We start from the raw sequence: 89,826 nt of genomic DNA on the forward strand, positions 1-89,826 counted from the left end.
AACTAATAATAGCGCGTCGGGTCTGACCTTTTTGCCTGAGTCGGGAGGCTGGCTCAGGCAAGATTTTCGTGTGGTGATTTGTTGAACGCAGCAACAGCCATAACTACAAGAAGGAAGCATTATGTTTAAGTCTTTTTTCCCAAAGCCGGGGCCATTTTTCCTGTCGGCATTTATTTGGGCACTGATCGCGGTCATTTTCTGGCAGGCCGGTGGTGGCGCGTGGCTGACGCGTATCATGGGCGCGACGGGCGAGGTGCCCATTAGCGCGACCCGTTTCTGGTCGCTGAGCTACCTGCTGTTTTACGCCTACTACATGGTGTGCGTGGGGCTGTTTGCGTTGTTCTGGTTTAAGTTTTCGCCGCACCGTTGGCAATACTGGTCTATTTTGGGGTCTGCACTGATCATTTTTGTCACCTGGTTCATGGTGGAAGTGAGTGTTGCGATTAACGCCTGGTATGCCCCCTTTTATGACCTTATCCAAAAAGCGCTGAGTGCGCCGAATAAGGTTCCAATTGGTGAACTCTACGCGGGTCTCTTAAGCTTTACGGGCATTGCAATGATCGCTGTTACGGTGGCTGTGCTGAATAACTTCTTTGTTAGCCATTATGTTTTCCGTTGGCGTACCGCGATGAACGAATACTATATGGCTAACTGGCAGCGGTTACGGCATATCGAAGGTGCTGCACAGCGTGTTCAGGAAGACACCATGCGTTTTGCATCAACGCTGGAGGACATGGGGGTCAGTTTGCTGAATGCCATAATGAAGCTAATCGCATTCTTACCGATCCTGATAGCCTTATCACCTCATGTGCCTGAACTGCCGATTGTTGGTCACTTACCCTATGGTCTGGTCATTGCGGCGCTGGTCTGGTCACTGATGGGCACCGGGCTTCTTGCGGTGGTGGGGATCAAGTTGCCAGGTCTGCAATTTAAAAATCAACGCGTTGAAGCGGCTTATCGTAAAGAGCTTGTTTATGGTGAGGATGATCCCGCGCGGGCAGTGCCGCCAACGGTCAAAGAACTGTTTAAAAACGTACGTATTAACTATTTCAGACTCTACTTCCACTACATGTATTTCAACATCGCCCGAATTTTATACCTTCAGGCCGATACCGTTTTTGGAATAGTCCTGTTGTTCCCGTCAATTGTTGCAGGAACAATTACCCTGGGTTTAATGACTCAAATCACCAATGTTTTCGATCAGGTGAGAAGCTCGTTCCAGTATCTCATCAACTCCTGGACGACGCTGGTGGAGCTGATGTCTATCTATAAACGTTTACGCAGTTTTGAGCGTGAACTGGACGATCGGGACCTTCAGGAAGTAACCAATACATTTAGCTAATACAGGGAGTTGCTATGTCATTTGCCGTACCGCGCGCGTTACCGCTGTCTTTACTGGCCGCCTTCATACTGGTGGGGTGTGCTGAAAAAGGAGCCGCCCCGCTCAAGAAAGGCGAGAAACCTGTCGATGTGGCAAGCGTCGTGCGGCAAAAAATGCCCTCTACCGTGAAGGATCGCAATGCATGGGCTGAGGCATTAGCAAAAACCTTTGAAAGCCAGAAAATAGCCCCCACCGAGGAGAATATTTGCTCGGTGCTGGCGGTGGCACAGCAGGAGTCGATGTACCAGTCAGACCCGGCGGTACCGGGTCTGAACAACATTGCCTGGAAAGAGATCGACCGCCGTGCGGAATCGATGCATATCCCGGTTTTTCTGGTGCATACCGCGCTTAAAATCAGCTCACCCAATGGCAAAACTTACAGCGAACGGCTGGATACGGTGAAAACCGAGAAACAGCTGAGCGCCATTTTTGATGATTTCATCAACATGGTTCCGATGGGACAGAAACTGTTTGGTTCGCTTAACCCGGTGCATACCGGCGGGCCGATGCAGGTCAGTATTGCGTTTGCGGAAAAGCATACCGATGGCTACCCGTGGAAAATCGACGGTACCGTTCGTCAGGAGGTCTTCTCCCTGCGCGGCGGGCTCTGGTTTGGCACATATCATCTTCTTAACTACCCGGTAAGCTACAGTGAACCGCTGTATCGCTTTGCAGACTTTAATGCGGGCTGGTATGCCAGCCGTAACGCGGCGTTCCAGAGTGCGCTGAGTCGTGCAAGCGGTGTAAAACTGGCACTGGACGGCGATCTTATTGTCTACGGTAGCAGCGAGGCGGGCACCACTGAACTGGCGGTGCGGAAATTATCGGCAAAGCTCGGTATGAACAATAGTGACATCCGCCGTCAGCTGGAGAAGGGCGACAGCCTGGCGTTTGAGAAAACGGACTTGTATCAGAAGGTGTTTACGCTTGCGGAGCAGAAGAGCGGGAAAGCGTTACCGCGGGCAATACTGCCGGGCATTCAGCTGGAAAGCCCGAAGATCACGCGTAACCTGACGACTGCATGGTTTGCAAAACGCGTGGATGAACGTCGGGCTCGCTGTATGGCACTTTAATGACGACGCCAGCGCAGAATTAACGCGACAACGCCCAGGATCATACATCCCGTAAGGAAGGGAACCAGGCCAAACAGGGTGCTGACGCCAAAGCCGAACTCAACCCGCGGCCGTCCGGTATCCTGAACCTGCATCAGGTGTTCATAAACGCCTGGTGCATGAACCAGTATGTTGAGAAGCTGCGAGCCTGCCCAGAAGCAGAACAGTACAAACAGGGCATAGGCGATATTGCCTGCCGTGGAGGTTTTTGGTTGTTTTCCGCCAAAAATCGGTTTCGACAAGGTAAAATCAGCCATAAAGACCTCCCAATATTACTCAGTTCAGAAATTCGCCGTAGAGTGAGTTTGACAGGTCATTGGTTTTGTCAATATCAGAATCGTGGTAATTTGCGCTAAGGAATTTTCCTGGATTGTCGATTTCTGCAGCACATCACAATTTTATGACTTAAGTGAAACTGCGTCGCGTTTCAGAATTTCCGCATCCGCCACAGACCTGGCCGTCAAACTGTGAGAGGATGTCTTTTTCTCTGCCGGAGTCGTCATGAAGCTCACTTCCAAACTACGCCGTGACTGGCATTACTACGCCTTTGCTATTGGGCTGATTTTTATTCTTAACGGTATCGTGGGGCTGTTGGGGTTTGAAGCAAAAGGCTGGCAAACGTATGCCGTTGGGCTGGTGACCTGGGTTATTAGCTTCTGGCTGGCGGGGTTGATTATCCGCCGTCGTCCTGAAGAGACGACAGCGGATGAGACGGAAATCGCAAAGAAAACCGATTAACCGTTTACGGAGCTTTTAAGAGCGCTGTCGGCGGCATGACGCTCCTGCGCCAGTTCGATCAGGCGGGTGATCAGTGCCGGATAGCTCAGCCCGCTGGCCTGCCACAGTTTCGGGTACATGCTGATGTTGGTAAAGCCAGGCAACGTGTTGATTTCGTTGATCACCACTTCGTTTTCTGGCGTCAGGAATACATCGACACGCGCCATGCCGCTGCAGCCGAGCGCCTGATAAGCATTAATGGCGATCGCCCGGATCTTATCGTTAATGGCCGGATCAATATCCGCAGGCACTACAACCTGCGCGCCTTTATCATCAATGTACTTGGTGTCGTAAGAGTAGAAATCGCTGTTTAATACCACTTCACCACAGGTGCTCGCCTGTGGGAAATCGTTGCCCAGTACGGCGCACTCAATTTCACGGCCTTTGATACCCTGTTCAACCACCACTTTATGGTCAAATTCAAACGCCAGACGGACGGCATCCGTGAACTGTGCTTCGCTTGTGACTTTGCTGACGCCTACGGAAGAGCCCTGGTTTGCAGGTTTCACAAACAATGGCAACCCTAACTGGCTGGCAATCGTCCCGAAGCTATGGTTGTTGCGGTTAGCGCGGGTGAGCGTGACGAACGGGGCAATATTCAGCCCGGCATCGCGCAGCAGACGTTTGGTGACGTCTTTATCCATGCAGGCGGCGGAGCCCAGTACATCAGAGCCAACAAACGGCAGGTTGGCCATACGTAACATCCCCTGCAAAGAGCCGTCTTCACCCAGCGTGCCGTGTACGATTGGGAAGACGACGTCGATTTGTGCCAGGGTCTGCGCATTGCCGGCGTTGATAAGCTGCCCCTGAACTACGCCAGGTACGGTGGCGACGCTGATTTCAGAGGGATTAAGCGCGATATGTGCCGGATCGTCAGCATGTAACAGATACTGGCTGGCATCGTTAACATGCCACTGCCCCTGTTTATCAATGCCCAGCAGTACAACCTCGAAGCGGCTTTTATCAATGGCATCGACAATATTTTTAGCCGATTGCAATGAAACCTCGTGCTCCGCTGATTTTCCCCCAAAGACAATACCTACGCGCTGCTTTGCCATCTCACTCTCTTCCAGTATGACGAAAAGCCTATAACATACCACGATGGCCTGCGGGTTTCGCGGCCTTCTGCCATAATGTTTTTGCGCGGTTTTTAAAGCATAAATCACCGACTCTCAGAGGATATTTTGTGACATGTTTCACAAATATGATGACTGGGAAGATAAAACACCAAAGTCTTCCCTGTCGCATCTCTGGTGCTACGTGAATGCACGTAACTTGCTAATCTGTAGGCGAATTCGCCTAAAAATGAAGATTGCGTCGTTTATGGAATCCTGGAAAGTTAACCTTATATCGGTCTGGTTTGGCTGCTTTTTTACCGGACTCGCCATCAGCCAGATTTTACCCTTCCTGCCGTTGTACGTTGCGCAGCTGGGCGTTTCGTCGCATGAAGCACTCTCCATGTGGTCAGGGCTGACGTTCAGCGTCACGTTCCTGGTCTCCGCCATTGTATCGCCGATGTGGGGCAGCCTGGCGGATCGTAAAGGACGTAAGCTGATGCTGTTGCGTGCGTCGCTGGGGATGGCGATTGCTATTCTGCTGCAGGCCTATGCCTCCAACGTCTGGCAGCTCTTTTTCCTGCGGGCGATAATGGGGCTGACCTCCGGGTATATTCCCAATGCAATGGCGCTGGTCGCTTCTCAGGTTCCGCGTGAACGCAGTGGCTGGGCATTGAGCACGCTGTCCACGGCGCAGATAAGCGGGGTTATTGGCGGCCCGTTAATGGGAGGCTTTCTGGCTGACCATGTGGGCTTGCGTGCGGTGTTTTTCATTACCGCCATACTGCTCGTGGTCAGTTTTCTGGTCACGCTCTTTCTGATTAAAGAGGGGGGACGTCCTGTTGTCAGCAAATCTGAACGCCTGAGCGGCAAAGAGGTTTTCGCCTCGCTGCCTTATCCCGGCCTGATGATCAGCCTCTTTGTCACCACGATGGTGATCCAGCTCTGTAACGGCTCAGTTGGCCCGATCCTGGCGCTGTTTATTAAGTCGATGGAGCCTGAAAGCCATAATATTGCCTTTCTCAGTGGGATGATTGCAGCCATACCTGGCGTATCGGCACTCATCTCTGCACCACGTCTGGGAAAACTGGGTGACAGGATTGGCACGGCGCGCATCCTGATGGCCACGCTGATTTTTGCAGTGGTGCTCTTTTTCGCGATGTCGTTTGTTACCTCTCCGCTTCAGCTTGGCGTGCTACGTTTCCTGCTCGGCTTTGCCGATGGCGCAATGTTGCCAGCGGTGCAAACCTTACTGGTGAAATATTCCCGTGACCAGGTGACCGGACGTATTTTTGGTTATAACCAGTCATTTATGTATTTGGGCAATGTTGCGGGCCCGCTTATTGGTGCTTCTGTTTCAGCAATGGCAGGTTTCCGCTGGGTATTTGCTGCCACGGCGGTTGTGGTCTTGCTTAATATTATTCAACTGGCTATTGCCTTGCGTCGTCGCAGACAAGCAGAAGAGGCAAAACGGAGCGCTAACGTGCCGGGTGATGAGGTTATATAATAGAAAAACGTTTCGCTGATAAATGAAAAGATATATTTACGCGGTAAAGCGATTTTTTCATAAGATAATACTTTTCACCTCTTTGCATTATTGATTTGGAGTGCTAAGTTCAGAAAAAATTGCATAAGGAAATAGCACGGTGAAAAATCTCACGGCTATGTTGCTGGTCAGGCTTGCACAAAAGGAAGAAGAGGCAAAAGAACTGGCCGCCCAGGTCGACGCGCTGGAAATTGTCGTCACTGCATTGTTACGGCAAATGGCTAAAAACGACCAACAGGCGTTGATTGATAGCATCGAAGGCGCACTGATACCCGATTCGCAGGTGCCGCTTGAGGGGGCGCAAATGCGCCATCAGTACGTGAAAAAGCTATTAAAGTACCCTCGTCGCTAAACCGTCACAGAACATGACGACGTGTCATAGAATTGTCATGCAGGATGCCTATAGTCGCTCTGTTTTTATTTTTATGTATTTGTACATGGAGAAAATAAATTGAAACAGAGCGCACTTTTCATCGCATTACTTCCCCTGTTAATTACCCCTGCTATTCATGCGGACACGACGAAAAACCACGTGCTGGATAATCGTGCGGCAAAAGGTGATATCACCCAACCTGGCGGCGCACGTCGACTGTCAGAAGATCAGACCGCAGCTATTCGCGCTTCGCTGAATGACAAACCGGCGAAAAACATCATTCTGCTGATTGGCGATGGTATGGGTGATTCCGAAATTACCGCAGCGCGAAATTATGCCGAAGGTGCCGGTGGCTTTTTTAAAGGCATTGATGCATTACCCCTTACCGGACAATATACCCATTACTCGCTGGATAAAAAAAACGGCAAACCGGATTACGTAACGGATTCCGCTGCATCTGCAACGGCCTGGTCCACCGGCGTGAAAACCTATAACGGCGCGCTGGGTGTGGACATCCACGAAAAAGATCATCAAACCCTCCTTGAGATAGCAAAGGCGGCGGGGCTGGCAACCGGCAACGTCTCTACCGCTGAAATTCAGGATGCTACCCCGGCGGCCCAGGTGTCACATGTGACATCGCGTAAGTGCTATGGCCCGTCGGTCACCAGCGAAAAATGCCCAACGAATGCGCTGGAAAAGGGCGGTAAAGGTTCTATTGCCGAGCAACTGCTGAATGCGCGTGCTGACGTGACGCTGGGCGGTGGGGCGAAAACCTTTGCAGAAACCGCCACTGCGGGTGAATGGCAGGGCAAAACGCTGCGTGAGCAGGCTCAGGTGCGGGGTTATCAGATGGTGAGCGATGCCGCGTCTCTGGCCGCAGTTACCGAAGCTAACCAGAACAAACCTCTGCTGGGGCTTTTCTCTGACGGCAATATGCCCGTGCGTTGGGAAGGGCCAAAAGCTTCTTACCACGGCAACATTGATAAACCTGCAGTGACCTGTACACCAAACCAGAAACGCGATGCTAGCGTACCGACGCTGGCCGCGATGACGGATAAAGCCATCTCTCTGCTGAGCAAGAACGAAAAAGGCTTCTTCCTGCAGGTAGAAGGCGCGTCAATTGATAAACAAGACCATGCGGCTAATCCATGTGGTCAGATTGGCGAAACGGTAGACCTGGACGAAGCGGTGCAGAAGGCGCTGGAATTCGCGAAGAAAGACGGTAACACCCTGGTGGTGGTCACCGCTGACCATGCGCACGCCAGTCAGATCATTCCGTCAGATACCAAAGCACCAGGCCTGACTCAGGCGCTGAACACCAAAGATGGTGCGGTAATGGTGTTGAGCTATGGCAACTCTGAGGAAGAGTCTATGGAACATACCGGCACGCAGCTGCGTATTGCGGCGTACGGCCCGCATGCGGCCAACGTGGTAGGGCTGACCGATCAGACCGATCTGTTCTACACCATGAAATCCGCTCTTGGGCTGAAATAAGAGAGACACCCGGTAGAAATTATGGCTGCCGGGTGGTTTTTTTCCTGTCACAGAGCCAGACTTAGCGTGTATGTTCACAAAAGGATGGTGTAATGAAAGCAACAATACTGGTTACCTTGCTCTCAGGTATGTTCCTGATGGCTTCGGCGAACGCGGAAGAAAAAACATTAACCCCTCAACAACAGCGCATGACTACCTGTAACCAACAGGCAACAGCGAAGACTCTGAAAGGCGATGCCCGCAAGACCTATATGAGCGATTGTCTCAAAAATGGTGCATCCAAACCGGATGAGAAAAGCCTGACGCCACAGCAACAAAAAATGCGGGAATGTAACGCTCAGGCCACTGAACAATCACTGAAAGGTGACGATCGTAAGAAGTTTATGAGCGGTTGCCTGAAGAAAAAATCATAGTTCTAACGGGTGAGTCGTTGTCCTGGCTCACCCAAAATTTCATACTTTCCCCGAAAACCCCCTCTCTATAATTTGGGAAATATTTCAGAATATTCCCAAAAAATGATGAATGATGAAAATTTTTACAATAAAGAGAGTATTCGGGAAGAGTGGCATCAAAACCTTTCTCAGGATGACTCGCATCGTACGGGCATTCGCTTTGCCCGGCGGGTTCGGCTGGCACGAATGGTCGGGCTGGCAGCGATGTTCTTCCCCATTGCCGGAGTACTGGTAACCCAGTTTCTGGCTGGCGGCTGGTGGTTGTTGCTGGTTGGCTGGGCGTTTGTCTGGCCTCATCTTGCCTGGCAGATTACCTGTCGTGCTCCCGATCCTTTTCGCCGCGAAATCGTAAACCTGAAGGTCGATGCCGTCATCGCCGGGGTATGGATTGGCCTGATGGGAGGAAATGCCCTGCCCACGACCGCACTGGTCATGATGATAGGTATGAATATGATGGGATCGGGTGGCTGTCGCTTATTCCTTGCTGGCGTGACCATGACCCTGCTGTCGGCCGTGGTGACGTTATCATTGACCGGCAGAATCGTGACGTTCTCTCCCGAGCCGCTGGAGTGGTGGCTGACTCTGCCCGTTTTTATGCTGTATCCCATGCTCTTTGCCTGGGTGAGCCACCAGACCGCGGTCCGGCTGGCAGAAAATAGACACCGACTGGAACTGATGAGCACCCACGATGGCATGACAGGTGTCTTCAACCGCCGCCACTGGGAGACGCTCCTGCGTAACGAATATGAACAGTGCCGTCACAACCACCGGCAGACGACAATTTTGCTCATCGATATCGATCACTTTAAGGGGATTAACGACACCTGGGGGCACGATGTGGGTGACGAAGCGATTATCGCCATCACTCGCCAGCTACAGATGACGCTACGTTCAGGGGATTTTATTGGCCGTTTCGGTGGGGATGAGTTCGCGATAATTATGTCCGGAACGCCTGCCGAAAATGCGATCGCCGCAATGTCACGTGTTCACGAGCGGCTGAAAAAACTGTCGTTACCCGGCGCACCCTCAGAGCGGCTGCGCATTAGCGTAGGTGTGGCTCCCTGGAGTACACAGTTTGGTCACTACCGCGAGTGGTTAAAAGCGGCAGACATTGCGCTGTATAAAGCCAAAAATGCCGGACGGGGTCGTACCGAGGTGGCCGCCTGACGCCCGGCAGGGGGATCAGGATTTACTCAGCTTTTCTGATTTTTCCATGCATTTGACCATTGCCTCAATGACGGCCGCGCGGAACCCGCGTTCTTCCAGCACACGCACTGCTTCAATGGTGGTTCCCCCCGGGGAGCAGACCATATCTTTCAGTTCACCCGGGTGTTTGCCGGTTTCCAGTACCATTTTTGCCGAGCCCATGACGGCCTGCGCGGCAAATTTATAAGCCTGCGCGCGCGGCATACCGCCCAGCACAGCCGCGTCAGCCATGGCTTCAATAAACATAAAGACATACGCGGGAGCCGAGCCGCTTACGCCCACAACCGGGTGGATCATTGACTCGGCAATCACTTCCGCTTCACCGAAGCAGCGGAAAATGTTCAGGACATCTGCCACATCTTCCGTGGTGACCAGCGCGTTCGGCGTGATGGACGTCATACCGGCGTTGACCAGTGATGGGGTATTGGGCATCGCACGGACGATTTTACGGTCATGGCCCAGCGCACGCGCCAGTTGATCGAGGGTAACGCCCGCCGCAATTGAAACGACCAGCGTCTCTTTGTTCAGGCTGGAGGTGATTTCGCTCAGCACTTTGATCATGATGTTGGGTTTAACGGCTCCAAAGACGATATCCGCCACCTGAGCCACTTCCTGCGCGCTTTCGGCAGCGTTAATTCCGTATTCATCGTGCAGTGCGGCGACTTTATCCGGTGATGGGGTATAGACCCAAATCTGCCCCGGCAGCACCTGGCCGCTGGCAATCAGGCCACCCAGGATGGCTTTACCCATATTACCGCAGCCGATAAACCCGATTTTTTTCTCCATCATGTCTCTCCGTTATTATGCGTTGTTGTCTCTGATTGATAGCTTTATAGCTTAACAATGAAAAGCAGGCGACAATAGCCATCATTGTGATACCGGGGAGACAACATGGCGATTTGGGTTGATGCGGACGCCTGTCCGAATGTGATTAAAGAGATTTTGTTCCGCGCTGCCGAGCGCGTGCAGATGCCGCTTACGCTGGTGGCGAACCAGAATATCCGCGTGCCGCCGTCGAAATTTATTCGCTCGCTGCGGGTGCCCGCCGGGTTTGATGTGGCAGATAATGAAATTGTGCGTCTGTGCAGCGCTGAAGATCTGGTGATCACCGCGGATATCCCGCTGGCTGCGGAAGTGCTGGAGAAAGGCGCGGCGGCGCTAAACCCTCGTGGTGAGCGTTATTCACCCGCGACCATCCGGGAAAAACTCACTATGCGAGATTTTATGGATACGCTGCGTGCCAGCGGCGTGCAGACCGGTGGACCGGACAGCTTATCCCAGCGTGACCGTCAGCAGTTTGCCGCTGAGCTGGATAAATGGCTACTGGAAGTGAAGCGCCGCACCGCGTAATGATAACCATTGTCAAATTGTGGTACAGTGTGGCCTCCACAGGGTTGTCATCCCGTACCGCTTTGCAGTAAAGTTAACGCAACATCTTCTGCAATCATTTCTTTACAGTCTTCAGCCTTCCGGCATCAAGGGGAACACCTGGTTATGAACCAACCCATCTTTTTAGTTGGCCCCCGCGGCTGTGGGAAAACCACCGTTGGTCTTGCACTGGCACGCGCGTGTCAAAGCCAGTTTATTGATACCGACCACTGGCTGCAGGAGCATGCTGGTCAAACCATCGCAGAGATTGTCGAAAAAGAGGGCTGGGAAAGCTTTCGCGCACGTGAAACCGCTGCGCTGGAAGCAGTAACGGCACCGGCAACCGTGATTGCAACGGGGGGCGGTATTATTCTGGCGGAGTACAATCGCCAGTTTCTGCGCGAAAAAGGGATTGTGATTTACCTCTGTGCGCCGGTGTCTACCCTGGTGGGAAGGCTGGAAGCGTTTCCGGAAGAGGGGCAGCGCCCGACGTTGACCGGAAAACCGATAAGCGAAGAGGTCAGCGACGTGTTGGCTGAACGCGATGCGTTATACCGTGAGGCAGCACATCATGTTGTGGATGCCTCTGTCTCCCCGGAGCAGGTTGTTGATTCTGTTGTCACCGCGCTACGTTTAGCCCGGGCCAGTTAACGGGCATCTATACTTATAGTTCACCCCCCGACTCGCTGGATGAACTATGCCAAACAGACCTCCTTACCCTCGCAGTGCACGCGTTGTTACCGTCGAAAAAGGCCATCCCGGGCATACTTTGACCTGGTATCAGCTGCGTGCCGATTATCCCCATCCGGACTCGTTAATTAGCGAACACGAGACGGAACAGGAAGCGCTGGATGCCAAACAGCGTTATGAAGATCCCGAAAAGTCCTGAACACAATCTCAATGTGCACATTACCGTGCATGAGTCACACTTTTCATTCATTGGAAATGTTAAGCAGGAGTTAATATTTAGTTATTACAGGTGGATTCGGAAAGGCCAGCTGATCTTTACATTTCGCGGTAGGGATCAGCTGCTACGCTTGGGGCTGTTTTGGTGAAAAAACGAACTGTGCAGCGTGGTGAGCCTGTACCTGTGTGATGGCTGTGGTGGTAATGGAAGGCGATCAAAATGAAGGCGACGTTGGCGATCCTCACCATTGGTGTGGTCCCTGTAAGCGAAGTGTTACCGCTCTTAACAGAGCATGTCTCTGAACAACAGATCACGCATCTTAGCCTGTTGGGTAAGATGAGTCGGGAAGAGGTCATGGAAGACTACGCTGTAGAAGAGGGGGAGGATCCCCTGCCGACGTTATTAAGTGACGGTAAACTGGCGAATGTGTCACGTCCGAAAATCGAGCGCTCTCTTCAGGGGGTAATTGAAGTGCTTGATAACCAAGGTTATGACGTCATTTTACTGATGAGTACCGCGCCGATTAAGGGATTCATTGCGCGTAATGCCATTTTACTGGAGCCGCTACGGATTATTCCTCCGCTGGTGGCCTCCATTGTTGACGGGCATCAGGTGGGGGTAATTGTCCCTCTTGAGGCGCTTCTGGATAACCAGGCGGCAAAATGGCAAGTGCTGGAAAAAACGCCGCTGTATGCGCTGGCGAATCCCGTCTGGGATAGTGAGGCCGCGCTCATTGCGGCAGGGGAGACGTTGCTGGAAAGAGGGGCTGATGTGCTTATCCTGGACTGCCTCGGGTTCCATCAACATCATCGTGATTTACTGCAAAAGGCGCTTGATGTACCGGTGTTGTTATCCAATGTTCTGATGGCCCGGCTGGCGTCAGAATTACTGGCATAATGATTTTACGTGACAGGTCATGAGCATGGCCCCTATAGTGGATTTTTATCTAAGAATATAAGGGCCAGTTCATGCTTCAAAGTAACGAATACTTTTCCGGCAAAGTGAAATCCATTGGTTTTACCAGCAGCAGCACTGGCCGCGCCAGCGTTGGTGTGATGGCTGAAGGGGAATACACCTTTGGTACAGCCGAAGCTGAAGAAATGACGATTGTCAGCGGTGCGCTGAACGTTTTACTGCCAGGCGAAACTGAATGGAAAGTTTACGCTGCCGGAGACGTTTTCAACGTCCCTGGCCACAGCGAGTTCCATCTGCAGGTTGCTGAACCTACCTCTTATCTGTGCCGTTACCTGAAATAAACGGTTTAATACCCTCTCCCTTTTGGGGAGAGGGTCAGAGTGAGGGGATTACCTCTGCGCTTCTCCGCCGAGGCCTTCCACCAGACTCTGAATCAACGCCGCCAGTTCCCCGGTCATCAGGATAAAATCGGCGTCAAAGCGCTGGGCGTAATCTTCCCTGTCGATATCTTCGTTCTGATCGCGCAGTTCATCGCAGAACTTCAGGCGCTTCACGGAGCCGTCGTCGCACATCACAAACTGAATACGTTGCTGCCAGTCGAGAGCCAGTTTGGTTACCACTTTGCCCGCTTCAATGTGCACGGCGATTTCGTCGCTCACCAGCTCCTGTTTCTTCGCGCGGATCACACCGCCATCTTCCAGCAGGGCTTTTAGCTCGGCTTCATCCAGCAACTGGAAGCCCTGTGCGGCAGTACCGCTGCGCACCCACTCGGTCAGCGTCAGCTCGATAGGCGTTTCCATTGCCAGTGGAACCACCGGTAAAGAGCCGAGGCTCTTACGCAGCAGGGCCAGCGTATCTTCCGCTTTCTTAGCACTGGCGCAGTCCACCATGATCAGCCCGTTGACGGTATCGATCCACATCATGGTCTGGCTAAAGCGGCTAAATGCGCGTGGCAGCAGAGAGTGCAGCACTTCATCTTTCAGTGAATCTTTTTCGGTCTTTTTCAGCTTGCGGCCCTGTTCGGCTTCCAGCTTGAAAATTTTCGCTTCGAGAGCTTGCTTCACCACCGGTGTCGGCAGGATTTTCTCTTCCTTACGGGCACAAACGATGATTTGACCGGTGCTGCTGGCATGGGTCAGTGCATCGCTTTGTGAACCCATTGGAGGAACCCAACCGGTTTTTGCCATATCCTGGCTACCGCAAGGGGAAAAGGTATAAGCGGCTAACTGTTTTTCCATCTCTTCTGCACGCAGCGAAACGTCGCGGCTGAGACGGTAAACCATCAAATTTTTGAACCACAGCATGATAATTTCCACGGCCTTGTCGTTAAATCAGCGGGCATGATAACGAATTGTCGCATCGCTTGCATTGCTAATCGGGAAGCGTGCTTCTACTCTGTTGATAATCAGAATAATGAGGAGAGTCTTGTGCGTATTGGGATTGATTTGGGCGGCACCAAAACAGAAGTCATTGCACTGAGCGAGCAGGGGGAACAACTGTTTCGCCACCGCCTGCCCACGCCGCGTGATGATTATCACCAGACTATCGAGACGATTGCCCGGCTTGTCGACATGGCAGAGCAGGCTACTGGGCAGGTGGGCACCGTTGGGATGGGCATTCCGGGGTCGATTTCGCCTTATACCGGCGTGGTTAAAAACGCCAACTCCACCTGGCTCAATGGTCAGCCTTTTGATAAAGATTTGAGCGCGCGCCTGAATCGTGAGGTGCGCCTGGCGAATGATGCTAACTGTCTGGCGGTATCAGAAGCCATTGACGGTGCAGCCGCAGGCGCACAGACCGTCTTTGCGGTCATCATCGGCACCGGGTGTGGTGCCGGTGTGGCCTTCGGCGGGCGCGCCCATATCGGCGGTAACGGTACGGCGGGCGAGTGGGGGCACAATCCACTGCCGTGGATGGATGAAGATGAACTCAAATACCGTGCCGAAGTGCCGTGTTATTGCGGTAAACAGGGTTGTATTGAGACGTTTATTTCCGGCACCGGTTTTGCCACCGATTACCACCGTCTGAGTGGTCAGCCCCTCAGGGGCAATGAGATTATGCGTCTGGTTGAAGAGCAGGATCCGGTTGCGGAGCTGGCGCTCAGCCGCTACGAAATGCGCCTGGCGAAATCACTGGCACATGTGGTGAATATTCTCGATCCCGACGTGATTGTACTGGGAGGCGGGATGAGCAACATTGACCGGCTGTACACCACGGTGCCGAACCTGGTGAAACCGTGGGTATTCGGCGGCGAGTGCGAAACCCCGATCCGCAAAGCGGTACACGGGGATTCCAGCGGTGTGCGCGGCGCAGCGTGGCTGTGGCCGGAATAAAAGCAAAACTGTTTTTAGTGTTTGTTCCCTCTCCTTGTGGGAGAGGGCCAGGGTAAGGCAAGGTAAAAGCAAAACTGTTTTTAGTGTTTGTTCCCTCTCCTTGTGGGAGAGGACCAGGGTAAGGCAAGGTAAAAGCAAAACTGTTTTTAGTGTTTGTTCCCTCTCCCTGTGGGAGAGGGCCAGGGTGAGGGCATCAGACCGCACAGATCCAACACTCACTCCACCGCAAACACCTTATCCAGCTTGCTATACCCCAGCCCGTTGATCTTCTTCACTTTGATCTGCACCGGAATACGTTCTTTCATCGCCTCGACGTGACTGATCACGCCAATGGTTTTCCCGGTGGCATTCAGTGCGTCGAGTGCATCCAGTGCAGTATCCAGCGTTTCACTATCGAGCGTGCCAAAACCTTCATCCAGGAACAGCGAATCAATCCGCGTTTTGTGGCTCACCAGGTCGGAAAGCGCCAGCGCCAGCGCCAGGCTGACCAGGAAACTTTCGCCGCCGGACAGGGTGCGGGTATCGCGTACCGCATCAGCCTGCCAGGTATCGACCACTTCCAGCTCCAGCGCGTCGCTGACTTTACGTTGCAACAGATAGCGACCGTGCAGACGGTTGAGCTGCTGGTTCGCGAGCCAGACCAGATTATCCAGCGTCAGCCCCTGCGCAAACTTACGGAACCGGTCACCGGTACTGGAGCCAATCAGTGAATTCAGATAGCCCCAGTCATCTGCCAGACGAGCCGCCTCTTCAATTTGCTGCATGAGCACCTGCTGGTGAAGGCGGTTATCGCTATCCTGTTTGAGCTGCTGGCGGATCTCCCCCTGATGAGTGGTGTTCTCGCGAAGCCGTTGTGCCAGCTGTTGTAATTGCGTCTGCAGGGTTTGTGCATCGGTGTCCAGTCCTTCCGGGCGCAGCGCATGATGTGCCTGCAACTGCTGGTGTGCTTGTCCGGACAGTGCCGTCGCCTGCTGGAGCAGGTTTTCCAGCGTCTGCTTTTGTTGCTCAAGACGGTGGATCGTCTCCTCATCAAGCAGAGCGGCCAGAAATGCCTCCCGATCGGCGAAGCAGCTTTCCGCCAGCGCCGTGGAAAATTGTGTTGTGGAGTGCTGCAAACGCTCACTTTCCAGATTTTCCTGCTGCTGCAGCGTGGCAAGCTGGCTTTGCAACGATACACATTCGTCGTGGATCTCACGCCAGTTTTCAGGAATAACCGGTTCGGCCTCTGTGGCATCCGCTACCGGAAGCGTGTCGAGTAGTGGGATCAGGGCGTTAATGCGTTCCTGAATAATGCCATGCTGAGTCTGTTTCTCCTGCCACTGTGCGAACTCCGTTTCACGGATGTTCAGCCAGGTCGCCTCTGTACCTTCGTCGGGTACGCTAAGCGACAGAGTGAGAAGGGTGTTTTCCAGTGTCTGACGCGTAGACGTCAGCTGTTGTTGATACTGACGCTCCTGCTCTTCCTGTTCGCGCAATTGGTTTTGCAGTGTCAGACGCTGGCTGAGTTGATAAAGCTGGCGTTCATAGTGTTCCTGTGCGTTCATCCAGGTGGCAATATCTTCCTGAATACTCAGAGAAATGTTCAAGGATGCGCAAACATCCAGCCACTCTTTAGTGAGTGTTTGCTCTTCCTGAGAAAGCGTCTGTGTTTCGTCTGTTTCACGCTGGATCTGTTGAGTCAGGGCATTGACCTGCCCCAGAACCAACAGACCTTCATCTTTCAGCGAGGCGACCTCTTTTTCCAGAGCATCCCGGCGGCGCTGATTGTCCGTTAGCTCAATGGATTGATATTTCTCGATGGCGGGGTGTTCGCTGGAACCACACAATGGGCAGGGTTTACCTGCTTCAAGCTGTGAACGATAGTTTTCCAGATCCTTAATCGTTGCTTCACGCTCACACAGCGCCTTCAGGTCTGAATAATGCTGGTTTTTCTCTTTATACTGCTGTCGACGCAGCGTTAGCGTTTCGTTAAGTTTTGCCTGCTCCGCCTGGGCTTTTTGCACGCTTTCAGCGTTCTGGTGCAGCCGCTTTTGCAGTGGCTGATAGCGGGCATGAAGTGCGGTCAGGCGCTGGCGGAAAGTCCGCGCCTGTGTCTGCTGCTCTATTGCTATCGCGACGTCATCCGCCGTGAGCGTCAGGCCATTTTCTGGCATAGCCTCCAGCTTCTTGCGCAATTCAATAATACGTGCTGACTGTGTAGCCAGTTGATTTCTGTCGCGATCCAGCTGGGAAAAGTGCGCGCGCCAGCCAGCAATCTCCTGACCCCACTGACGGAGTCGCTCGTGCTCAGCCAGCCACTGTGCCAGGGCTGTCTGTTCGGTCTGAAGCTGCTCATGGGTGCGCAGAGCGCTGTTGCGGATACGCGAACGCAGCGAGGTTTTTGTAAGTAAGCGAGTATTTACTTCACTCATCCGCTGTTTGGTCTGGGTAAGACGCGTGGTCTGCTCCTGTTGACGTTCCCACAGCGGTCGCAACTGGGTGGCGGGCTGGGCCAGCTGGAGTTTGGCCAGTTCCGGTGCCGCATCTGTAAGTGCCTGTTGCGCCTGCTGCTGTGCGGCTGATGCGCGCTGCTGTTCACGCATGAGTTCATCATTACGCGTAAGCCACTGAAAATCACTCTGTTGGCTTTGCTGTTGCACCAGCAGGGTTTTCTCTTCGTCAGTAAGTGCCTGCAAACTTTGCTGTAACTGCTGTTGCTGCTCTTCGCTCAACAGCACGACGCCTGCCGCCTGGGCTTCACACATCTCAAGCGCGTTGCGGGCGGCTTTGTGTTCCTCAAACACTCTCGCTGAAATCTGGCCATAGATCTCCGTCCCGGTCAGCTCTTCCAGCAGCTCAGCGCGATCGCTCGGTTTAGCGTTGAGGAATGCCGCAAACTGCCCCTGTGAAAGCAGCATCGAGCGGGTAAAGCGACCGTAATCCAGCCCGGTGAGTGCTGCGGTTTGCTCCAGTTTATCGGTGACTTTATCGGCCAGAATTTTGCCGTCCTCGCAGCGCGCCAGCTCCACGCGCGGAGCCTGTAAGTTCCCCTCCGGCTGATTGCGGGCGCGGTTCTGGCTCCAGAACGCGCGGTAGGCAATACCTTTCACTTCAAACTCAACCTCTGCCAGACACTCGGCAGTATCACGCGTCATCAGGTCGTTCTGAGCCTGAGACACTTTTTGCAGGCGCGGCGTCTCGTGGTAGAGCGCCAGGCAAATGGCGTCGAGCAGCGTGGTTTTCCCGGCACCCGTGGCACCCGTAATGGCAAACAACCCGTTGCTGGCAAACGGTTCAGCGGTAAAGTCGATTTTCCACTCACCCTTGAGGGAGTTGAGGTTCTTCAGACGCAGGCTCAGAATTTTCATGCGTTTTCTTCCTCATCATTAAGGGCATGCAGCGTATGGGTAAACAACTCGTTGAGTCGGGCACGCTTTGCGTCGTCCATCTCTTCCTGGGACAACCGACGTGCAAACACCTCTTCAACCCTGAGTTCGCTGAGTGTTTCACGCTGAGCTCCGAGCAGAATTTTCTCGCGCTGTTCGCGGCTGCGGCGCACCAGTAAAACCTCGACGGGGAGATCTTCCGTCAGCGCCTGAATTTTACGCTGCATATCATGCAGATAGTCGTCAGTGGTGATTTCGATATCCAGCCAGACAGGGGGGTTCTGTTCGATGCCGCGCCACTGTTCAAGCTGGGCGGTGATGGCGGCCAGATCGCCTTTTAGCACGGCCAGCGGCTGGGTGACGGGCACCTCAAGCGCCTCAACGGCGCTGAGTTTGCCGTCGGTAAAGCTCACCAGATGCACAGATTTCGCTTTACCTGTTTCATCAAAGCTGAGCGAAATGGGCGAGCCGCAGTAGCGAATGTGCTCGCAACCGCCGATGACCTGCGCGCGGTGAATATGCCCGAGCGCAATGTAATCGGCCGGTGGAAAGTTTTGCGCCGGGAAGGCATCCAGCGTGCCAATATAAATGTCACGAACCGCGTCACTTTTGCTGGCTCCGACGGTCGTCAGATGCCCGGTGGCAATCACCGGGATCGGTTGCTCACCGCGCAGGGTGCAGGCATCGGCATATTGCTGGTGGTAATAGTCGGTGATGCTCTGCAACAGGTGCTGCTGTTTTTCACCACCGGAAAGCCCCGCCTGGCTTTGCACGATATCGCGCGGGCGCAGGAAGGGAACCGGGCACAGCACTGCCCCCGGTGTACCGTCGCGTTTTTTCAGGATCTGCGGGGCGTGTCCGGCGCTGGCGACCACGGTAGTATTGAGGAAGGCCAGAATGTCACGAGATTCATTCAGTGTCGCTACGGAGTCGTGGTTACCGGCGACAATCACCAGATGGCAGCCCGTCTGCTGCAGGTTAACCACGAAACGGTTATACAGTTCTCGCGCATAGCTGGGTGGTGATCCGGTATCAAAGATATCGCCTGCCACAATAATCGCATCCACCTCGTGCGACCGGGCTGTGTCCAGCAACCAGTTCAGGAATGCTTCATGTTCAGCGGCGCGGCTTTTACTGTAAAAATTTTGACCCAGATGCCAGTCCGAGGTGTGAAGTATGCGCATAAGAGATCCGTGGCAAAAAATGGAAAGCAGGATTATAAACTTTCAGGGAACGGAAAATAACCGCTGTAATAAAACAACAGTTTGCCATTTCTGGTGGTAATGTTTTTCATAAATCTGTCATAAATCTGACGCATAATGACGCCGCATTACAAACTTGTAACTTAAATAAGATAAGACAGGGCAAAGTATGGCGAGACGTATTCTGGTCGTAGAAGATGAAGCTCCGATCCGTGAAATGGTGTGCTTCGTGCTCGAACAAAATGGCTTTCAGCCGGTTGAAGCGGAAGATTATGACAGCGCGGTGAACCAGCTGAATGAGCCCTGGCCCGACTTGATTCTGCTTGACTGGATGTTGCCCGGTGGGTCCGGGTTGCAGTTTATCAAGCACATTAAACGTGAAGCGATGACCCGTGACATTCCGGTGGTCATGCTGACGGCGCGCGGTGAAGAAGAAGATCGCGTGCGCGGTCTGGAAACCGGCGCGGACGATTACATTACCAAACCATTTTCGCCGAAAGAGCTGGTTGCCCGCATCAAGGCCGTGATGCGCCGAATTTCACCGATGGCGGTGGAAGAGGTGATTGAGATGCAGGGCCTGAGCCTTGACCCAACCTCACACCGCGTCATGACCGGCGAAAATCCCCTCGATATGGGGCCTACCGAATTTAAACTCCTGCACTTCTTTATGACTCACCCTGAACGCGTATACAGCCGCGAGCAGTTGCTGAATAACGTCTGGGGAACTAACGTGTATGTCGAAGACCGGACGGTTGACGTACATATCCGCCGCCTGCGTAAAGCGCTGGAACTGAGCGGCCACGATCGCATGGTACAGACGGTCCGTGGTACGGGTTATCGTTTTTCTACCCGTTTCTGAACAATGACAGGAGTGTGACGCGTGCTGGAACGTCTGTCATGGAAAAGGCTCGTCTTTGAACTGATCTTATGTTGTATACCGGCCTTCATTCTGGGGGCCTTCGTTGGATATTTACCGTGGTTTCTGCTGGTATCTGTCACCGGGTTGCTGATCTGGCATTTCTGGAACTTACTGCGCCTCTCCTGGTGGCTGTGGGTGGACAGAAGTATGACACCTCCGCCGGGGCACGGAAGCTGGGAACCGCTGCTTTACGGTCTGCACCAGATGCAGATGCGTAATAAAAAGCGCCGCCGTGAGCTGGGCAGCCTGATCAAACGTTTTCGCAGTGGCGCGGAGTCACTGCCGGATGCGGTCATTCTGACCACCGAAGAGGGGACGATCTTCTGGTGTAATGGCCTGGCGCAACAGCTGCTAGGCCTGCGCTGGCCGGATGATAACGGTCAGAACATCCTCAACCTTTTGCGCTACCCGGAGTTCACGCTGTATCTGAAAAAGCGTGATTTTACGCGTCCGCATAACCTGAGGCTCAACAGCGGTCGCCATCTGGAGATCCGCGTGATGCCGTACAGCGAACGACAGTGGCTGATGGTGGCGCGTGACGTTACCCAGATGCACCAGCTGGAAGGAGCTCGGCGCAACTTTTTTGCCAACGTGAGCCACGAGTTACGCACGCCGCTGACGGTGCTGCAGGGTTACCTGGAAGTGATGCAGGAGCAAATTCTCGAAGGCGCACCGCGCGAGAAAGCGCTGCACACGATGCGTGAGCAAACGCACCGGATGGAAGGGCTGGTCAAACAGCTTCTGACGTTATCGAAAATTGAAGCCGCACCCACGCTCGCGCTGAATGACACCATTGATGTACCGATGATGCTGCGGGTGGTGGAGCGTGAAGCACAGACCCTGAGCCATAAAAAACATCAGCTGACGTTTGAGGTCGATAACAACCTGAAAGTGCTCGGCAGTGAAGATGAACTGCGTAGTGCCATTTCTAACCTGGTGTATAACGCAGTGAATCATACCCCGGAGGGGACACATATTGTGGTGCGCTGGCAGCATCTTCCGACGGGCGCTGAGTTTAGCGTCGAGGACAATGGGCCGGGGATCGCACCTGAACATCTTCCGCGCCTGACGGAGCGCTTCTACCGTGTGGATAAGGCGCGCTCGCGGCAGACCGGGGGAAGTGGTCTGGGGCTGGCGATTGTGAAACATGCGGTTAATCATCATGAAAGCCGTCTTGATATTCAAAGCACGATTGGGAAGGGAACCCGCTTCAGTTTCGTTATCCCGGAACGATTAATTGCCAAAAAGATCGCCTGACAGCAGGTGTGTCATCTTACCTTTCCACGGGTCAGCTATTGCTGGCCCGTTTGCTTTGCAGTCAGGTGAAACACGAATGAATTTTATACGCCTGATGCTTTTTTGTTCGCATGATTAGCCGTGGGTTTTTCTTATAATTAGCGTATTATTCTGGTTGGTTTTTTCATGCTGGCATTTTGTTCTGGTTTTGCGATCCCACCTTGCCTTTAAACGTTATAAGCGTTTAAATTGCCCCCCAGATACTGTCATAGCGACTGTATTTGCGTGGTAAATCGAAAAACTATTCTTCTCCACGCCAGGACGGGAGCATTTCCCGCTGAAATTGAGCAAATTTTCCGCTGTATTGTCCCGCCAGGGGAGAGCGAAAATCTCAATGTTTTCAACACCACATCCACAGGCAGTAAGGTTTTATGACCCATCACTTAAAATCGCGTGACATCATCGCGCTGGGCTTTATGACATTTGCGCTGTTCGTTGGCGCAGGCAACATCATTTTCCCTCCAATGGTTGGCTTACAGGCTGGTGAACACGTCTGGACAGCTGCGTTTGGTTTCCTGATTACTGCCGTGGGTCTGCCGGTGCTGACCGTTATCGCGCTGGCGAAAGTTGGCGGCGGTGTCGACAGCCTCAGCACGCCAATTGGCAAAGTGGCGGGTGTCCTGCTGGCAACCGTCTGCTACCTGGCTGTTGGCCCGCTGTTTGCGACGCCACGTACCGCGACCGTTTCCTTCGAAGTGGGGATTGCCCCGCTGACCGGTGATGGCGCGATGCCGCTGTTTATCTATAGCCTGATCTACTTTGCTATCGTGATTCTGGTTTCCCTCTATCCGGGCAAACTGCTGGATACCGTGGGTAACTTTCTTGCACCAATGAAAATTGTGGCGCTGATTGTGCTGGCTGTTGCCGCCATCATCTGGCCGGTTGGCCCTATCAGCGAGGCGATGGACGCGTACAAAAACGCAGCCTTCTCTAACGGTTTTGTGAACGGCTACCTGACGATGGATACGCTGGGCGCAATGGTGTTTGGTATCGTTATCGTTAACGCCGCGCGTTCCCGTGGTGTGACCGAAGCACGTCTGCTGACCCGCTACACTATCTGGGCGGGCCTGATGGCCGGTGTTGGCCTGACGCTGCTGTATCTGGCGCTGTTCCGTCTGGGCTCCGATAGCGCGATGCTGGTGGATCAGAACGCGAACGGTGCGGCAATCCTGCATGCTTACGTACAGCACACCTTCGGCGGAGCGGGTAGCCTGCTGCTGGCGGTACTGATTTTCCTGGCGTGCCTGGTGACGGCGGTTGGTTTGACCTGTGCGTGTGCGGAGTTCTTCGCGCAGTATCTGCCACTCTCTTACCGTACGCTGGTGTTTATCCTGGGTATCTTCTCTATGGCGGTGTCAAACCTGGGGCTGAGCCACCTGATTCAGGTCTCTATCCCGGTGCTGACGGCTATCTATCCGCCGTGTATCGTGCTGGTGGTGCTGAGCTTCACCCGCCCGTGGTGGAATAATGCTTCGCGAATTATTGCGCCAGCCATGTTTATTAGCCTGATTTTTGGTATCCTTGACGGAATTAAAGCATCAGCATTCAGTGCAATATTGCCTGCCTGGACACAGCGTCTGCCGCTGTCCGAACAGGGGCTGGCCTGGCTGATGCCAACCGTTGTTGCACTGGTTCTGGCCATTATCTGGGATCGTGCTGCAGGGCGTCAGGTCGCATCGAACGCTCATTAATCAACGGCAACAAACTGTTTAACCACGGGGCTTAAGGCCCCGTGGTTTTTTGTTTTTTTCGTGTTGAATGGCAAGATTTAAATGGAAAGCAATAACAAACTCAAACGCGGGCTAAGCACTCGCCACATTCGCTTTATGGCGCTGGGCTCTGCAATTGGTACCGGCCTTTTTTATGGCTCCGCAGATGCCATTAAAATGGCTGGCCCAAGCGTTCTGCTGGCCTACATCATTGGCGGCGTAGCGGCCTATATCATCATGCGCGCGCTGGGGGAGATGTCGGTTCACAACCCTTCCGCCAGCTCGTTCTCGCGTTATGCGCAGGAAAACTTAGGCCCGCTGGCCGGGTTTATCACCGGCTGGACATACTGTTTTGAAATCCTGATTGTGGCCATTGCCGACGTGACGGCGTTTGGCATTTACATGGGCGTCTGGTTCCCGGCGGTACCGCACTGGATTTGGGTGCTGAGCGTGGTGCTGATCATCTGCGCCGTCAACCTGATGAGCGTGAAAGTGTTTGGTGAGCTGGAGTTCTGGTTCTCCTTCTTCAAGGTTGCCACCATCATCATCATGATTATCGCCGGTTTCGGTATCATCATCTGGGGGATCGGTAACGGTGGTCAACCGACCGGTATCCATAACCTCTGGAGCAACGGTGGCTTCTTCAGTAACGGCTGGCTCGGAATGGTAATGTCGCTACAGATGGTGATGTTTGCCTACGGTGGTATTGAGATTATCGGGATTACCGCTGGCGAAGCGAAAGATCCGGAGAAATCCATTCCGCGTGCCATCAACTCGGTGCCAATGCGTATTCTGGTGTTCTATGTGGGTACGCTGTTCGTCATCATGTCTATCTACCCGTGGAACCAGGTGGGCACCAACGGCAGCCCGTTTGTGCTGACCTTCCAGCACATGGGGATCGCGTTTGCTGCCAGCATTCTGAACTTTGTGGTGCTGACCGCGTCGCTTTCGGCGATCAACAGTGATGTTTTCGGCGTGGGCCGTATGCTGCACGGGATGGCGGAGCAGGGCAGTGCACCGAAGGTGTTTGCCAAAACGTCACGCCGTGGTACGCCGTGGGTGACCGTGGTGGTCATGACCGTTGCGCTGCTGTTCTCGGTGTATCTGAACTACATCATGCCGGAGAACGTCTTCCTTGTGATTGCGTCGCTGGCGACCTTCGCAACGGTGTGGGTGTGGATCATGATCCTGCTGTCGCAGATTGCGTTCCGTCGCCGTCTGTCGCCCTCCGATGTGAAAGCGCTGAAGTTTAAAGTGCCGGGCGGCGTGCCAACGACGGTAGCTGGGCTTATCTTCCTGGTCTTTATCATTGCCCTGATTGGCTATCACCCGGATACCCGTATTTCCCTGTACGTCGGTTTCGCGTGGATTGCCCTGCTGCTGGTGGGCTGGATGTTTAAATGTCGCCGCGACCGTCAGCTGGCTGAAGCACAGTAATTCCCTTTTCCCTCTCCCTGTGGGAGAGGGTTATTTTACCTCCTCCCCCGTCCTCCTCCCCCAATAAACCACATCATGATGAGCTAACCTTAATCACCCTGTGGCAAGGTGACGTCAATTTCATCAAAGGGGATTCGTGATGTTAAACGCCTGGCACCTTCCGGTTGCCCCATTTGTTAAGCAAAGCAAAGACAACCTTGTGATTACGCTCTGGCTGGCGGGAGAAAATCAGCCTGAACGCGTGACGCTGCGCGCCGAAGTGGATAATGAAGAAACGTCGCTGACGATGCACAAGCAGCGCAGTCAGCCGCAGCCTGGAGTGACGGCGTGGCAGGCCAGGATCGACTTAAGTAGCGGACAGCCGCGCCGTCGCTACAGTTTCAAACTGCTGTGGAACAACCGTCAGCTGTGGTTTGCCCCGCAGGGGTTTAGCCGTTTTCCGCCCGCACGGCTGGAGCAGTTTGCCGTTGATTGCCCGGATAATGGCCCGCAATGGGTCAACGATCAGGTCTTTTACCAGATCTTCCCGGATCGTTTCGCGCGCAGCACAACGCGTACTGCACAGCAGGATAAGATCTATTACCACCACGCGGCAGGCCACGACATTGTCCTGAAAGACTGGGATGAACCGCTGACCGATCGGGCAGGAGGGTCGACGTTTTACGGCGGCGATCTCGACGGTATCAGCGAAAAACTCCCGTACCTGAAAAAACTCGGCATCACGGCGCTGTACCTGAACCCGGTGTTTAAAGCCCCAAGCGTGCATAAATACGATACCGAAGATTATCGCCACGTCGACGAGCAGTTTGGCGGCGATGAGGCGCTGTTGCGCCTGAGAGAGAACACAAAAAATGAAGGCATGCGCCTGATTCTGGACGGTGTGTTCAACCACAGCGGTGATTCTCATGCCTGGTTTGACCGCCATAACCCGTTGATGGGAGGGGCATGCCACAACCCGGATTCACCTCAGCGCGACTGGTACAGCTTTAACGAAGATGGCCGTGCGCTCGACTGGTTGGGTTACCCGAGCCTGCCGAAACTGGATTTCCAGTCGCCTTCTCTGGTCAACGAAATCTACGGCGGTGAACACAGTATCGTGCGCCACTGGCTGAACGCGCCGTGGAACATGGACGGCTGGCGGCTGGATGTGGTGCATATGCTGGGGGAAGGCGGTGGGGCGCGTAACAACCTTCAGCATGTCGCCGGGATCACCCGTTCCGCGAAAGTTGCACAGCCGGAGGCGTTTGTCTTTGGCGAGCATTTTGGTGATGCGCGTCAGTGGCTGCAGGCCGATGCGGAAGATGCGGCGATGAACTATCGCGGCTTTACCTTCCCGCTGTGGGGCTTCCTTGCGAATACTGACATCTCCTACGATCCGCAGCATATCGACGCGGAAACCTGCATGGTGTGGATGGATAACTACCGTGCCAGCCTGTCACATCAGCAACAGCTACGTATGTTCAACCAGCTGGATAGCCACGATACTGCACGCTTTAAATCGTTGCTCGGCAAGGATGTGGCACGTCTGCCGCTGGCCGTCACCTGGCTCTTTACCTGGCCAGGCGTGCCATGCATTTACTATGGGGATGAAGTAGGCCTGGACGGCAATAACGACCCGTTCTGCCGTAAAACCTTCCCGTGGGAGCCTGCAAAACAGGACAAAGCGCTGCTCCGTCTGTATCAGCGCATGGCGAAACTGCGTAAACAGAACCAGGCTCTGCGCTACGGCGGCTGTCAGGTGGTATACGCCCACGATAACGTGGTGGTGTTTGCCCGCGTCTATAACCAGCAGCGTGTGCTGGTAGCCATTAACCGGGGTGAAGCCTGCGAAGTGGTGCTGGATAGCTCTCCGCTGCTGAACGTGAAGGCGTGGCAGTTGAAAGAGGGCAAAGGTGCTATTCAGGAGGGGATACTCTCTCTGCCTGCTATTTCCGCGTCAGTCTGGTTCGGTCATTAATCCTCATCTGCAACCGGTACTTATGCCGGTTGCAGAATATTTCCCCTAAGTTGTTCGGTTAAATTCAACAGAGGGGACAAATATCTTTAATATTCTCTCAATCAAATCTCGCTATACTCAATTTGCTTTATCAGTCAGGGCCCTTTCTCATATAGCACACAAACCGTTGGCTTTTAACTAATTGATTAAAAGGTACTTTTATGTCTATTCGTGAACTGATTGATCCATCCAACTCCGCATTGATTTTTATCGATCACCAACCGCAAATGTCCTTTGGTGTGGCCAATATTGACCGTCAATTATTGAAGAATAATACGGTTGCGCTGGCAAAAGCAGGCAAAATTTTTGATGTTCCGGTTATCTACACATCGGTAGAAACGAAAAGCTTTAGTGGCTATATCTGGCCAGAATTACTGGCGGTTCACCCGGATGTAAAACCGATTGAACGTACCTCCATGAACTCCTGGGAAGATGATGCGTTTGTTGCGGCAGTCAAAGCGACGGGCCGTAAAAAACTCATCATTTCAGCCCTGTGGACGGAAGTGTGCCTGACCTTCCCGGCACTGATGGCGCTGGATGAAGGTTACGAAGTCTATGTGGTGACGGATACCTCTGGCGGTACCTCCGTTGATGCCCACGAGCGTGCCATTGACCGTATGGTGCAGGCGGGCGCTGTGCCAGTGACCTGGCAGCAGGTGCTACTGGAGTATCAGCGCGACTGGTCACGCAAAGGAACCTACGACGCGGTAATGGACCTGGTACGTGAGCACAGCGGGGCTTACGGCATGGGCGTCGATTATGCCTATACCCTCGTTCACGGTGCGCCAGAGCGCAAAGCGTAAACCTTTCAGGGCGGGGTTCTCCCGCCCATCAATGACCAGGGAACTTTTATGGCGCAAACATCACATGTGACGCTGGTGATCACCCATATGTTACTTCCGGGACAAGCTGAGCGATATGAACAGTGGCTGGGCAAGATTATGCCTGTCGCGGCGGAATTTTCCGGCCATCTTGGTGCGAACGTAATCCGTCCGTCTGAAGGGCAAAACCTGTGGACGGTGATTATCCGCTTCGACACCATTGAACATCTCTACGCGTGGACGCAGTCCGAGACCCGCAACGCGCTGGTTAAAGAGATTGAACCGCTGCTGGCTGAAGGCGATAAAACCGAAGTACGTACCGAAGCGGCGTTCTGGTTTACACCGCCTGAGCCGCATGTGCGTAAGCCAAAGCAGTGGAAACAGTTTCTTATCACGCTGCTGGTCATCTTTCCCAGTACCAACATCGTGCCGCTGGTGACCGGTGCGCTGCTTCCTGGCCTGAAAGGCTCACTTCTGCTGCATTTGATTAACGATGCCTGTGTGGTCGCGCTGGTGGTCTGGCTCTGGATGCCCATCGTGACCCGTCTGTTTGCCGGATGGCTAAAAAAAGCCTGATTCGGCTCAAAGGAGTACGTTATGTCTCACACTGCCACACTGATCTTAACCAAAGGTAAGATCCACACACTCGATCGCGAAAATCCGCTTACGGAAGCGGTGGCGATCGCCAACGGCAAGATCCTTGCCACGGGCAACCACGATCGCATCATGAGCTATGCGACGCAGGGAACGCAGGTCGTCGATTTAAAGGGAAGCACGGTGATCCCTGGACTGAACGACTCGCACCTGCACTTGATCCGCGGTGGGTTGAATTACAACCTGGAGCTGCGCTGGGAAGGTGTGCCATCACTGGTGGATGCACTGCGCATGTTGAAAGATCAGGCCGATCGTACACCGTCACCGCAATGGGTACGGGTGGTTGGCGGCTGGAGCGAGTTCCAGTTCGCCGAGCGCCGGATGCCGACTATCGAAGAACTCAACGAGGCCGCACCTGACACGCCGGTGTTTGTACTCCATCTTTACGACCGTGCACTGCTCAACCGCGCGGCACTGAAAGCAGTCGGCTACACCAAAGAGACGCCCAACCCGCCGGGTGGGGAGATTGTACGCGATAACAACGGTAACCCAACCGGGATGCTGATTGCCAAACCGAATGCGATGATCCTCTACGCTACGCTGGCGAAAGGGCCGAAACTGCCCATTGAGCAGCAGGTAAACTCGACGCGTCAGTTTATGCGTGAGCTGAACCGTCTGGGGCTGACCAGCGCCATTGATGCCGGTGGTGGTTTCCAGAACTACCCGGAAGATTATGAAGTGATCGCTGAACTGCACGCCAAAGAGCAGATGACGGTGCGTATCGCCTATAACCTCTTTACCCAGCGGCCGAAGCAGGAGCTGGAAGATTTTGAACGCTGGACCGATATGCTTAAGCCGGGTCAGGGGACAGACTTCTACCGGGCCAACGGCGCGGGTGAGATGCTGGTCTTCTCGGCGGCAGATTTTGAAGATTTCCTCCAGCCGCGTCCGGATTTACCGGAAGGTATGGAAGACGAGCTGGAACGCGTGGTACGCCATCTGGTGGAAAACCGCTGGCCGTTCCGTCTGCATGCTACCTACGACGAATCGATCAGCCGCATGCTGGATGTGTTTGAGAAGGTGAACCGTGATATTCCGTTCAACGGCCTGCACTGGTTCTTCGACCACGCGGAAACCATTACCGAGCGCAATATCGAACGAGTTAAAGCCCTTGGCGGTGGGATTGCGGTGCAGCACCGTATGGCCTTCCAGGGCGAGTATTTTGTTGACCGCTACGGCAAAGAGGCGGTGAAGCATACCCCGCCGGTGGCGAAAATGCTGGAGCTGGATGTGCCGGTAGGGTTAGGTACGGACGCCACACGCGTGGCGAGCTATAACCCGTGGACGGCGCTCTACTGGCTGGTGTCTGGCCGTACCGTGGGCGGGCTGGCGATGTACGACGACAATAACCGTCTGCCGCGCGATGTTGCGCTGGAGCTGTGGACTGCAGGCAGCGCCTGGTTCTCCAGCGAGCAGGGCAAAAAAGGCCGTCTGGTCGAAGGACAGCTGGCGGATCTGGTGGTGTTGTCGAAAGACTATTTCAGCGTGCCGGAAGAGGACATTAAGGGCATTGAATCGGTGCTGACGGTGGTCGACGGTAAAGTGGTATATGCCGCAGGACATTTCAGCCCGCTGTCACCGCCGCCAATCTCGGTTGTACCGGAGTGGTCACCGGTGGTGAAAGTGCCTGGACATTACCGCTCTGCACCGCCAGTGGCGAGTAAAGTGGGTGCGGTGGTACAGATGCACCAGTGCATTGGCAGTTGTGGGGTGCACGGTCACGCGCATGGGATTGCCCGTCAGTCGGATATTCCGGTATCGGATGAGCAGGCGTTCTGGGGCGTGTTAGGCTGTTCTTGCTTCGCGTTCTAAACAAAAAGGCCCGCATTTGCGGGCCTTCTTCGTACACCGTGCCGATTACAGGCTGGATACGTTCTCGGTCAGGTATTTAGCAACGCCTTCCGGAGATGCAGCCATACCTTCTTTACCTTTTTCCCACTGAGCCGGGCACACTTCGCCGTGCTCTTCGTGGAACTGCAGCGCGTCAACCATGCGCAGCATTTCGTCAATGTTACGACCCAGCGGCAGATCGTTCACAACCTGGTGACGAACGATACCGTTCGCGTCGATCAGGAAGGAACCACGCAGCGCAACGCCAGCGTCCGGATGTTCGATACCGTAAGCCTGCTGGATTTCGCGTTTGATGTCCGCAACCATTGCGTATTTCACCGCACCGATGCCGCCTTTGTCGACAGGGGTGTTACGCCATGCGTTGTGTACAAATTCAGAGTCAAAGGAGACGCCAACCACTTCTACGCCACGTTTCTGGAATTCTTCGTAACGTTTGTCGAACGCGATCAGTTCAGACGGGCAAACGAAGGTGAAGTCCATTGGCCAGAAGAACAGAACGGTCGCTTTACCGTTGGTGTGCTGTTTGAAGTTGAAGTTTTCAACGATTTCACCGTTGCCCAGAACTGCTGCAGCTGTAAAATCCGGAGCCGGACGAGTTACCAGAACCATATGATTCTCCTGTAGATACTAAGGTTATTTGGAACGCAACGCGGCCAGTATAGAGAGTGTCCATCAATAAGACAAAGAGGCACTGACAATCGTTCAGCAAGCTTTCGCCTATCAATGCTCTTTCTATACACAAAATCATTCAAGTTGCATCAAAGCGGGAATTCCCGGGAGCTTACTTAAGTAAGCTCCCGGGGTGAGCAGGCGTAGCCAACGTAGAGGCGGCTTAAAGGATGACGTGTATTCAGAGCTGTTTGTTTTTCGCCTGCGTCATCATGCGCGGGTAGAACTGCCAGAAGCGCGTTTCCAGCGCGTCGTAGTGTTCATCCAGGTCATGCCATGAATCACGTAGCGCATCAAGACGCGGACGACGGCTCGCCATTCCGTTCAACACGTTCTGGATAAAATCCATCTCACGATAACGTTCCAGCCAGCGCTCTGACCACAGATAGTTGTTCAGATTCACAAATCGCGGTGGCGAGTCCGGCAAAATGATCGACACCTGCGCGTGGGCATAGTGTACGAACTCGGGTAGCGGCATTTCCGGCGAAAGCTGCGCCCAGTGGCGTGACAGGAAATGATCCCACATCACGTCGAGCGTGATCGGTGCTACGCGGCGCGTTTCGGGGCGAAACCACGCTTTGGCTTCCGTCACTTCCGGCAGATTATCGGTTAACACGTCAATGCGGCGGTGCATAAAGATCCCGTCAACAATCTCAGGGGAATACGACTCTGCGGGGTTACCGCGCACGAAATCGGCCAGCAAATTACCGGAAAGGGAGCTGTTAGCAAGGTGAGCAAGATGCAGGTGAGCGAGAAAATTCATGCGTTTTATCTGTCCGGGGGCGGCTAGTTGTTGCAGCAAAAGAGTGTGAGCACTAGACTATGCCGCCTGTTTTTAAGTCACGAGTATACGTCATGCGCGTCGCCGATTTCTCCTTTGAATTACCTGAATCCCTGATTGCTCACTATCCAATGCCTGAGCGCAGTAGCTGCCGCTTGCTGTCACTGGATGGGCCTACGGGCGCGCTGACGCACGGTACTTTCACCGATTTGCTCGACAAGCTCAACCCTGGCGATCTGCTGGTTTTTAACAATACCCGCGTGATCCCGGCGCGTCTGTTTGGCCGTAAAGCCAGCGGCGGTAAGATTGAAGTGCTGGTCGAACGTATGCTCGATGATAAACGTATTCTGGCACATATTCGCGCGTCTAAGGCTCCGAAACCGGGTGCTGAGCTGCTGTTGGGCGATGATGAGAGCATCAAAGCGACCATGACCGCGCGCCATGATGCGCTGTTTGAAGTGGCGTTCGATGATGAGCGTACGGTGCTCGATATCCTGAACACCATCGGCCACATGCCGTTGCCGCCATACATTGAGCGTCCGGACGAAGAGGCCGACCGGGAGCTGTATCAAACCGTCTACAGCCAGAAGCCTGGCGCGGTGGCAGCCCCAACCGCAGGCCTGCATTTTGATGAGCCGCTGCTGGAAAAACTGCGTGCAAAAGGTGTGGAGATGGCTTTCGTGACGCTGCACGTGGGCGCAGGAACCTTCCAGCCAGTGCGCGTGGACAGCATTGAAGATCACATCATGCACTCTGAGTATGCCGAAGTACCTCAGAACGTGGTGGACGCTGTTCTGGCCGCGAAAGCTCGCGGTAGCCGCGTTATCGCTGTCGGTACCACGTCAGTCCGTTCACTTGAGAGTGCCGCGCAGGCCGCTAAAAACGAGCTTATCGAGCCGTTTTTCGGCGATACGCAGATCTTCATCTACCCGGGCTACCAGTACAACGTGATTGATGCACTGGTGACCAACTTCCATCTGCCTGAATCGACACTGATTATGCTGGTTTCCGCATTTGCGGGTTATCAGCACACGATGGCTGCCTACAAGTCTGCGGTAGAACAAAAATATCGCTTTTTTAGCTACGGGGACGCGATGTTTATCACGTACAATCCGCAGGCTTTGAATGAGCGTGTCGGGGAATAAGTCCGCGACACTGAATAATGTGTCGGACTGTTTTTCTGGCACAAAGGAAGAGAAATGAAATTTGAACTCGATACCACCGACGGTCGCGCGCGTCGCGGTCGCCTGGTGTTTGATCGCGGCGTGGTGGAAACCCCCGCGTTTATGCCTGTGGGCACTTACGGCACCGTAAAAGGGATGACGCCGGAAGAAGTTGAAGCCACCGGCGCACAGATTATCCTCGGTAATACCTTCCATCTGTGGCTGCGTCCTGGTCAGGAGATCATGAAGCTGCACGGCGATCTGCATGACTTCATGCAGTGGAAAGGCCCCATTCTGACCGACTCCGGCGGTTTCCAGGTCTTCAGCCTGGGCGATATTCGCAAGATCACCGAAAAAGGTGTGCACTTCCGTAACCCGATCAACGGCGATCCGATTTTCCTCGATCCTGAAAAATCGATGGAGATTCAGTACGATCTCGGCTCCGACATCGTCATGATCTTCGATGAATGTACGCCATACCCGGCGGACTGGGACTACGCCAAACGCTCTATGGAAATGTCTCTGCGTTGGGCGAAGCGCAGCCGTGACCGTTTCGACTCCCTGCAGAACAAAAATGCGCTGTTTGGCATTATTCAGGGCAGTGTTTACGAAGATTTACGTGATATCTCCGTTAAAGGTCTGGTAGAGATAGGTTTTGATGGCTACGCTGTCGGCGGTTTGGCTGTGGGTGAGCCGAAGGAAGATATGCATCGCATTCTGGAGCATGTCTGCCCGCAAATCCCAGCGGATAAACCACGATACCTGATGGGCGTGGGTAAACCAGAAGATCTGGTGGAAGGCGTACGTCGCGGCATTGATATGTTCGACTGCGTAATGCCGACCCGTAACGCGCGTAATGGTCATCTGTTCGTTACCGATGGCGTGGTGAAAATCCGTAACGCGAAGCATAAGAGTGACACCAGCCCGCTCGATTCCGGGTGCGATTGCTATACCTGTCGCAATTATTCTCGTGCGTACCTGCATCATCTCGATCGTTGCAATGAGATTTTAGGCGCGCGTCTCAATACCATTCATAATCTTCGTTATTATCAGCGCTTAATGGCTGGTTTACGTAAGGCTATCGAAGAGGGTAAATTAGAGAGCTTCGTGACCGATTTCTACCAACGTCAGGGGCGGGATGTTCCACCTTTGAACGTTGATTAATTTTAATAATGAGGGAATTTGAATGAGCTTTTTTATTTCTGATGCGGTAGCGGCAACAGGTGCTCCGGCGCAGGGCAGCCCGATGTCTCTGATTCTGATGCTGGTTGTGTTCGGTCTGATCTTCTACTTCATGATCCTGCGCCCACAGCAGAAGCGTACCAAAGAGCACAAAAACCTGATGAGCTCCATTGCGAAAGGCGATGAAGTGCTGACCAATGGTGGCCTGGTGGGCCGCGTGACCAAAGTAGCTGACAACGGCTACATTGCTATCGCTCTGAACGACACCACTGAAGTGGTTATCAAACGTGACTTCGTAGCTGCCGTTCTGCCGAAAGGCACCATGAAGGCGCTGTAATCCCAACTTTTCCCAAAGGGAACTGCCGTGTTAAACCGTTATCCTTTGTGGAAGTACATCATGCTGGTCGTCGTGATTCTCGTCGGCCTGCTGTACGCGCTTCCCAACCTGTATGGTGAGGATCCGGCTGTTCAAATCACTGGCGCGCGCGGTGTCGCCGCCAGTGAGCAAACGCTGATCCAGGTCCAGAAAACGTTACAAGAAGAAAAAATTACCGCTAAGTCTGTGGCACTGGAAGGGGGCGCGATTCTTGCTCGCTTCGACACCACCGACACGCAGCTCCGCGCTCGTGAAGCGCTGATGGGCGTGCTGGGTGATAAATATGTCGTGGCGCTGAACCTTGCTCCTGCAACTCCGCGTTGGCTGGCTGCTTTGAATGCAGAACCAATGAAACTCGGTCTTGACCTGCGTGGCGGTGTTCACTTCCTGATGGAAGTGGATATGGACACTGCGCTTGGCAAACTGCAGGAACAGAATATCGATAGCCTGCGCAGCGATCTGCGTGAAAAAGGCATTGCGTATACCACCGTGCGTAAAGAAGATAACTACGGTATGAGCATCACGTTCCGCGACAGTGCGGCACGCGATCAGGCTGTAGATTACCTGACTCAACGCCACCGCGATCTGGTGATTACCTCTCAGGGCAGCAACCAGCTGCGCGCGGTAATGACCGACGCGCGTATGAAAGAAGCGCGCGAATATGCTGTTCAGCAGAACATCAACATTCTGCGTAACCGTGTAAACCAACTGGGCGTGGCTGAACCGCTGGTACAGCGTCAGGGTGCTGACCGTATTGTGGTTGAACTGCCAGGTATTCAGGATACTGCGCGTGCGAAAGAGATTCTGGGCGCAACCGCGACGCTGGAATTCCGTCTGGTTAACTCTAACGTTGATCAGTCAGCGGCTGCCGCAGGCCGTATTCCGGGTGACTCTGAAGTGAAGCAGACGCGTGAAGGTCAGCCAGTTGTGCTGTACAAACGCGTGATCCTGACCGGTGATCACATCACCGACTCCACCTCCAGCCAGGATGAGTACAACCAGCCGCAGGTTAACATCTCGCTGGATAGCGCGGGTGGTAACATCATGTCTAACTTCACCAAGGACAACATCGGCAAACCGATGGCGACCCTGTTTGTGGAGTACAAAGACAGCGGTAAGAAAGATGCCAACGGTCGTGCAGTGCTGGTGAAAGAGGAAGAGGTGATTAACATCGCCAACATCCAGTCTCGTCTGGGTAACAGCTTCCGTATCACGGGTATCAACAACCCGAACGAAGCGCGTCAGCTCTCTCTGCTGCTGCGTGCTGGTGCGTTGATTGCGCCAATTCAGATTGTTGAAGAACGTACCATTGGGCCAACCCTGGGTATGCAGAACATCCAGCAGGGTCTGGAAGCGTGTCTGGCCGGTCTGGTGGTGTCTATCCTCTTCATGATCTTCTTCTATAAGAAGTTTGGCCTGATTGCGACTTCTGCGCTGGTGGCGAACCTGGTGATGATCATCGGTATTATGTCCCTGCTGCCGGGGGCGACGCTAACCATGCCTGGTATCGCAGGTATCGTCCTCACCCTTGCGGTGGCGGTCGACGCCAACGTACTGATAAACGAACGTATCAAAGAAGAACTGAGCAACGGTCGCTCTATCCAGCAGGCGATCGACGAAGGCTATAAAGGCGCGTTCAGCTCCATCTTCGATGCGAACGTAACAACACTGATTAAGGTTCTTATCCTGTATGCAGTGGGTACTGGCGCGATCAAAGGCTTTGCAATTACTACCGGTATCGGTGTTGCAACGTCGATGTTTACCGCTATTGTCGGCACCCGTGCCATCGTGAACCTGCTGTACGGCGGCAAGCGCGTCAAAAAGCTGTCTATCTGAGGAGTGCGTTGTGGCACAGGAATATACTGTTGAACAATTGAACCACGGCCGTAAAGTCTGGGACTTTATGCGCTGGGACTACTGGGCCTTCGGCATTTCAGGTTTACTGCTGATTCTGTCCATCGTCATTATGGGCGTGAAAGGTTTTAACTGGGGTCTTGATTTCACCGGTGGTACGGTGATTGAAATCACCCTGGAAAAACCGGTCGATATGGACCAGATGCGCCAGTCTCTGCAGAAAGCGGGCTTTGAAGAGCCACTGTTGCAGAACTTTGGTAGCAGTCGCGACATCATGGTGCGTATGCCACCGGTGCACGATGCCAACGGCAGCCAGGAGCTGGGCAGCAAGGTCGTTAGCGTGATTAACGAAACGACCAGCCAGAATGCGACGGTTAAGCGTATTGAGTTTGTTGGCCCGAGCGTGGGTGCTGACCTGGCGCAGACCGGTGCGATGGCGCTGCTGGTGGCGCTGATCTCCATCCTTGTGTACGTTGGTTTCCGCTTCGAGTGGCGACTGGCGGCGGGGGTGGTTATCGCCCTGGCGCACGACGTGGTGATCACGATGGGCGTACTGTCTCTGTTCCACATTGAGATTGACCTGACGATTGTGGCATCCCTGATGTCCGTTATCGGTTACTCACTGAACGACAGTATCGTCGTATCTGACCGTATTCGTGAAAACTTCCGTAAGATCCGTCGCGGTACGCCGTACGAAATCTTTAACGTGTCGTTGACCCAGACGCTGCACCGAACGCTTATCACATCCGGTACCACTCTGATGGTTATCCTGATGCTGTATCTCTTCGGTGGCCCGGTGCTGGAAGGTTTCTCGCTGACCATGTTAATCGGTGTGTCTATCGGTACGGCTTCATCTATCTATGTGGCATCCGCGCTGGCGCTGAAACTCGGCATGAAGCGTGAGCATCTGCTGCAGCAGAAAGTCGAAAAAGAAGGGGCGGATCAGCCGTCAATTCTGCCGTAAGGCAACGTCTTTCGCGTTATCAAAATCCCGGTCTGTTGGCCGGGATTTTTTTTGTCTGCTCCTGACAAACACTCCTGACAGTATGCTGTCAGGAGCCCTGTCGTAGACTCCTTCTGAACCCAAACAACAGGCAGGAGGATGTATGAAAAGCGTTATTAACTGGTTTGAAATTCCGGTCGCTGATATGGATCGCGCCATCAAATTTTATGAGCCGGTAATGCAGGTTACTCTTCGTCGTGAAAAAATGGATTGTGCTGAGCTGGCGGTTTTCCCGCATGAAGATCCGGTTACCGGCGGCGCACTGGCAAAATTTGACGGCATTACACCGTCTCAACAGGGCGCTATTATTTACCTGCATACTGACAATCTGGGGGCTACGCTCGATCGTATTGCTTCTGCAGGTGGTGAGTGCGTGTTTGGCCCGCTGGTGTTGCCACACGGTATTGGCACCATTGCCCTGTTTACCGACAGCGAAGGTAATCGTGTCGGCCTTCATCAACCCGCCTGAGAGCTGAAAAAAATATGACCCGACGCGCTGACCGTTTGTTTCAGATTGTGCAGATCCTGCGGGGCCGGCGGCTGACAACGGCAGCGCATCTGGCGGACAGGCTGGGGATTTCTGAGCGTACGGTTTACCGTGATATCCGTGACCTGTCGCTTTCTGGTGTGCCGGTGGAAGGTGAGGCGGGGAGCGGATACCGGTTGATGTCGGGTTTTGATCTTCCACCGCTGATGCTGACAAGCAAGGAGTCTGAGGCGTTGATGGTGGCGATCCGCCTGCTTAAAACCTGGGGCGGGGAGTCACTTTCGCGTGAGCTGGAGTCCGCGCAGGAAAAGGTACTGGCGATCCTGCCGGAAGAGAGCCGTCGAAAGGCGGAGCAGACGCGTATTTATGCACCGGATTTTTGCGTGCAAAACCACTCCCGCAGCGATTTTGACATGATTCATCAGGCGATTTCAGCCCAGCGGGTGCTTGCGCTGCATTATCGGGATGATGCCGGGCAGCTCTCACAGCGCGACGTTCAGCCGCTGGGGCTGTTCTTCTGGGGAGAGCGCTGGTTGCTGGCGGCGTGGTGTGAGCGGCGCGACGATTACCGCTGTTTCCGGCTCGACAGATGTCTCAATATTGTGCAGACGGAGAGACGGTTTAGCGAGAGCGCGGATCGTTCGCTGGCGGATTTTTTGCGCAAGGTGAAGCAGTAAAAAACCGGGTGGCAAGGTAAAAGCAAAACGGCAACGTGTGTTGCCGTTTGTCGTGTTTGTTCCTCTCCCTGTGGGAGAGGGGCAGGGTGAGGGCATCAGCCCGCACAGCCCCGCGCTGATTAGAAGTTGTAACCTACGACCAGGTAACCACCCCAACCGGTAGAGCGTACGTTGAAGTCGCCGTTGCCGAAGTTCAGGCTTGCGTCGTCGTTCCACTGACCACCGTTGTGCCAGTAACGCGCCACAACAGAGTAATGCCAGTGATCGTAGTTCAGTGCCAGAATGTGGCTGGAAGCGATAGAGTTGCCGGTGCGCGCGTGCTTGCCGTTATTATCGTAGAAGTTGTCGCTACCCAGATCGGAGCCCCAGTCGAAGTTGGTGAAGCCGATGTAGCTTAGGTTTCCGCCCCACAGCTTGGTGATTGGCACAAAGTATTTCACTTTGAAGCGGTAGCCATCCCACTCGTTTTCGTTGGATGCGCCATAGTTCTGCCACTGGTATTTCGCGTAAATGTTCATGGACAGGCTCATCGGCAGACCAGTGTCGATGTCCGTACCCAGACCCATGTACCAGGTGCTCTGTTCCTGAGAATCGTTACGACCCATGTCGTAGATGTAGTTGTTCGCGAAATACCACTCTTTGAACGGACCGAAGCTCAGATCGGTACCGGTCAGTTTGTCGATGGAGAAGCGCGGTTCGATCTCCATGAACAGTGGGGAACCGTTGTTCCAGATACCTTTCGCATCGGTGTTACCACCGAAGAAGACCGGCAGATCCACATAGCCATAGAAATCAAACCAGTCTTTCTTGGCAAATGCTTCGTACTCGAGGTAGGTATCGTTGCGGATCTGTGGTCCGAAACGGGTGTCGTAGCTGCCGACTACGTTAACGCTCTGGTGCCACCAGTCGGAGAGGTACTGTGGTTTGTCGTTTTCCGCTGCGTTAACAGTGAAAGAGGAGGAAAGTGCCAGCACTGCGCCGGCTGCAAGTAATGTTTTTTTCATAATCATGCCACTGATTGAAATTCCCTTCCGGGAGTGAAAAATGCGCGATTTGCGTTTCTAAATATTTCGTGTTTCTGCGGAGCCTATTATAGGAATCCCTGCTCACAAAAATATGTGTTGTTTCACAGTTCTCTCACGCACGTAATCGATTGCGTTCACGTTTGCGTACTTTAGACGGCGGGATTGTAACGGCAAACATTTATGTTGCCAATCTTTGCGGGATGTAAATGTTAGCGGAGTGACATTGCACTCCGCTAAAAAAGGGGAGGTTACTGCGCGACGGGCTGGATATCGTGGATGCGAATAAAACCTAATTGTTCCGGTGTGAGGCCGTTCAACTGGAGTGGAATATCAACATCACTCGGAGCCAGTATGCTGGCCGGGGCAGTGAATAGCTGGTTTTTCACGTTAATTTCCTGATAGCTCTCTGTAGTACCCTGAATCTGCCCCCACTCTACGGTGCCGCTAAATGCCGGGAGCGGATCGTTTGATTCGCCCTGAATGCGCAATGTTGCGCGAGTACCATCGGCATTCGCCGCAACGTTGACCAGCGACATTTTCAGCGTGCCAACCTGGCTATTGAGACGCGCGGGCGTATTGGCTCCGGGCAGCAGGTAAACGCCCTGGCTGGATTTTGCATTCAGTGCGTTTTGTTGGGTGATCTTCACCGTCTCTTTGTTCAGTTTGTCCATTGCCGTATTAAGCGTATTCACGCTTTGTTTCATCTGGCGGACTTCAGTTTGCTGTGCGCAGGCGCTAAGGGTGAAGAGGCTTCCCACCAGGAGAATTCTTAGATAACGTCTTGTCATTGCGTTTATTTCCTTGAAATAACGGATCTCCGTAATGGTAGCCAGTTGGATCCCGTCAGACATAGATCCTTTGTCTCAAAAAGCTCTTCCTTTGTTGTCAGGCCAGTTCAGGGTAAAATGAAAGTCAGTTAACCGGATAACAGGGATACCGTATGCATTGCCCATTCTGCTCCGCTGTGGATACCAAAGTCATCGATTCTCGTCTTGTGGGCGAAGGGTCTTCTGTACGTCGCCGTAGGCAATGTCTGGTGTGCAACGAGCGCTTCACGACCTTTGAGGTCGCAGAGCTGGTAATGCCACGGGTGGTAAAAAGTAACGATGTGCGTGAGCCATTCAACGAAGAGAAACTGCGTAGCGGGATGCTCAAGGCGCTGGAAAAACGTCCCGTCAGTGCTGACGACGTTGAAATGGCGCTAAACCATATTAAATCTCACCTGCGTGGAACCGGCGAACGCGAAGTGCCAAGCAAAATGATTGGCAATCTGGTGATGGAACAGCTGAAAAAGCTCGATAAAGTTGCCTATATCCGCTTTGCTTCCGTATACCGCAGTTTCGAAGACATCAAAGAGTTCGGCGAAGAGATCGCCCGCTTACAGGATTAAACTCATGCAGGATGAGATTTACATGGCGCGAGCCATGAAGCTGGCGCAGCGTGGACGTTTTACCACTCATCCCAACCCGAACGTCGGCTGCGTTATCGTGAAAGATGGCGAGATTGTGGGCGAAGGGTTCCACTATCGCGCGGGCGAACCGCATGCCGAAGTGCATGCCTTGCGTATGGCGGGCGAAAAAGCGCGCGGTGCAACAGCCTACGTGACGCTTGAGCCATGCAGCCATCATGGGCGGACGCCGCCGTGCTGCGAAGCGCTGATTGCGGCGGGTGTCTCGCGTGTGGTTGCGGCGATGCAGGATCCCAATCCACAGGTCGCCGGACGCGGGCTGTACCGTCTGCAGCAGGAAGGGATCGACGTCAGTCACGGTCTAATGATGGGCGACGCGGAAGCCATTAACAAAGGCTTCCTGAAGCGTATGCGCACCGGATTCCCGTATATTCAACTTAAGCTGGGAGCCTCGCTGGATGGTCGCACGGCGATGGCGAACGGTGAAAGCCAGTGGATCACCTCCCCGCAGGCAAGGCGCGATGTGCAACGTCTGCGCGCGCAAAGCCATGCTATTCTCACCAGCAGTGAAACGGTTCTGGCTGACGATCCGGCTATGACCGTACGCTGGAATGAGCTAAATGCCGATACCCAGGCGCTTTATCCGCAGGAGAACCTGCGCCAGCCGCTGCGTATTGTCATTGATAGCCAGAACCGTGTGACGCCTGAGCACCGCATCGTCCAGCAACCGGGTGAAACCTGGTTTGCCCGCACGCAGGAGGATCCGCGGGCATGGCCAGACGGTGTGCGCAGCATTATGGTGCCGGAACACAACGGGCACCTCGATTTAGTGGTGCTGATGATGTTACTTGGCAAACAACAGGTAAACAGCATCTGGGTAGAAGCGGGCCCGACGCTGGCTGGCGCGATGTTACAGGCGGGGTTGGTGGATGAACTGGTTGTCTATGTTGCGCCTAAACTGTTAGGTAGCGATGCTCGCGGCCTGTTTGTGCTGCCTGGCCTTGAAAAACTGGCTGATGCCCCACAACTCAAATTTAGCGAGATACGTCCTGTTGGCCCGGATGTTTGCCTCCATTTAACGACAGCGTAATTGCTCCTGAAATAGGGAAGCAGTGCGCAAAGTATTATGATAAAATCCGCCCCCCTGCGGGGCTAAATGAACCCGTAAAGGAAGAGTATGAACATTATTGAAGCTGCTGTAGCTACCCCGGACGCTCGCGTCGCCATCACCATTGCGCGTTTCAACAACTTCATCAACGACAGCCTGCTGGAAGGTGCGATTGACGCCCTGAAACGTATCGGCCAGGTTAAAGATGACAACATTACTGTTGTTTGGGTTCCAGGTGCTTATGAACTGCCTCTGGCAGCGGGTGCGCTGGCAAAAACCGGTAAGTACGACGCGGTGATTGCGCTGGGTACCGTTATTCGCGGCGGCACTGCGCACTTCGAATACGTTGCGGGCGGTGCAAGCAATGGTCTGGCACACGTTGCACAGGACGCTGAAATTCCTGTCGCGTTTGGCGTGCTGACCACCGAAAGTATTGAACAAGCCATCGAACGTGCTGGCACCAAAGCCGGTAACAAAGGTGCAGAAGCTGCACTGACCGCGCTTGAAATGATCAATGTATTGAAAGCCATCAAGGCCTGATTTTTTTGTAAGGGGAATTCCGTGAAACCTGCTGCTCGTCGCCGCGCCCGTGAATGTGCCGTCCAGGCACTTTACTCCTGGCAGTTGTCCCAGAACGACATCGCTGATGTTGAATACCAGTTCCTGTCAGAACAGGACGTGAAAGACGTTGACGTTCTGTACTTCCGTGAACTGCTGTCGGGAGTGGCGACTAATAGCGCGTATCTCGATGGTTTGATGAAACCATACCTGTCCCGTCTGCTCGAAGAGCTGGGCCAGGTGGAAAAAGCAGTGCTGCGTATTGCGCTGTTTGAGCTGTCTAAACGTGATGATGTGCCGTACAAAGTGGCCATCAACGAAGCGATCGAACTGGCAAAAACCTTCGGTGCTGAAGACAGCCACAAGTTTGTTAACGGCGTGCTGGATAAAGCCGCACCTGCGATCCGTCCCCACAAAAAGTGATCCGCAAACCGGAGTCTCGCATTGCCCTGGCGGCAGTGCGGCTCCGGTTTTTTCTTTTCTTTGCTGAGGCATAACGTATGGCTTGCGGCGAATTCTCCCTGATTGCCCGTTATTTTGACCGTGTCAGAACCTCTCGTCTTGATGTTGAAACCGGCATTGGCGATGACTGCGCACTTCTCAATATTCCTGAAAAACAGACGCTGGCAATCAGCACCGACACCTTAGTGTGCGGTCGTCATTTCTTACCTGATATCGATCCTGCCGATCTGGCGTATAAAGCGCTGGCGGTTAACGTGAGCGATCTGGCCGCGATGGGGGCCGATCCCGCGTGGTTAACGCTGGCTTTAACCCTGCCAGATGTCGATGAAACCTGGCTTGAAGCTTTCAGCGATGCGCTGTTTGAGCAGCTTAACTACTATGATATGCAGCTGATTGGTGGTGATACAACCGGCGGGCCGCTGTCGATGACGCTTGCGATCCACGGCTATGTGCCGGTTGGACGCGCGCTGAAGCGCTCGGGTGCAAAACCGGGTGACTGGATCTACGTGACCGGCACGCCGGGCGACAGTGCGGCGGGGCTGGCGATTCTTCAGGATCGCTTAACGGTTGCAGATGCTGACGACGCGGCGTATCTGTTGAAACGCCATCTGCGACCAACGCCACGTATTTTACAGGGGCAGGCACTGCGTGAACGCGCCAGTTCGGCTATCGATCTCTCTGACGGGCTTATCTCCGACCTCGGCCATATTCTCAAGGCCAGTGGTGTGGGGGCGCGTGTTGACCTGGATCTGTTCCCGCTATCAGAGCAACTTCTCCGTCACGTTGACGCTGAGCAGGCCCTGCGCTGGGCGCTGTCCGGTGGGGAAGATTACGAGCTGTGCTTTACCGTCCCTGAGCTTAACCGCGGGACGCTGGATGTGGCGTTAGCCCACCTTGGCACGAAATTTACCTGCATCGGGCAGATTATGCCTGAGAGCGAAGGGCTGCAGTTTGTTCGTAACGGCGCGCCAGTGATACTTGACTGGAAAGGGTACGATCATTTTGCCTAAATTAGAGCCGGTCCTGTTTAATACATCCCCATGTAACCTCAAGATTCAGGTTTCATCTCTGAATTCTCGCGGATAACTGAAATAACGATTGTTCCGGGCATGCTCATTCATTAACTTCCACATTCGCTCTATCCGATTCAGGTTAGGGTCGTAAGGTGGAAGGTAATGAAGTTCGGTATTCTCCACTTCTGCTTAGTCTTTTATTGACTGCGAACGGTGATAACCCTACCGTCCAGAATAATGATGTGCATTTTCTGGCTATTTACGTATCTCCTTGAAAAAACGTAACGCAAATTTAATTAGGTTAATGGATATATTGGAGAGAGGTTATTTATTGCGTGAATGTTATTTGTATGATTTTTTCCATTTAATTTATTTGTTATTTTTTTATCTTGCCGTCTGGCGTATGATATTCGTGGAATGAGGATGTAAGTTATAGGATTGTTGGTTCGTATACTATGAGGGATGAGTATGTACCACATGAATTTTCCTTGCGAAATACTATTTCAGACAAAAAATCGATTTAATGATGCAAGTACAGATGATATGCGGCATAGTGATCTGTCTGCTTTAGAATTACAATCATTAGGGTTAAACGATGTTTCGACTATAGTCGATCCCTATAGGATGACCTTCAAAGATAACGTTAGCTATCCATTTATTACCGGGTATTCCCCTAAAGACGATCAACGCATTACCCCTGATGAATGCGCCAGTATACTTTTTGATGAAATGAGGGAATTATCAGGGTTGTTTGCTTCCGGGCAATATAAAAATTTAATTGGAGAGATGATTAACCATTTTCAACATGGAGATGGCAGACCTTTTGGCTATAACGCGTTACTCAACAGAGCATTTTCTGACCTTCTTAGAGCAAAGCAATATAGAGATACTACGCTCGGTGTTATCAGGGATGTAATTAATAAACATGTCAGTGACAGGCGTAAACAAGTTGGTAGTCGGAATTTTATTTGGGATGTAAAAACAGAAATATCGAGAACGACATTGCCTAAGTTTAATGATTTCGAGGACCGATTCAACGGAATGGGGATCACCATCCATGATATCTATTTCCAGAGAATTGTTATGCTTAATTTTAGAAGATACCAGATAGGGTGGGAGGCGGACATATTATTTGAAGCTCAGGATCATTTTGGCCTGGGGCGAGAAGATATTACTAAAAAACTATACCAAAGCTTCAGGTTTTTTCGGATATGGTTTGTTCTTCAGCGATATAACTGCTTTTCATTTAAACCTTTTGTGACGAACTTCAAGGCTTCTGTAAAACTGACGGGGCGATAATGATATGAAAAAATCCTGGTTTGTTTATATGGCGATTGCGGTGGTTGTGGTTATATTTAGTCTTTGGGAGGATATTTATCCTGTGAAAATCATTGATGTCCATCGCAGTACTGATCGCCCTGGCTATGATGATATTATCGTTGACCATTTCCCGTTAACGGATCGGGGGAGAATTAACTGGTGGCTATCTCAGCGGGATATGCTTAAGAAAAAATATAACATCCCCTCCGGGCAGGAATTTGTTTTGACGGTCTGGGACGTGGGGGAGGGGTATCTGCGGGACTCTCCGCGAGAAGATTATTTTTGTTTTCCTGATATGACATCAGAGAAGAACTGTATTGAGAAAAATAAACTTCTTAAGGTTGATGCCAGGTATTCTGATAAAAATAAAGTTAATTTTATCATCGGTGGTAATAAGTACATCATGGATAAAAAAGATGGCTCGATGACTAAGGCGCGGTATTAAAAGCCGCGATTGGGCTGTATCAAATTATCGGAGCGATAATGATATGAAAAAATCCTGGTTTGTTTATATGGCGATTGTTTTGGTTGTGATTGCTTTTAGTTTCTGGGATCATATTTATCCTGTGAAAATCATTGATGTCCATCGCAGTACTGATCGCCCTGGCTATGATGATATTATCGTTGACCATTTCCCGTTAACGGATCGGGGGAGAATTAACTGGTGGCTATCTCAGCGGGATATGCTTAAGAATAAATATAGCATTCCCTCCGGGCAAGAATTTGTTTTGACGGTCTGGGATGTGGGGGACGGGTATCTGCGGGACTCTCCGCGAGAAGATTATTTTTGTTTTCCTGATATGACATCAGAGAAGAACTGTATTGAAAAAAACGAACTCCTTGCAGTCGATACCAGATTTTCTGATGAAAACAAAGTTAATTTTATTATTGGTGATAATAAGTACATCATGGATAAAAAAGATGGCTCGATAACTAAGGCGTGGTATTAAAATCCGCGATTGGGTAGTATCAAATTATCGGAGCGATAATGCTATGAAAAAATCCTGGTTTATTTATCTGGCAATTGCAGTAGTTGTGATTGCTTTTAGTCTTTGGGATGATATTTACCCTGTAAAAATTATTGATGTCCATCGCAGTACTGATAAATTTGATTATGATGATATTATCGTTGACCATTTCCCGTTAACGGATCGGGGACGAATTGACTGGTGGTTATCTCAGCGGGATATGCTTAAGAAAAAATACAACATCCCCTCCGGGCAGGAATTTGTTTTGATGGTCTGGGATGTGGGGGGCGGGTATCTGCGGGACTCTCCGCGAGAGGATTATTTTTGTTTTCCTGATATGACATCAGAGAAGAATTGTATTGAAAAAAATAACCTTCTTAAGGTTGACGCCAGGTTTTCTGATGAAGACAAAGTTAATTTTATTATTGATAATAATAAGTACATTATGAATAAAAAAGATGGCTCGATAACTAAAGAGCGGTACTGAATGCTACTTTGGCGATGTGTTCAACGGCTTGATTAATTCCGCTCTGCTCCCGCTAACAAAATAAGTCTAACAGGAGCAGTGGGGAAGGTGTTATGCCAGCCAGGTACGGATTTTGGCTTCGATACCTGCGGCATCCAGGCCGATGGCCGCACGGGCCTCGTCCTGCGTCCCTTGTGGGATGAAGTGATCAGGCAGGCCGAGGTTCAGTACCGGAACAGCTTTACGGTTCGCCATCAGCACCTCGTTCACGCCGCTGCCCGCGCCGCCCATAATGGCGTTTTCTTCCAGCGTCACCAGCACGTCATGGCTTTCTGCCATGCTCAGGATCAGAGATTCATCGAGCGGTTTCACAAAACGCATATCCACCAGGGTGGCATTCAGCGTTTCAGCGACTTTTGCCGCTTCCGGCATCAGCGTACCGAAGTTCAGGATCGCCACTGTCTGACCGCGACGTTTGACCAGGCCTTTACCCATTGCCAGTTTCTCCAGCGGTTGCAGCTCAACGCCTACGGCATTGCCGCGTGGGTAACGAACTGCGCTTGGGCCGTCCTGATAGTGGTAGCCGGTAAATAGCATCTGACGGCATTCGTTCTCATCGCTCGGCGTCATGATGACCATGTCCGGTATGCAACGCAGGAACGACAGATCAAATGCGCCCTGATGCGTTTGACCGTCAGCCCCCACGATACCCGCACGGTCGATCGCAAACAGTACCGGCAGCTTCTGAATGGCAACGTCATGGATAACCTGGTCGTAGGCGCGTTGCAGGAAGGTGGAGTAGATAGCCACAACCGGCTTGTAGCCGCCAATTGCCAGGCCTGCCGCGAATGTCACTGCATGCTGCTCGGCAATCGCCACGTCAAAATACTGGTCAGGGAATTTTTTGGAAAACTCCACCATACCGGAGCCTTCACGCATGGCAGGCGTTACCGCCATCAGCTTGTTGTCTTTCGCCGCCGTTTCACACAGCCAGTCGCCAAAGATTTTCGAATAGCTCGGCATACCGCCGCTGCTTTTCGGCAGGCAGCCGCTGGTATGGTCAAATTTCGGTACCGCGTGGAAGGTGATCGGGTCTTTTTCCGCCGGTTCGTAACCACGCCCTTTTTTGGTCATGATGTGCAGGAACTGCGGGCCTTTCAGGTCGCGCATGTTTTTGAGCGTCGTGATCAGACCCAGCACGTCGTGGCCGTCGACCGGGCCAATGTAGTTAAAGCCCAGCTCTTCAAACAGCGTACCCGGCACAACCATACCTTTGATATGTTCTTCGGTACGTTTGAGCAGCTCTTTAATTGGCGGTACGCCGGAGAAGACTTTTTTGCCGCCTTCACGCAGCGAGGAGTAAAGTTTTCCGGAGAGCAACTGCGCCAGATGGTTATTCAGTGCGCCGACGTTTTCGGAAATCGACATCTCGTTATCGTTAAGGATAACCAGCATGTCCGGCTTGATATCTCCTGCATGGTTCATGGCCTCAAAAGCCATACCAGCGGTGATTGCGCCGTCACCAATCACGCAGACGGTGCGACGCTGCTTGTTCTCTTTTTCGGCGGCAACGGCAATACCGATACCGGCAGAAATTGACGTGGAGGAGTGGCCGACGCTTAACACGTCATACTCGCTCTCACCGCGCCACGGGAACGGGTGCAGGCCACCTTTCTGGCGAATGGTGCCGATTTTATCGCGACGTCCGGTCAGAATTTTGTGCGGATATGCCTGGTGACCTACGTCCCAGATCAGCTGATCGAACGGCGTGTTATAGACGTAATGCAGCGCCACTGTCAGCTCAACCGTGCCAAGCCCGGAGGCGAAATGACCGCTGGAGCGGCTGACGCTGTCGAGCAAGTAGCGACGCAGCTCGTCGCACAGTTTCGGCAGGCTCTCTTTCGGCAACAGGCGTAACTCCTGGGTGGAGTCTACTAACGCCAGTGTCGGGTATTTGGCAATATCAAAACTCATCAAAGGCTCATCGAGATATTTAGTTTATTTATCACGCTGGATTATATAGTCCGCTAGCGCTTCCAGTGCCGAGGTATCCAGGGATTGCGCAGCCAGCTGATTCAGCGACTGGCGGGCATCCGCTATCAGGTCCCGGGCTTTACGTTGGGCTTGCTCAAGGCCCAGAAGGGCGGGGTAGGTACTTTTGCCAAGCTGCTGGTCTGCACCCTGACGTTTTCCCAATGTTGCAGTATCGCCCACCACATCCAGAATGTCATCCTGAACCTGGAATGCCAGGCCAATACTTTCTGCGTATCTGTCCAGAACCGGCAGGGCTTTTCGCCCTTGTTCACCTGCGCTCAGCGCGCCCAGGCGAACGGCTGCACGAATGAGTGCCCCCGTTTTATGGCGGTGAATACGTTCCAGCTGTTCCAGATTAACCTGACGCCCTTCTGCATCAAGATCCAGTGCCTGTCCACCGCACATTCCTGCGACGCCACTGGCCATCGCCAGTTCGGACACCATCGCCAGACGGTCGCGGTCACTCACTTCAACCATCGGCGCATCGCTTAAAATCGAGAACGCCAGCGTTTGCAGGGCATCCCCCGCCAGAATGGCATTGGCTTCGCCAAACCGGATATGGCAGGTAGGTTGACCACGACGCAGGTCATCATCATCCATCGCCGGTAAATCATCGTGGATCAGCGAGTAAGCGTGGATGCACTCAACGGCAGCTGCCGGGGCGTCCAGCGTAGTATCGCTGATACCAAACATCTTGCCTGTGGCATAGACCAGGAACGGACGCAGGCGCTTTCCGCCCAAGAGTGCGCCATAGTGCATGGCCTCAACCAGAGGAGTGTTCTGAAAAGGCTGTGGCTCGATAAAACGGCGCAGGGCGTCGTTGGCGCGATTCACACACGCCTGAAGCTCGTTGGCGAAATCCATTTACTCGGCGTCCGGTGTGAAAGGCGTTGTTTTAGCATCTTCGCTGTCGGACAGCAGGATTTGCACGCGCTGCTCGGCCTGCTGCAGTTTGACCTGCCCCTGACGTGCCAGCTGCACGCCACGCTCGAATTCGTTGAGCGCCTCTTCCAGCGGTAAATCACCGCTCTCAAGGCGGGTGACGATCTGCTCCAGTTCACTCAGCGCAGTTTCGAAACTGGCCGGTGCGTCGTTCTTCTTCGGCATAGTGAATTTGACTCTTTCTATTTTTAGCCCTGTCATGGTAACGGACTCAGGCGGAGAAGCAAATAACGCTCAATGGTGATATACTCGCGCGCCTGGATGCAGCCACGGGTGTGGGCTGTAATATTATTTTCCATTACAAGCCTTAACAAGCTTGCCTAAGAAACATTGCCGCCATGAAGTTTATCATTAAATTGTTCCCTGAAATCACCATCAAAAGCCAATCTGTGCGTTTGCGCTTTATTAAAATTCTCACCGGGAACATTCGTAACGTATTAAAGCACTACGACGAAACGCTTGCCGTGGTGCGTCACTGGGATCACGTTGAAGTTCGCGCGAAAGACGAAAACAAACGTCAGGATATTCGCGACGCGCTGACCCGTATTCCGGGTATTCATCATATTCTGGAAGTGGAAGATGTTCCGTTCAGCGATATGCACGACATCTTCGAGAAAGCGCTGGTACAGTACCGCAACCAGATCGAAGGTAAAACCTTCTGCGTGCGCGTGAAACGTCGTGGCAAGCACGAGTTCAGCTCGATTGAAGTGGAACGTTACGTTGGCGGCGGTCTTAACCAACACGTGGAAACTGCGCGCGTACGTCTGACTAACCCGGACGTGACCGTGAATCTGGAGATCGAAAACGATCGCCTGCTGCTGGTCAAAGGCCGTTACGAAGGTATTGGCGGTTTCCCGATCGGCACTCAGGAAGACGTGCTGTCGCTGATCTCCGGCGGGTTCGATTCTGGCGTTTCCAGCTACATGCTGATGCGTCGCGGTTGCCGCGTACACTACTGCTTCTTCAATCTGGGTGGTGCAGCGCATGAAATCGGTGTGCGTCAGGTGGCACATTACCTGTGGAACCGCTTTGGCAGCTCCCACCGCGTGCGTTTTGTGGCGATCAACTTCGAGCCGGTGGTTGGCGAAATCCTTGAGAAAGTGGACGACGGCCAGATGGGCGTCGTGCTGAAGCGCATGATGGTACGTGCGGCGTCCAAAGTGGCTGAACGTTACGGCGTACAGGCGCTGGTGACGGGGGAAGCGCTGGGCCAGGTCTCCAGCCAGACGCTGACCAACCTGCGTCTTATCGACAATGTTTCTGATACGCTGATCCTGCGCCCACTGATCTCCCACGATAAAGAACATATCATCGATCTGGCGCGTGAAATCGGTACCGAAGATTTTGCCCGTACCATGCCAGAGTATTGCGGTGTGATCTCAAAAAGTCCGACCGTAAAAGCGGTGAAGGCGAAGATTGAAGCGGAAGAAGAGAACTTCGATTTCGCGATCCTCGAGAAGGTGGTAGAGGAAGCGTCCAACATTGATATCCGCGATATTGCCCAGCAGACCGGGCAGGAAGTGGTTGAAGTTGAAACCGTGAGCGGTTTTGGTGCCAACGATGCGATTCTGGATATCCGTTCTATCGACGAACAGGATGACAAACCGCTGAAAGTCGAAGGGGTGGAAGTGGTTTCTCTGCCGTTCTACAAGCTGAGCACGAAGTTTGGCGATCTCGATCAGAGCAAAACGTATTTGCTGTGGTGTGAGCGTGGGGTGATGAGCCGTCTGCAGGCGCTGTATCTGCGTGAGCAGGGCTTTGCGAACGTGAAGGTGTATCGCCCGTAGTTCATTGCCGGGGAGTGCGGTATGTTGCCCTCACCCCGATCCTCTCCCACGGGAGAGGGAGAAAAACCTGGAAACGGCAACCTGTGTGGTTGCCGTTTTACTTTTATTCGTAGTAATTATAAATTCCCGCCGGCATGACCAGCGACGACGCCACTTCATACGCCTTCTCGCGCCCGACCAGCAGGTCGATAATCTTTAGCGCAAAATCAATCGCGGTTCCCGGCCCCTGGCTAGTGAGCAGGTTGACACGCGGATCCCAGACAACGCGTTTATCGACCCACTGGTCTTCCGGAATGCGGTCTTTCAGCGCCGGGAAACCGGTCATATTGCCGATCGGGAAAATATCGTGTGGAACCAGCACCGTTCCGGCTGCGGCACAGATTGTCGCGACGATGCGGCCAGACAGGTGAAACTGCCTGACGGTTTCCACTAACAGTGGGCTGTCGCGAAAACACTCGGCTCCTTTCAGGCCGCCGGGAAGAACGATAATGTCGTAATCACCGTCAGCCACCTGTACCAGCGGGGCATCCGCCAGTATTTTCACCCCGCGTGAACAGGTGATCGCCAGATTACCGTCGCTGGCAACGCTTGCCGTCGTCACCGCAATACCGCCTCGCACCATCAGGTCGATAGTGGTGACGGCTTCCATTTCTTCGCTACCAGGGGCGAGGCATACCAGTGCCGATGCGCTCATACTCACTCTCCTTACGTTTAACCAGGTCATACAGGCGGGCGTTTTCCGGCACCGCAATGCCGTGTGCGCGGGCGCGTTTTAACAGATAGCCGGTGATGTAGTCGATCTCAGTGTGGCGTAACGCCCGAACGTCCTGCAACATTGAAGAGATATTTTCTGCCGTACTATCAATTACCTGCTCGACATAATAGCGTAAATCGTCTGCTGAGGTATGCAAGCCCTCGCGCTCCACCACTGAGGCGACCTCGGCGCACAGCGTGGCAATTTCCTGCGGATGGTTTTTCAGTTCGCCGTTCGGACAGTCCCATAAAGCCGTCAACGGATTGATCACACAGTTGACTGCTAATTTGCGCCACAGTTGAGGGAGAATGTTGTTGTGCCAGGCGACATCCGGCAGCACCTTTTGCAGTGTGTCTGCCAGATAGCTGTAGTCGCCATCCTGCTCACGAGCTGGGCCAATATGCGTTATCCCGCTGGCGACATGTACGATGATGTTGCCATCCCGGCGCGCCGCATGGGTTGTCGTGGCCATCAGCAGCGGCTGAGGGATATTTTTCAGTTCATCAATCGTCCCCATGCCGTTATGCAGTAGCAAAATGGGCGAGGTGGGGGGGAGCTGGGCGGCCAGCGCTTTTACCGCATCTGAAACCTGCCACGCCTTCAGTGTGACCAGTAGCAGATCGCTTTGCGCCAGGAAATCAGGATCGTTCGCGGTGAGGGATTCGTTAAAGATACTTCCGTCTTCACCAATCAGGTTTACACTGCAGTATGGCTGAGGGACGCGTAACCAGCCCTGCACCTCGTGTCCGTGCTTGCATAGCGCAGTCAGCCATAGCTGACCAAGCGCTCCGCATCCGAGCACTGTAATTTTCATTGTTCCTCCTCACCTGCAACTGCGCCAGGTGTTACGGCCTAAGTATAGCGCCGTCAGCTAAGCTTCTGTTGAGTTATGCCTCGTAGCGGGTATTATGCAACGCAACAAAAATGAAGGGAGAAGAAAAGATGCCATCTTTCGATATTGTTTCCGAAGTTGATATCCAGGAAGTCCGCAACGGCGTAGAAAACGCCAGCCGTGAAGTTGAGTCACGTTTCGATTTTCGTGGTGTTGAGGCAACATTTGACCTGAATGAGGCAAATAAGACCATCAAGGTGCTGAGTGAGTCTGATTTCCAGGTTAACCAGCTGCTGGATATTTTGCGCGCCAAGCTGCTGAAGCGCGGCATTGAAGGTACCTCACTGGATGTGCCGGAAGAGTTCGTACACAGCGGTAAAACCTGGTTTGTTGAAGCTAAACTGAAGCAGGGTATTGAGAGCGCGGTGCAGAAGAAAATCGTTAAGCTCATCAAAGATAGCAAGCTGAAAGTTCAGGCGCAGATCCAGGGCGAAGAGATCCGTGTCACCGGTAAATCTCGTGATGACCTGCAGGGCGTAATGGCGCTGATCCGTGGCGGCGATCTGGGGCAGCCGTTCCAGTTCAAAAACTTCCGCGATTAAGACGAAAAAGCCCGGTTTAACCGGGCTTTTTTTCAGGCTTTCAGCACCTGCTCCACTTCGAAGCGGTTGGTCACTTTGCTGTCTATTTTGATATAGGCACTGCGTTCTTCCGGGGCGATCAGCACTTCACTCACGCCCTCAGTGGCCTCAAGACGCTGTTTCAGCGCATCGTTGATGTCGATGTCCCCTGGAATTTCTACGCGCAGGCTGCTCACGTAGCGTGGTTCTTTCATGGTGCTGGCGACCAGCAGCCAGACCATCGCCAGCAGGGCACCTGCCAGGAATACGGTTTGCGAATCAAACAGGCCATCCACCCAGCCGCCGAACGCACCACCGATGGCCACGCCGATAAACTGGCTGGTGGAGTAGATGCCCATCGCGGTGCCTTTGTAACCGGCAGGCGATTCTTTGCTGATCAGCGACGGTAGCAGGGCTTCCATCAGGTTAAATGCCAGGAAGAAGAGTTGCACCCCCGCGACCAGCTCCCAGAAATGCGGGCCGGAACCCCACAGCACGATCTCGGCAATCAGTAACACCGCCACGCAGCCAACGAAGACGCGTTTCATCTTGCGCTTCACTTCGGCGTAAATAATAAACGGCACCACCGAGACGAACGAAATCAGCATCGTCACCAGATAAATTTTCCAGTGCTCAGCGGCAGGGAAACCCGCAGACGCCAGCTGGCCGGGCAGGGCGACAAAGGTCGACATCAGCAGGATATGCAGGCACATGATGCCAAAGTTCAGCTTCAGCAAGCGCGGCTCAACGAGCACTTTGCTAAAGCAGCCTTTCACCATCCCGGACTCACGGTTGAGGACGTGGTTTTTGCTGTCTGGCACTACCCACAGCGTGAGCGCAATACCGATGGTCGCCAGCACGGCAATCATCCAGAACAGGGCATGCAGACCCAGCTTATGGGTGATGACAGGGCCAAGCACCATCGCAATGGCAAAGGTGACGCCAAAGCTGACGCCGATAAACGCCATCGCTTTGGTACGGTTCTGTTCACGAGTTAAATCTGACAGCAGTGCCATCACGGCGGCTGCAATTGCGCCGGAACCCTGCAGGGCGCGGCCAAGAATAATGCCCCAGATGGAGTGGGAGAGGGCGGCAATGATGCTGCCGAGCACAAAGACGAGTAGCCCGCCGACAATCAGCGGTTTGCGGCCAACGCGATCGGAGAGCAGGCCGAAAGGGATCTGGAATATCGCCTGGGCTAAACCGTAGATACCTATGGCCAGGCCAATCAGTGCTTCGCTGGCTCCCTGTAGCGCCATACCGTACGTGGTCAGAACAGGCAGGACCATAAACATGCCAAGCATCCGTAGCGAGAAAACAGTCCCTAAGCCCCAGGTCGCGCGTAGCTCGCCTGGCGTCATTTTATAATCGTTCATTACCACCTCAGTTCAAGAGCAGGCCATAGTGTAGTGCGGGGAAGGGGCGGGGTAAATACAGGGTTATTTAACAAATATTACATGCATTATTAATAGATTCAGTGAATAAAAAAGGGTGCCGAAGCACCCCTTTATTCACTTGCTATGGCTTACCAGACGTAAGTCAGCAGGTGATGCGATTCGGGTACCATGAAATCCACGGACATCATCACGGACAGAGAGGTGATGGCCACAATCGAGAACACGAACAGCTTACGTGCCCAGACTTTGTCATCTTCCACTTTGTAGCCGCGCAGGGCCATGCCGAGCCACCAGACGCTCACCGCAGCCGCCACCACCAGATATTTATACCCGGCGTAACCGCCCAGAGAGAGCATCAGCGTTGCCACAGCAAAGGCGATGATGTACAGCGTGATGTGGTTCTTGGCAACGGAGATGCCTTTCACAACCGGCAGAACCGGGATGTTCGCTGCCTGATAATCCTTGAAGCGGAAAATCGCAATGGCATAGGAGTGCGGCATCTGCCACAGGCTAAAGATAGCCAGCAGGATCAACGCACCACTGTCGAACTCATTTGTGACGGCACAGTAGCCAATCACCGGCGGCGCAGCGCCGGAGAGAGAACCAATCAGCGTACCGTAGACGGAGTGACGCTTCATATACAGGCTGTAAACGCCCACATAAACCACGAACCCCATCACCCCCAGCCAGCAGGCCAGCGGGTTAGCACCAAACCACAGCAGCATAAAGCCAGCAATACCCAGCAAGGTGGCGTACACCAGCGAGACGGAAGGGGCGATCAGGCCTTTAACCAGCACCCGATTTTTGGTCCTTTCCATCTTCTTGTCGATATCCATGTCGATGTAGTTGTTAAATACACAACCGGACGCAACAACCAGTGACACACCAATCAGCGTGTAGATAAAGAGGGTGTAATCAATGCTGCCCTTAGAGGCCAGCAAGAACCCTCCGATCACGGAGATCAGGTTGCCAAAGATGATGCCTGGTTTCGTTACTTGCAGGTATTGCTTAAACATACTCGCCGCTCTTAGTGAACCATCATGTTGTAGTTAAGGTTCCACATAATCCAGATGGAACCGACTACCAGGATAGCGATGATAATCACGGTAAAGATAAAGGCCGTCATGTTCCAGCCTTCATCGGACTTGGTGTTCATGTGCAGGAAGCAAACCAGATGCACCAGAATCTGAACCACCGCGGTGGCCAGGACTGTGCCCAGAATCACCGCGTGAGATGCAGAACCGTTCATCACCATCCAGAACGGGATCACCGTCAGGATGATCGACAGGATAAAACCTGTCATGTAGGTTTTTACGCTACCGTGGGAAGCGCCATGATCGTTTGAATGACTCATTACATCGCCCCCATCAGATAGACTACAGAGAACACACAGATCCATACAACGTCCAGGAAGTGCCAGAACAGGCTCAGGCACATGATACGTGTACGGTTAGTGCTGGTCAGACCGCGACGGGAAACCTGGAACATCAGTACCGCCATCCAGATAAGCCCGGAGGTTACGTGCAGACCGTGAGTTCCTACCAGCGCGAAGAACGCAGACAGGAAGCCACTGCGATCCGGGCCCATACCTTCCATAATCAGGTGATGGAATTCATAGATTTCCATCCCGATGAATCCAGCACCAAACAACCAGGTCAACGCCAGCCAGGAGACAACCTGGCTCTTGTTGTTTTTGTACATGGCGATAGCCGCCATGCCGTAGGTGATGGAGCTGAACAGCAGCAGTGCGGTTTCTACCAGAACGAACGGCAGTTCAAAAATGTCCTTACCAGTCGGGCCGCCCGCAGTGCCGTTCACCAGAACGGCATAGGTCGCGAACAGACAGCAGAACAGAATGCAGTCGCTCATCAGGTAGATCCAGAAACCGAAGACTTTCGTCGGCCCTGTATCGTGGTGCGCATGGTCATGCGCGTGGGCAGTAGAGTGCGCCAGAGTATCAGTTGCCATTTTTCAGCCCCGCTTTAGAAATCTCATCGAAATGCTGGTTTTCCAGTTTTTCGACTTCACGGACTGGTACGTAGTAGTCCACGTCCTCGTCAAAGCTCTTCACGATCCAGCTAATGATGATGCCTGCGAAGCTCGCAATCGCCATCCACCAGATGTGCCAGATCATGGCGAAGCCAAATACCGTTGCGAAAGCGGCAATGATAATGCCCGCGCCGCTGTTTTTCGGCATGTGGATCTCTTCGTAATGAGCAGGTTGCTTATACGCTTCACCTTTTTCTTTCATTTCCCAGAATGCGTCGCGCTCATGGATCTGCGGCACAATGGCGAAGTTATAGAACGGAGGTGGAGAAGAGGTCGCCCACTCCAGCGTACGGCCACCCCACGGGTCACCGGTCAGGTCACGGTTCTGATCGCGGTCGCGAATAGAGACGTAGTACTGAATCAGCTGGCACAGGATACCGCAGGCAATCAGCACCGCACCGCATGCTGCAACAACCAGCATTGGGTGGAACTGTGGATCGATCTGCTGGCTCAGGCGACGGGTCATACCCATGAAGCCCAGCACGTACAGCGGCATAAATGCCACGAAGAAGCCGATGATCCAGAACCAGAACGCGCGTTTACCCCAGGTTTCGTTCAGCGTGAAGCCGAACGCTTTTGGCCACCAGTAGGTTACGCCAGCGAAGCAGCCGAAGACCACACCACCGATGATAACGTTATGGAAGTGCGCAATCAGGAACAGGCTGTTGTGCAGAACGAAGTCAGCACCTGGTACTGCCAGCAGTACGCCGGTCATCCCACCTACAGAGAAGGTGACGATGAAGCCGATGGTCCACAGCATGGCTGAGTGGAACACGATACGACCCTGGTACATGGTGAACAACCAGTTGAAGATCTTAACCCCGGTCGGGATTGCGATAATCATGGTGGTGATACCGAAGAAGGCGTTTACGTTCGCGCCCGCACCCATAGTGAAGAAGTGGTGCAGCCAAACGATGAACGACAGAACGGTAATACACACGGTTGCCCACACCAGTGAGGTGTAACCAAACAGGCGCTTACGCGAGAAGGTTGCAGCGATTTCGGAGAACACCCCGAAGACCGGCAGAACCAGGATGTACACTTCCGGGTGACCCCAGGCCCAAATCAGGTTGATGTACATCATCATGTTGCCACCCATATCGTTGGTAAAGAAATGGGTGCCCAGGTAGCGGTCCAGGGTCAGCAGCGCGACGGTGACAGTCAGAATTGGGAAGGACGCAATGATCAGGATGTTGGCGCACAGAGATGCCCAGGTAAATACCGGCATCTTGAACATAGTCATGCCAGGGGCACGCATCTTGATAATGGTCACGAAGAAGTTAATACCGGTCAGGGTTGTACCGATACCGGAGAGCTGAATCGCCCAAATCCAGTAGTCGACACCTACGCCAGGACTGTATTCAATTCCCGAAAGCGGTGGGTAAGCCAGCCAGCCGGTCTGCGCGAATTCGCCCACACCCAGTGACAGGTTAACCAGGATAACGCCGACAACCGTAAACCAGAAGCTCAGGTTGTTCAGGAACGGGAATGCAACGTCGCGCGCGCCGATTTGCAGCGGAACAACAACGTTCATCAGACCGATAACCAGCGGCATCGCCACGAAGAAGATCATGATAACGCCGTGAGCGGTAAAGATCTGATCGTAGTGGTGAGGCGGCAGGAAGCCCGCTTCACCCGCAGAGGCAAGCACCTGCTGGCTACGCATCATGATGGCATCCGCAAAGCCACGAATTAACATGACGATACCGACGATGCAGTACATGATACCGAGTTTTTTGTGGTCAACCGAAGTCAGCCACTCATTCCACAGGTAGCTCCACTTACCGAAGTAAGTGATTAAGGCCAGTAAAGCCGCACCACCAATGATAATTGCAGCCACCGTAACCACGATAATGGGTTCATGGTATGGCACTGCATCCAGTGTCAATTTTCCGAACATTTTCTTCCTCGGCCCCTTAGTGAGCGGTTTCCGCGTGGCTCATGTCCATGCCTTCCATACCTTCGTGTGCGCTATGCTCACCTTCAGTCTGGGTCATGTCCATGCTCTTGCCGTGATCCATAAATTTGCCAATAACGTCTTTGAACAAATCAGGTTTCACGTTAGAGAAGTACTCCACCTTGTTGTATTCGCTAGGTGCAGCCACTTTGTCGAACGCCGCCATGTCAGACATGGTGTTCTGAGACTGTTTCGCTTTTTCAACCCACTGGTCGAAAGCGGCACGGTCTGGCGTCGCGATAGCTTTGAACTTCATACCTGAGAAGCCCGGGCCGCTATAGCTGGCGGAGATACCATCGTAGGTGCCTGCTTCATTCGCGATCAGGTGCAGGTTAGTCTGCATACCGGCCATCGCGTAGATCTGGCTACCCAGACGCGGGATGAAGAAGGAGTTCATTACGGAGTTGGAGGTCACTTTGAACTGAACCGGAGTGTTCGCCGGGAAGGCGATTTCATTCACGGTAGCAATGCCCTGTTCCGGATAGATGAAGAACCATTTCCAGTCCATGGAGACCACTTCGATGGTAATCGGTTTTTCATCATGAACCAGCGGTTTGCTAGGTTCGAGGGAGTGAGTGGTTTTCCAGGTCAGCACGGCAAGGAACAGGATGATCAGAATAGGCACTGTCCAGACCACAGCTTCCACTTTATTGGAGTGTGACCAGTTAGGGCTATACTTCGCATCTTTATTGCTCGCACGATACTTCCAGGCGAAACCAACAGCCATCAAAACGGCAGGAATAACCACAATCATCATCAGGCCAAAAGCCGTCAGAATCAATGAACGTTGTTCCAGTCCAATCTGTCCTTTGGGGTCAAGTAGTGCAGAATCACAGCCACTGAGTAATACAGTGCCCGCAAATAATGACAACCATCCCAAACTTTTATTGTATTTCCTGAGTCTCATTTAACGACCTCAATTCCACGGGAGTCTGGTGGCGTTTAAAGTGTGGGGGCATTTTACGGGAAGGTTACATTACTGTAAACATCATTAGGTCTGTGTCAGGAAGGTGTTACCGGGTTCTGCCGCACATGTCACAAGTGTTGCAAATTATGTCGGTTTTTAAGACGAAACCCGCATGGCGTGGGCGTTATAACGAAAGGACCCCCAAGCATACCCTAAAAGGGGCAATTGGTATAACCATTGTGAAAAACACACAAAAAATTAACAATTAATTATCAATAAAAAGACAATTAAAAAACGAAAATTCAATCTTTCAAAAGCTGAATCGGTTAATGAAAAATAGCGTTCTGGAGTAGGCTCCAATAATTTCCAAATGCTATCCCGCACAAAACAGCAAATATTTTTTTTTGCAGCTGGCGGTTATTTCACCGTTATAATTTCGCATGGTGATTACAACGGGAAATAACCTTTCATTTTTTGGCTTCAGGGCACCTGAGTTTTACGTAAAGCCAGAAAATCGAGCGTCCCGCCAGTGAGGATCCCGGCGACGACAAGCAGGGCTCCGGCATTCAGCAGCAGGGATTCAGGAGGAAGCGATAACGAGGTTGTAGCGTTAATCATTAATACCGCCAGCCAGAGTACCAGCGCCAGGCAACCCACCATCAACAAACGTAAGGCAAAACGGTAGGCGCGATGATATTCGGTGCGCGGCATAAAGTGTTCTGTTTGTTGGGTATATTCCAGCGTCTGGCGACAGACCAGCAACAATAGGAGCCCAGGCACTGCCGCAATCACGGAGAAGAGATAGAATGTTGGCCAGCCGTGGGCTTCCACAAACCAGCCAGCAATCGGGCCGACATAGACGCGGCCCACGGCGGACAGCGCCGAAAGCAGGGCGAACTGCGTCGCAGAGAATGATTTGTTGCACAGCGTCATCAGCAGGGCGACAAACGCCGCAGTGCCCATGCCACCACAGAGGTTTTCAAAGAACACCGCCGCTGCCATGCTGATCATATTTTTGTCGGTAATGGAAAGCAGCCAGTAACCCGCGTTAGACGCCCCCTGCAGAATGCCGAAAATCAGGAGTGCCCGGAACAGCGTCAGACGCTGCATCAACACACCGCCGTACAGCGCACCGACGATGGTCGCAAACAACCCGAGGGTTTTGTTCACCACACCGACTTCCCCGGCATCAAACCCGACGCCGCGGATCAGGAAGGTAGTGGTCAGGCTCATTGCAAACGCATCACCCAACTTATAAAGGACGATCAGCAGCAGGATCAGCCAGGCATTGTTTCGGCCAAAGAAATCGCGCAGCGGTTCGGCGACGGCCTGCTCCAGCGAGCGTGGAACTGGAATGACATCGCTCGGTTCGGGGGCGAGCAGGGTGGCAATAATACAGGGTATCAGCAGGACGGCCATCAGCCAGTACATACCCTGCCAGCCGAGATAGCGGTCGGCCAGCCACAGCGCCAGCCCGCCAGAGACAAGCATCCCGAGGCGATAGCCCAGCACGCTGATTGCCGCCCCGGCACCTCGCTCTTCTGCGGGTAACACGTCCGTTTTCCAGGCATCAAAAACGATATCCTGCGAGGCGGAACAGAAGGCGATCACCACGGCAAGGGCCGCCATCCAGCGTAGCTGCGTGGAAGGTTCGAGGAAACCCATCGCGGCAATCGACAGCAGCAGCAGGATCTGGGTCATCACTAACCAACCGCGACGACGTCCCAGGAAAGGTGGGGTATAGCGATCCATCACCGGTGACCACAGAAACTTAAAGACGTAGGCCTGACCGACGAGTGAGAAGAAACCAATAGTTTTGAGATCGATATTCTCGACGGTCATCCAGGCCTGCAATGTGCCGGAGGTGAGTGCGAGTGGTAAACCAGAGGCGAAACCGAGGATCAGCAGAATGGCTGATTTGGGTTGCTGGAAAATGCGTAAGTAATTGCTGGACATGTTTTTATAAGTCTGACCCGGTGAGTCACCGGGTCAGAAAGCAGGATTAACGAGCGTTCTGCTTGATGAAGTCGTGGATGCTGGTGTCCTGTGCCATATCGGAAATGGTGTCGGTCAGCACGCTGTTTACTGCGTTCGCAATGTTCTGGTTGGATGCCTGGAAAGCACCTTCAACAGAGTAACTTGCGCGGTAGTTTTTGGTCATCTTATTGCCGTTCTTCGCGGTGGCAATGATGGCGATATCCGCTTTGGTCGAGATGTTGTAGCGAACGTTACCCTGGGAAACGTCAGCGTACAGGTTGTTCACGATGATCTGCAGATCAACCGCGCCGCTTGGGCCAACCATATAACCGCGCGCGGTCATCTGTTTCTCCAGCACTTCCTGCAGCAGGAAGCGCAGGTCGCGGGAGGCGGTCAGCGTCACTTGCTGGTTATCGCGGGTGACTTTTGCCAGAGCCTGGTCCTGACGCTGGTCGGCACCGTTAATACTTACGGTCACGCCCATCAGGCTTGGATCCTGCTGAGGCAGGGTAATTTTTGGTGAAACATCAATTGTTGTTGGCGGGGTAGCGCAACCTGCCAGCATAAAAAGTGCTACCAACGGAAAGAAGAGTTTTTTTAACATTTCAGGTTCTCAACGAATCGTAAGCAGTTAGAGAGAAAAATTGCCGCCATCATAACATCGCTAACGGCGAGGGGAAGTGGTCAGTGCATGTAAATTCATCGTCTTGTCTGAAAACTGACCTGCTTACCGTTTTTCTCCACCCATGAATGACAAAACGTATGAGCCTCACAGTGGACTTCATCCGTTTGAATGAGAAAATAAGACGAAAGCTAAATATTTGTTGTCTTGTTGTAATGGAAACGGTAAAAGCGGCTAACATTTAAAGGGATGGGTGACATCCTGGCGTTGTCGGAGGAGTAATTTCATGATGATACGTGAGCAGATAGAAGAAAAATTAAGGGCAGCGTTCAACCCTGTGTTCCTCGAAGTCGTCGACGAAAGCTATCGTCATAACGTTCCGGCAGGTTCTGAAAGCCACTTCAAAGTGGTTCTGGTCAGCGATCGCTTCACGGGAGAACGTTTCCTGAACCGACATCGCCTGATCTACAGCACCCTGACGGAAGAACTCTCCACGACCGTACATGCGCTGGCGTTGCATACCTATACCATTAAGGAGTGGGAAGGTCTGCAGGATACGGTATTCGCATCACCTCCCTGCCGTGGTGCAGGCACCATAGCCTGAAAAATCGGATTTGCAACCGCTGGAGTTTTTCCAGTATGTTGCATAGAGATTTCGTCAAAACGGCCTTCGGGCCGTTTTGTTTTGTCTGAGTTTTGAGCGTATGGCGCGTTTTTAAGGCTAAAAATAGCCTTAAAGTGTGAAAAAAGCCGCAGCAACATGTCCCAACCGTTCTCGACTCACCTAAGTGATGCCGCTATAATGCCGCGTCTTAATGAATGTCTTCGGGATGATTCTGGCGACAGGGAATGTGAATCTGCACTAAGAGAGCATCCCGGTAAAACAGACAGATTCAGAGTTGACCGAGCACTGTGATTTTTTTGAGGTAACAAGATGCAAGTTTCAGTTGAAACCACTCAAGGCCTTGGCCGCCGTGTAACGATTACTATCGCTGCTGACAGCATCGAAACTGCTGTGAAAAGCGAGCTGGTCAACGTATCAAAGAAAGTACGTATTGACGGCTTCCGTAAGGGCAAAGTACCAATGAATGTTGTTGCTCAGCGTTATGGCGCTTCCGTGCGTCAGGATGTGCTGGGTGAACTGATGAGCCGCAACTTTATCGATGCGATCATCAAAGAAAAAATCAATCCGGCTGGCGCGCCAAACTACGTTCCAGGCGAATACAAACTGGGCGAAGACTTCACCTACTCTGTAGAGTTCGAAGTGTACCCGGAAGTTGAGCTGACAGGTCTGGAATCTATCGAAGTTGAAAAACCGATTGTTTCCGTGACTGACGAAGACGTGGACGGCATGCTGGACACCCTGCGCAAGCAGCAGGCGAACTGGAAAGAAAAAGAAGGCGCTGTTGACGCTGAAGACCGTGTCACCATCGACTTCACCGGCTCTGTAGACGGCGAAGAGTTCGAAGGCGGCAAAGCGTCTGACTTCGTACTGGCAATGGGCCAGGGTCGTATGATCCCAGGCTTCGAAGACGGTATCAAAGGCCGCAAGGCTGGCGAAGAGTTCACCATCGACGTGACCTTCCCGGAAGAATACCACGCTGAAAACCTGAAAGGGAAAGCAGCGAAGTTCGTTATCAACCTGAAGAAAGTTGAAGAGCGTGAACTGCCAGAACTGACCGAAGAATTTATCAAACGTTTCGGCGTGGAAGATGGTTCTGTCGCGGGTCTGCGTACCGAAGTGCGTAAAAACATGGAACGCGAGCTGAACGGTGCTGTGCGTAACCGTGTTAAATCTCAGGCGATCGAAGGTCTGGTGAAAGCGAACGACATCGACGTTCCTGCTGCCCTGATCGACAGCGAAATCGACGTTCTGCGCCGTCAGGCTGCACAGCGTTTCGGTGGCAACCAGCAGCAAGCGATGGAACTGCCACGTGAGCTGTTCGAAGAGCAAGCGAAACGCCGTGTTGTTGTTGGCCTGCTGCTGGGCGAAGTCATTCGTACCCACGAGCTGAAAGCTGACGAAGAACGTGTGAAAGGCCTGATCGAAGAGATGGCTTCTGCATACGAAGATCCATCAGAAGTTATCGAGTTCTACGGTAAGAACAAAGAGCTGATGGACAACATGCGCAACGTTGCGCTGGAAGAGCAGGCTGTTGAAGCGGTACTGGCGAAAGCTAAAGTGTCCGAAAAAGCGACCTCTTTCAACGAACTGATGAACCAGCAGGCGTAATTTCGCCCCAACGGTTTAAAGTTTGAACAGAAAACCCGTTGCCTTCCGGCGACGGGTTTTTTTTATCGCGCCAATAGCCCAGGAAGAGTGCTAAAACGCCCTTTCAGTGTTAGCGTAACAACAAAAGGTTGTTATGCTTGAAATAGGGCGATGCGAACCCCATAAGTATGTAATCACGATGAATGAGACTGGCTGATAATCCGTCCGTAAGGTTACAATCAGACAGCAGGTGTTTTCAATTTTGATCCAGGAGACGGAAATGTCATACAGTGGCGAACGAGATAACTTTGCACCCCATATGGCTCTGGTGCCAATGGTTATTGAACAGACCTCACGTGGTGAGCGTTCTTTTGATATCTATTCCCGTCTGCTCAAGGAACGCGTTATCTTTCTGACCGGCCAGGTGGAAGACCACATGGCTAACCTGATCGTGGCGCAGATGCTGTTTCTGGAAGCGGAAAACCCGGAAAAAGACATTTACCTGTATATTAACTCACCGGGCGGTGTGATTACGGCGGGTATGTCTATTTACGATACCATGCAATTCATCAAGCCGGACGTGAGTACTATTTGTATGGGACAGGCTGCATCTATGGGGGCCTTCCTGTTAACCGCTGGGGCCAAGGGCAAGCGTTTCTGCCTGCCAAACTCCCGCGTGATGATTCACCAGCCGCTGGGTGGTTACCAGGGTCAGGCGACGGATATTGAAATCCACGCCCGCGAAATCCTGAAAGTAAAAGCGCGCATGAATGAACTTATGGCGCAGCATACGGGTCAATCCCTCGAGCAGATCGAGCGCGATACCGAGCGCGATCGCTTCCTCTCTGCACCTGAGGCAGTTGAGTACGGCTTAGTCGACTCTGTTTTGACCCATCGTAATTGATGCCTACGACGCGAGTGTGCCGCTATACTAAAGTAAGGCGGCACGCTGCCTGAGAGCAGCTTGCGTCTGAGAATGGTATTTGCGTCGTCATGTGCGGCACAAAGAACTTAAAAAGAGGTTTGGACTCATGACAGATAAACGCAAAGATGGTTCGGGCAAACTGCTGTACTGCTCTTTTTGCGGCAAAAGCCAGCATGAAGTGCGTAAACTGATTGCCGGGCCGTCCGTGTATATCTGCGACGAATGTGTCGACTTATGTAACGACATCATCCGCGAAGAGATTAAAGAAGTCGCCCCGCACCGTGAGCGTAGCGCGTTGCCAACACCGCATGAAATTCGTCATCATCTTGACGACTATGTCATCGGTCAGGAGCAGGCTAAGAAAGTGCTGGCGGTGGCGGTATATAACCACTACAAACGTCTGCGTAACGGCGATACCAGCAATGGTGTAGAGCTGGGTAAAAGTAACATTCTGCTGATTGGCCCAACCGGTTCCGGTAAAACGCTGCTGGCAGAAACGCTGGCACGTCTGCTGGATGTTCCGTTCACGATGGCAGATGCCACCACCCTGACCGAAGCCGGTTATGTGGGTGAAGACGTGGAAAACATCATCCAGAAATTGCTGCAGAAGTGTGATTACGACGTACAGAAAGCACAGCGCGGGATCGTCTATATCGATGAAATCGATAAGATTTCCCGTAAATCAGACAACCCGTCTATCACCCGTGACGTGTCGGGCGAAGGTGTACAGCAGGCACTGCTGAAGCTGATTGAAGGTACCGTTGCTGCGGTTCCACCTCAGGGGGGCCGTAAACATCCGCAACAGGAGTTCCTGCAGGTTGATACCTCCAAGATCCTGTTCATCTGTGGTGGTGCGTTCGCGGGCCTGGATAAAGTGATCTCCCACCGTGTTGAAACCGGCTCCGGCATTGGTTTCGGCGCGACGGTGAAATCGACGTCTGAAAAACCGAACGAGGGCGAACTGCTCTCTCAGGTAGAACCAGAAGATCTGATCAAATTCGGTCTGATCCCTGAGTTTATTGGCCGTCTGCCGGTTGTGGCAACGCTGAACGAACTGAGTGAAGAAGCGCTGATTCAGATCCTGAAAGAACCGAAAAACGCCCTGACCAAGCAGTATCAGGCGCTGTTCAATCTGGAAGGCGTTGAGCTGGAATTCCGCGATGAAGCGCTGGATGCGATTGCGAAGAAAGCGATGGTCCGTAAAACCGGCGCGCGTGGTCTGCGTTCTATCGTAGAAGCGGCACTGCTCGATACCATGTACGATCTGCCGTCTATGGAAGATGTCGAGAAAGTGGTGATTGACGAGTCTGTTATTGGCGGTCAGAGCAAGCCGCTGCTGATTTATGGTAAGCCTGAAGCGCAGCAGGCATCTGGCGAATAATTCACCAAATCATACAAGCAGTTAATCAAAAAGGGGGGATTTTATCTCCCCTTTTATTTTTCCGACTTCATGGCGTTGAATGTGTGGAATACATCCCCATATACTGCTTACATGTTAATGGTTGTGTGAAGCACAGTCACATAACCAGTTTACCTGGCGGACACTAAACTAAGAGAGAGCTCTATGAATCCTGAGCGTTCTGAACGCATTGAAATCCCCGTATTGCCGTTGCGCGATGTGGTGGTTTATCCGCACATGGTCATACCCTTATTTGTAGGGCGGGAAAAATCTATCCGTTGCCTCGAAGCTGCCATGGATCATGATAAAAAAATCATGTTGGTTGCGCAGAAGGAAGCATCAACGGATGAGCCGGGTGTAAACGATCTTTTCACCGTCGGGACCGTGGCCTCTATTTTGCAGATGCTGAAGTTGCCTGATGGCACCGTAAAGGTGCTGGTAGAAGGCTTGCAGCGTGCGCGTATTACCACTCTGTCTGACAATGGCGAACACTTCTCTGCAAAGGCAGAGTATCTTGATTCGCCTCAGCTTGATGAACGCGAGCAGGAAGTGCTGGTACGCACTGCGATTAGCCAGTTTGAAGGCTATATCAAGCTGAACAAGAAAATCCCACCAGAAGTGCTGACGTCGCTGAACAGCATTGACGACCCTGCACGTCTGGCGGATACCATCGCTGCACATATGCCGCTGAAGCTGGCTGACAAACAGTCCGTGCTGGAAATGTCCGACGTTAACGAACGTCTGGAATACCTGATGGCGATGATGGAATCTGAAATCGATCTGCTCCAGGTTGAGAAGCGTATTCGCAACCGCGTGAAAAAGCAGATGGAAAAATCTCAGCGTGAGTACTATCTGAACGAGCAAATGAAAGCCATTCAGAAAGAACTCGGCGAGATGGAAGATGCGCCGGATGAAAACGAAGCGCTGAAGCGTAAGATCGACGCGGCAAAAATGCCGAAAGAGGCAAAAGAGAAAGCGGAAGCAGAACTGCAGAAGCTGAAAATGATGTCTCCGATGTCGGCTGAAGCGACCGTTGTGCGCGGCTACATTGAATGGATGGTACAGGTTCCGTGGAATGCCCGCAGCAAGGTCAAAAAAGACCTGCGTCAGGCTCAGGAGATCCTGGACACCGACCACTACGGCCTGGAGCGCGTGAAAGATCGCATTCTTGAGTACCTCGCGGTACAAAGCCGTGTGAACAAAATTAAAGGGCCAATCCTGTGCCTGGTAGGGCCTCCAGGGGTGGGTAAAACCTCTCTGGGCCAGTCCATCGCCAAAGCGACCGGACGTAAGTATATCCGTATGGCGCTGGGTGGTGTACGTGATGAAGCGGAAATCCGCGGTCACCGTCGTACCTACATCGGTTCTATGCCGGGTAAACTGATCCAGAAGATGGCGAAAGTGGGCGTTAAAAACCCGCTGTTCCTGCTTGATGAGATCGACAAAATGTCTTCGGACATGCGTGGCGATCCGGCGTCAGCTCTGCTGGAAGTGCTTGATCCAGAACAGAACGTGGCATTCAGCGATCACTACCTGGAAGTGGACTACGACCTGAGCGATGTGATGTTCGTGGCGACCTCCAACTCCATGAACATTCCGGCACCGCTGCTGGACCGTATGGAAGTGATCCGTTTGTCCGGTTATACCGAAGATGAGAAGCTGAACATTGCGAAGCAGCACCTGCTGCCGAAGCAGATTGAGCGTAATGCGCTGAAAGCTAACGAGTTGACGGTAGAAGACAGTGCAATTGTCGGTATTATTCGCTACTACACCCGTGAAGCCGGCGTGCGTAGCCTTGAGCGTGAAATCTCCAAACTGTGTCGTAAGGCGGTTAAACAGCTGCTGCTGGATAAGAGCCTGAAACACATTGTGATTAACGGCGACAATCTGCATGCGTATCTGGGCGTTCAGCGCTTCGACTATGGGCGTGCGGACAACGAAAACCGCGTAGGCCAGGTCACCGGTCTGGCATGGACGGAAGTGGGCGGCGATCTGCTGACCATTGAAACGGCCAGTGTGCCGGGTAAAGGCAAACTGACCTATACCGGTTCTCTGGGTGAAGTCATGCAAGAGTCCATTCAGGCTGCTCTGACCGTGGTACGTGCGCGTGCAGAAAAACTGGGTATCAACCCGGATTTCTACGAAAAACGCGACATCCACGTTCACGTTCCTGAAGGGGCAACGCCGAAAGATGGCCCAAGCGCAGGTATTGCCATGTGTACCGCTCTGGTCTCCTGTCTGACAGGGAACCCGGTGCGTGCTGATGTGGCGATGACGGGTGAAATCACCCTGCGTGGTCAGGTTCTGCCAATTGGTGGCTTAAAAGAAAAACTGCTGGCGGCACACCGTGGTGGGATCAAAATCGTATTGATCCCTGACGAAAACAAACGCGATCTGGAAGAGATTCCGGACAACGTTATTGCCGATCTGCAGATCCATCCGGTGAAACGCATTGAGGAAGTTCTGACTCTCGCACTGCAGAATGAGCCTTCCGGAATGCAGGTTGTAACCGCAAAATAGTGACCTTGCGCAAATAGCGCCAAGAAAAACAAGGCTGGAAAGTCATTTCGGACTTGCCAGCCTTTTTTTGTATAGCTAATTTAGATTGCTGATTGGGTTAGCCATCAACAACGAGTGTTGTAAGGTCATGGCTGGCCTGATATAAATGCTGCGCGGTCGCGCTGTGAAGGATTCAGGCGCGATATAAATTATAAAGAGAGGAAGAGAACAGTGAATAAATCTCAACTGATTGACAAAATTGCTGCTGGTGCTGATATTTCTAAAGCTGCAGCTGGACGTGCGTTAGATGCATTAATTGCTTCTGTTACTGAATCTCTGCAGTCTGGGGACGACGTTGCACTGGTAGGCTTCGGTACTTTTGCTGTTAAAGAGCGTGCTGCCCGTACTGGCCGCAACCCTCAAACCGGTAAAGAGATCACCATTGCTGCCGCTAAAGTGCCGGGTTTCCGTGCAGGTAAAGCGCTGAAAGACGCAGTAAACTGATTGCTTTCCCGTTTCCGGGAAGCTGAAAAGTACAAGGGCGCATCATTTGATGTGCCTTTTTTGTTTGTCCAGACCTGATTTGTGCGAGTTTATGCGAGTTGTGGGCTGACAATCGCCCTGTTTTCTTGTCACAATACGCCTTTACGCGCGACGGTCAGGATTTTCCGTCAGCGTCAGGTAACCAGTCACCTACAGCGGAGTGTTGTTACACCATGATGGACAGCTTACGCACGGCTGCTAACAGTCTCGTGCTCAAGATTATTTTCGGTATCATTATCGTGTCGTTCATATTGACCGGCGTGAGCAGCTACCTTATTGGCGGTAGCGCGAACTATGCCGCAAAAGTGAATGGCCAGGAAATTAGCCGTGGGCAGTTCGAGAACGCTTTTGCTGGTGAACGTAACCGTATGCAGCAACAGCTGGGCGACCAATTCTCTGAGCTGGCAGCGAACGAAGGTTATATGAAAACCCTGCGTCAGCAGACGCTGAACCGACTCATTGACGAAGCACTGCTGGATCAGTATGCGAAAAGCCTGGGGCTGGGCATCAGCGACCAGCAGGTCAAAAAGGCTATCTTCGCGACGTCAGCATTCCAGTCTAACGGCAAATTCGACAATACCCGTTACAACAGTATCGTCAACCAGATGGGTATGACGGCCGATCAATACGCGCAGGCTCTGCGTAATCAGCTGACCACTCAGCAACTCATTAATGCCGTTGTTGGCACAGATTTCATGCTCAAAGGTGAAACTGATGAGCTGGCTGCACTGGTGTCTCAGCAGCGTGTTGTGCGTGAAGCAACCATTGATGTGAATGCCCTGGCGGCTAAACAGCAGGTCAGCGACGCAGACGTTAACGCTTACTACGAGCAGAACAAGAACAACTTTGTTGCCCCTGAGCAGTTCCGCGTAAGCTATATCAAGCTGGATGCGGCTGCACTGCAGGAAACTGCATCTGATGCGGAAATTCAGTCTTACTATGACCAGCATCAGGATCAGTTCACTCAGCCTCAGCGTAACCGTTACAGCGTGATCCAGACCAAAACTGAGGCAGATGCCAAAGCGGTACTGGATGAGCTGAGCAAAGGCGCAGATTTCGCAACCGTGGCGAAAGCAAAATCCACCGACATTATCTCTGCCAAAAATGGTGGTGATATGGGCTGGCTGGAAGAGGGCACAACGCCTGACGAACTGAAAAATGCGGGTCTGAAAGACAAAGGCCAGATGTCTGGCGTTATTAAGTCTTCCGTTGGTTTCCTGGTCGCTCGTCTGGATGATATCGAAGCCGCGAAAACCAAGGCGCTGGCTGACGTGCGTGATGACATCGCGGCAAAAGTGAAGCAGGAAAAAGCGCTGGATGCCTACTACGCCCTGCAGCAGAAAGTGAGCGATGCGGCGAGCAACGATAACGAATCTCTGGCAGGTGCAGAGCAGGCGGCAGGTGTGAAAGCGGTTGAGACGGGCTGGTTTGGTCGTAACAACCTGCCGGAAGAACTGAACTTCAAACCGGTTTCTGATGCTATCTTCAATGGCGGTCTGGTCGGTGAGAACGGTACTCCGGGCAGCAACTCAGACATCATTACTGTTGACGGTGACCGTGCCTTCGTTCTGCGTGTCAGCGAGCACAAAGCTGAAGCGGTAAAACCGCTGGCAGAGGTCAAAGATCAGGTTGTTGCACAGGTTAAGCACAACAAAGCTGAACAGCAGGCAAAACTGGATGCTGAGAAGCTTCTGGTCGCTCTGAAAGCAGGTAAAGGCGATGACGCACTGAAAGCGGCGGGTCTGAGCTTCGGCGAGGCGAAAACGCTGAGCCGTACCGGTCAGGATCCTGTTAGCCAGGTGGTATTTGGCCTGAGCCTGCCGGCGAAGGACAAGCCAAGCTTCGGTACGACAACCGATATGCAGGGTAACGTGGTTCTGCTGGCACTTGATGAAGTCAAAGCGGGCACCATGCCAGAAGAGCAAAAGAAAGCGATGGTTCAGGGCATTACCCAGAACAACGCCCAGATTGCTTTCGAGGCGATGATGAGCAACCTGCGTAAAGACGCTAAAATTAAGCTGGGCGATATAATCACTCAGCAGCAATAATTACGTATCTGCTCGCAGATTTTCGTAACGCTCTGCAAAAACTAAAGGCCGCTTTCGCGGCCTTTTCCATTTCTGCAATCTGCTGTTTGTACCTGTTGTGGCGGGCGGCTATCGTGGCGTGGCTGTCAACAAACAAGGAGAAAACAGCATGAAACGTGGAATCAAAGCACTGTTAATTACGCTGACTATTGCCACCACCGGGATGAACGCTGGCGCACTGGCGGCATCCCCGGCTGCGAAAACGCCGGTCGCCCAAAGTCAGGCCGAGACGCCAGTGCAAACGAATGCACCAGCCAAAACCTCCGGGAGTAGCAAAGCAACTGACGACGATGGTTCGCGAGTCAGTATCAATTCGGCATCTGCAGAAGATCTCGCTCGCGTGATGAATGGTGTCGGGCTGAAGAAGGCGCAGGCCATCGTCAGCTACCGTGAAGAGTACGGTCCCTTTAAAACTGTCGACGATCTGAAGCAGGTTCCGGGGATGGGCAGTTCACTGGTTGAGCGCAATCTCTCACACCTGACGTTGTAATTACGCAATTTCTTGCACTGCGGCAAAAATTTGCCAGGATAAAGAGGTCATACCAGTTGTGACCTCAAATCCTACAATAACAGTAAAGGCTATTGCGCTATGCAGACAAAAATCAAAGTACGCGGTTATCACCTCGATGTTTACCAGCATGTGAACAACGCCCGTTATCTCGAGTTTCTTGAAGAAGCACGCTGGGACGGGCTGGAAAACAGCGAAAGCTTTCAGTGGCTGACTGCGCACAACATCGCGTTTGTGGTCGTCAATATCAATATTAACTACCGTCGTCCCGCCGTGCTGGGGGATGTGCTTACCGTCACCAGCAAGGTACAACAGCTTAACGGGAAGAGCGGTGTACTCAGCCAGGTGGTGACGCTGGATCCTGAAGGGCAGGTGGTTGCCGACGCACTGATCACCTTTGTCTGTATCGATCTTAAAACCCAGAAAGCGCTGCCGCTGGAAGGGGAGTTGCGTGAAAAGCTGGAGTCGATGATCGTGTAGGATTTGTTCCGGAGTACCCGTGCTGTCGGTGTAAAACGTTTCGACAGCACGGCGGCGTTGCCTTATTTCAGCCCGGTCTTTTTCTGCATTGACGCCATCACGCCAGCCTTGTCAGCAAGGTAGTGATTCAGCCCATTAGCACGCAGATTACAGGCGGCGCACTGACCACAACCGTCACCTTTAATGCCGTTGTAGCAGGTCAGGGTTTCGTTGCGAACCAAATCCAGCTTGCCCCAGTAGTCTGCCAGCGCCCAGGTTTCTGCTTTATCGAGCCACATCAGCGGCGTTTCAAAGCGGGTTTCCTTCGCCATACCCAGATTGACGGCATGGTTGAGCGCTCTGACGAATTCGTCACGGCAGTCCGGGTAGCCGGAAAAATCAGTCTCGCACACGCCGGTGATCACTGCTTCGGCTTTGACCTGGTAAGCATAAATCGCCGTCAGGGTCAGAAAGAGGATATTGCGGCCAGGTACAAAGGTATTTGGAATACCGCTGGCATCAGGTTCGTAATCAGGAACGGGGATACTGTCGCGGGTGAGGCTGCTTACGGCCAGTTCATTTAGCAGCGTAACGTCCAGCACCTTGTGCGCGCGTGCACCCAGTTTCAGCGCCAGTTCACGGGCAACGTCGATTTCAGCGCGGTGACGCTGACCATAATCGAAGGTGACGCAGTGAACTTCATCATATTGATGAAGAGCCTGAACCAGGCAGGTTGTGGAATCTTGTCCTCCGCTGAACACGACGACGGCACGTTTCATAAATCATCTCGACAGTTACGGTAAAAACATCATGTTACCGTCTGACTGCAGTGGCGACCAGCTTCTTCATGATTTGGAGGCCGGAAGCCAGGCTTCTGTGAAATCAAACCAGCCGCGGGTGTTGAGCCGTATGCCATTGACCCCCGGTGGAGCGCTGATTTGATACTGGTAGTTAAACAGCGGTGTCAGCACCGCGTTTTCCATCAACTGGCTAAAAATGGCTTTCAGGCCGATATGCCGGGCCTGTTCATCGGCCTGGGTCTGGACTGCATCCAGCGTGGCCTGAAGATGAGCAAATTGCGGCGCACTCAGCAGGTGGGGCCAGAGCGTATCGCAACGGAGCCACTGCTCAAGCGTATATTCCGGCGCTTCGCCAATAAGCCGGTCTCCCATCATGATGTCTGCATCTGCAAGGTGCTGGCACCCGTCCCACGTTTTGGCATCGTGAAAGATAATCGTCAGTTCGCAGCCATGCCGGGCGAGATACTGCTTTAGCTGACTTGTCATGGTGTGTAACTCAACGGGCAAATGGTAAACCAGCGTCAGTTTTTCAGGCAGAGGAACGTGCGTTAAATCCGCCCAGTGGGGAATACACCACCCCGGAAGCAGTTCCTGGGTTGGGGTGATCAACCCTTCATTCAGCGGAAGTGTGTGCAGGAGTCTGGAGAGGTGGATGATATTAATGAGCCGCCTTGCCTGCATTTCGCTGAGGTGTGGGGTCTGTTTCAGGGTGAGATAACAGAAACCCAGACTGGTGCTGCTACTTACCAGCCGCAGGCTCTCCAGCTCTTCAGGCTCACCAATGGCGATTTGCACTGGATGACGGCAGCTTGTCCCCAGCCCATAGTCAAAAAGCTGTGGTGTGATCCAGTATTCAATCGCTTTCAGTAACGGGTGGCTAAGATGGTACTGCTCGTGGCTTTCCAGGCGAACCAAATCGGGATCGTACACGCTCAGTCTGAAGGGACCGCTTCCCGTCATGGGCTGGTCGGGGTGGGCAAGGCGACTGCAGTAGGTTGCCAGACGGTGGGCCAGCCAGAAATCTGGCTGATGCAGAATAAACGTCAGACACTGCGGATGCGTCACTTCAATGCGTAATACGCTCTGAAACAGCTTACGCAGGGCAGGTAACGCCAGCAGCGCCGTCAGGCTTCGCTGTAGCTGTTGCGTCTCGATTTTATCGCCGTTGTGCCAGTGCAGCGTGGAACGGATGTAAAAATGCCAGCGCAGGCCGTCAGGCGATACCTCCCAGTGATGCGCCAGATCGCCTGTGGGTTCACTGCTGTTGCCATTAAAGCGCGTCAGACCGGAGAAGACTTGCCCTGCCAGATGTTGCTCTGCCCGACCTGGTAAAAAACCTGGATGAAGCGGATCAAGCGAGCGGTAATAGGGAATACGCAGCGTCGGGGTATCGTTTTGCCAAAGCCCACCCAGAAACGGATGCAGCAACGCACGTAACTCTTCGGGGGCAAGCTGCGCCAGTTCAAGGGCGTTATGCTGCTGCCCACTCTTCAGCGCCTCTTCCATCATCGTATTGCGCAGCGATTCCGGCGTCACGTGGAATGTCAGCTCACCGCGTTTGCCACGGCCAGACTGAGCATGCCAGCTTAGCCAGCCTGCCTCCTGCGCCTGACGTAAAAGCGTACGTACATGCCGCTCGCTGCAAAAACAGCGGCTGGCAAGTTCGGTGACGGTGGCCTGCTGTGGCGCACCCTCAGAAGGTTGCCACAAACGTTGATACTGCTTAAGACGGTTAAGCTGGCGCATGATAAACCCGGAACAATAATTATCATCTATTCACTATTACTTCCGTATATCTCACGTAATACTGATGCACAAGTTAATCGCATCACATTTCGGGAGTAATCATGGCCAGGCTCGCTGCATTTGATATGGACGGTACTCTGTTAATGCCGGATCACCGTTTAGGGGAGAAAACCCTGAGCACCCTGAAGCGCCTGCATGAACGTGATGTCACCCTGACGTTCGCCACTGGCCGTCATGTGCTGGAGATGCGCCATCTGCTGGGGGCATTTTCCCTTGATGCGTTCCTGATAACCGGTAACGGAACACGCATTCACTCCGTTGAAGGCGATGTGTTGCACCGTCGGGATCTCAACCCGGAAGTGGCGGATATCGTGCTACACAGCACCTGGGATACGCAGGCCAGCGTGCATGTCTTTAACGATGACGGCTGGTTTACCGGAAGTGAAATTCCTGAGCTGCTGCATGCACATGTTTACAGCGGTTTTAAGTACCAGCTTACCGATCTGCGTCGTATTCCTGCCCATGCGGTGACCAAGATCTGTTTCTGTGGCGATCACGACGATCTCTGCCGTTTACGTATTCAGCTGAATGAGGTTTTAGGCGACCGGGCGCACCTGACCTTCTCAGCAGTGGATTGTCTGGAAGTGCTGCCAGTGGGCTGTAATAAAGGCTCAGCCCTGGCGGTACTGAGTAACCACCTGGGCTTTACGATGCAGGATTGTATGGCGTTTGGCGACGCCATGAATGACCGCGAGATGCTGGGTAGCGTCGGTCGCGGTCTGATAATGGGGAATGCGATGCCGCAGTTAATTGCAGAGCTTCCTCATCTGCCGGTTATCGGACACTGCCGTAACGAAGCGGTGTCCCATTTTTTGACGCATTGGCTGGACAAAAACAACCTCCCGTATTCCCCCGAATAGTGAGACCCTTCCAGCAAGCCAGACTTCGGTCTGGCTTTTTTTTATTTCACCCACTGCATAATCTGCGTTTTCCACGGCTCAATATCGCCAATATTGGCCTGCACCCATTCTGCGTTGTAATAGGTGTCGAGGTAACGTTCGCCGCTGTCGCACAGTAACGTGACGACAGAACCGGTACGGCCTTCTTCGCGCATCCGGACGGCAAGCTGCAGCGCGCCCCACATATTGGTACCGGTTGAGGCACCGACTTTACGACCAAGCTGTGTTTCCAGCCAGTGCGCCGTTGCAACGCTGGCGGCGTCCGGCACGCGGAGCATCTCATCCACGACATCAGGAATGAACGAAGGCTCCACGCGCGGGCGGCCAATTCCTTCAATTTTACTGCCTACCGGGCTGCGCAGTTCTGCATTGCGGTTTTGCCAGTAGTCGAGGAACACGGAGTTCTGCGGGTCAACCACCATCAGTTGGGTATCGTAGCCCTGACAGCGGATGTAACGCCCGATGGTGGCGGATGTACCACCGGTACCGGCGCTCATCACAATGTACGAGGGTACAGGGTGCGGCTCGTGGGTCATCTGACGGAAAATACTGTCGGCAATGTTGTTATTGCCGCGCCAGTCGGTGGCGCGTTCGGCGAAGGTGAACTGATCCATATAGTGACCGTTCAGTTCGCGTGCCAGCATTTCAGAGGCGGCATAGATTTCGCAGGCGCTTTCCACAAAGTGGCAGCGTCCGCCGTAAAATTCGATCTGCTCTATTTTGCGTTTCGCCGTACAGGAGGGCATCACGGCGATAAACGGCAGACCCAGCAGACGGGCAAAGTAGGCTTCGGATACGGCGGTTGAACCCGATGAGGATTCAATGATGGTGGTGCCTTCTTTGATCCAGCCGTTACATAAACCGTATAAGAATAGCGAACGCGCCAGGCGGTGCTTCAGGCTACCGGTTGGATGGGTGCTTTCATCCTTCAGGTAGAGCTGAATGCCAGCCAGTCCCGGCAGGGCGAGGCGGATTAAATGGGTATCTGCCGAGCGCTGGTAGTCGGCATTGATTTCGCTGATGGCATGTTTAACCCAGGTGCTATTCATCGTAGTTATCCGTTTGTCATTTTGTGCCCAGCATAGCGAAAAGCACAGAAAAAATTGTTGCTATCTGGCCTTTAAAATAGAATGAAGGGAGAAAAATTTTCTCTGTGAGGTGGGTATGCTAGATAAAATTGACCGCAAGCTGCTTTCATTGCTGCAAAGCGACTGCACCCTCTCTTTGCAGGCGTTGGCAGATGCCGTTAATCTGACCACCACACCCTGCTGGAAGCGACTCAAGAAGCTGGAAGATGACGGCATTCTGTTGGGGCGCGTTGCGTTGCTGGACCCTGAAAAGCTGGGGCTTGGGCTGACGGCATTTGTGCTGATAAAAACGCAGCACCACAGCAGCGAGTGGTATTGCCGCTTCGTGACCCAGGTTTCTGACATGCCGGAAGTACTCGGCTTCTGGCGTATGGCAGGGGAATACGATTATCTGATGCGCGTCCAGGTCGCCGATATGAAGCGTTATGATGATTTTTACAAGCGGCTGGTCAACAGCGTACCGGGCTTGTCGGACGTCACCTCAAGCTTTGCGATGGAACAGATTAAATACACCACCGCATTACCCATTGATTAATTAAATAACGTCCCGGCGTTGCCGGAATAATACCTTCAGGAACAAACCGCGTGCGATTATTTGCCCAATTAAGCTGGTACTTTCGTCGGGAGTGGCAACGCTACCTCGGCGCAGTATGCCTGCTTATTATCATTGCCATTTTGCAGCTGATCCCGCCGAAAGTGGTGGGGTTTGTCGTGGATGGCGTCACGAAACAGCATTACACCACCGCACGGGTGTTGATGTGGGTTGGTACGTTGGTGCTGACCGCGGTAATTGTTTACCTGCTGCGCTACGTCTGGCGTGTGCTTTTATTTGGCGCGTCCTATCAGCTGGCTGTAGAGCTGCGCGAAGATTTTTATCGCCAGCTGAGTCGTCAGCATCCTGAGTTTTACCTGCGTCATCGCACCGGGGATCTCATTGCCCGCGCCACCAACGACGTGGATCGCGTGGTGTTTGCCGCCGGGGAAGGGGTGTTAACGCTGGTGGATTCTCTGGTGATGGGCTGCGCGGTGTTGATCGTGATGTCTACCCAGATCAGCTGGCAGCTGACCCTGCTGGCGTTACTGCCGATGCCATTGATGGCGTTGGCGATCAACCGCTACGGTGAAAAGCTTCATGAACGTTTCAAGCTGGCGCAGGCGGCATTTTCATCGCTTAACGATCGTACTCAGGAGAGTATGACCAGTATTCGCATGATCAAAGCGTTCGGTCTGGAGGACAGACAATCTGCGCTGTTTGCGGCCGATGCGGCGGATACGGGGGCGAAAAACATGCGTGTCGCGCGCATTGATGCGCGTTTTGACCCGACGATATATATCGCGATCGGTATGGCGAACCTGCTGGCCATTGGCGGTGGGAGCTGGATGGTGGTACAGGGGTCGATGACCCTCGGCCAGTTGACCAGTTTTGCGATGTATCTGGGGCTGATGATATGGCCGATGCTGGCGCTGGCCTGGATGTTCAACATTGTTGAGCGCGGCAGTGCTGCCTACAGCCGCATTCGCGCCATGCTGGCCGAAGCGCCAGTCGTCAATGATGGTAGCGAACCGGTGCCGGAAGGGCGTGGCGTGATGAAAGCGGATATTCGTGAATTTACCTACCCACACACGGAACATCCGGTGATCGAAAATGTGAATTTCACGCTATCCCCCGGCCAGATGCTGGGTATCTGTGGCCCGACGGGTTCCGGGAAAAGCACCGTTCTGTCGCTGCTCCAGCGTCACTTTGATGTGACACAGGGCGACATTCGTTTCCACGATCGCCCTCTGACGCAGCTGCTGCTGGACGACTGGCGCAGACGTCTGGCGGTAGTCAGCCAGACGCCGTTCCTGTTTTCTGACACTGTGGCGAACAATATTGCGCTCGGTCACCCCACAGCGACACAGGAAGAAATTGAACATGTGGCGCGTTTAGCCAGCGTGCACGACGATATTTTACGCCTGCCACAGGGCTATGAAACGGAAGTTGGTGAGCGCGGTGTCATGCTTTCCGGCGGGCAAAAGCAGCGTATTTCGATTGCGCGTGCGCTGTTGCTGAATGCCGAAATCCTGATCCTGGACGATGCGCTTTCCGCCGTCGATGGCCGTACTGAGCACCAGATCCTGCATAACCTTCGCCAGTGGGGAGAAGGACGCACGGTGATCATCAGCGCGCACCGTTTGTCGGCGCTGACGGAAGCCAGCGAGATTCTGGTGTTGCAGCACGGGCATATTGCCCAGCGCGGGCAGCATGACCAGCTGGCCGGGCAGCCTGGCTGGTATCGTGATATGTATCGTTACCAACAGCTTGAAGCGGCGCTGGACGATGCTCCTGAACAGGATGAGGAGGCCGCAAATGCGTAAGCCTGGAACGCAGTGGCCAACGCTCAAACGCCTGCTCGCCTATGGTTCGCCGTGGCGGAAACCACTGTCCCTTGCCGTGCTTTTGCTGTGGATTGCGGCCATTGCTGAGGTGAGTGGCCCTTTGCTCATCAGCTATTTCATCGACAACATGGTGGCGAAAAGCTATCTGCCGCTGGGACTGGTGGCAGGCTTAGGTGTGGTCTACGTTGGGTTACAGCTGACGGCGGCCGGGCTGCACTATGCGCAATCGCTGCTCTTTAACCGGGCAGCCGTTGGCGTGGTACAGCAGCTGCGTACAGATGTTATGGATGCGGCACTGCGCCAGCCGTTGAGCGAGTTTGATATCCAGCCGGTTGGGCAGGTTATTTCACGCGTTACCAACGATACCGAGGTGATCCGCGATCTGTACGTCACCGTCGTGGCGACCGTGCTGCGCAGTGCTGCGCTGATTGGTGCCATGCTGGTGGCCATGTTCAGCCTCGACTGGCGCATGGCACTGGTGGCGATCACCATCTTCCCGGCAGTGTTAATCGTGATGGTCATCTATCAACGCTACAGCACGCCAATTGTGCGTCGCGTGCGAGCCTATCTGGCCGATATTAATGATGGCTTCAACGAAGTGATCAACGGGATGAGCGTCATTCAGCAGTTCCGCCAGCAGGCGCGCTTTGGTGAGCGAATGGGTGAAGCCAGCCGTTCGCACTATATGGCGCGTATGCAGACGCTGCGACTGGACGGTTTCTTGCTGCGCCCACTGTTAAGCCTCTTCTCGGCGCTGGTGCTCTGCGGCCTGTTGATGCTCTTTGGGCTGAGTTCAAACGGTACGATTGAAGTGGGTGTTCTGTACGCGTTTATTAGCTACCTCGGACGCCTTAACGAGCCGCTTATAGAGCTCACTACCCAGCAATCCATGCTGCAACAGGCCGTGGTGGCAGGGGAGCGCGTCTTCGAGCTGATGGACAGGCCGCGTCAGACCTATGGCAATGATGAACACCCCCTGAAAAGCGGGGCGATTGCTTTTGATAATGTTTCGTTTGCCTACCGTGACGACCGGCTGGTGTTGCAGGGCATTAGCCTTGATGTGCCGTCGCGTGGTTTTGTGGCGCTGGTGGGGCATACCGGCAGCGGCAAGAGCACCCTGGCGAGTTTGCTGATGGGGTATTACCCTTTAACGCAGGGCGAAATTCGTCTGGACGGGCGTCCGCTCGTGTCGCTCAGCCACAACGTGTTACGTAAAGGCGTTGCGATGGTGCAGCAAGATCCGGTCGTGATGGCGGATACGTTCTACGCTAACGTGACGCTGGGGCGGCCATATACCCATGAGCAGGTCTGGGAGGTGCTGGAAAAAGTACAGCTGGCTGACCTGGCACGCGAATTTAGCGACGGTATCAACACCCGGCTGGGTGAGCAGGGGAATAATCTCTCCGTCGGGCAAAAGCAGCTTCTGGCGCTGGCGCGTGTACTGATTGAAACGCCGCAGGTGCTGATTCTGGATGAAGCGACGGCCAGTATCGACTCCGGTACCGAACAGGCTATCCAGCAGGCGCTGGCCGCCGTGCGTGACCATACGACGTTGGTGGTCATCGCACATCGCCTGTCAACCATTGTTGAAGCCGATACCATTCTGGTGCTGCATCGCGGGCAGGCCGTCGAACGCGGTACGCATCGGGAGCTGTTAGAGGCAAAAGGGCGCTACTGGCAGATGTACCAGCTGCAACTGGCCGGAGAAGAGCTGGCCGCCAGCGCGCGCGAAGAAGAGTCGCTTAGCGCCTGATGCACCAAAATCAGGCAACGCGCTAACAGTCATTACTGTTGGTGCAAAACGGAAACGCACCATGCACTGTCATGGTGCGTTTTTTTTCCTCTGTAAGTCGGGCAATGCCTTTCCGCACGCATTACACCGCTTTTCTCCTCTGTTTTTAATTCTGGCACACCGCTTGCAATATCTCATACGTGTTAGCTGCGGCCATTACCGAATTCTGACTGGAGGGGATTTATGAAGCTGGTTACGGTTGTAATCAAACCATTCAAACTCGAAGACGTGCGTGAAGCGTTGTCTTCTATGGGTATTCAGGGACTGACTGTCACCGAAGTGAAAGGCTTTGGTCGTCAGAAAGGTCATGCCGAGCTTTATCGCGGGGCGGAATACAGCGTTAACTTCCTGCCAAAAGTAAAAATTGATGTCGCAATTGCCGATGACCAGCTTGATGAAGTCATTGATGTCATTAGCAAAGCGGCCTACACCGGCAAAATTGGCGACGGCAAAATTTTCGTTGCCGAATTGCAGCGCGTCATTCGCATTCGCACCGGCGAATCCGACGAAGCGGCATTGTAAGTAACTCCTGGCACACAGTGATAGGGATCGAGAAAATGAAGATAGCAACAATCAAAACGGCTCTGGGTTCTCTGGCACTGCTGCCGGGCCTGGCAATGGCTGCAGCCCCTGCGGTGGTAGACAAAGCCGATAACGCTTTTATGATGATCAGTACCGCGCTGGTGCTGTTCATGTCTATTCCTGGTATTGCGCTGTTCTACGGCGGTCTGATCCGCGGTAAAAACGTGCTCTCCATGCTGACGCAGGTTGCCGTAACGTTCGCGCTGGTGTGCGTACTGTGGGTTGTCTACGGTTACTCGCTGGCATTCGGGGAAGGCAACGCCTTCTTCGGCAACTTCAACTGGGCGATGCTGAAAAATATTGAACTGACCGCCCTGATGGGCAGCTTCTATCAGTATATCCACGTCGCTTTCCAGGGCTCATTTGCCTGTATCACTGTGGGTCTGATTGTGGGGGCGCTGGCTGAGCGTATCCGTTTCTCTGCGGTGCTGATCTTCGTGGTCGTCTGGCTGACGCTCTCCTACGTGCCAATTGCCCATATGGTCTGGGGCGGTGGTCTGCTGGCGACGCATGGCGCGCTGGACTTTGCGGGCGGTACTGTTGTACACATCAACGCCGCGGTGGCGGGTCTGGTGGGGGCGTACCTGATTGGTAAACGTGTGGGCTTTGGTAAAGAAGCGTTCAAGCCGCATAACCTGCCAATGGTGTTTACCGGTACCGCAATTCTCTATTTTGGCTGGTTCGGCTTCAACGCAGGTTCTGCAAGTGCAGCTAACGAAATCGCCGCGCTGGCCTTTGTGAACACCGTTGTGGCAACGGCGGGTGCCATCCTCTCCTGGGTATTTGGTGAGTGGGCTATTCGCGGTAAACCCTCCCTGCTGGGAGCATGTTCTGGTGCGATTGCCGGTCTGGTTGGTATCACCCCTGCGTGTGGTTATGTCGGTGTCGGCGGGGGGCTGCTCATCGGTCTGGCGGCGGGGCTGGCAGGTCTGTGGGGTGTTACCGCACTGAAACGCGTTCTGCGCGTTGATGACCCTTGCGATGTGTTCGGCGTACACGGTGTTTGCGGCATCATTGGTTGTATCATGACCGGTATCTTCGCCGCAAAATCACTGGGTGGTGTTGGTTACGCAGAAGGCGTCACAATGGTTCATCAGTTGCTGGTGCAGCTGGAAAGTATCGCCATCACCGTTGTGTGGTCTGCCGTTGTGGCCTTCATCGGCTATAAACTGGCGGATATGACAGTGGGTCTGCGTGTACCGGAAGAGCAGGAACGCGAAGGTCTGGACGTGAACAGCCACGGCGAGAATGCGTACAACGCCTGATAAATTGCAAAAAGGCAACCTCGGTTGCCTTTTTTAGTGTTTATTCCCTCTCCCCGTGGGAGAGGGCCAGGGTGAGGACATCAGGCCGCACAAAATCATCCCCGGTTTCGCATGACCCCTTCCTGCACCGTCGAGGCCACCAGAATGCCCGCTTTGGTGTAAAATTCTCCGCGAACAAATCCGCGCGCGCTGGATGCCGAAGTGCTCTCCACACTGTAGAGCAGCCAGTCGTTTATATCGAACGGACGGTGGAACCACATGGAGTGGTCGATCGTTGCGACCTGCATCCCTTTCTCCAGGAACCCAACGCCGTGCGGCTGTAGCGCAACCGGCAGGAAGTTGAAGTCGGAAGCATAGCCCAGCAGGTATTGATGGACGTGAAAATCATCCGGCACGATACCGTTGGCGCGGATCCACACCTGGCGTTTTGGCTCGGCGGTGTGGCCTCTCATCGGGTTATGGAATTCGACAGGGCGGATCTCAAGCGGCTTGTCACAGATAAACTTCTCTTTCATCTGTGTCGGCAACAGATGCGCCAGCGCGCGGGCAATATCCGTCTCTGATTTGAGCTCATCCGGAGAAGGGGCTGGAGGCATCACTTTTTGATGCTCATAACCCGGCTCCGGAGCCTGGAATGAAGCCGTCATGTAAAAGATAGGCTTGCCATTCTGAATGGCCGCCACGCGGCGTGCGCTGAAACTGTTACCGTCTCTCAGCACTTCAACGTCGTACACAATCGGTTTCGTGCTATCTCCAGGGCGTAAAAAGTAGCTGTGAAATGAGTGCACCAGACGGTCTGCAGGGACGGTCTCCTTAGCTGCGTACAGCGCCTGTCCTACGACTTGCCCTCCGAAGACCTGGCGTAAGCCTAAATCTTCACTCTGTCCGCGAAAGAGTCCTTCCTCAATTTTTTCCAGATTCAGTAATGTCAGCAGATTGTTTAGTGCCTGACTCATAGTCGTCCTCAATAAACGCCGTAGCGAAAGATACGCAGAGTATAACGCAGAAATGAAAGTGGTCAGATGGGTGGAATAATCTGAATAATGGGTCGAAATCAGGCATTAATAAGTGATTTGTGCCACACTTGTTTACGTTATGTGAATGCTAACGACATCGGGTGGGATCGATCCCGCTGGTGCATTGATGATAAGGAGACTTCAATGAAACTCGTACCCATGCTAAGTGGTATAGCTATTGCGGTGGCATTGTCTGCCTGCGCAGGTAAGAGCGCCCAGGTACCAGCCGCAGATCCGTATGGGATTAATACACTTTCACAGCAGTCCATTCAGCAGCCAAATGTTTCTGGTACGATCTGGATCCGTCAGAAAGTCGCTTTGCCGCCAGATGCGGTATTAACGGTGACGTTGTCTGACGCTTCGCTGGCTGATGCGCCGTCGAAAGTGCTGTCGCAACGCGTCGTTCGTACAGAAGGCAAACAGGCTCCGTTTAGCTTTGTGCTACCGTATAACCCAGCAGACGTGCAGCCGAATGCGCGTATTCTTCTGAGTGCGGCGGTAACGATCAACGGTAAGTTGGTCTTTATCACCGATACAGTACAGGAAGCGATCAACAACGGCGGGACAAAAGTTGACCTCAATCTGACACCTGTGCAGCAAACGGAAGTTCCTGTTGCGCCGTCAGCTCAGCCTTAATGGCTTTTGCCCTCTCCTTCGGGGGAGGGTATCAGTACACCCAGCGGTACTTCTGCAAATCTATCTGTCCTGATCCCGACACCTGCACCCCTTCCGAAAGTAATGCCTGGCGCTGGCGCTGCAAGTCTGGCCCGGTGAGCGAAATAGTTCCGTGGCGATTCACCACCCGATGCCAGGGCAATGTGCTTCCTTCCGGTAACCGTTTCAGTACGCCACCGACCTGACGTGCCGCGCGGGGAGAACCCGCAAGACGAGCAACGTCGCCATAGGTGGTGACATAACCTTCAGGAATAGAGGCAACAATCTGCCAGACCCGGACAGGAAAGGTGTCAGGTAACGGTTCAGGGAGTGGATCGTAAGAGTCCATATTGCTTACCAGACGTAAAAAAACACAGGATAAGTGACCCTGAAATGATTGTGAAGCGGCACGGGTATCTTGCTCAGTCAGCCTGTTGAACGGTGAACTCCAGTGCGAGGCCGATCACTTTTGTGCCGCTGGCGGCAGGTTGATCGCGCATCGCGACCAGACTTTCGAGAAATTTCAGCTTTCTCGCCGGGGTATTGATGATGAGTTTGGCCCGAAGATCGGGTAAGGCCTGTGAGCAGATGGGATAGATAACGCGCCCGGATACAGCAACCGGTATTCTTCTCAGGTTGATGTGACGCACTACGCCAATGGTGGAATAAAGTACCGCGATCGGCGTGACGAAAAGCATGGGGCGTTCGCTAATGCTGACAAAATCCAGCATCAGGTCGGGGCGCAGAAAGTTCAGCCCTTTATGATGGAGAGTCACGCCGTCAATGGCTGGCATGGCGAGGGTCAATGTTTTGGGGAGCGTGTTAATCATGGGTGCATCCTGGAAAGAGATAAAGCGCCTGGTCAGCCACATTCAAAGAGTGTGGCATGAGTGAGCAAATTTACTGCGAAGGGGTTCGCAATCTGTGCATCTGTACTGACTGCAAAGGTGATGAGGGACCTATTTGCTCCGGTTTGCGCAATAAACCACCATCCGGATGCCAGCAGCTTGCAATTGGTGGGCTGCACAGGGATAATGCGCCAGCGCGTTGGTTAACAACGCTCTCAATGGGGGCTCTGTTGGTTCTCCCGCAACGCTACTCTGTTCACCAGGTCAGGTCCGGAAGGAAGCAGCCAGGGCAGACGACGTGTGTGCCGGGATGTAGCTGGCAGGGCCCCCACCCATTTCTGCTCTCTGTAGACTCTCCTGCGTTCTCTCCCCCCAACTTCAGCTCGTTACCCACAGAAATTAAAGGTATTTAATATCTTATATAATATATATTTCATCTTGCTGAAATATTACTGTCATAAACCTGTAATAATAGACTGCCATTTTATTATTGGGTGTCTTTTTTCTGTCATAAGCAAAAAATATATATCTGGATTACAATGTTAACTTCGTGTATTAAATAAAGGACTTATTCCGAAGGGAAGTGACAATCATGGTTACTGCGGTATTAAACGTTAAGATTGATGGTGCGCTAAAAGAAAGACTTCGCCATTATGCGGAAGTGAATAACGAAAATTTAAGCGTAACAACGGAGAAACTGCTGCTGCTGGCGTTTGAAGCAGTGGAAGAGGCGGGAGTATCGGAAGAGGATATTGATAATCAGCATACGGAAGAAGAGAGTGTAACTCCATTTACTCCTAAAGAAATCAAAGCACTACGCAAACTTCTGAAGAAGAGAAAATGAAACAACAACTGTCTACCGCCAACGACTACAAAGAGGCCTGCGATCTGTTGCGTTCAGGTTACGTGAAGCATGTCCGTCTTGGCTGGAATGTTGGTAGTGATGAGTTCTTTCGTATTGCGTCGGACTGGTGTGATACTGGCGCAAAAATAAAGAAAGAGGGTGAAAATTTCGTTATTTCACTGAAGGGCTTTCCTATTCCTCCTCAGCACTAAATCCTGACGGGTGAAAACTGCTGACTGCATACGTTACAGTCAGCAGTTTTTATTATTTGTTACGCAACGAAATAATATGTGATTTTAATCACGGGTTAAAATGTAACCAGTTCGTATTTCATTGGCTGCTTCTATCTTGCTCACATTAGACTAAACTCCGTTTGACGGATGGCATGTTTTTATTCAGAGCGAGCCACAGCGGCTTGATTCTGAGCAGCGCCTGTTCCAGTTCTGCCGGGGCGAGCGAGAAGGGGATGCGTAAATAACGATCAAACGCACCCGACAAACCGAACCGTGTTCCGGCTCCCAGATTGATCCCCAGCGTTTCAGCCCGTGCGGCAAGCTGCGTTGCCAGCATGCCCGGCAGTGCTATCCAGTATGAAAGCCCCCCTTCTGGCTCATGGAACGTCCATTCCGGGAAGTGTTCGCGCAACAGTTCACCGCAACGGTCACGGCGCTCAGCCAGCATTTTCCGGCGAGCCGGGAGAAAAGTGTCGCTATTTTCGATAAGCCACAGCGTTGCCAGTTGTTCCAGCAGCGGCGATCCCAAATCCAGCGTGTCACGCGTCTGGGCAAGCGTTGCGATGGTTCGTGAGGAGGCGCGGATCCAGCCGAGGCGAAGTCCACCCCAGAAGCTTTTTCCGGCGGAACCCAGTGTGATCACGGTGGCCTGCGGGTTAAACGCTGCCAGTGGTGGCGGCGGCGGTGAGCTAAACCATAAATCCACCATCGTTTCATCGACAACCAGCGTGGTACGAGTCTGAGCAGCGATGTCGGTTATCGCCTGACGGGTGGCGATATCCATACAGCGCCCCGTCGGATTGTGGAAATCCGGCATCAGGTATGCCAGACGCGGCGCTGTCTGGGCAAGCGTTGCCGCGAAGCCATCCGTATCCCAACCCGATTCCGGTAGCGAAACGCCGACAGGACGACACTGCGCCCCCTGAATAGCGGCAATCGCCAGCGGGTAGGTGGGGTGATCGACCACGACGCGATCGCCGGGGCCAGTCATCATCCGCAGTATCAGCGCAAAACCGCTGAGCGCGCCATTCACCACCATCACTTCGTCAGCCCGGGTCGGAAGCCCACGTGCGGTATAGCGCGCGGCAATGGCGTCGCGGAGTGCCGGTAACCCGAGCTGGTCATAACCCGTCAGCGAAAGGTGCTGGGCGATCGCCGTGAGTGCATGGGTGTAAGCCTGGTGGATTTCTGGCCCGGCATTGAGCGCGGCAGTAGAGAGATCCAGTGCCGCACTTGCCGCTGAAAGGGTAGGTACGGCACGAGTATCCGGCAGGATCACGCGTGAACCGCTGCCGTGACGGCTTTCCAGATACCCTTCTTCCCGCAGATGAGCCAGCGCACTGCTGATGGTGGTGCGGCTAACGTCCAGCGCAGAGGCCAGCTCCCGCTCGCCCGGCAGACGCGTGTTAAGCGCCAGCCTGCCATCAAGAATTAACAGACGTAACGCGTCAGCCAGCTGACGCCAGAGTGGGATCCGGGTAGAGGTTTGTTGCCAGTGGCCAAGCAGGCGTACCAAAGACTGGCTACCGAAACGACGTGATGACATGTGCAGTCCACTATTTGAAAACTGGACATTAATCATAATGCCATTTTCGCACAATATGAAAGTCTGGTTTTTCGGAGAAGATAAAAATGGTACGTCGTTTGCTGCAACTTTACGTCGGCTTAGGGCTTTATGGCCTGTCAACCGCAATGTTTATTCGTTCGGATCTGGGTGTCGATCCGTGGGACGTCTTTCACCTGGGGGTGGCGATACAGCTGGGAATGAGCATTGGCACGGTGATCATTTTGACCGGTGCGGCGGTGCTGCTGCTGTGGATCCCCCTGCGCCAGCTCCCCGGGCTTGGCACCCTCAGTAACGTGATTGTCATCGGTCTGGCGGCGGATGCCTCGATGGCGTTGATCCCCGAGCTAACCTCGCTGCCCATCCGAATTGCTCTGCTGGTTTCGGCTATTGTGATGAACGCGATAGCAACGGGTATGTATATTGGAGCCGGTTTTGGCGCAGGCCCGCGTGATGGTCTGATGACTGGCATTCATGCCAGAATGGGGTGGTCAATCCGTAGCGTGCGTACCTCGATTGAAGTGTCCGTTCTGCTGATTGGTTGTCTGCTTGGCGGTTCATTCGGTGTGGGAACGGTACTTTATGCCCTGACCATTGGCCCGCTTATCCAGATCTGTTTGCCCTGGTTCCGACAGAAACCACGCGCTGATAAAATTCCTCAGCCGGAGCAGGTTGTTTAATTTTGCGAAGCGCTCACATGCTTTAATGACATCGCTGTGCCAGAATAGAAGTCATCTATTGATGCGGTGTCAGAATGCATGAAAGCGATCACTCTTTATGACGTAGCCCTCCTTGCGGGGGTTTCTTATCAGACCGTTTCCCGTGTGATCAACGACGCGGAACATGTCTCCGCCCGG

General features: G+C 53.2%; 91 protein-coding genes, 1 other RNA gene and 1 pseudogene (1 of these 93 cut by a window edge). 62 read left to right on the forward strand and 31 right to left on the reverse strand.

Going from position 1 to position 89,826, the window contains the following annotated elements; genetic code table 11:
• The 3 genes from ACJ9N4_RS11860 to ACJ9N4_RS11870 form a co-directional block, all read left to right on the forward strand.
• A protein-coding gene (locus tag ACJ9N4_RS11860; RefSeq protein WP_182273890.1) for an isochorismatase family protein crosses the window boundary here: on the forward strand, positions 1–6 show its 3' portion. The gene continues 528 nt to the left of window position 1, outside the view; the window shows 6 of its 534 coding nt (coding positions 529–534); its start codon lies beyond the left edge, outside the window; the stop codon is at positions 4–6.
• Positions 7–121: 115 nt separating this feature from the next.
• Positions 122–1,342 carry a peptide antibiotic transporter SbmA gene (gene sbmA, locus ACJ9N4_RS11865; protein ID WP_182273891.1) on the forward strand — a complete coding sequence of 407 codons (1,221 nt, stop codon included), beginning with the start codon at positions 122–124 and terminating at the stop codon, positions 1,340–1,342.
• A gap of 14 nt (positions 1,343–1,356) precedes the next feature.
• Positions 1,357–2,454 carry a DUF1615 domain-containing protein gene (locus ACJ9N4_RS11870; RefSeq protein ID WP_196390901.1) on the forward strand — a complete coding sequence of 366 codons (1,098 nt, stop codon included), beginning with the start codon at positions 1,357–1,359 and terminating at the stop codon, positions 2,452–2,454.
• On the opposite strand, the gene ACJ9N4_RS11875 is transcribed toward ACJ9N4_RS11870, so the two are convergent.
• A complete protein-coding gene (locus ACJ9N4_RS11875) occupies positions 2,451–2,750 on the reverse strand; it encodes a DUF2755 family protein (protein ID WP_182273893.1) in 300 nt (99 codons plus the stop codon). The two genes, ACJ9N4_RS11870 and ACJ9N4_RS11875, sit on opposite strands and share 4 nt — an antisense overlap.
• Before the next feature lie 244 nt (positions 2,751–2,994).
• Between ACJ9N4_RS11875 and ACJ9N4_RS11880 the strand changes: the two genes are divergently transcribed.
• Positions 2,995–3,231 carry a DUF2754 domain-containing protein gene (locus tag ACJ9N4_RS11880; protein ID WP_182919476.1) on the forward strand — a complete coding sequence of 79 codons (237 nt, stop codon included), beginning with the start codon at positions 2,995–2,997 and terminating at the stop codon, positions 3,229–3,231.
• Here ACJ9N4_RS11880 and ddlA read toward each other — a convergent pair.
• A complete protein-coding gene (gene ddlA / locus ACJ9N4_RS11885; protein WP_182919477.1) occupies positions 3,228–4,328 on the reverse strand; it encodes a D-alanine--D-alanine ligase in 1,101 nt (366 codons plus the stop codon). The genes ACJ9N4_RS11880 and ddlA overlap by 4 nt on opposite strands.
• A 265-nt stretch (positions 4,329–4,593) precedes the next feature.
• Here ddlA and ACJ9N4_RS11890 point away from each other — a divergent pair, with 265 nt between their 5' ends.
• The 5 genes from ACJ9N4_RS11890 to adrA all read left to right on the forward strand — a co-directional run bounded on the left by ACJ9N4_RS11890 (position 4,594) and on the right by adrA (position 9,357).
• Positions 4,594–5,832, forward strand: a complete 1,239-nt coding sequence (locus ACJ9N4_RS11890) for a multidrug efflux MFS transporter (RefSeq protein WP_182274629.1) — start codon at positions 4,594–4,596, stop codon at positions 5,830–5,832.
• A 139-nt stretch (positions 5,833–5,971) separates the two neighbouring features.
• Positions 5,972–6,223 (forward strand): anti-adapter protein IraP, encoded by a 252-nt coding sequence (gene iraP, locus ACJ9N4_RS11895; protein ID WP_182273896.1) that lies wholly within the window; start codon positions 5,972–5,974, stop codon positions 6,221–6,223.
• Positions 6,224–6,322: 99 nt separating this feature from the next.
• Positions 6,323–7,738, forward strand: a complete 1,416-nt coding sequence (gene phoA, locus ACJ9N4_RS11900) for an alkaline phosphatase (protein WP_182919478.1) — start codon at positions 6,323–6,325, stop codon at positions 7,736–7,738.
• A 92-nt stretch (positions 7,739–7,830) separates the two neighbouring features.
• Positions 7,831–8,151 (forward strand): phosphate starvation-inducible protein PsiF, encoded by a 321-nt coding sequence (gene psiF / locus ACJ9N4_RS11905; protein ID WP_182273898.1) that lies wholly within the window; start codon positions 7,831–7,833, stop codon positions 8,149–8,151.
• Positions 8,152–8,253: 102 nt separating this feature from the next.
• Positions 8,254–9,357: a diguanylate cyclase AdrA gene (gene adrA / locus ACJ9N4_RS11910; protein WP_182273899.1), complete on the forward strand. Its 1,104-nt coding sequence runs from the start codon at positions 8,254–8,256 to the stop codon at positions 9,355–9,357.
• Positions 9,358–9,372: 15 nt separating this feature from the next.
• On the opposite strand, the gene proC is transcribed toward adrA, so the two are convergent.
• Positions 9,373–10,182, reverse strand: a complete 810-nt coding sequence (gene proC, locus ACJ9N4_RS11915) for a pyrroline-5-carboxylate reductase (RefSeq protein ID WP_182274630.1) — start codon at positions 10,180–10,182, stop codon at positions 9,373–9,375.
• Positions 10,183–10,287: 105 nt separating this feature from the next.
• Between proC and ACJ9N4_RS11920 the strand changes: the two genes are divergently transcribed.
• The 5 genes from ACJ9N4_RS11920 (at position 10,288) to ppnP (ending at position 12,927) form a co-directional block, all read left to right on the forward strand.
• Positions 10,288–10,746 carry a YaiI/YqxD family protein gene (locus ACJ9N4_RS11920; protein WP_182273900.1) on the forward strand — a complete coding sequence of 153 codons (459 nt, stop codon included), beginning with the start codon at positions 10,288–10,290 and terminating at the stop codon, positions 10,744–10,746.
• A gap of 144 nt (positions 10,747–10,890) precedes the next feature.
• A complete protein-coding gene (gene aroL / locus ACJ9N4_RS11925) occupies positions 10,891–11,415 on the forward strand; it encodes a shikimate kinase AroL (protein WP_182273901.1) in 525 nt (174 codons plus the stop codon).
• Positions 11,416–11,461: 46 nt separating this feature from the next.
• The gene (locus tag ACJ9N4_RS11930; protein WP_182273902.1) at positions 11,462–11,653 is read left to right on the forward strand and encodes a YaiA family protein; all 192 of its coding nucleotides are present in this window, start codon (positions 11,462–11,464) and stop codon (positions 11,651–11,653) included.
• A 237-nt stretch (positions 11,654–11,890) separates the two neighbouring features.
• On the forward strand, positions 11,891–12,568 hold the full coding sequence (locus ACJ9N4_RS11935; RefSeq protein WP_182273903.1) for an AroM family protein: 678 nt from the start codon (positions 11,891–11,893) through the stop codon (positions 12,566–12,568).
• A 71-nt stretch (positions 12,569–12,639) separates the two neighbouring features.
• Positions 12,640–12,927: a pyrimidine/purine nucleoside phosphorylase gene (gene ppnP / locus ACJ9N4_RS11940; RefSeq protein ID WP_182273904.1), complete on the forward strand. Its 288-nt coding sequence runs from the start codon at positions 12,640–12,642 to the stop codon at positions 12,925–12,927.
• A gap of 48 nt (positions 12,928–12,975) precedes the next feature.
• Here ppnP and rdgC read toward each other — a convergent pair whose 3' ends face one another.
• A complete protein-coding gene (gene rdgC, locus ACJ9N4_RS11945) occupies positions 12,976–13,890 on the reverse strand; it encodes a recombination-associated protein RdgC (protein ID WP_182273905.1) in 915 nt (304 codons plus the stop codon).
• A gap of 123 nt (positions 13,891–14,013) precedes the next feature.
• Between rdgC and mak the strand changes: the two genes are divergently transcribed.
• Positions 14,014–14,919 (forward strand): fructokinase, encoded by a 906-nt coding sequence (gene mak, locus ACJ9N4_RS11950; protein ID WP_182919479.1) that lies wholly within the window; start codon positions 14,014–14,016, stop codon positions 14,917–14,919.
• 215 nt (positions 14,920–15,134) lie between these two features.
• Here the strand turns inward: mak and sbcC are convergent, their stop codons facing one another.
• Together sbcC and sbcD are read right to left on the reverse strand one after the other, a co-directional pair.
• Positions 15,135–18,266: an exonuclease subunit SbcC gene (gene sbcC, locus ACJ9N4_RS11955; RefSeq protein ID WP_182919480.1), complete on the reverse strand. Its 3,132-nt coding sequence runs from the start codon at positions 18,264–18,266 to the stop codon at positions 15,135–15,137.
• A complete protein-coding gene (gene sbcD, locus ACJ9N4_RS11960; protein ID WP_182273908.1) occupies positions 18,263–19,468 on the reverse strand; it encodes an exonuclease subunit SbcD in 1,206 nt (401 codons plus the stop codon). Before sbcD ends, sbcC begins: the two co-directional genes overlap by 4 nt.
• Before the next feature lie 187 nt (positions 19,469–19,655).
• On the opposite strand from sbcD, the gene phoB reads away from it, so the two are divergent.
• The 8 genes from phoB to ACJ9N4_RS12000 all read left to right on the forward strand — a co-directional run bounded on the left by phoB (position 19,656) and on the right by ACJ9N4_RS12000 (position 30,130).
• Positions 19,656–20,345 (forward strand): phosphate response regulator transcription factor PhoB, encoded by a 690-nt coding sequence (phoB, locus tag ACJ9N4_RS11965; protein WP_003859122.1) that lies wholly within the window; start codon positions 19,656–19,658, stop codon positions 20,343–20,345.
• A 21-nt stretch (positions 20,346–20,366) separates the two neighbouring features.
• Positions 20,367–21,662 carry a phosphate regulon sensor histidine kinase PhoR gene (phoR, locus tag ACJ9N4_RS11970; protein ID WP_182273909.1) on the forward strand — a complete coding sequence of 432 codons (1,296 nt, stop codon included), beginning with the start codon at positions 20,367–20,369 and terminating at the stop codon, positions 21,660–21,662.
• A 410-nt stretch (positions 21,663–22,072) separates the two neighbouring features.
• Positions 22,073–23,392 (forward strand): branched-chain amino acid transporter carrier protein BrnQ, encoded by a 1,320-nt coding sequence (brnQ, locus tag ACJ9N4_RS11975; RefSeq protein ID WP_182273910.1) that lies wholly within the window; start codon positions 22,073–22,075, stop codon positions 23,390–23,392.
• Between the two features lie 81 nt (positions 23,393–23,473).
• A complete protein-coding gene (gene proY, locus ACJ9N4_RS11980) occupies positions 23,474–24,847 on the forward strand; it encodes a proline-specific permease ProY (RefSeq protein WP_182919481.1) in 1,374 nt (457 codons plus the stop codon).
• A gap of 139 nt (positions 24,848–24,986) precedes the next feature.
• A complete protein-coding gene (gene malZ / locus ACJ9N4_RS11985; RefSeq protein WP_182273912.1) occupies positions 24,987–26,804 on the forward strand; it encodes a maltodextrin glucosidase in 1,818 nt (605 codons plus the stop codon).
• Between the two features lie 200 nt (positions 26,805–27,004).
• Positions 27,005–27,646: a hydrolase gene (locus ACJ9N4_RS11990; RefSeq protein WP_182273913.1), complete on the forward strand. Its 642-nt coding sequence runs from the start codon at positions 27,005–27,007 to the stop codon at positions 27,644–27,646.
• Positions 27,647–27,694: 48 nt separating this feature from the next.
• A complete protein-coding gene (locus ACJ9N4_RS11995; protein ID WP_182273914.1) occupies positions 27,695–28,240 on the forward strand; it encodes an antibiotic biosynthesis monooxygenase in 546 nt (181 codons plus the stop codon).
• Between the two features lie 21 nt (positions 28,241–28,261).
• The gene (locus ACJ9N4_RS12000) at positions 28,262–30,130 is read left to right on the forward strand and encodes an amidohydrolase (protein WP_182919482.1); all 1,869 of its coding nucleotides are present in this window, start codon (positions 28,262–28,264) and stop codon (positions 30,128–30,130) included.
• 45 nt (positions 30,131–30,175) lie between these two features.
• On the opposite strand, the gene ACJ9N4_RS12005 is transcribed toward ACJ9N4_RS12000, so the two are convergent.
• Both ACJ9N4_RS12005 and acpH read right to left on the reverse strand, forming a co-directional pair.
• Positions 30,176–30,778: a peroxiredoxin gene (locus tag ACJ9N4_RS12005; protein ID WP_182273916.1), complete on the reverse strand. Its 603-nt coding sequence runs from the start codon at positions 30,776–30,778 to the stop codon at positions 30,176–30,178.
• A 241-nt stretch (positions 30,779–31,019) separates the two neighbouring features.
• Positions 31,020–31,601 (reverse strand): ACP phosphodiesterase, encoded by a 582-nt coding sequence (gene acpH / locus ACJ9N4_RS12010; protein ID WP_182273917.1) that lies wholly within the window; start codon positions 31,599–31,601, stop codon positions 31,020–31,022.
• 92 nt (positions 31,602–31,693) lie between these two features.
• Between acpH and queA the strand changes: the two genes are divergently transcribed.
• From queA to ACJ9N4_RS12045, 7 genes are all read left to right on the forward strand, one after another.
• Positions 31,694–32,764 carry a tRNA preQ1(34) S-adenosylmethionine ribosyltransferase-isomerase QueA gene (gene queA, locus ACJ9N4_RS12015; protein WP_182273918.1) on the forward strand — a complete coding sequence of 357 codons (1,071 nt, stop codon included), beginning with the start codon at positions 31,694–31,696 and terminating at the stop codon, positions 32,762–32,764.
• Between the two features lie 54 nt (positions 32,765–32,818).
• On the forward strand, positions 32,819–33,946 hold the full coding sequence (gene tgt, locus ACJ9N4_RS12020) for a tRNA guanosine(34) transglycosylase Tgt (RefSeq protein WP_182273919.1): 1,128 nt from the start codon (positions 32,819–32,821) through the stop codon (positions 33,944–33,946).
• A gap of 22 nt (positions 33,947–33,968) precedes the next feature.
• The gene (gene yajC, locus ACJ9N4_RS12025; protein ID WP_182273920.1) at positions 33,969–34,301 is read left to right on the forward strand and encodes a preprotein translocase subunit YajC; all 333 of its coding nucleotides are present in this window, start codon (positions 33,969–33,971) and stop codon (positions 34,299–34,301) included.
• Positions 34,302–34,328: 27 nt separating this feature from the next.
• On the forward strand, positions 34,329–36,176 hold the full coding sequence (gene secD / locus ACJ9N4_RS12030) for a protein translocase subunit SecD (RefSeq protein ID WP_182273921.1): 1,848 nt from the start codon (positions 34,329–34,331) through the stop codon (positions 36,174–36,176).
• 10 nt (positions 36,177–36,186) lie between these two features.
• Positions 36,187–37,158 (forward strand): protein translocase subunit SecF, encoded by a 972-nt coding sequence (secF, locus tag ACJ9N4_RS12035; protein WP_163281376.1) that lies wholly within the window; start codon positions 36,187–36,189, stop codon positions 37,156–37,158.
• Between the two features lie 142 nt (positions 37,159–37,300).
• Positions 37,301–37,666, forward strand: coding sequence for a VOC family protein (locus ACJ9N4_RS12040; protein WP_182919483.1), 366 nt, complete (start codon positions 37,301–37,303; stop codon positions 37,664–37,666).
• A 14-nt stretch (positions 37,667–37,680) separates the two neighbouring features.
• Positions 37,681–38,361, forward strand: a complete 681-nt coding sequence (locus ACJ9N4_RS12045; protein ID WP_182273923.1) for a helix-turn-helix transcriptional regulator — start codon at positions 37,681–37,683, stop codon at positions 38,359–38,361.
• A gap of 119 nt (positions 38,362–38,480) precedes the next feature.
• On the opposite strand, the gene ACJ9N4_RS12050 is transcribed toward ACJ9N4_RS12045, so the two are convergent.
• The gene (locus ACJ9N4_RS12050) at positions 38,481–39,365 is read right to left on the reverse strand and encodes a nucleoside-specific channel-forming protein Tsx (RefSeq protein ID WP_182273924.1); all 885 of its coding nucleotides are present in this window, start codon (positions 39,363–39,365) and stop codon (positions 38,481–38,483) included.
• Between the two features lie 269 nt (positions 39,366–39,634).
• Positions 39,635–40,174: a DUF3251 domain-containing protein gene (locus tag ACJ9N4_RS12055; RefSeq protein WP_196390911.1), complete on the reverse strand. Its 540-nt coding sequence runs from the start codon at positions 40,172–40,174 to the stop codon at positions 39,635–39,637.
• Between the two features lie 152 nt (positions 40,175–40,326).
• Between ACJ9N4_RS12055 and nrdR the strand changes: the two genes are divergently transcribed.
• From nrdR to thiL, 5 genes are all read left to right on the forward strand, one after another.
• Complete coding sequence (gene nrdR / locus ACJ9N4_RS12060) at positions 40,327–40,776, forward strand: transcriptional regulator NrdR (protein ID WP_182273926.1); 450 nt, start codon at positions 40,327–40,329, stop codon at positions 40,774–40,776.
• A gap of 4 nt (positions 40,777–40,780) precedes the next feature.
• Complete coding sequence (ribD, locus tag ACJ9N4_RS12065; RefSeq protein ID WP_182273927.1) at positions 40,781–41,884, forward strand: bifunctional diaminohydroxyphosphoribosylaminopyrimidine deaminase/5-amino-6-(5-phosphoribosylamino)uracil reductase RibD; 1,104 nt, start codon at positions 40,781–40,783, stop codon at positions 41,882–41,884.
• Between the two features lie 87 nt (positions 41,885–41,971).
• On the forward strand, positions 41,972–42,442 hold the full coding sequence (ribE, locus tag ACJ9N4_RS12070; RefSeq protein ID WP_006176874.1) for a 6,7-dimethyl-8-ribityllumazine synthase: 471 nt from the start codon (positions 41,972–41,974) through the stop codon (positions 42,440–42,442).
• A gap of 21 nt (positions 42,443–42,463) precedes the next feature.
• Positions 42,464–42,883, forward strand: coding sequence for a transcription antitermination factor NusB (gene nusB / locus ACJ9N4_RS12075; protein ID WP_006809908.1), 420 nt, complete (start codon positions 42,464–42,466; stop codon positions 42,881–42,883).
• Between the two features lie 77 nt (positions 42,884–42,960).
• A complete protein-coding gene (gene thiL / locus ACJ9N4_RS12080) occupies positions 42,961–43,932 on the forward strand; it encodes a thiamine-phosphate kinase (protein WP_182919487.1) in 972 nt (323 codons plus the stop codon).
• A gap of 57 nt (positions 43,933–43,989) precedes the next feature.
• Here thiL and ACJ9N4_RS12085 read toward each other — a convergent pair.
• Positions 43,990–44,192: pseudogene (locus ACJ9N4_RS12085) on the reverse strand (transposase); the annotation flags it as partial.
• Positions 44,193–44,403: 211 nt separating this feature from the next.
• Between ACJ9N4_RS12085 and ACJ9N4_RS12090 the strand changes: the two are divergent.
• Genes ACJ9N4_RS12090 through ACJ9N4_RS12105 form a run of 4 tightly spaced genes read left to right on the forward strand, consistent with a single transcriptional unit; the run spans position 44,404 to position 46,710 of the window.
• A complete protein-coding gene (locus ACJ9N4_RS12090) occupies positions 44,404–45,234 on the forward strand; it encodes a DUF3289 family protein (RefSeq protein WP_182919488.1) in 831 nt (276 codons plus the stop codon).
• Positions 45,235–45,238: 4 nt separating this feature from the next.
• Positions 45,239–45,700: a DUF943 family protein gene (locus tag ACJ9N4_RS12095; protein WP_182919489.1), complete on the forward strand. Its 462-nt coding sequence runs from the start codon at positions 45,239–45,241 to the stop codon at positions 45,698–45,700.
• Between the two features lie 43 nt (positions 45,701–45,743).
• The gene (locus ACJ9N4_RS12100) at positions 45,744–46,205 is read left to right on the forward strand and encodes a DUF943 family protein (protein WP_182919490.1); all 462 of its coding nucleotides are present in this window, start codon (positions 45,744–45,746) and stop codon (positions 46,203–46,205) included.
• Positions 46,206–46,248: 43 nt separating this feature from the next.
• Positions 46,249–46,710: a DUF943 family protein gene (locus ACJ9N4_RS12105; RefSeq protein WP_182919491.1), complete on the forward strand. Its 462-nt coding sequence runs from the start codon at positions 46,249–46,251 to the stop codon at positions 46,708–46,710.
• 90 nt (positions 46,711–46,800) lie between these two features.
• Here the strand turns inward: ACJ9N4_RS12105 and dxs are convergent, their stop codons facing one another.
• From dxs to xseB, 3 genes are read right to left on the reverse strand one after another with little or no spacing between them, the layout of a single operon-like run.
• On the reverse strand, positions 46,801–48,663 hold the full coding sequence (gene dxs, locus ACJ9N4_RS12110) for a 1-deoxy-D-xylulose-5-phosphate synthase (protein WP_182919492.1): 1,863 nt from the start codon (positions 48,661–48,663) through the stop codon (positions 46,801–46,803).
• Between the two features lie 24 nt (positions 48,664–48,687).
• On the reverse strand, positions 48,688–49,587 hold the full coding sequence (gene ispA / locus ACJ9N4_RS12115) for a (2E,6E)-farnesyl diphosphate synthase (RefSeq protein ID WP_182273935.1): 900 nt from the start codon (positions 49,585–49,587) through the stop codon (positions 48,688–48,690).
• A complete protein-coding gene (xseB, locus tag ACJ9N4_RS12120) occupies positions 49,588–49,830 on the reverse strand; it encodes an exodeoxyribonuclease VII small subunit (RefSeq protein ID WP_008503331.1) in 243 nt (80 codons plus the stop codon).
• A gap of 173 nt (positions 49,831–50,003) precedes the next feature.
• Here xseB and thiI point away from each other — a divergent pair, with 173 nt between their 5' ends.
• Positions 50,004–51,452, forward strand: a complete 1,449-nt coding sequence (gene thiI, locus ACJ9N4_RS12125; protein ID WP_182273937.1) for a tRNA uracil 4-sulfurtransferase ThiI — start codon at positions 50,004–50,006, stop codon at positions 51,450–51,452.
• Positions 51,453–51,555: 103 nt separating this feature from the next.
• On the opposite strand, the gene yajL is transcribed toward thiI, so the two are convergent.
• Positions 51,556–52,146, reverse strand: coding sequence for a protein deglycase YajL (gene yajL, locus ACJ9N4_RS12130; protein ID WP_182273938.1), 591 nt, complete (start codon positions 52,144–52,146; stop codon positions 51,556–51,558).
• The gene (panE, locus tag ACJ9N4_RS12135; protein WP_182919493.1) at positions 52,109–53,020 is read right to left on the reverse strand and encodes a 2-dehydropantoate 2-reductase; all 912 of its coding nucleotides are present in this window, start codon (positions 53,018–53,020) and stop codon (positions 52,109–52,111) included. Before panE ends, yajL begins: the two co-directional genes overlap by 38 nt.
• A 128-nt stretch (positions 53,021–53,148) precedes the next feature.
• Between panE and ACJ9N4_RS12140 the strand changes: the two genes are divergently transcribed.
• Positions 53,149–53,640: a YajQ family cyclic di-GMP-binding protein gene (locus tag ACJ9N4_RS12140; RefSeq protein ID WP_182273940.1), complete on the forward strand. Its 492-nt coding sequence runs from the start codon at positions 53,149–53,151 to the stop codon at positions 53,638–53,640.
• 32 nt (positions 53,641–53,672) lie between these two features.
• Here the strand turns inward: ACJ9N4_RS12140 and ACJ9N4_RS12145 are convergent, their stop codons facing one another.
• From ACJ9N4_RS12145 to ACJ9N4_RS12180, 8 genes are all read right to left on the reverse strand, one after another.
• Complete coding sequence (locus tag ACJ9N4_RS12145; RefSeq protein ID WP_411500517.1) at positions 53,673–55,034, reverse strand: MFS transporter; 1,362 nt, start codon at positions 55,032–55,034, stop codon at positions 53,673–53,675.
• 149 nt (positions 55,035–55,183) lie between these two features.
• Entirely contained in the window at positions 55,184–56,071 is an 888-nt protein-coding gene (cyoE, locus tag ACJ9N4_RS12150; protein WP_182273942.1) for a heme o synthase, read from the reverse strand.
• Between the two features lie 11 nt (positions 56,072–56,082).
• A complete protein-coding gene (locus ACJ9N4_RS12155; protein WP_182919495.1) occupies positions 56,083–56,409 on the reverse strand; it encodes a cytochrome o ubiquinol oxidase subunit IV in 327 nt (108 codons plus the stop codon).
• Entirely contained in the window at positions 56,409–57,023 is a 615-nt protein-coding gene (locus tag ACJ9N4_RS12160) for a cytochrome o ubiquinol oxidase subunit III (RefSeq protein WP_182273944.1), read from the reverse strand. Before ACJ9N4_RS12160 ends, ACJ9N4_RS12155 begins: the two co-directional genes overlap by 1 nt.
• Positions 57,013–59,004 (reverse strand): cytochrome o ubiquinol oxidase subunit I, encoded by a 1,992-nt coding sequence (gene cyoB, locus ACJ9N4_RS12165; protein WP_182273945.1) that lies wholly within the window; start codon positions 59,002–59,004, stop codon positions 57,013–57,015. Before cyoB ends, ACJ9N4_RS12160 begins: the two co-directional genes overlap by 11 nt.
• A 16-nt stretch (positions 59,005–59,020) precedes the next feature.
• Positions 59,021–59,968, reverse strand: a complete 948-nt coding sequence (gene cyoA / locus ACJ9N4_RS12170; protein WP_182273946.1) for a cytochrome o ubiquinol oxidase subunit II — start codon at positions 59,966–59,968, stop codon at positions 59,021–59,023.
• A 480-nt stretch (positions 59,969–60,448) separates the two neighbouring features.
• Positions 60,449–61,924: a muropeptide MFS transporter AmpG gene (ampG, locus tag ACJ9N4_RS12175; protein WP_182273947.1), complete on the reverse strand. Its 1,476-nt coding sequence runs from the start codon at positions 61,922–61,924 to the stop codon at positions 60,449–60,451.
• A gap of 46 nt (positions 61,925–61,970) precedes the next feature.
• Complete coding sequence (locus tag ACJ9N4_RS12180) at positions 61,971–62,549, reverse strand: lipoprotein (protein WP_182273948.1); 579 nt, start codon at positions 62,547–62,549, stop codon at positions 61,971–61,973.
• Positions 62,550–62,853: 304 nt separating this feature from the next.
• On the opposite strand from ACJ9N4_RS12180, the gene bolA reads away from it, so the two are divergent.
• The 9 genes from bolA to ACJ9N4_RS12225 all read left to right on the forward strand — a co-directional run bounded on the left by bolA (position 62,854) and on the right by ACJ9N4_RS12225 (position 73,220).
• Entirely contained in the window at positions 62,854–63,171 is a 318-nt protein-coding gene (bolA, locus tag ACJ9N4_RS12185) for a transcriptional regulator BolA (RefSeq protein ID WP_003859051.1), read from the forward strand.
• A 330-nt stretch (positions 63,172–63,501) separates the two neighbouring features.
• Positions 63,502–64,800, forward strand: coding sequence for a trigger factor (gene tig / locus ACJ9N4_RS12190; RefSeq protein WP_182273949.1), 1,299 nt, complete (start codon positions 63,502–63,504; stop codon positions 64,798–64,800).
• 259 nt (positions 64,801–65,059) lie between these two features.
• Positions 65,060–65,683 carry an ATP-dependent Clp endopeptidase proteolytic subunit ClpP gene (gene clpP / locus ACJ9N4_RS12195; RefSeq protein ID WP_014069126.1) on the forward strand — a complete coding sequence of 208 codons (624 nt, stop codon included), beginning with the start codon at positions 65,060–65,062 and terminating at the stop codon, positions 65,681–65,683.
• Positions 65,684–65,810: 127 nt separating this feature from the next.
• The gene (clpX, locus tag ACJ9N4_RS12200; protein ID WP_182273950.1) at positions 65,811–67,085 is read left to right on the forward strand and encodes an ATP-dependent protease ATP-binding subunit ClpX; all 1,275 of its coding nucleotides are present in this window, start codon (positions 65,811–65,813) and stop codon (positions 67,083–67,085) included.
• 183 nt (positions 67,086–67,268) lie between these two features.
• Positions 67,269–69,623 (forward strand): endopeptidase La, encoded by a 2,355-nt coding sequence (gene lon, locus ACJ9N4_RS12205; protein ID WP_182273951.1) that lies wholly within the window; start codon positions 67,269–67,271, stop codon positions 69,621–69,623.
• 210 nt (positions 69,624–69,833) lie between these two features.
• The gene (hupB, locus tag ACJ9N4_RS12210; protein ID WP_010428111.1) at positions 69,834–70,106 is read left to right on the forward strand and encodes a nucleoid-associated protein HU-beta; all 273 of its coding nucleotides are present in this window, start codon (positions 69,834–69,836) and stop codon (positions 70,104–70,106) included.
• A gap of 212 nt (positions 70,107–70,318) precedes the next feature.
• Positions 70,319–72,193, forward strand: a complete 1,875-nt coding sequence (gene ppiD, locus ACJ9N4_RS12215; protein ID WP_182919496.1) for a peptidylprolyl isomerase — start codon at positions 70,319–70,321, stop codon at positions 72,191–72,193.
• Between the two features lie 148 nt (positions 72,194–72,341).
• Positions 72,342–72,722: a helix-hairpin-helix domain-containing protein gene (locus ACJ9N4_RS12220; protein WP_182919497.1), complete on the forward strand. Its 381-nt coding sequence runs from the start codon at positions 72,342–72,344 to the stop codon at positions 72,720–72,722.
• A gap of 99 nt (positions 72,723–72,821) precedes the next feature.
• Entirely contained in the window at positions 72,822–73,220 is a 399-nt protein-coding gene (locus tag ACJ9N4_RS12225) for a YbgC/FadM family acyl-CoA thioesterase (protein WP_182273954.1), read from the forward strand.
• A gap of 62 nt (positions 73,221–73,282) precedes the next feature.
• Here ACJ9N4_RS12225 and queC read toward each other — a convergent pair whose 3' ends face one another.
• Together queC and ACJ9N4_RS12235 are read right to left on the reverse strand one after the other, a co-directional pair.
• Positions 73,283–73,978, reverse strand: coding sequence for a 7-cyano-7-deazaguanine synthase QueC (queC, locus tag ACJ9N4_RS12230; RefSeq protein WP_182273955.1), 696 nt, complete (start codon positions 73,976–73,978; stop codon positions 73,283–73,285).
• A gap of 66 nt (positions 73,979–74,044) precedes the next feature.
• On the reverse strand, positions 74,045–75,745 hold the full coding sequence (locus ACJ9N4_RS12235; RefSeq protein ID WP_182919498.1) for an SgrR family transcriptional regulator: 1,701 nt from the start codon (positions 75,743–75,745) through the stop codon (positions 74,045–74,047).
• Positions 75,746–75,846: 101 nt separating this feature from the next.
• Between ACJ9N4_RS12235 and cof the strand changes: the two genes are divergently transcribed.
• Positions 75,847–76,665: an HMP-PP phosphatase gene (gene cof / locus ACJ9N4_RS12240; RefSeq protein WP_182273957.1), complete on the forward strand. Its 819-nt coding sequence runs from the start codon at positions 75,847–75,849 to the stop codon at positions 76,663–76,665.
• Between the two features lie 41 nt (positions 76,666–76,706).
• On the opposite strand, the gene ACJ9N4_RS12245 is transcribed toward cof, so the two are convergent.
• Entirely contained in the window at positions 76,707–77,753 is a 1,047-nt protein-coding gene (locus ACJ9N4_RS12245) for a PLP-dependent cysteine synthase family protein (protein WP_182273958.1), read from the reverse strand.
• A gap of 115 nt (positions 77,754–77,868) precedes the next feature.
• Between ACJ9N4_RS12245 and ACJ9N4_RS12250 the strand changes: the two genes are divergently transcribed.
• The 5 genes from ACJ9N4_RS12250 to amtB all read left to right on the forward strand — a co-directional run bounded on the left by ACJ9N4_RS12250 (position 77,869) and on the right by amtB (position 83,810).
• The gene (locus ACJ9N4_RS12250; RefSeq protein ID WP_182273959.1) at positions 77,869–78,327 is read left to right on the forward strand and encodes an Lrp/AsnC family transcriptional regulator; all 459 of its coding nucleotides are present in this window, start codon (positions 77,869–77,871) and stop codon (positions 78,325–78,327) included.
• A gap of 50 nt (positions 78,328–78,377) precedes the next feature.
• Positions 78,378–80,150 carry a SmdA family multidrug ABC transporter permease/ATP-binding protein gene (locus ACJ9N4_RS12255; RefSeq protein WP_182919499.1) on the forward strand — a complete coding sequence of 591 codons (1,773 nt, stop codon included), beginning with the start codon at positions 78,378–78,380 and terminating at the stop codon, positions 80,148–80,150.
• A complete protein-coding gene (locus ACJ9N4_RS12260; protein WP_411500518.1) occupies positions 80,143–81,924 on the forward strand; it encodes a SmdB family multidrug efflux ABC transporter permease/ATP-binding protein in 1,782 nt (593 codons plus the stop codon). Before ACJ9N4_RS12255 ends, ACJ9N4_RS12260 begins: the two co-directional genes overlap by 8 nt.
• 222 nt (positions 81,925–82,146) lie before the next feature.
• Positions 82,147–82,485, forward strand: coding sequence for a P-II family nitrogen regulator (gene glnK, locus ACJ9N4_RS12265; protein ID WP_008503304.1), 339 nt, complete (start codon positions 82,147–82,149; stop codon positions 82,483–82,485).
• Between the two features lie 35 nt (positions 82,486–82,520).
• Positions 82,521–83,810 (forward strand): ammonium transporter AmtB, encoded by a 1,290-nt coding sequence (gene amtB, locus ACJ9N4_RS12270; RefSeq protein ID WP_182273962.1) that lies wholly within the window; start codon positions 82,521–82,523, stop codon positions 83,808–83,810.
• Between the two features lie 95 nt (positions 83,811–83,905).
• On the opposite strand, the gene tesB is transcribed toward amtB, so the two are convergent.
• Positions 83,906–84,766: an acyl-CoA thioesterase II gene (gene tesB / locus ACJ9N4_RS12275; protein WP_182273963.1), complete on the reverse strand. Its 861-nt coding sequence runs from the start codon at positions 84,764–84,766 to the stop codon at positions 83,906–83,908.
• A 204-nt stretch (positions 84,767–84,970) separates the two neighbouring features.
• Between tesB and ACJ9N4_RS12280 the strand changes: the two genes are divergently transcribed.
• Positions 84,971–85,462 carry a YbaY family lipoprotein gene (locus ACJ9N4_RS12280; RefSeq protein ID WP_182273964.1) on the forward strand — a complete coding sequence of 164 codons (492 nt, stop codon included), beginning with the start codon at positions 84,971–84,973 and terminating at the stop codon, positions 85,460–85,462.
• A 31-nt stretch (positions 85,463–85,493) separates the two neighbouring features.
• Here ACJ9N4_RS12280 and ACJ9N4_RS12285 read toward each other — a convergent pair whose 3' ends face one another.
• Together ACJ9N4_RS12285 and ACJ9N4_RS12290 are read right to left on the reverse strand one after the other, a co-directional pair.
• The gene (locus ACJ9N4_RS12285) at positions 85,494–85,829 is read right to left on the reverse strand and encodes an MGMT family protein (RefSeq protein ID WP_182273965.1); all 336 of its coding nucleotides are present in this window, start codon (positions 85,827–85,829) and stop codon (positions 85,494–85,496) included.
• Positions 85,830–85,902: 73 nt separating this feature from the next.
• A complete protein-coding gene (locus tag ACJ9N4_RS12290; protein ID WP_182273966.1) occupies positions 85,903–86,310 on the reverse strand; it encodes a dTDP-glucose pyrophosphorylase in 408 nt (135 codons plus the stop codon).
• A gap of 246 nt (positions 86,311–86,556) precedes the next feature.
• Between ACJ9N4_RS12290 and ffs the strand changes: the two genes are divergently transcribed.
• From ffs to ACJ9N4_RS12305, 3 genes are all read left to right on the forward strand, one after another.
• Positions 86,557–86,653, forward strand: an RNA gene (gene ffs / locus ACJ9N4_RS12295) — signal recognition particle sRNA small type.
• Positions 86,654–86,920: 267 nt separating this feature from the next.
• On the forward strand, positions 86,921–87,172 hold the full coding sequence (locus ACJ9N4_RS12300; RefSeq protein WP_182273967.1) for a hypothetical protein: 252 nt from the start codon (positions 86,921–86,923) through the stop codon (positions 87,170–87,172).
• The gene (locus ACJ9N4_RS12305) at positions 87,169–87,384 is read left to right on the forward strand and encodes a hypothetical protein (protein ID WP_014069144.1); all 216 of its coding nucleotides are present in this window, start codon (positions 87,169–87,171) and stop codon (positions 87,382–87,384) included. The genes ACJ9N4_RS12300 and ACJ9N4_RS12305 overlap by 4 nt, the downstream gene beginning before the upstream one ends.
• Positions 87,385–87,529: 145 nt before the next feature.
• On the opposite strand, the gene ACJ9N4_RS12310 is transcribed toward ACJ9N4_RS12305, so the two are convergent.
• Positions 87,530–88,951 (reverse strand): PLP-dependent aminotransferase family protein, encoded by a 1,422-nt coding sequence (locus ACJ9N4_RS12310; RefSeq protein WP_182273968.1) that lies wholly within the window; start codon positions 88,949–88,951, stop codon positions 87,530–87,532.
• An 86-nt stretch (positions 88,952–89,037) separates the two neighbouring features.
• Here ACJ9N4_RS12310 and ACJ9N4_RS12315 point away from each other — a divergent pair, with 86 nt between their 5' ends.
• Positions 89,038–89,649 carry a YczE/YyaS/YitT family protein gene (locus ACJ9N4_RS12315; RefSeq protein ID WP_182919502.1) on the forward strand — a complete coding sequence of 204 codons (612 nt, stop codon included), beginning with the start codon at positions 89,038–89,040 and terminating at the stop codon, positions 89,647–89,649.
• A 78-nt stretch (positions 89,650–89,727) separates the two neighbouring features.
• Positions 89,728–89,826: LacI family DNA-binding transcriptional regulator (locus ACJ9N4_RS12320; protein ID WP_411500523.1), on the forward strand; the 99-nt coding region annotated here is incomplete at its 3' end.

It is taken from the genome of Enterobacter sp. LM3 (assembly GCF_046622475.1).
Taxonomy (GTDB): Bacteria; Pseudomonadota; Gammaproteobacteria; order Enterobacterales; family Enterobacteriaceae; genus Enterobacter; species Enterobacter cloacae_P.

Excerpts from the sequence above, each read along its gene's own strand:
- sbcC (WP_182919480.1), bottom strand. The coding sequence starts at position 18,266 with ATGAAAATTCTGAGCCTGCGTCTGAAGAACCTCAACTCCCTCAAGGGT.
- ACJ9N4_RS12250 (WP_182273959.1), top strand. The coding sequence starts at position 77,869 with ATGCTAGATAAAATTGACCGCAAGCTGCTTTCATTGCTGCAAAGCGAC.
- cof (WP_182273957.1), top strand. The coding sequence starts at position 75,847 with ATGGCCAGGCTCGCTGCATTTGATATGGACGGTACTCTGTTAATGCCG.
- ACJ9N4_RS12095 (WP_182919489.1), top strand. The coding sequence starts at position 45,239 with ATGAAAAAATCCTGGTTTGTTTATATGGCGATTGCGGTGGTTGTGGTT.
- aroL (WP_182273901.1), top strand. The coding sequence starts at position 10,891 with ATGAACCAACCCATCTTTTTAGTTGGCCCCCGCGGCTGTGGGAAAACC.
- ACJ9N4_RS12000 (WP_182919482.1), top strand. The coding sequence starts at position 28,262 with ATGTCTCACACTGCCACACTGATCTTAACCAAAGGTAAGATCCACACA.
- ACJ9N4_RS12180 (WP_182273948.1), bottom strand. The coding sequence starts at position 62,549 with ATGTTAAAAAAACTCTTCTTTCCGTTGGTAGCACTTTTTATGCTGGCA.
- ACJ9N4_RS12225 (WP_182273954.1), top strand. The coding sequence starts at position 72,822 with ATGCAGACAAAAATCAAAGTACGCGGTTATCACCTCGATGTTTACCAG.
- ACJ9N4_RS12300 (WP_182273967.1), top strand. The coding sequence starts at position 86,921 with ATGGTTACTGCGGTATTAAACGTTAAGATTGATGGTGCGCTAAAAGAA.
- queA (WP_182273918.1), top strand. The coding sequence starts at position 31,694 with ATGCGCGTCGCCGATTTCTCCTTTGAATTACCTGAATCCCTGATTGCT.
- ACJ9N4_RS12310 (WP_182273968.1), bottom strand. The coding sequence starts at position 88,951 with ATGTCATCACGTCGTTTCGGTAGCCAGTCTTTGGTACGCCTGCTTGGC.
- thiL (WP_182919487.1), top strand. The coding sequence starts at position 42,961 with ATGGCTTGCGGCGAATTCTCCCTGATTGCCCGTTATTTTGACCGTGTC.
- ACJ9N4_RS11920 (WP_182273900.1), top strand. The coding sequence starts at position 10,288 with ATGGCGATTTGGGTTGATGCGGACGCCTGTCCGAATGTGATTAAAGAG.
- cyoE (WP_182273942.1), bottom strand. The coding sequence starts at position 56,071 with ATGTTTAAGCAATACCTGCAAGTAACGAAACCAGGCATCATCTTTGGC.
- ppiD (WP_182919496.1), top strand. The coding sequence starts at position 70,319 with ATGATGGACAGCTTACGCACGGCTGCTAACAGTCTCGTGCTCAAGATT.
- dxs (WP_182919492.1), bottom strand. The coding sequence starts at position 48,663 with ATGAGTTTTGATATTGCCAAATACCCGACACTGGCGTTAGTAGACTCC.
- ACJ9N4_RS11935 (WP_182273903.1), top strand. The coding sequence starts at position 11,891 with ATGAAGGCGACGTTGGCGATCCTCACCATTGGTGTGGTCCCTGTAAGC.
- acpH (WP_182273917.1), bottom strand. The coding sequence starts at position 31,601 with ATGAATTTTCTCGCTCACCTGCATCTTGCTCACCTTGCTAACAGCTCC.
- ACJ9N4_RS12155 (WP_182919495.1), bottom strand. The coding sequence starts at position 56,409 with ATGAGTCATTCAAACGATCATGGCGCTTCCCACGGTAGCGTAAAAACC.
- ACJ9N4_RS11870 (WP_196390901.1), top strand. The coding sequence starts at position 1,357 with ATGTCATTTGCCGTACCGCGCGCGTTACCGCTGTCTTTACTGGCCGCC.
- ACJ9N4_RS12005 (WP_182273916.1), bottom strand. The coding sequence starts at position 30,778 with ATGGTTCTGGTAACTCGTCCGGCTCCGGATTTTACAGCTGCAGCAGTT.
- proY (WP_182919481.1), top strand. The coding sequence starts at position 23,474 with ATGGAAAGCAATAACAAACTCAAACGCGGGCTAAGCACTCGCCACATT.
- ACJ9N4_RS12160 (WP_182273944.1), bottom strand. The coding sequence starts at position 57,023 with ATGGCAACTGATACTCTGGCGCACTCTACTGCCCACGCGCATGACCAT.
- cyoB (WP_182273945.1), bottom strand. The coding sequence starts at position 59,004 with ATGTTCGGAAAATTGACACTGGATGCAGTGCCATACCATGAACCCATT.
- thiI (WP_182273937.1), top strand. The coding sequence starts at position 50,004 with ATGAAGTTTATCATTAAATTGTTCCCTGAAATCACCATCAAAAGCCAA.
- ACJ9N4_RS12285 (WP_182273965.1), bottom strand. The coding sequence starts at position 85,829 with ATGGACTCTTACGATCCACTCCCTGAACCGTTACCTGACACCTTTCCT.
- clpX (WP_182273950.1), top strand. The coding sequence starts at position 65,811 with ATGACAGATAAACGCAAAGATGGTTCGGGCAAACTGCTGTACTGCTCT.
- ACJ9N4_RS12280 (WP_182273964.1), top strand. The coding sequence starts at position 84,971 with ATGAAACTCGTACCCATGCTAAGTGGTATAGCTATTGCGGTGGCATTG.
- ppnP (WP_182273904.1), top strand. The coding sequence starts at position 12,640 with ATGCTTCAAAGTAACGAATACTTTTCCGGCAAAGTGAAATCCATTGGT.
- clpP (WP_014069126.1), top strand. The coding sequence starts at position 65,060 with ATGTCATACAGTGGCGAACGAGATAACTTTGCACCCCATATGGCTCTG.
- tgt (WP_182273919.1), top strand. The coding sequence starts at position 32,819 with ATGAAATTTGAACTCGATACCACCGACGGTCGCGCGCGTCGCGGTCGC.
- tig (WP_182273949.1), top strand. The coding sequence starts at position 63,502 with ATGCAAGTTTCAGTTGAAACCACTCAAGGCCTTGGCCGCCGTGTAACG.
- queC (WP_182273955.1), bottom strand. The coding sequence starts at position 73,978 with ATGAAACGTGCCGTCGTCGTGTTCAGCGGAGGACAAGATTCCACAACC.
- ACJ9N4_RS12290 (WP_182273966.1), bottom strand. The coding sequence starts at position 86,310 with ATGATTAACACGCTCCCCAAAACATTGACCCTCGCCATGCCAGCCATT.
- ACJ9N4_RS12235 (WP_182919498.1), bottom strand. The coding sequence starts at position 75,745 with ATGCGCCAGCTTAACCGTCTTAAGCAGTATCAACGTTTGTGGCAACCT.
- ACJ9N4_RS11930 (WP_182273902.1), top strand. The coding sequence starts at position 11,462 with ATGCCAAACAGACCTCCTTACCCTCGCAGTGCACGCGTTGTTACCGTC.
- ACJ9N4_RS11890 (WP_182274629.1), top strand. The coding sequence starts at position 4,594 with ATGGAATCCTGGAAAGTTAACCTTATATCGGTCTGGTTTGGCTGCTTT.
- ACJ9N4_RS11995 (WP_182273914.1), top strand. The coding sequence starts at position 27,695 with ATGGCGCAAACATCACATGTGACGCTGGTGATCACCCATATGTTACTT.
- ACJ9N4_RS11875 (WP_182273893.1), bottom strand. The coding sequence starts at position 2,750 with ATGGCTGATTTTACCTTGTCGAAACCGATTTTTGGCGGAAAACAACCA.
- ACJ9N4_RS12045 (WP_182273923.1), top strand. The coding sequence starts at position 37,681 with ATGACCCGACGCGCTGACCGTTTGTTTCAGATTGTGCAGATCCTGCGG.
- phoB (WP_003859122.1), top strand. The coding sequence starts at position 19,656 with ATGGCGAGACGTATTCTGGTCGTAGAAGATGAAGCTCCGATCCGTGAA.
- sbcD (WP_182273908.1), bottom strand. The coding sequence starts at position 19,468 with ATGCGCATACTTCACACCTCGGACTGGCATCTGGGTCAAAATTTTTAC.
- psiF (WP_182273898.1), top strand. The coding sequence starts at position 7,831 with ATGAAAGCAACAATACTGGTTACCTTGCTCTCAGGTATGTTCCTGATG.
- ACJ9N4_RS12090 (WP_182919488.1), top strand. The coding sequence starts at position 44,404 with ATGTACCACATGAATTTTCCTTGCGAAATACTATTTCAGACAAAAAAT.
- ispA (WP_182273935.1), bottom strand. The coding sequence starts at position 49,587 with ATGGATTTCGCCAACGAGCTTCAGGCGTGTGTGAATCGCGCCAACGAC.
- ribD (WP_182273927.1), top strand. The coding sequence starts at position 40,781 with ATGCAGGATGAGATTTACATGGCGCGAGCCATGAAGCTGGCGCAGCGT.
- tesB (WP_182273963.1), bottom strand. The coding sequence starts at position 84,766 with ATGAGTCAGGCACTAAACAATCTGCTGACATTACTGAATCTGGAAAAA.
- glnK (WP_008503304.1), top strand. The coding sequence starts at position 82,147 with ATGAAGCTGGTTACGGTTGTAATCAAACCATTCAAACTCGAAGACGTG.
- ACJ9N4_RS12105 (WP_182919491.1), top strand. The coding sequence starts at position 46,249 with ATGAAAAAATCCTGGTTTATTTATCTGGCAATTGCAGTAGTTGTGATT.
- ACJ9N4_RS12100 (WP_182919490.1), top strand. The coding sequence starts at position 45,744 with ATGAAAAAATCCTGGTTTGTTTATATGGCGATTGTTTTGGTTGTGATT.
- ACJ9N4_RS12040 (WP_182919483.1), top strand. The coding sequence starts at position 37,301 with ATGAAAAGCGTTATTAACTGGTTTGAAATTCCGGTCGCTGATATGGAT.
- adrA (WP_182273899.1), top strand. The coding sequence starts at position 8,254 with ATGATGAATGATGAAAATTTTTACAATAAAGAGAGTATTCGGGAAGAG.
- cyoA (WP_182273946.1), bottom strand. The coding sequence starts at position 59,968 with ATGAGACTCAGGAAATACAATAAAAGTTTGGGATGGTTGTCATTATTT.
- lon (WP_182273951.1), top strand. The coding sequence starts at position 67,269 with ATGAATCCTGAGCGTTCTGAACGCATTGAAATCCCCGTATTGCCGTTG.
- xseB (WP_008503331.1), bottom strand. The coding sequence starts at position 49,830 with ATGCCGAAGAAGAACGACGCACCGGCCAGTTTCGAAACTGCGCTGAGT.
- ACJ9N4_RS12140 (WP_182273940.1), top strand. The coding sequence starts at position 53,149 with ATGCCATCTTTCGATATTGTTTCCGAAGTTGATATCCAGGAAGTCCGC.
- ACJ9N4_RS12245 (WP_182273958.1), bottom strand. The coding sequence starts at position 77,753 with ATGAATAGCACCTGGGTTAAACATGCCATCAGCGAAATCAATGCCGAC.
- ACJ9N4_RS12220 (WP_182919497.1), top strand. The coding sequence starts at position 72,342 with ATGAAACGTGGAATCAAAGCACTGTTAATTACGCTGACTATTGCCACC.
- malZ (WP_182273912.1), top strand. The coding sequence starts at position 24,987 with ATGTTAAACGCCTGGCACCTTCCGGTTGCCCCATTTGTTAAGCAAAGC.
- ACJ9N4_RS12305 (WP_014069144.1), top strand. The coding sequence starts at position 87,169 with ATGAAACAACAACTGTCTACCGCCAACGACTACAAAGAGGCCTGCGAT.
- ACJ9N4_RS12260 (WP_411500518.1), top strand. The coding sequence starts at position 80,143 with ATGCGTAAGCCTGGAACGCAGTGGCCAACGCTCAAACGCCTGCTCGCC.
- ACJ9N4_RS12315 (WP_182919502.1), top strand. The coding sequence starts at position 89,038 with ATGGTACGTCGTTTGCTGCAACTTTACGTCGGCTTAGGGCTTTATGGC.
- ACJ9N4_RS11880 (WP_182919476.1), top strand. The coding sequence starts at position 2,995 with ATGAAGCTCACTTCCAAACTACGCCGTGACTGGCATTACTACGCCTTT.
- ACJ9N4_RS12050 (WP_182273924.1), bottom strand. The coding sequence starts at position 39,365 with ATGAAAAAAACATTACTTGCAGCCGGCGCAGTGCTGGCACTTTCCTCC.
- ACJ9N4_RS11990 (WP_182273913.1), top strand. The coding sequence starts at position 27,005 with ATGTCTATTCGTGAACTGATTGATCCATCCAACTCCGCATTGATTTTT.
- yajC (WP_182273920.1), top strand. The coding sequence starts at position 33,969 with ATGAGCTTTTTTATTTCTGATGCGGTAGCGGCAACAGGTGCTCCGGCG.
- proC (WP_182274630.1), bottom strand. The coding sequence starts at position 10,182 with ATGGAGAAAAAAATCGGGTTTATCGGCTGCGGTAATATGGGTAAAGCC.
- brnQ (WP_182273910.1), top strand. The coding sequence starts at position 22,073 with ATGACCCATCACTTAAAATCGCGTGACATCATCGCGCTGGGCTTTATG.
- ACJ9N4_RS12145 (WP_411500517.1), bottom strand. The coding sequence starts at position 55,034 with ATGAACGATTATAAAATGACGCCAGGCGAGCTACGCGCGACCTGGGGC.
- yajL (WP_182273938.1), bottom strand. The coding sequence starts at position 52,146 with ATGAGCGCATCGGCACTGGTATGCCTCGCCCCTGGTAGCGAAGAAATG.
- sbmA (WP_182273891.1), top strand. The coding sequence starts at position 122 with ATGTTTAAGTCTTTTTTCCCAAAGCCGGGGCCATTTTTCCTGTCGGCA.
- amtB (WP_182273962.1), top strand. The coding sequence starts at position 82,521 with ATGAAGATAGCAACAATCAAAACGGCTCTGGGTTCTCTGGCACTGCTG.
- ACJ9N4_RS12055 (WP_196390911.1), bottom strand. The coding sequence starts at position 40,174 with ATGACAAGACGTTATCTAAGAATTCTCCTGGTGGGAAGCCTCTTCACC.
- ribE (WP_006176874.1), top strand. The coding sequence starts at position 41,972 with ATGAACATTATTGAAGCTGCTGTAGCTACCCCGGACGCTCGCGTCGCC.
- rdgC (WP_182273905.1), bottom strand. The coding sequence starts at position 13,890 with ATGCTGTGGTTCAAAAATTTGATGGTTTACCGTCTCAGCCGCGACGTT.
- panE (WP_182919493.1), bottom strand. The coding sequence starts at position 53,020 with ATGAAAATTACAGTGCTCGGATGCGGAGCGCTTGGTCAGCTATGGCTG.
- nrdR (WP_182273926.1), top strand. The coding sequence starts at position 40,327 with ATGCATTGCCCATTCTGCTCCGCTGTGGATACCAAAGTCATCGATTCT.
- bolA (WP_003859051.1), top strand. The coding sequence starts at position 62,854 with ATGATGATACGTGAGCAGATAGAAGAAAAATTAAGGGCAGCGTTCAAC.
- ampG (WP_182273947.1), bottom strand. The coding sequence starts at position 61,924 with ATGTCCAGCAATTACTTACGCATTTTCCAGCAACCCAAATCAGCCATT.
- ddlA (WP_182919477.1), bottom strand. The coding sequence starts at position 4,328 with ATGGCAAAGCAGCGCGTAGGTATTGTCTTTGGGGGAAAATCAGCGGAG.